112 protein-coding genes and 4 tRNA genes (2 of these 116 running past the window's edge) are annotated in these 111,029 nt (G+C 67.3%); 36 read left to right on the top strand and 80 right to left on the bottom strand.

Annotation, left to right across the window (positions count from 1 at the left end):
* From ACW178_RS10140 to ACW178_RS10095, 10 genes are all read right to left on the bottom strand, one after another.
* Positions 1–324, bottom strand: the beginning of a protein-coding gene (locus ACW178_RS10140) for a hybrid sensor histidine kinase/response regulator (protein ID WP_492024520.1). Its footprint begins 3,051 nt before the window's first position; the window shows 324 of its 3,375 coding nt (coding positions 1–324); its start codon is at positions 322–324; the stop codon falls past the left edge of the window.
* Positions 325–417: 93 nt separating this feature from the next.
* Positions 418–2,088, bottom strand: a complete 1,671-nt coding sequence (locus ACW178_RS10135) for an MFS transporter (protein WP_054765775.1) — start codon at positions 2,086–2,088, stop codon at positions 418–420.
* A gap of 177 nt (positions 2,089–2,265) precedes the next feature.
* Positions 2,266–2,955: a response regulator gene (locus ACW178_RS10130; RefSeq protein ID WP_191555704.1), complete on the bottom strand. Its 690-nt coding sequence runs from the start codon at positions 2,953–2,955 to the stop codon at positions 2,266–2,268.
* The gene (locus tag ACW178_RS10125) at positions 2,955–5,654 is read right to left on the bottom strand and encodes a DUF4118 domain-containing protein (protein WP_492024519.1); all 2,700 of its coding nucleotides are present in this window, start codon (positions 5,652–5,654) and stop codon (positions 2,955–2,957) included. The genes ACW178_RS10130 and ACW178_RS10125 overlap by 1 nt, the downstream gene beginning before the upstream one ends.
* Positions 5,655–6,233: a K(+)-transporting ATPase subunit C gene (gene kdpC / locus ACW178_RS10120; protein WP_287104016.1), complete on the bottom strand. Its 579-nt coding sequence runs from the start codon at positions 6,231–6,233 to the stop codon at positions 5,655–5,657.
* Between the two features lie 10 nt (positions 6,234–6,243).
* The gene (locus ACW178_RS10115) at positions 6,244–6,960 is read right to left on the bottom strand and encodes a TorF family putative porin (protein WP_287104017.1); all 717 of its coding nucleotides are present in this window, start codon (positions 6,958–6,960) and stop codon (positions 6,244–6,246) included.
* 23 nt (positions 6,961–6,983) lie between these two features.
* A complete protein-coding gene (gene kdpB / locus ACW178_RS10110) occupies positions 6,984–9,050 on the bottom strand; it encodes a potassium-transporting ATPase subunit KdpB (protein ID WP_492024518.1) in 2,067 nt (688 codons plus the stop codon).
* A gap of 18 nt (positions 9,051–9,068) precedes the next feature.
* Entirely contained in the window at positions 9,069–10,778 is a 1,710-nt protein-coding gene (gene kdpA, locus ACW178_RS10105; protein ID WP_287104020.1) for a potassium-transporting ATPase subunit KdpA, read from the bottom strand.
* An 18-nt stretch (positions 10,779–10,796) separates the two neighbouring features.
* Entirely contained in the window at positions 10,797–10,880 is an 84-nt protein-coding gene (locus ACW178_RS10100) for a potassium-transporting ATPase subunit F (protein WP_082503478.1), read from the bottom strand.
* 699 nt (positions 10,881–11,579) lie between these two features.
* On the bottom strand, positions 11,580–12,398 hold the full coding sequence (locus ACW178_RS10095) for an NAD(P)H-hydrate dehydratase (protein WP_191555709.1): 819 nt from the start codon (positions 12,396–12,398) through the stop codon (positions 11,580–11,582).
* 114 nt (positions 12,399–12,512) lie between these two features.
* Between ACW178_RS10095 and ACW178_RS10090 the strand changes: the two genes are divergently transcribed.
* Positions 12,513–12,851: a P-II family nitrogen regulator gene (locus tag ACW178_RS10090; protein ID WP_054765773.1), complete on the top strand. Its 339-nt coding sequence runs from the start codon at positions 12,513–12,515 to the stop codon at positions 12,849–12,851.
* A gap of 51 nt (positions 12,852–12,902) precedes the next feature.
* Positions 12,903–14,309, top strand: a complete 1,407-nt coding sequence (gene glnA / locus ACW178_RS10085) for a type I glutamate--ammonia ligase (protein ID WP_287104022.1) — start codon at positions 12,903–12,905, stop codon at positions 14,307–14,309.
* Between the two features lie 123 nt (positions 14,310–14,432).
* On the opposite strand, the gene tatC is transcribed toward glnA, so the two are convergent.
* From tatC to ACW178_RS10070, 3 genes are read right to left on the bottom strand one after another with little or no spacing between them, the layout of a single operon-like run.
* Positions 14,433–15,323 (bottom strand): twin-arginine translocase subunit TatC, encoded by an 891-nt coding sequence (gene tatC, locus ACW178_RS10080; RefSeq protein ID WP_492024517.1) that lies wholly within the window; start codon positions 15,321–15,323, stop codon positions 14,433–14,435.
* Positions 15,320–15,937 (bottom strand): Sec-independent protein translocase protein TatB, encoded by a 618-nt coding sequence (gene tatB, locus ACW178_RS10075; RefSeq protein ID WP_353781652.1) that lies wholly within the window; start codon positions 15,935–15,937, stop codon positions 15,320–15,322. The genes tatC and tatB overlap by 4 nt, the downstream gene beginning before the upstream one ends.
* A gap of 30 nt (positions 15,938–15,967) precedes the next feature.
* A complete protein-coding gene (locus ACW178_RS10070) occupies positions 15,968–16,180 on the bottom strand; it encodes a twin-arginine translocase TatA/TatE family subunit (protein ID WP_054765770.1) in 213 nt (70 codons plus the stop codon).
* Positions 16,181–16,289: 109 nt separating this feature from the next.
* Between ACW178_RS10070 and rnhA the strand changes: the two genes are divergently transcribed.
* On the top strand, positions 16,290–16,742 hold the full coding sequence (gene rnhA / locus ACW178_RS10065) for a ribonuclease HI (RefSeq protein ID WP_182713577.1): 453 nt from the start codon (positions 16,290–16,292) through the stop codon (positions 16,740–16,742).
* Positions 16,743–16,749: 7 nt separating this feature from the next.
* Here the strand turns inward: rnhA and ACW178_RS10060 are convergent, their stop codons facing one another.
* The gene (locus ACW178_RS10060; protein ID WP_182713578.1) at positions 16,750–17,364 is read right to left on the bottom strand and encodes a response regulator transcription factor; all 615 of its coding nucleotides are present in this window, start codon (positions 17,362–17,364) and stop codon (positions 16,750–16,752) included.
* A gap of 164 nt (positions 17,365–17,528) precedes the next feature.
* Between ACW178_RS10060 and ACW178_RS10055 the strand changes: the two genes are divergently transcribed.
* The 3 genes from ACW178_RS10055 (at position 17,529) to ACW178_RS10045 (ending at position 21,837) form a co-directional block, all read left to right on the top strand.
* Positions 17,529–18,875 carry a DcaP family trimeric outer membrane transporter gene (locus tag ACW178_RS10055; protein WP_492024516.1) on the top strand — a complete coding sequence of 449 codons (1,347 nt, stop codon included), beginning with the start codon at positions 17,529–17,531 and terminating at the stop codon, positions 18,873–18,875.
* A 2-nt stretch (positions 18,876–18,877) separates the two neighbouring features.
* Entirely contained in the window at positions 18,878–20,830 is a 1,953-nt protein-coding gene (gene acs / locus ACW178_RS10050) for an acetate--CoA ligase (protein WP_492024515.1), read from the top strand.
* 98 nt (positions 20,831–20,928) lie between these two features.
* On the top strand, positions 20,929–21,837 hold the full coding sequence (locus ACW178_RS10045) for an SDR family NAD(P)-dependent oxidoreductase (protein ID WP_191557816.1): 909 nt from the start codon (positions 20,929–20,931) through the stop codon (positions 21,835–21,837).
* Positions 21,838–21,855: 18 nt separating this feature from the next.
* Here ACW178_RS10045 and ACW178_RS10040 read toward each other — a convergent pair whose 3' ends face one another.
* Together ACW178_RS10040 and ACW178_RS10035 are read right to left on the bottom strand one after the other, a co-directional pair.
* The gene (locus tag ACW178_RS10040; protein WP_054765764.1) at positions 21,856–22,614 is read right to left on the bottom strand and encodes a chorismate mutase; all 759 of its coding nucleotides are present in this window, start codon (positions 22,612–22,614) and stop codon (positions 21,856–21,858) included.
* A 281-nt stretch (positions 22,615–22,895) separates the two neighbouring features.
* Entirely contained in the window at positions 22,896–23,471 is a 576-nt protein-coding gene (locus ACW178_RS10035) for a prephenate dehydratase domain-containing protein (RefSeq protein WP_191557815.1), read from the bottom strand.
* Between the two features lie 200 nt (positions 23,472–23,671).
* Between ACW178_RS10035 and ACW178_RS10030 the strand changes: the two genes are divergently transcribed.
* A complete protein-coding gene (locus ACW178_RS10030; protein WP_287106070.1) occupies positions 23,672–24,883 on the top strand; it encodes an FAD-dependent oxidoreductase in 1,212 nt (403 codons plus the stop codon).
* Here the strand turns inward: ACW178_RS10030 and ACW178_RS10025 are convergent.
* On the bottom strand, positions 24,861–26,231 hold the full coding sequence (locus ACW178_RS10025; RefSeq protein ID WP_183215549.1) for a class II 3-deoxy-7-phosphoheptulonate synthase: 1,371 nt from the start codon (positions 26,229–26,231) through the stop codon (positions 24,861–24,863). The genes ACW178_RS10030 and ACW178_RS10025 overlap by 23 nt on opposite strands.
* 214 nt (positions 26,232–26,445) lie before the next feature.
* Between ACW178_RS10025 and ACW178_RS10020 the strand changes: the two genes are divergently transcribed.
* Positions 26,446–26,637 carry a hypothetical protein gene (locus ACW178_RS10020; protein WP_054765761.1) on the top strand — a complete coding sequence of 64 codons (192 nt, stop codon included), beginning with the start codon at positions 26,446–26,448 and terminating at the stop codon, positions 26,635–26,637.
* Between the two features lie 155 nt (positions 26,638–26,792).
* Positions 26,793–28,010, top strand: a complete 1,218-nt coding sequence (locus ACW178_RS10015; RefSeq protein WP_191555718.1) for an LL-diaminopimelate aminotransferase — start codon at positions 26,793–26,795, stop codon at positions 28,008–28,010.
* Positions 28,011–28,020: 10 nt separating this feature from the next.
* Here ACW178_RS10015 and ACW178_RS10010 read toward each other — a convergent pair whose 3' ends face one another.
* From ACW178_RS10010 to ACW178_RS09990, 5 genes are all read right to left on the bottom strand, one after another.
* Positions 28,021–28,233, bottom strand: a complete 213-nt coding sequence (locus tag ACW178_RS10010; protein WP_287106068.1) for a hypothetical protein — start codon at positions 28,231–28,233, stop codon at positions 28,021–28,023.
* 55 nt (positions 28,234–28,288) lie between these two features.
* A tRNA-Val gene (locus ACW178_RS10005) sits at positions 28,289–28,363 on the bottom strand.
* A gap of 56 nt (positions 28,364–28,419) precedes the next feature.
* The gene (locus ACW178_RS10000) at positions 28,420–29,709 is read right to left on the bottom strand and encodes a dicarboxylate/amino acid:cation symporter (RefSeq protein ID WP_182713586.1); all 1,290 of its coding nucleotides are present in this window, start codon (positions 29,707–29,709) and stop codon (positions 28,420–28,422) included.
* 114 nt (positions 29,710–29,823) lie between these two features.
* Positions 29,824–30,537 (bottom strand): HAD-IA family hydrolase, encoded by a 714-nt coding sequence (locus ACW178_RS09995; protein WP_287106066.1) that lies wholly within the window; start codon positions 30,535–30,537, stop codon positions 29,824–29,826.
* A gap of 17 nt (positions 30,538–30,554) precedes the next feature.
* Positions 30,555–31,967, bottom strand: a complete 1,413-nt coding sequence (locus ACW178_RS09990) for an FAD-binding oxidoreductase (RefSeq protein WP_287106065.1) — start codon at positions 31,965–31,967, stop codon at positions 30,555–30,557.
* An 85-nt stretch (positions 31,968–32,052) separates the two neighbouring features.
* Between ACW178_RS09990 and ACW178_RS09985 the strand changes: the two genes are divergently transcribed.
* Entirely contained in the window at positions 32,053–33,789 is a 1,737-nt protein-coding gene (locus tag ACW178_RS09985; protein WP_054765756.1) for a patatin-like phospholipase family protein, read from the top strand.
* Positions 33,790–33,791: 2 nt separating this feature from the next.
* On the opposite strand, the gene ACW178_RS09980 is transcribed toward ACW178_RS09985, so the two are convergent.
* Together ACW178_RS09980 and ACW178_RS09975 are read right to left on the bottom strand one after the other, a co-directional pair.
* Positions 33,792–35,597, bottom strand: a complete 1,806-nt coding sequence (locus ACW178_RS09980) for an aminopeptidase P family protein (RefSeq protein WP_287106062.1) — start codon at positions 35,595–35,597, stop codon at positions 33,792–33,794.
* A gap of 18 nt (positions 35,598–35,615) precedes the next feature.
* Positions 35,616–36,482 carry a 50S ribosomal protein L11 methyltransferase gene (locus ACW178_RS09975; RefSeq protein WP_152950253.1) on the bottom strand — a complete coding sequence of 289 codons (867 nt, stop codon included), beginning with the start codon at positions 36,480–36,482 and terminating at the stop codon, positions 35,616–35,618.
* 187 nt (positions 36,483–36,669) lie between these two features.
* Between ACW178_RS09975 and ACW178_RS09970 the strand changes: the two genes are divergently transcribed.
* Positions 36,670–37,182, top strand: a complete 513-nt coding sequence (locus ACW178_RS09970) for a hypothetical protein (RefSeq protein WP_492024514.1) — start codon at positions 36,670–36,672, stop codon at positions 37,180–37,182.
* Positions 37,183–37,244: 62 nt separating this feature from the next.
* Here ACW178_RS09970 and ACW178_RS09965 read toward each other — a convergent pair whose 3' ends face one another.
* Positions 37,245–38,141, bottom strand: a complete 897-nt coding sequence (locus ACW178_RS09965) for a LysR family transcriptional regulator (RefSeq protein WP_183215563.1) — start codon at positions 38,139–38,141, stop codon at positions 37,245–37,247.
* A gap of 103 nt (positions 38,142–38,244) precedes the next feature.
* Between ACW178_RS09965 and ACW178_RS09960 the strand changes: the two genes are divergently transcribed.
* Complete coding sequence (locus ACW178_RS09960) at positions 38,245–39,414, top strand: MFS transporter (RefSeq protein ID WP_287105225.1); 1,170 nt, start codon at positions 38,245–38,247, stop codon at positions 39,412–39,414.
* A 6-nt stretch (positions 39,415–39,420) separates the two neighbouring features.
* Here ACW178_RS09960 and ACW178_RS09955 read toward each other — a convergent pair whose 3' ends face one another.
* The 3 genes from ACW178_RS09955 to ACW178_RS09945 are packed head-to-tail and all read right to left on the bottom strand — an operon-like array spanning position 39,421 to position 45,066.
* Positions 39,421–42,783 carry an error-prone DNA polymerase gene (locus tag ACW178_RS09955; RefSeq protein WP_492024513.1) on the bottom strand — a complete coding sequence of 1,121 codons (3,363 nt, stop codon included), beginning with the start codon at positions 42,781–42,783 and terminating at the stop codon, positions 39,421–39,423.
* A complete protein-coding gene (locus tag ACW178_RS09950; RefSeq protein ID WP_492024512.1) occupies positions 42,780–44,348 on the bottom strand; it encodes a Y-family DNA polymerase in 1,569 nt (522 codons plus the stop codon). Before ACW178_RS09950 ends, ACW178_RS09955 begins: the two co-directional genes overlap by 4 nt.
* Complete coding sequence (locus ACW178_RS09945) at positions 44,251–45,066, bottom strand: ImuA family protein (protein WP_492024511.1); 816 nt, start codon at positions 45,064–45,066, stop codon at positions 44,251–44,253. The genes ACW178_RS09950 and ACW178_RS09945 overlap by 98 nt, the downstream gene beginning before the upstream one ends.
* Positions 45,067–45,313: 247 nt before the next feature.
* Here ACW178_RS09945 and ACW178_RS09940 point away from each other — a divergent pair, with 247 nt between their 5' ends.
* The 3 genes from ACW178_RS09940 (at position 45,314) to ACW178_RS09930 (ending at position 48,778) form a co-directional block, all read left to right on the top strand.
* A complete protein-coding gene (locus tag ACW178_RS09940; protein ID WP_492024510.1) occupies positions 45,314–46,843 on the top strand; it encodes a DEAD/DEAH box helicase in 1,530 nt (509 codons plus the stop codon).
* A gap of 100 nt (positions 46,844–46,943) precedes the next feature.
* Entirely contained in the window at positions 46,944–47,990 is a 1,047-nt protein-coding gene (locus ACW178_RS09935; protein ID WP_054765747.1) for a GGDEF domain-containing protein, read from the top strand.
* A 38-nt stretch (positions 47,991–48,028) separates the two neighbouring features.
* Entirely contained in the window at positions 48,029–48,778 is a 750-nt protein-coding gene (locus ACW178_RS09930; RefSeq protein ID WP_191558153.1) for a lysophospholipid acyltransferase family protein, read from the top strand.
* Here ACW178_RS09930 and ACW178_RS09925 read toward each other — a convergent pair.
* The 12 genes from ACW178_RS09925 to ACW178_RS09870 all read right to left on the bottom strand — a co-directional run bounded on the left by ACW178_RS09925 (position 48,775) and on the right by ACW178_RS09870 (position 53,383).
* Positions 48,775–49,413, bottom strand: coding sequence for an RNA polymerase sigma factor (locus ACW178_RS09925; RefSeq protein WP_492024509.1), 639 nt, complete (start codon positions 49,411–49,413; stop codon positions 48,775–48,777). The genes ACW178_RS09930 and ACW178_RS09925 overlap by 4 nt on opposite strands.
* Positions 49,414–49,678: 265 nt before the next feature.
* Positions 49,679–49,996 (bottom strand): hypothetical protein, encoded by a 318-nt coding sequence (locus ACW178_RS09920; protein WP_191558151.1) that lies wholly within the window; start codon positions 49,994–49,996, stop codon positions 49,679–49,681.
* Positions 49,993–50,253: a hypothetical protein gene (locus ACW178_RS09915; RefSeq protein WP_183215580.1), complete on the bottom strand. Its 261-nt coding sequence runs from the start codon at positions 50,251–50,253 to the stop codon at positions 49,993–49,995. Before ACW178_RS09915 ends, ACW178_RS09920 begins: the two co-directional genes overlap by 4 nt.
* A gap of 7 nt (positions 50,254–50,260) precedes the next feature.
* Positions 50,261–50,611, bottom strand: a complete 351-nt coding sequence (locus ACW178_RS09910) for a hypothetical protein (protein WP_191558150.1) — start codon at positions 50,609–50,611, stop codon at positions 50,261–50,263.
* Positions 50,612–50,632: 21 nt separating this feature from the next.
* The gene (locus ACW178_RS09905; protein ID WP_054765741.1) at positions 50,633–51,016 is read right to left on the bottom strand and encodes a hypothetical protein; all 384 of its coding nucleotides are present in this window, start codon (positions 51,014–51,016) and stop codon (positions 50,633–50,635) included.
* Between the two features lie 34 nt (positions 51,017–51,050).
* Positions 51,051–51,284 carry a RebB family R body protein gene (locus tag ACW178_RS09900; RefSeq protein WP_054765740.1) on the bottom strand — a complete coding sequence of 78 codons (234 nt, stop codon included), beginning with the start codon at positions 51,282–51,284 and terminating at the stop codon, positions 51,051–51,053.
* Between the two features lie 19 nt (positions 51,285–51,303).
* A complete protein-coding gene (locus tag ACW178_RS09895) occupies positions 51,304–51,639 on the bottom strand; it encodes a RebB family R body protein (protein WP_054765739.1) in 336 nt (111 codons plus the stop codon).
* A 3-nt stretch (positions 51,640–51,642) separates the two neighbouring features.
* Positions 51,643–51,870: a RebB family R body protein gene (locus tag ACW178_RS09890; protein ID WP_054765738.1), complete on the bottom strand. Its 228-nt coding sequence runs from the start codon at positions 51,868–51,870 to the stop codon at positions 51,643–51,645.
* 24 nt (positions 51,871–51,894) lie between these two features.
* Positions 51,895–52,221: a hypothetical protein gene (locus ACW178_RS09885; protein WP_054765737.1), complete on the bottom strand. Its 327-nt coding sequence runs from the start codon at positions 52,219–52,221 to the stop codon at positions 51,895–51,897.
* On the bottom strand, positions 52,218–52,583 hold the full coding sequence (locus ACW178_RS09880) for a RebB family R body protein (RefSeq protein WP_054765736.1): 366 nt from the start codon (positions 52,581–52,583) through the stop codon (positions 52,218–52,220). The genes ACW178_RS09885 and ACW178_RS09880 overlap by 4 nt, the downstream gene beginning before the upstream one ends.
* A 102-nt stretch (positions 52,584–52,685) precedes the next feature.
* Positions 52,686–53,009, bottom strand: coding sequence for a RebB family R body protein (locus ACW178_RS09875; RefSeq protein WP_152950248.1), 324 nt, complete (start codon positions 53,007–53,009; stop codon positions 52,686–52,688).
* Between the two features lie 35 nt (positions 53,010–53,044).
* Complete coding sequence (locus tag ACW178_RS09870; RefSeq protein ID WP_054765734.1) at positions 53,045–53,383, bottom strand: RebB family R body protein; 339 nt, start codon at positions 53,381–53,383, stop codon at positions 53,045–53,047.
* A 292-nt stretch (positions 53,384–53,675) separates the two neighbouring features.
* Between ACW178_RS09870 and ACW178_RS09865 the strand changes: the two genes are divergently transcribed.
* The gene (locus tag ACW178_RS09865) at positions 53,676–54,284 is read left to right on the top strand and encodes a hypothetical protein (RefSeq protein ID WP_152950246.1); all 609 of its coding nucleotides are present in this window, start codon (positions 53,676–53,678) and stop codon (positions 54,282–54,284) included.
* A 39-nt stretch (positions 54,285–54,323) separates the two neighbouring features.
* On the opposite strand, the gene recO is transcribed toward ACW178_RS09865, so the two are convergent.
* The 3 genes from recO to ACW178_RS09850 are packed head-to-tail and all read right to left on the bottom strand — an operon-like array spanning position 54,324 to position 56,192.
* Positions 54,324–55,055: a DNA repair protein RecO gene (recO, locus tag ACW178_RS09860; protein ID WP_191558149.1), complete on the bottom strand. Its 732-nt coding sequence runs from the start codon at positions 55,053–55,055 to the stop codon at positions 54,324–54,326.
* A complete protein-coding gene (locus ACW178_RS09855) occupies positions 55,055–55,564 on the bottom strand; it encodes a nuclear transport factor 2 family protein (protein WP_191558148.1) in 510 nt (169 codons plus the stop codon). Before ACW178_RS09855 ends, recO begins: the two co-directional genes overlap by 1 nt.
* A 22-nt stretch (positions 55,565–55,586) precedes the next feature.
* Positions 55,587–56,192: a flavodoxin family protein gene (locus ACW178_RS09850; protein WP_191558147.1), complete on the bottom strand. Its 606-nt coding sequence runs from the start codon at positions 56,190–56,192 to the stop codon at positions 55,587–55,589.
* A gap of 185 nt (positions 56,193–56,377) precedes the next feature.
* Here ACW178_RS09850 and scpC point away from each other — a divergent pair, with 185 nt between their 5' ends.
* Entirely contained in the window at positions 56,378–57,889 is a 1,512-nt protein-coding gene (scpC, locus tag ACW178_RS09845) for a succinyl-CoA:acetate CoA-transferase ScpC (RefSeq protein ID WP_492024508.1), read from the top strand.
* Between the two features lie 113 nt (positions 57,890–58,002).
* Here scpC and ACW178_RS09840 read toward each other — a convergent pair whose 3' ends face one another.
* The 10 genes from ACW178_RS09840 to folK all read right to left on the bottom strand — a co-directional run bounded on the left by ACW178_RS09840 (position 58,003) and on the right by folK (position 67,012).
* Positions 58,003–59,238, bottom strand: a complete 1,236-nt coding sequence (locus ACW178_RS09840; protein ID WP_287104171.1) for a serine hydrolase domain-containing protein — start codon at positions 59,236–59,238, stop codon at positions 58,003–58,005.
* Positions 59,239–59,253: 15 nt separating this feature from the next.
* Complete coding sequence (gene era / locus ACW178_RS09835) at positions 59,254–60,201, bottom strand: GTPase Era (RefSeq protein WP_054765728.1); 948 nt, start codon at positions 60,199–60,201, stop codon at positions 59,254–59,256.
* Positions 60,198–60,908, bottom strand: a complete 711-nt coding sequence (rnc, locus tag ACW178_RS09830; protein WP_287104174.1) for a ribonuclease III — start codon at positions 60,906–60,908, stop codon at positions 60,198–60,200. The genes era and rnc overlap by 4 nt, the downstream gene beginning before the upstream one ends.
* Entirely contained in the window at positions 60,908–61,621 is a 714-nt protein-coding gene (lepB, locus tag ACW178_RS09825; RefSeq protein WP_287104184.1) for a signal peptidase I, read from the bottom strand. Before lepB ends, rnc begins: the two co-directional genes overlap by 1 nt.
* 349 nt (positions 61,622–61,970) lie before the next feature.
* The gene (gene acpS / locus ACW178_RS09820) at positions 61,971–62,372 is read right to left on the bottom strand and encodes a holo-ACP synthase (RefSeq protein WP_054765726.1); all 402 of its coding nucleotides are present in this window, start codon (positions 62,370–62,372) and stop codon (positions 61,971–61,973) included.
* Positions 62,369–63,109, bottom strand: a complete 741-nt coding sequence (locus ACW178_RS09815) for a pyridoxine 5'-phosphate synthase (RefSeq protein WP_492024507.1) — start codon at positions 63,107–63,109, stop codon at positions 62,369–62,371. The genes acpS and ACW178_RS09815 overlap by 4 nt, the downstream gene beginning before the upstream one ends.
* A gap of 40 nt (positions 63,110–63,149) precedes the next feature.
* Positions 63,150–63,734, bottom strand: a complete 585-nt coding sequence (gene pyrE / locus ACW178_RS09810) for an orotate phosphoribosyltransferase (RefSeq protein WP_287104180.1) — start codon at positions 63,732–63,734, stop codon at positions 63,150–63,152.
* A gap of 39 nt (positions 63,735–63,773) precedes the next feature.
* Complete coding sequence (locus ACW178_RS09805) at positions 63,774–65,954, bottom strand: RelA/SpoT family protein (protein WP_228185670.1); 2,181 nt, start codon at positions 65,952–65,954, stop codon at positions 63,774–63,776.
* 98 nt (positions 65,955–66,052) lie between these two features.
* Positions 66,053–66,412, bottom strand: a complete 360-nt coding sequence (gene rpoZ / locus ACW178_RS09800; protein ID WP_054765722.1) for a DNA-directed RNA polymerase subunit omega — start codon at positions 66,410–66,412, stop codon at positions 66,053–66,055.
* A gap of 84 nt (positions 66,413–66,496) precedes the next feature.
* On the bottom strand, positions 66,497–67,012 hold the full coding sequence (gene folK, locus ACW178_RS09795; RefSeq protein ID WP_054766936.1) for a 2-amino-4-hydroxy-6-hydroxymethyldihydropteridine diphosphokinase: 516 nt from the start codon (positions 67,010–67,012) through the stop codon (positions 66,497–66,499).
* A gap of 58 nt (positions 67,013–67,070) precedes the next feature.
* Between folK and ACW178_RS09790 the strand changes: the two genes are divergently transcribed.
* The 3 genes from ACW178_RS09790 (at position 67,071) to ACW178_RS09780 (ending at position 68,538) form a co-directional block, all read left to right on the top strand.
* A complete protein-coding gene (locus ACW178_RS09790) occupies positions 67,071–67,613 on the top strand; it encodes a LabA-like NYN domain-containing protein (protein WP_152950228.1) in 543 nt (180 codons plus the stop codon).
* Positions 67,610–68,248 carry a uracil-DNA glycosylase gene (locus ACW178_RS09785; protein ID WP_054765720.1) on the top strand — a complete coding sequence of 213 codons (639 nt, stop codon included), beginning with the start codon at positions 67,610–67,612 and terminating at the stop codon, positions 68,246–68,248. The genes ACW178_RS09790 and ACW178_RS09785 overlap by 4 nt, the downstream gene beginning before the upstream one ends.
* A 98-nt stretch (positions 68,249–68,346) precedes the next feature.
* The gene (locus ACW178_RS09780; protein ID WP_201462593.1) at positions 68,347–68,538 is read left to right on the top strand and encodes a hypothetical protein; all 192 of its coding nucleotides are present in this window, start codon (positions 68,347–68,349) and stop codon (positions 68,536–68,538) included.
* A gap of 16 nt (positions 68,539–68,554) precedes the next feature.
* On the opposite strand, the gene smpB is transcribed toward ACW178_RS09780, so the two are convergent.
* Complete coding sequence (gene smpB, locus ACW178_RS09775) at positions 68,555–69,028, bottom strand: SsrA-binding protein SmpB (protein ID WP_054765718.1); 474 nt, start codon at positions 69,026–69,028, stop codon at positions 68,555–68,557.
* Entirely contained in the window at positions 69,028–69,912 is an 885-nt protein-coding gene (gene dapA / locus ACW178_RS09770) for a 4-hydroxy-tetrahydrodipicolinate synthase (RefSeq protein ID WP_191558145.1), read from the bottom strand. The genes smpB and dapA overlap by 1 nt, the downstream gene beginning before the upstream one ends.
* 125 nt (positions 69,913–70,037) lie before the next feature.
* Between dapA and ACW178_RS09765 the strand changes: the two genes are divergently transcribed.
* A complete protein-coding gene (locus ACW178_RS09765) occupies positions 70,038–72,089 on the top strand; it encodes a lytic transglycosylase domain-containing protein (protein WP_287103434.1) in 2,052 nt (683 codons plus the stop codon).
* Here the strand turns inward: ACW178_RS09765 and ACW178_RS09760 are convergent.
* The 4 genes from ACW178_RS09760 to ACW178_RS09745 all read right to left on the bottom strand — a co-directional run bounded on the left by ACW178_RS09760 (position 72,083) and on the right by ACW178_RS09745 (position 75,256).
* Positions 72,083–72,838, bottom strand: coding sequence for an ABC transporter ATP-binding protein (locus ACW178_RS09760; RefSeq protein WP_287103438.1), 756 nt, complete (start codon positions 72,836–72,838; stop codon positions 72,083–72,085). The genes ACW178_RS09765 and ACW178_RS09760 overlap by 7 nt on opposite strands.
* Positions 72,838–73,827 (bottom strand): FecCD family ABC transporter permease, encoded by a 990-nt coding sequence (locus ACW178_RS09755; RefSeq protein WP_492024506.1) that lies wholly within the window; start codon positions 73,825–73,827, stop codon positions 72,838–72,840. Before ACW178_RS09755 ends, ACW178_RS09760 begins: the two co-directional genes overlap by 1 nt.
* Positions 73,824–74,543: an ABC transporter substrate-binding protein gene (locus ACW178_RS09750; RefSeq protein WP_287104443.1), complete on the bottom strand. Its 720-nt coding sequence runs from the start codon at positions 74,541–74,543 to the stop codon at positions 73,824–73,826. Before ACW178_RS09750 ends, ACW178_RS09755 begins: the two co-directional genes overlap by 4 nt.
* An 83-nt stretch (positions 74,544–74,626) precedes the next feature.
* Complete coding sequence (locus tag ACW178_RS09745) at positions 74,627–75,256, bottom strand: TetR/AcrR family transcriptional regulator (protein ID WP_287104441.1); 630 nt, start codon at positions 75,254–75,256, stop codon at positions 74,627–74,629.
* Positions 75,257–75,384: 128 nt separating this feature from the next.
* On the opposite strand from ACW178_RS09745, the gene ACW178_RS09740 reads away from it, so the two are divergent.
* From ACW178_RS09740 to ACW178_RS09730, 3 genes are read left to right on the top strand one after another with little or no spacing between them, the layout of a single operon-like run.
* Complete coding sequence (locus ACW178_RS09740) at positions 75,385–76,767, top strand: glycosyltransferase (RefSeq protein ID WP_492024505.1); 1,383 nt, start codon at positions 75,385–75,387, stop codon at positions 76,765–76,767.
* A gap of 18 nt (positions 76,768–76,785) precedes the next feature.
* Positions 76,786–77,697, top strand: a complete 912-nt coding sequence (locus ACW178_RS09735) for an RsmD family RNA methyltransferase (RefSeq protein ID WP_287104438.1) — start codon at positions 76,786–76,788, stop codon at positions 77,695–77,697.
* On the top strand, positions 77,694–78,503 hold the full coding sequence (locus ACW178_RS09730; RefSeq protein ID WP_492024504.1) for a TrmH family RNA methyltransferase: 810 nt from the start codon (positions 77,694–77,696) through the stop codon (positions 78,501–78,503). Before ACW178_RS09735 ends, ACW178_RS09730 begins: the two co-directional genes overlap by 4 nt.
* A gap of 9 nt (positions 78,504–78,512) precedes the next feature.
* Here ACW178_RS09730 and ACW178_RS09725 read toward each other — a convergent pair whose 3' ends face one another.
* The 3 genes from ACW178_RS09725 to hrpB form a co-directional block, all read right to left on the bottom strand.
* Positions 78,513–79,799, bottom strand: a complete 1,287-nt coding sequence (locus tag ACW178_RS09725) for an MFS transporter (protein ID WP_396335229.1) — start codon at positions 79,797–79,799, stop codon at positions 78,513–78,515.
* Between the two features lie 71 nt (positions 79,800–79,870).
* A complete protein-coding gene (locus ACW178_RS09720) occupies positions 79,871–80,080 on the bottom strand; it encodes a hypothetical protein (RefSeq protein ID WP_042823661.1) in 210 nt (69 codons plus the stop codon).
* Positions 80,081–80,155: 75 nt separating this feature from the next.
* Positions 80,156–82,591, bottom strand: coding sequence for an ATP-dependent helicase HrpB (gene hrpB / locus ACW178_RS09715; protein ID WP_492024503.1), 2,436 nt, complete (start codon positions 82,589–82,591; stop codon positions 80,156–80,158).
* A 156-nt stretch (positions 82,592–82,747) separates the two neighbouring features.
* On the opposite strand from hrpB, the gene ACW178_RS09710 reads away from it, so the two are divergent.
* Positions 82,748–84,358, top strand: a complete 1,611-nt coding sequence (locus ACW178_RS09710; protein WP_182713620.1) for an amino acid permease — start codon at positions 82,748–82,750, stop codon at positions 84,356–84,358.
* A gap of 187 nt (positions 84,359–84,545) precedes the next feature.
* On the opposite strand, the gene ACW178_RS09705 is transcribed toward ACW178_RS09710, so the two are convergent.
* Positions 84,546–84,630 (bottom strand) — tRNA-Leu (locus tag ACW178_RS09705).
* 286 nt (positions 84,631–84,916) lie between these two features.
* Positions 84,917–84,990 (bottom strand) — tRNA-Gln (locus tag ACW178_RS09700).
* A 200-nt stretch (positions 84,991–85,190) separates the two neighbouring features.
* Between ACW178_RS09700 and ACW178_RS09695 the strand changes: the two genes are divergently transcribed.
* Positions 85,191–85,267 (top strand) — tRNA-Pro (locus tag ACW178_RS09695).
* A 147-nt stretch (positions 85,268–85,414) separates the two neighbouring features.
* Here the strand turns inward: ACW178_RS09695 and ilvC are convergent.
* Positions 85,415–86,449, bottom strand: coding sequence for a ketol-acid reductoisomerase (ilvC, locus tag ACW178_RS09690; protein ID WP_191558138.1), 1,035 nt, complete (start codon positions 86,447–86,449; stop codon positions 85,415–85,417).
* Between ilvC and ACW178_RS09685 the strand changes: the two genes are divergently transcribed.
* The 4 genes from ACW178_RS09685 (at position 86,448) to ACW178_RS09670 (ending at position 89,820) form a co-directional block, all read left to right on the top strand.
* Positions 86,448–86,990 (top strand): DUF924 family protein, encoded by a 543-nt coding sequence (locus ACW178_RS09685; RefSeq protein WP_191558137.1) that lies wholly within the window; start codon positions 86,448–86,450, stop codon positions 86,988–86,990. The genes ilvC and ACW178_RS09685 overlap by 2 nt on opposite strands.
* A 78-nt stretch (positions 86,991–87,068) precedes the next feature.
* A complete protein-coding gene (yaaA, locus tag ACW178_RS09680; RefSeq protein ID WP_287104412.1) occupies positions 87,069–87,854 on the top strand; it encodes a peroxide stress protein YaaA in 786 nt (261 codons plus the stop codon).
* Positions 87,855–87,906: 52 nt separating this feature from the next.
* Positions 87,907–88,731, top strand: a complete 825-nt coding sequence (locus ACW178_RS09675) for a 3-hydroxybutyrate dehydrogenase (protein ID WP_287104411.1) — start codon at positions 87,907–87,909, stop codon at positions 88,729–88,731.
* A gap of 24 nt (positions 88,732–88,755) precedes the next feature.
* A complete protein-coding gene (locus tag ACW178_RS09670; RefSeq protein ID WP_287104410.1) occupies positions 88,756–89,820 on the top strand; it encodes a patatin-like phospholipase family protein in 1,065 nt (354 codons plus the stop codon).
* Here ACW178_RS09670 and ACW178_RS09665 read toward each other — a convergent pair.
* Complete coding sequence (locus tag ACW178_RS09665; RefSeq protein WP_287104408.1) at positions 89,817–90,743, bottom strand: L-threonylcarbamoyladenylate synthase; 927 nt, start codon at positions 90,741–90,743, stop codon at positions 89,817–89,819. The genes ACW178_RS09670 and ACW178_RS09665 overlap by 4 nt on opposite strands.
* A complete protein-coding gene (locus tag ACW178_RS09660) occupies positions 90,740–91,291 on the bottom strand; it encodes a cytochrome b (protein ID WP_054765639.1) in 552 nt (183 codons plus the stop codon). The genes ACW178_RS09665 and ACW178_RS09660 overlap by 4 nt, the downstream gene beginning before the upstream one ends.
* Positions 91,292–91,415: 124 nt before the next feature.
* Here ACW178_RS09660 and ACW178_RS09655 point away from each other — a divergent pair, with 124 nt between their 5' ends.
* Together ACW178_RS09655 and ACW178_RS09650 are read left to right on the top strand one after the other, a co-directional pair.
* Positions 91,416–93,200, top strand: a complete 1,785-nt coding sequence (locus tag ACW178_RS09655; RefSeq protein ID WP_492024502.1) for an acyl-CoA dehydrogenase — start codon at positions 91,416–91,418, stop codon at positions 93,198–93,200.
* 76 nt (positions 93,201–93,276) lie between these two features.
* A complete protein-coding gene (locus tag ACW178_RS09650; protein ID WP_183215623.1) occupies positions 93,277–95,496 on the top strand; it encodes a S9 family peptidase in 2,220 nt (739 codons plus the stop codon).
* Between the two features lie 19 nt (positions 95,497–95,515).
* Here the strand turns inward: ACW178_RS09650 and ACW178_RS09645 are convergent, their stop codons facing one another.
* The gene (locus ACW178_RS09645) at positions 95,516–96,376 is read right to left on the bottom strand and encodes an NAD(P)-dependent oxidoreductase (RefSeq protein WP_464158487.1); all 861 of its coding nucleotides are present in this window, start codon (positions 96,374–96,376) and stop codon (positions 95,516–95,518) included.
* A 123-nt stretch (positions 96,377–96,499) separates the two neighbouring features.
* Between ACW178_RS09645 and ACW178_RS09640 the strand changes: the two genes are divergently transcribed.
* Together ACW178_RS09640 and ACW178_RS09635 are read left to right on the top strand one after the other, a co-directional pair.
* The gene (locus tag ACW178_RS09640; protein ID WP_152950202.1) at positions 96,500–97,399 is read left to right on the top strand and encodes a flagellar motor protein MotB; all 900 of its coding nucleotides are present in this window, start codon (positions 96,500–96,502) and stop codon (positions 97,397–97,399) included.
* A gap of 114 nt (positions 97,400–97,513) precedes the next feature.
* Positions 97,514–98,266, top strand: coding sequence for an arginyltransferase (locus ACW178_RS09635; protein WP_183215627.1), 753 nt, complete (start codon positions 97,514–97,516; stop codon positions 98,264–98,266).
* Here the strand turns inward: ACW178_RS09635 and parC are convergent.
* The gene (gene parC / locus ACW178_RS09630) at positions 98,259–100,472 is read right to left on the bottom strand and encodes a DNA topoisomerase IV subunit A (RefSeq protein WP_287104400.1); all 2,214 of its coding nucleotides are present in this window, start codon (positions 100,470–100,472) and stop codon (positions 98,259–98,261) included. The two genes, ACW178_RS09635 and parC, sit on opposite strands and share 8 nt — an antisense overlap.
* 148 nt (positions 100,473–100,620) lie before the next feature.
* Here parC and ACW178_RS09625 point away from each other — a divergent pair, with 148 nt between their 5' ends.
* Complete coding sequence (locus tag ACW178_RS09625; protein ID WP_287104399.1) at positions 100,621–102,351, top strand: cytochrome c biogenesis protein DipZ; 1,731 nt, start codon at positions 100,621–100,623, stop codon at positions 102,349–102,351.
* 271 nt (positions 102,352–102,622) lie between these two features.
* Here ACW178_RS09625 and ACW178_RS09620 read toward each other — a convergent pair whose 3' ends face one another.
* From ACW178_RS09620 to ACW178_RS09575, 10 genes are read right to left on the bottom strand one after another with little or no spacing between them, the layout of a single operon-like run.
* Positions 102,623–103,009, bottom strand: a complete 387-nt coding sequence (locus ACW178_RS09620; RefSeq protein WP_287104397.1) for a HesB/IscA family protein — start codon at positions 103,007–103,009, stop codon at positions 102,623–102,625.
* Positions 103,009–103,398, bottom strand: coding sequence for an SUF system Fe-S cluster assembly protein (locus ACW178_RS09615; protein ID WP_287104396.1), 390 nt, complete (start codon positions 103,396–103,398; stop codon positions 103,009–103,011). The genes ACW178_RS09620 and ACW178_RS09615 overlap by 1 nt, the downstream gene beginning before the upstream one ends.
* A 4-nt stretch (positions 103,399–103,402) precedes the next feature.
* Complete coding sequence (locus tag ACW178_RS09610; protein WP_287104395.1) at positions 103,403–104,641, bottom strand: aminotransferase class V-fold PLP-dependent enzyme; 1,239 nt, start codon at positions 104,639–104,641, stop codon at positions 103,403–103,405.
* Positions 104,620–105,642 (bottom strand): Fe-S cluster assembly protein SufD, encoded by a 1,023-nt coding sequence (gene sufD / locus ACW178_RS09605; RefSeq protein WP_287104394.1) that lies wholly within the window; start codon positions 105,640–105,642, stop codon positions 104,620–104,622. Before sufD ends, ACW178_RS09610 begins: the two co-directional genes overlap by 22 nt.
* Positions 105,639–106,400, bottom strand: a complete 762-nt coding sequence (gene sufC / locus ACW178_RS09600; protein ID WP_191555585.1) for a Fe-S cluster assembly ATPase SufC — start codon at positions 106,398–106,400, stop codon at positions 105,639–105,641. The genes sufD and sufC overlap by 4 nt, the downstream gene beginning before the upstream one ends.
* Position 106,401: 1 nt before the next feature.
* Positions 106,402–106,656, bottom strand: a complete 255-nt coding sequence (locus tag ACW178_RS09595; protein ID WP_054765626.1) for a type II toxin-antitoxin system RelE/ParE family toxin — start codon at positions 106,654–106,656, stop codon at positions 106,402–106,404.
* A gap of 47 nt (positions 106,657–106,703) precedes the next feature.
* Positions 106,704–106,964: a hypothetical protein gene (locus ACW178_RS09590; protein ID WP_054765625.1), complete on the bottom strand. Its 261-nt coding sequence runs from the start codon at positions 106,962–106,964 to the stop codon at positions 106,704–106,706.
* Positions 106,965–107,016: 52 nt separating this feature from the next.
* The gene (sufB, locus tag ACW178_RS09585; RefSeq protein WP_054765624.1) at positions 107,017–108,483 is read right to left on the bottom strand and encodes a Fe-S cluster assembly protein SufB; all 1,467 of its coding nucleotides are present in this window, start codon (positions 108,481–108,483) and stop codon (positions 107,017–107,019) included.
* A complete protein-coding gene (locus ACW178_RS09580; protein ID WP_492024501.1) occupies positions 108,483–109,622 on the bottom strand; it encodes a cysteine desulfurase family protein in 1,140 nt (379 codons plus the stop codon). The genes sufB and ACW178_RS09580 overlap by 1 nt, the downstream gene beginning before the upstream one ends.
* The gene (locus tag ACW178_RS09575; RefSeq protein WP_287104391.1) at positions 109,619–110,101 is read right to left on the bottom strand and encodes an Rrf2 family transcriptional regulator; all 483 of its coding nucleotides are present in this window, start codon (positions 110,099–110,101) and stop codon (positions 109,619–109,621) included. The genes ACW178_RS09580 and ACW178_RS09575 overlap by 4 nt, the downstream gene beginning before the upstream one ends.
* A gap of 158 nt (positions 110,102–110,259) precedes the next feature.
* Between ACW178_RS09575 and ACW178_RS09570 the strand changes: the two genes are divergently transcribed.
* Positions 110,260–110,910 carry an alpha/beta hydrolase gene (locus tag ACW178_RS09570; RefSeq protein ID WP_054765621.1) on the top strand — a complete coding sequence of 217 codons (651 nt, stop codon included), beginning with the start codon at positions 110,260–110,262 and terminating at the stop codon, positions 110,908–110,910.
* Positions 110,911–110,931: 21 nt separating this feature from the next.
* On the opposite strand, the gene ACW178_RS09565 is transcribed toward ACW178_RS09570, so the two are convergent.
* Positions 110,932–111,029, bottom strand: partial view of a TerC family protein gene (locus ACW178_RS09565; protein ID WP_287104389.1) — the end only. 880 nt of this gene lie beyond the right edge of the window; only the last 98 of its 978 coding nucleotides appear in the window; its start codon lies off the right edge, out of view; it ends in the stop codon at positions 110,932–110,934.

Genomic DNA, 111,029 nt, shown 5'->3' with positions numbered 1-111,029 from the left:
GCCATAGCGGGACGCCACGAAGTCCGCCATCGAGCCGACGTTCTCGCGCCGGGCGGCGGCGGCGATCCGACGCCACAGAGGAAACAGCACCGTCAGCCCCAGCACCGGGCCGATGTAGATGGGCAGATACTCCCACCCCTCACGGGCTGCGGTGCCCACCGCGCCATAATAGGTCCAGGAGGTGCAGTAGATGGCCAGTGACAGGGCATAGACCGACGGACCCAGGCCGCGCCCGCGCGCGCCCGGCCGCTCCTGGTGCCAGGCGACGCCGAACAGCACCGCCATATAGGCGATGACCAGGCCGAGGATCATCAGGCTGAACATGGCGGCATCTGAACCGGGCAGGGGGGCTTTCACAAGGGAAAGGCGGGCCGTCTTGCGACGACCCGCCCCTCATCCACGCCTGATTGCAAGAATTCAGGCGTTTAGATCGACATCCTTTCCTTCCTTGACCAGAAGGAAGCCCAGCACGACCGTCCCCAGCGCCACGATGATCGGGTACCAGAGGCCGGAATAGATGTTGCCGGTCGCCGCCACGATGGCGAAGGCCGTGGTCGGCAGGAAGCCGCCGAACCAGCCGTTGCCGATGTGATAGGGCAGGGACATGGAGGTGTAGCGGATATTGGTCGGGAACATCTCGACCAGGGCCGCAGCGATCGGTCCGTAGACCATGGTCACATAGAAGCCGAGGATGAACAGGATCAGCACCACCATCGGCTTGTTGACCAGATCGCTGTCCGCCTTGGCAGGATAGCCGGCGGCCGTAAGGGCCTCGCCCAACTGCTTGTCCCAGGCCTTTTTCTCCGCCGCGAAATCGGCAGGCGCCATGGCGTCTCCGCGGAAGCTCTGGACGACGGCCTGGTCGCCGATCCGTACCTGAGCCACCGTGCCTGCGGGCGCCTCGACATTGGTGTAGGTCACCCCGGCCTTGGCCAGATAGGATTTGGCTAGGTCGCAGGAGTGGTTGAACACCGTCTTGCCGATCGGATCGAACTGGACGTTGCAGTCCGCCGGATCGGCATAGACCACGACCGGCGCCGAGGCGGCCGCGGCGGCCAGGCGCGGATTGGCGGCCTGGGTCAGGGCGTTGAACAGGGGGAAATAGGTGAGGGCGGCGATCAGGCAGCCGGCCAGGATGACCGGCTTGCGTCCGACCTTGTCCGACAGCCAGCCCCAGAAGATGAAGAAGGGCGAGGCCGCGACCAGGGCGATGGTCAGCATCACATAGACGAGGGTGGCGTCCAGCTTCATCACCCGTTCCAGAAAGAACAGGGCGTAGAACTGACCCGTGTACCAGATCACGGCCTGGCCGGCGGTGAGGCCCAGCAGGGCGATCAGCACCAGCTTCAGGTTCGGCCACTTGCCGAAGGAGTCCTTCAGCGGGGTCTTGGACCCCTTGCCCTCGGCCTTCATCCGCTTGAACGAAGGGCTTTCGGACAGCTTCAGGCGAATCCACAGCGACACGCCCAGCAGCAGGATCGAGACCAGGAAGGGAATCCGCCAGCCCCATTCCGCAAAGGCCTCCTCACCGACCGAGACACGGACGCCCAGAATGACGACCAGGCTCAGCACCAGCCCGGCCGTGGCGGTGATCTGGATGAAGGAGGTGTAGAAGCCGCGTTTACCATGTGGCGCGTGCTCGGCGACATAGGTGGCGGCGCCGCCGTATTCGCCGCCCAGGGCCAGACCCTGGATCAGCCGCATCAGCACCAGAATGATCGGCGCGGCGATGCCGATGGCCGCATAGGGCGGCAACAGACCCACGACGAAGGTGGAAAGCCCCATCAGGAGCATGGTCACCAGGAAGGTGTTCTTGCGACCCCACAGGTCGCCCAGACGCCCGAAGACCACGGCCCCGAACGGTCGAACCGCAAATCCGGCGGCGAAGGCCATCAGGGCGAAGATGTAGCCGGTCGTCTCATTGACGCCCGAGAAGAACTGCACGGTGATGATCGCGGCCAGCGACCCGTACAGATAGAAATCATACCATTCGATAACGGTGCCGACCGACGACGCCAGAATCACCAGCTTGTCGTTCTTACCCACCACATACTCATCGACCGGCGCACCGATGGCGCTGTCCGTCATAGCGTAGCCTCCCAGCTGTCTGGTCTTTCCGACCATTCTCGCGCCGCAAGCGGCGCTGATTGCCGGGAGAGTGGCGCCGGCGCGAGCCGAGCGTCAGGGCGACTTTGGTCGAAGTCTCATTTTATCGCCTAAGATATATTATCGGAAAAATATCGTACGGTCGATGGGCCGATCCGCTCACACAACCAAGCGATATCCAACGCCGGGTTCCGTCACGAGCAAGGTCGGCTGAGCCGGATCGGTTTCAAGCTTGAGCCTGAGCTGACCGACGACGACGCGCAGATATTGGACGTCGTGGGCGTGGCTGGCGCCCCAGACGGTCGTCAGCAGATCAATATGGCCCAGAACCTTGCCGGCGTTACGCGCCAGATGGGCCAAGACTTCGTATTCCTTGGGACGCAGCCTTACCCGCTCGCCGGCCCGGGCGACGATACGGCGGTCCAGGTCGATCATGACCGCCCCCGCCGCGACCACCCCGCCCGAGATCGGCGTCAACGCGACCTGGCGCAGCCCCGCTCGAATTCGGGCCAGCAGTTCTCCGACGCCGAACGGCTTTTCCACATAGTCATTGGCGCCCAGGTCCAGGGCGGCGATTTTCTCCGCCTCCCGGTCGCGCGCCGACAGAATGATGATGGGGCCCTTGTAGAACTCACGCGCCCGGGTCAGCACGTCCTTGCCGTCCATGTCGGGCAGGCCGAGATCCAGGACCACGGCGTCGGGACTCCACAGGGCGATGGCGCGCAGCCCTTCCTGCCCGCTGTCGGCGCGCTTGGGCTCATAGCCGGCGGCGTCAAGGGCCGGGGACAGGAAGCGGTGAATCTGGGGCTCGTCGTCGATGACGAGCACCTGGGGACGGACGGCGGGCATCACAGCAGATCCGGATGGGTGGGGATGGACTTGGGCAGGCTGATCAGGATGCGGGTTCCGCGTTTCTCTCCGTCTGGGTCGTCCTGGATCGGGCTGGCGGCGGCGATCCGGCCCCGCAAGGCCTCGACAAAACCCTTGGCGATGGCCAATCCCAGGCCGGCGCCCTGGACCCGATCCGAGGCCCGGTCGCTGGACTCCTCCATGCGTCGGAACTTGTCGAACACCCGTTCCAGCTCGGGGGAGGGAATGCCCCTCCCCTCGTCCTCTATGGAGATAACCACAGCACTGCGGTCCTCGAAGGCCGCCAGTTCGATGGTCGTGCCGTCCGGGCTGTAGGCGATGGCGTTTTCCAGAATGTTGACCACCGCCTGTTCCAAGAGGCCCGGATCGGCCTCGACCATGCTGAGCTGGGCGGGAAAGTCTCGTGTGACCTTGCGCTGGCCCAGGCGGCGCGACACCCGGTCGGCGGCGGCGTTCAGGATGTCGCGCACATCGGTCCAGTCGGTGCGGACGTTCAGGCCGCCGCCCTCCAGACGGGTCATGTCCAAGAGGTCGCCGACATAGCGCGACAGGCGCTCGGCCTCCTCGCGGATGCTCAGCAGCAGGTCGTCGCGGACCTCGGGCTTCAGGGTCGCGCCATAGTCGATCAGGGTCGTCGCCGAGCCCAGGACGGTGGACAGAGGCGTGCGCAGGTCGTGGCTGACGGAGTTCATCAGGGCGGCGCGGAACCGGTCGGTTCGCCGCAGGGTCTCGGTCTCCAGCGCCTGTCCCGCCAGGTCGGCGCGCTCCAGCGCCACGGCGCCCTGATCGAGCAGGGCCAGGGCCAGCCGCTCCTCGTCCGAACCGGCCGTCACGGCCGAGGCGTCGATGCCCGCCACCCCTGCCCGTCCCCGAACCCCCTGCAGGGGTTGGAACCGCCATCGGCTCTGCGGCAGGGTGCCGGTGCCGTGTCCGGCGACCTCGCCATGCATCCAGGCCCAGCGGGCGGCCGCCATGGCGTCGGCGCCCAGGGTCGCGCCTTCCGGACTGGCGGCCGCCGGGACGATGTCGTCTCCGTCCGGCAGCAAGACCACGGCTCCCGCACCCGCAGCGGCCGACGCCTGTTCGGCCAGGCTTAGAGCCGTGCCGGCGCGATCCTGGGCGGCAGACAGGGTCTGGCTGGCGGCCAGCAAGGCCGAGACGGCGGCGGCGCGCCTCTGGGCGGCGCGGGCCTGTTCGCGCACCCGCCCCGCCAGGGCCCCGGCGCCCAGTGCGACGGCCCAGAACAGCACCAGAGTGAGAAAGTCGGTCGGCGAGCCGATCAGGAAACTGTAGCGCGGCTGAAGGAACAGGAAGTTGTAGGTCAGAAAGGCCAGGGTCGCCGCCGCCAGGGCCGGACGCAGGCCGTTCAACACCGCAGCCGCCACGACCGCCGCCAGATAGATGACGCCCAGATCGACCCGCTCGAACCGCGTGTCCAGCAGCAGGGCGATACCGGTCGCCGCCCCGATCAACCCGGCGCTCCCGCCATAGGCGCGCCAATCCACGCCGCCGCGCGGTCCCGCCCGCGTCGCCGGTTCGGGCGCCGCCAGATCGCCTTCGGTCACCACATGAACCGCGACGCCCTGGGCCTTGCGCAGCAGTTCGGTCGCCAGGGCCCGGCCGGTCCATTCGGCGAACCGCCCGCCTCGCGTCTTGCCGATGACGATCTGGGTGACGTTGTTGCGATGGGCGTGATCCAGAACGGCGCGCACCACGTCGTCGCCGCTCAGCGTCACCGGCCGCGCCCCCAATTGCTCGGCCAGTTTAAAGGCCTCGGACAGGCGCGCCATCGAGCGGGCGTCCGAGCGCGAGTCCGACGGCCGTTCCACATGGGCCACCGACCAAGGGGCGTCCATCATCATATCCGACATTCGCCGCCCCGTCCGCACCAGAGACGCGCTCATGGCGTCGCCGCCGACGAGGACCAGGATTCGCTCGCTCGCCGCCCAGGGCCCGGACACGCCGCGGACCCGCAGATGGGACAACAGCTGATCGTCCACCGTCTGGGCCGCGCGGCGTAGGGCCAGTTCACGCAGGGCCGTCAGGTTCTCCAGCTTGAAGAAGTTCTCGGACGCCACCTGCGCCGTCTCGGGCACATAGACCTTGCCCTCGGCCAGGCGAGCGCGGAGGTCCTCGGGCGTGATGTCCACCACCTCGATGTCGTCGGCTTCGGTCAGGAGGCTGTCGGGCACCGTTTCGCGCTGCCGCACGCCGGTGATGCGCAGGATAACGTCGGAGAGGCTTTCCAGATGCTGGATGTTCAGCGTCGTCCAGATGTCGATGCCGGCGTCGCGCAGTTCCTCCACGTCCTGCCAGCGCTTCGGATGGCGCGAACCGGGCGCATTGGAATGGGCGTACTCATCGACCAGCAGCAGACCGGGGCGGCGCGCCAGGGCGGCGTCGAGATCGAACTCCATCAGCGACCGCCCGCGATGGTCGATCGGCGCGCGCGGCAGGACCTCCAGCCCACGCAGCAGACTCATAGTCTCCTTGCGGCCGTGGGTCTCGACCAGACCCACGACGACATCCAGCCCCTCGGCCTTTCGGCGACGGGCGGCGCGCAGCATTTCATAGGTCTTGCCCACGCCGGGCGACATGCCCAGAAACACCTTCAGCCGTCCGCGCTTGCGGCGCGGAACGGCTGAAGTCTCGGGCGTTTCGGGCGCCGTCTCGGGCAATCAGCCCTCCGCGCCGAAGCGGGCGTCCAGCGCCCTGTTGGTCAGCAGAACATTGACGCGCGGCTGGCCGATAAAGCCGAGGAAGGCCCCCTGGGTCTGGCTGTCGATGACACTCTGGACCTGCTGCACGGACACGCCTCTGGCGCGGGCGATCCGCGCGGCCTGAAGCCGAGCGTAGGCCGGGGAAACGTCCGGGTCGAGGCCAGAACCCGAGGTCGTCACCGCATCGGCGGGTATGAGGCCAGGCCCGTCTTCGGCGCGGATGGCCTTGGCGCTTTCGGTGACGCGGGCGATCAGGTCCGGGTTCAACGGCCCCATGTTGGAGCCCGACGAGGCGGCGGCGTCATAGCCGTCACCCGCCGCCGATGGGCGCGGATGCAGATAGGTCGCGCCCGCGAACGGCTGGCCGATCAGGGCCGAGCCGACGACCCGACCGCCGGCGTCTCGCACCAGGCTGCCGTTGGCCTGCCCGGGGAAGGCGGCCTGGGCGATCCCCGTCACCGCCAGCGGATAGGCCAGCCCCAGCAGGAGGGTGAACAAGGCCATCATCACGATGGCCGGACGGAACGAATTGACCATGATCGTCGCCTCAGAAGCTGGCCTTCAGCGTCGCCACGGCGCGCGCGCCGTAGATGTCGCCGAAGTCGTGTTGATCGGTGTCGTGATAGCGCAGGTCGACCGCCAGGGTGTCGGTCAGCTGATAGGCCGCGCCCAGGTTCCAGGTGGTGTAGTCTAGGTCCGAAGACACCCACTGACGCCCGACGGCGCCCGAGATGGTCCATTTGTCGGCCGGGCTGACGGCGCCGTTGATTTCGGCATAGGTCGCTTCGTCTTCCGACGCGCCGAAGAAGTCGGGCGAATAATAGACCGCCGCGCCCAGGGTCGCGGGACCGACGGCGCGCGAGGCTGCGGCTTTCAGCTCGACATAGTCATAGTCCGCGCCGTCCGGCTGTCCGGCGTACAGATAGCCGATGACGCCGAAATCCAGGGCATAGCCCGCCACCTCGGGCCGATAGCCGGCGTAGAGATCGACCTCGGCGTCCGTATTATCGCCGAAATCGACGTTGGAGGCCCAGCCGCCGACGTAGAAGCCGTTCTTGGTCAGATCGACGCCCGCCGAGATGGCTGGATCTTCCTGGGTCTGGCTGACGCCGCGGAAGACATAGTCGGAGGTCAGGGCGACGTTTGCCGAGACATCCTGGGCCTTGGCCTCGCTGCACAGACCGAGGCCGGCGATGCCCAGGATGCAGGCGGCGGCGAACCAGGCGTCGTTGCGGCCGGAAGCTTTGATGAGACGTTTACGCATGGGGATTTCCTTGGACACACGCATCAGGCCAAGCCGAGCGTGGAAATGACGAGATCGATCAGCTTGATGCCGACGAACGGCGCGATCAGACCGCCCACGCCGTAGATCAGCAGGTTGCGACCCAGCAGGGCGCCGGCGCCGATGGCCCGATATTTGACGCCCTTCAGCGCCAGCGGGATCAGGGCGACGATGACCAGGGCGTTGAAGATCACCGCCGACAGGATGGCGCTCTCGGGGCTGTGCAGACGCATCACATTCAGCGCGCCCAGGGCTGGCAGCGAGACCACGAACATCGCCGGGATGATGGCGAAATACTTGGCCACGTCGTTGGCGACCGAGAAGGTGGTCAGGGCGCCGCGCGTGATCAAGAGTTGTTTGCCGACCTCGACGATCTCGATGACCTTGGTCGGGTCCGAGTCCAGATCGACCATATTGCCGGCCTCGCGCGCGGCTTGGGCGCCGGTCTGCATGGCCACGCCGACGTCGGCCTGAGCCAGGGCGGGCGCGTCATTGGCGCCGTCGCCGCACATGGCGACCAGACGGCCCTTGGCCTGTTCCGCCTTGATCAGGCGCATCTTGTCCTCGGGCGTGGCCTCGGCGAGGTAGTCGTCCACCCCGGCCTCCGACGCGATGGCCGCCGCCGTCACCGGATTGTCGCCGGTGATCATGACGGTCCGCAGGCCCATGCGACGCAGGTCGGCGAAGCGCGCCTTCACGCCCGGCTTGACCACGTCCTTCAGGTGGATGACGCCGACCAGGACGCCACTCTGAGTGACGGCCAGGGGCGTGCCGCCCGAACGGGCGATCCGGTCCACCGCCTGACGGAACTCGGCGGGAGCCGCGCCGTCGGACAGGTTCAGATCCTTCAACACCGCATCGACCGCGCCCTTCCTCCAGCTGTCCTTGCCGACGTCCAGGCCCGACTGGCGGGTGACGGCGGTGAAGGGGATGGCGACGGCGCCGACAGGTTGTTCGACCGAGACGCCTGCGTTGCGGCCCAGCTCGACGATGGACCGGCCTTCGGGCGTCTCGTCGGCGAGCGACGCCATGACGGCGGCGGCCAAAGCGGCCTCACGGCGCACGCCCGGAACCGGGATGACCTCGGTCGCCATGCGGTTGCCGAAGGTGATGGTGCCGGTCTTGTCGAGCAGCAGGGTGTCGACGTCGCCTGCCGCTTCCACCGCACGGCCCGAGGTGGCCAGCACGTTCACCTTCAGCAACCGGTCCATGCCGGCGATGCCGACGGCGGACAGCAGACCCCCGATCGTGGTGGGGATCAGGGTGATGAACAGGGCGCCCAGCACCATCGGATCCAGATCGACGCCGGAATAGGCGCCCAGGCCCACCAGGGTCACGACCGCGATCAGGAAGATCAGGGTCAGGCCGGCCAGCAGCACGGCCAGAGCCAGTTCGTTCGGCGTCTTCCGGCGGTCCACGCCCTCGACCATGGCGATCATGCGATCGAGGAAGGTCGAGCCGGGCTTGGCGGTGATGCGCACCTTGATCCAGTCCGAGACGACGGTCGTGCCGCCGGTCACGGCCGAACGGTCGCCGCCGCTTTCGCGGATCACCGGGGCGCTCTCGCCGGTGATGGCGGCCTCGTTGACCGAGGCCACGCCCTCGATGATCTCGCCGTCCGAGGCGATGACATCGCCGGCCTCGACCAGGATGACGGATCCGATCTCAAGATCCGACGCATTGGTCGAGATCACCATGCCGGTCTCGGGATCGACGATCAGCTTGGCCTTGGTTGTGACGCGGGTGGCGCGCAGACTATCGGCCGCCGCCTTGCCCCGCCCTTCGGCGACGCTTTCGGCGACATTGGCGAACAGGACCGTGGCCCACAGCCACAGCGCCAGTTGCACCGCAAAGCCCGCCGATTGACCGCCGGCCATGGCCGCCGCCGCCGAGATCGTGGACAGAAGCGCCACGATCCAGGTGGTGAAGATAACCGGGTTCTTGACCAGTTTGACCGGGTTCAGCTTGACGAAGGCGTCGCCGACTGCGCGCCCGATCATCGCCCCGGAGAGACCGCCCGCGAGGGGCGACGCACCGCCGCCCTCGCGGGGATCGAGTGTGATTTGTGTCATGTCAGGATGTCCGAAGGATCAGGCGCCGGCGACCGCCGCGAGCACCTGGAAGTGCTCGACGATCGGTCCCAGGGCGAGGGCGGGTAGGAACTGCAGGCCGCCGAGGATGAGGATCACGCCGATCAGCAGGCCGATGAACAGGCCGTTGTCGGTGGGCAGTGCGCCGGCGCTGGGCGCCAGCTTGGGCTTGACGACCAAACTGCCGGCGATGGCCAGAACGGCGACGGCCGGAACAAACCGACCGAACAGCATCCCCAGACCCAGGGTCGTGTTCCACCAGGGGGCGTTGGCGGTCAGACCCGCAAAGGCAGAGCCGTTGTTCGCCGCCGCCGAGGTGTAGGCGTAGAGGATCTCCGAAAGGCCATGCGGGCCGTCGTTCAGCAGCCCCGCCAAGGCATTGGGGAACACTGCACTGACCGCCGCGAAGCCCAGGATGGCCAGCGGCAGAACCAGCACCGCGATCATGGCGAACTGGATCTCGCGCGCCTCGATCTTCTTGCCCAGATATTCGGGCGTCCGTCCGACCATCAGGCCGGCGACGAAGACCGACAGCAGGGCCATGACCACCATGATGGCGATGCCCGACCCGATCCCGCCGGGCAGGATCTCGCCCAGCTGCATCAGGAACATCTGCAAGGCCCCGCCCAGCGGCATATAGCTGGCGTGCATCGAATTGACCGAGCCGTTCGAGGCGCCGGTCGTGACCACGGACCAGACGGTCGAGGCGGGCGCGCCGAAGCGGACCTCCTTGCCCTCCATATTGACCGAGGCGTCCACCTGGGCCGCGACCAGGGCCGGGGCCGGCTGGGTCTCAATCACATACATGGCCGCGCTGGCGACGCTCAGCAGGATCAGCGCCGCCGCCGCAAGAGCGCGGACGTCGCGTCCCGCCAGAGCCGTGCGGCCGAAGGCGAAGAAGGCCGCCCAACCCATGACGTTGATCGCCACGGCGCTGAGAAGATTGGTGATGGCGTTGGGGTTCTCGAAGGGATGGGCGCCGTTGACGTTGAAGACGCCGCCGCCGTTGATGCCCAACTGTTTGATCGCCACCTGGCTGGCCGCCGGGAACAGCGGCAGGCTCTGGGACCCGCCCTCGACGCCTGTCGCCTGAACGTTCGCCGCCAGGCTCTGCACAACGCCCAGCCCGGCCAGAACGACCGCCAGCACGAAGGCGGCGGGCAGCAGGACATAGAGGGTGGTCCGCGTCAGGTCGGCCCAGAAGTTGCCGACGCCCTCGCCGCGATGGCCGACGAAGGCCCGCGCCAGGGCCGCCGCTATGGTCGCCCCGGTCGCAGCCGACACGAAGTTCTGTACCGTCAGCCCGACCATCTGGCTGAACGTCGACAGCGTCGACTCGCCGCCATAGCTCTGCCAGTTGGTGTTGGTGACAAAGCTGACGGCGGTGTTGAAGGCCAGGTGCGGCGACACGCCCGCAAACCCCTGCGGGTTCAGCGGCAGCAAGCCCTGCAGACGCAGGATCGCATACAGCAGCACAAAGCCCGCCAGGTTGAAGGCCAGCAGGGCGCCGGCATATGCCAGCCAGCCTTGGCTGCGTTTCGGATCGACGCCCGCCGCGCCGTAAAAGACGGCCTCGACCGGCTTCAGCATCGGGTCCAGCCAGGTCCGCTCGCCGTTCCAGACGCGCGACATATAAATGCCGATGGGCCAGCCGAGCATGACGGCCAGCCCAAGGGTCAGGGCGATCTCGCCCCATCCTTGAATGTTCATGAAATCCGTCCCGGTTCCTCAGAACCGCTCGGGCCGCAGCAGCGCCGCGACCATGTAAACGGCGACGACCAGCGCCCCCGCCCCCCAGAGCATGGCGATCATCGTCACACCCGTTTCAACGCTGTGGCCAGCAGGGCGAAGACGGCGAACGCCCCTGCCCCGATCGCCAGAAAGATCACATCGGCCATGTCGGCCTCCTCGCTCAAAGTTCGAGCGGGACAGGACCATCAAGACGCATAATGGCGCGATGTGACTCCCGGGTCTGCGCCTAAAGGATTCATAAAAACCCGCGTTTAGCGGGGCGGGGCCGCCGCAACATCCAATCGCCTGGATTCCAATGGATCAAGAACTGCAGTTTTATGGAATTCAGCGAGTTGGAGTCTTAGATTCAGGAACGCTGACAGTTGCTTTGAGTGCGCTAATCCTGAGATTCCAGCATTTCCGCTGGATTGGCGCCGTAACCCTGAGACTCCTGTTCCGTAACGCTGAGACTGAGTTCACAAGCCTCCCGTACCGGACCCATCCTCGAGATGCTGCATCAGCGCCTTCACGTACAAGTCCGCTGCGCGCTGCGCTCGGTTACGCGCCAACGTCTTGACGGCTTCGTGGGCCTTGCGAGGCATGCGCAAGGACATGCGTAAGGGCGGCTCAGCCCGATGATGACGGAAAAGCCACGCTCCGCTCGGCGATGGAACTCATCTTTTGCGAACTCGAGCGCCTCATGGGCAGGGATTAGGCGCGTTCGGTCTAACGCGAATCCCTCGTCACTGAAGGAAGGCTGCTGCGGCGCTTGATACGGCTTCACCGCAACGCCTTCAGGCTTTGCGGCAGCACGTCGCACAGGTCTTCGGAGATCAGACCCGGACCAAACCGCGCGGCGGCGTCGGAATGCAGCCAGACGGCGGCGCTTGCGGCGTCGAAACTGTCCATACGCTGGGCGATCAGGCCGCCGATCATGCCGGCCAGGACGTCGCCGGTTCCAGCCGTCGCCAGCCACGGCGAGCCGTTAGGATTGAGGCGCACCCGGCCGTCCGGCGCCGCGATCAGGGTCTGGGCGCCCTTCAGCACGACGACAGCCTGGGCGCGGCGGGCGGCCTCGACGGCGGCGGCCGCCCTGCCCTGTTTCAACAGACCGGGAAACAGCCTTTCGAATTCGCCCTCATGGGGCGTCAGCACGTCGTCACGGTCCAGAACGGCGAACAGTTCGGCGCTGCGACCCTTGAACACCGACAGCCCGTCCGCATCGACCACCAAGGCCGCGCCGCTCAGCGCCAGGGCCTGGATGTTGGCCACCGTACCCTCGTCAAGCCCGGCGGCGGGGCCGGCGACGACGGCGTCCATCTCCTCGACCTCCCGCCCCAGGGCCTCGGGCGAGGTGAAGGGGGTCAGCATGACGGCCGTGACCGTTGAGGCGATCGTCGCGACCGCGTCGGGCGGGCAAAGGATCCGCACCACCCCGGCGCCGATCCTCAGACCGGCGCGCGCCGCCAAACGGGCCGCCCCCGTCTGATGCGCCCGACCGGACACCACCCCCAAGCGTCCCCGCGCATGCTTATGCGTTTCCGGCCCAGGCCACGGAAGAAAATTGCGCCAGATCGCCGGGTCGTTGGTTTCAATCATCCGAACTCCGAATATCCGTGACTTTTCTGCGAAAACTGCTTGCCTTCGATGGCTTTGATGTGTCCCATTCCCGCCCGAACGCCGCTGCATTTCGCACGCCGTTCAGGGGTCGCCATGAAGAAAATCGAAGCCATCATCAAGCCCTTCAAGCTGGATGACGTCAAAGAGGCGCTCCAGGACGTCGGGGTGCAAGGCATGACCGTGCTGGAGGCCAAGGGATACGGCCGCCAGAAGGGCCATTCCGAACTGTACCGCGGCGCTGAATACGTCATCGACTTCCTGCCCAAGATCAAGATCGAGGTCGTCGTCGCCGACGACCTGGCGCCTGCGGTCGTCGAGGCCATTCAGACCTCGGCCCGCACCGGCAAGATCGGCGACGGCAAGATCTTCGTCTCCGACGTCGCCGACGTGATCCGCATCCGCACCGGCGAAACCGGGGCTCAGGCGGTCTGACTTCACCTGCCCCTCTTCCTCCCCAACGACCAAGAAACAGGACTTCCGAGAATGAGCGCCAGCAAGATCCTCAAAGAGATCAAGGAAAAGGACGTCAAATACGTCGACGTTCGCTTCACCGACACCCGCGGCAAGCTGCAACATGTGACCTTCGACGTCGACCTAGTCGATGAGGACTTTCTGAACGAAGGCACCATGTTCGACGGCTCGTCCATCGCCGGCTGGAAGGCGATCAATGAGTCGGACATGCTGCTGAAGCCGGACCTGACCACGGCCTATATCGACCCCTTCTATCAGCAGACGACCATGTTCCTGTTCTGCGACGTGCTGAACCCGGACACCGGCGAGCCCTACAACCGCGACAGCCGTTCGATGGCCAAGAAGGCCTTGGCCTATGTCCAGTCTTCGGGCGTGGGCGATCAGGTCTATTTCGGCCCGGAAGCCGAGTTCTTCATCTTCGACGACGTGCGCTGGAACACCCAGCCTCACAACACCGGCTACAGCTACGATTCGACCGAGCTGCCCGCCAACACCGGCGCCGAATACACCGAGGGCAACATGGGCCACCGCCCTGGGCCCAAGGGCGGCTATTTCCCGGTCAACCCGGTCGATTCGGGTCAGGATCTGCGCGGCGAAATGCTGGGCGTGATGCGTGACCTGGGCCTCCAGCCCGAGAAGCACCACCACGAGGTGGCGCCGGCCCAGCACGAACTGGGCCTGAAGTTCTCGGACCTGCTGACCATGGCCGACCGGCTGCAGCTGTATAAGTACGTCATCCACAACGTCGCGGCCGCCTACGGCAAGACCGCGACCTTCATGGCCAAGCCCATGTTCGCCGACAACGGCTCGGGAATGCACGTGCACCAGTCGATCTGGCGCGACGGCAAGCCCCTGTTCGCCGGCGACAAATACGCCGGCCTGTCGCAGGAATGCCTGTGGTACATCGGCGGCATCATCAAGCACGCCAAGGCCATCAACGCCTTCGCCAACTCGACCACCAACTCCTACAAGCGTCTGGTCCCCGGTTACGAAGCCCCGGTGAAACTGGCCTATTCGGCCCGCAACCGCTCGGCCTCGATCCGCATTCCGCACGTCTCCTCGCCGAAGGCCAAGCGTCTGGAAGCCCGCTTCCCCGACCCGATGGGCAACCCCTATCTGACCTTCGTCGCCCTGCTGATGGCGGGCCTGGACGGCATCGAAAACCGCATCGATCCGGGCGCGCCCGCCGACAAGAACCTCTACGACCTGCCGCCGGAAGAGCGCGGCTCGATCCCCGAGGTCTGCGGCTCGCTGAAGGAAGCGCTCGAGAACCTCGACAAGGACCGCGCCTTCCTCAAGAAGGGCGGCGTCATGGATGACGACTTCATCGACAGCTACATCGAGCTGAAGATGGAAGAGGTGATGCGCTTGCAACTGCACCCGCACCCGGTTGAGTTTGACATGTACTACAGCTGCTGATCGACATATCAGAGGCGAACAAAGGGCGCCGGCGCGAACCGCCGGCGCCCTTTTTGTCCTCCAGCGCGCCAAGCGAGGCGGCGGCCGTTTTCAAGGGGTGAGCAGGGAGTGGCTGGACCGGCCTCAGGCCGCTTCGGCTTCCAGATCGTCCGCCTTCTTGCGGCGCAGTTCGATCAGCCGCACGCACCAGATCGAGACTTCGTAGAGGATGACCAAGGGCACGGCCAGCATCAGCTGGCTGATGGGGTCGGGCGGCGTGACCACAGCGGCGACCACCACCACGGCGACGATGGCGTAGCGGCGGCCAGAGGCCATCATCTTGGAATTGATCAAGCCAGCCAGGCCTAAAAGGGTCGTCACGACGGGCAGTTGGAAGCACAGACCGAAGGCCAGCAGCAGCGAGGTGACCAGGTTCAGATAGTCCGAGATCTTGGTCGTCTGGGCCACCGATATGCCGTCGCTGACCACCTGCTGCCCCAGGGAGAACAGCATGACGAAGGGCAGCATGACGTAATAGACTAGGGCTCCCCCCAGGCAGAACATCACCGGGGCGGCGATCAGGAAGGGCAGAAAGGCGCCCCGCTCATTGCGGTACAGGCCGGGTGCGACGAAGTGGTAAACCTGCCAGGCCATGACCGGGAAGGTCAGGACGGCCGCGCCGAAGGCGGCGATCTTCATCTTGGTGAACAACTGTTCCAGTGGGGCAGTGGCGATCAGTTGCACCACGGCGGCCGAACCGGGCGGATAGGGTTTGAAGCCGGTCATGATCGCGATCAGCTCCAGCGGATTGGCGTGGCCGCCAGAGGCCGCCGTCGCCGCATGAATGGCCGCCGCCGCCTGATAGGGTTTGATCAGGGCGATCTGGATCTGATTGGCGAAGGCGAAACACAGGATGAAGCCCAGGGCGAAGGCGACCACGCAGACCAGCAGCCGGCTGCGCAGCTCTATCAGATGGTCCATCAGGGGCGCGCGCGACGCCTCGATCTCGGCCTCGTCGCGGTCGGAGATAGTCAAAGCTCGACGGCCTTCTTGCGCGGGGTCTTGGTCTTGGCGGACGACTGGGCCGGCGCCTGGGCGTCCGAGATCTGGGTCTTGGCGGCGCCCTTGGCCGAGGCGCGGGTCTTCGCCGCGACCGCCCCGCCCGCCCTGGCGGTCTTCTTCGTTTTCGCGGGCGTTGCTGAGGTTTCGGCGGTCGAATTGCCGCGCTTCGACCTGGGCCTTGGATTGGGCTTCGACTTGGCCTCCGGCTCCGGCTCCAGCGGGGAGACAGGCGACGCATCGGGCCATTCATCCACCGCCGGTGTCGGCAGTGAGGCGACGGACGGCGGCGTCGTCAGACCGGCGTTGATCTCCTTGAAGGCCGCATCGGCCTCGGCGCCCAGGGGGTACATGGCCCCCTGCCCGCTCCGCAGCGCCTCGACCTCCTTGCGCAGCTCGTCCAGTTCGGACTGGCGCGCCATCTCGTCGAAGCTGGTGCGGAACTCATTGGCCATGGCCCGCGCCTTGGCCAGCATCTGGCCCACGCGGCGCATGAGCACAGGCAGATCCTTGGGTCCCACCACCAGCAGGGCCACCAGACCGATTACCAATAGTTCGAAGCCCCCGATACCGGGGCCGAGCCCGCCCATGCGTCAGCCCTCAAAGACCCGACGCGGACTTCAGTGCTTTTCCTTCTCCGCCTCGGTGCGCGGCAGGGCGCCGACGCCGTCTTGCGTCGCGTCCTTCTTGCCGTCGTCCGACAGGCCGTCCTTGAATGCGCGGATGCCCTTGGCGGCGTCGCCCATGATGCTGGACAGCTTGCCGCGTCCGCCGAACAGGACGGCGACCACGACAATGACGATGGCCCAGTGCCAGATGCTCATGGAGCCCATGGGTAATCTCCTCGAAGAGGCCGATGATCGGCCCCATCCACTCTTCTTCGTCCCGCATATAGGCGGAGTCATGGCCCGACGCCAAGGGAGGCTGTAGGTGTGCGCGACCATGAGTCTCTCCGATCACGTCATCATCCACACCGACGGCGCCTGCAAGGGCAATCCGGGCCCCGGCGGCTGGGGCGCCCTGCTCCAGACTGCGGGCGGTCACGAGAAGGAACTTTGGGGCGGCGAGGCGAATACGACCAACAACCGCATGGAGCTGACGGCCGCCATCATGGCGCTGGAGGCGCTGAAACGCCCGTGCAAGGTCGAGCTTCATACGGACAGCAAATATGTCATGCAGGGCGTGACCGAATGGATGCGCGGCTGGAAGGCGCGCGGCTGGCTGACCGCCGACAAGAAGCCGGTCAAGAACGCCGACCTTTGGCGACGTCTCGATGAGGCGCGCCAGAGGCACGAGGTCAAATGGCGCTGGGTCAAGGGCCACGCCGGCCATGCGTTGAATGAGCGCGCGGACCAGTTGGCGAATCGCGGCGTGGCGGAGCTGAAAAGGGCCTAAACCAGGGTCACCGGGTCAGGTCCATCTGCTGAGCCAGAATCACCGCCTGGGTCCGATTATAAACGCCCAGCTTTCGAAACACGCTGGTCAGATGCGCCTTGATGGTTGCTTCGGAGACGCCCAGGTCGAAGGCGATCTGCTTGTTCAGCCGACCAGCCTTCAACCCTTCCAGTATGCGCAGCTGCGACGGCGTCAGGCTGGCGACCCGGGCGGCGAGGTCGTCCTCTCCGGCCGCCTCCGGCGTCTCGGGCGCCCAGGCGTCGCCGGCCAGAACGGCCGTGATCGCCTCCACCATCTGCGGAAGGGCGGCGGATTTTGGGATGAAGCCTGCGGCGCCGAGGGCCAGGGCGCGGCGCACGACGCTCGCCTCCTCGCTGGCCGAGACGACGGCGACCGGAACGACGGGATGTTCGGCCCGAACGGCGGCCAGGCCCGCCATGCCTTCACTGTCGGAGAGTTTGAGATCCAGAAGCAGCAGGTCGGTCGGCGTCCTGAGGGCCGCTCGCGCCTCGGCCAGGCTGGCGCATTCCTCTATCGTCGCTTCGGGCGAGGCCTTGGAGACGGCGGACCGCAGCGCGGCGCGGAACAGGGGGTGATCGTCGGCGATGACGATTCGATCCATCAGGCGTCCTTCCCTTCGCGCAGCGTTCTTGGCGGCCGCGTCTGCAGCAGCATGACGCGGTTCGACTTTGGTCGAAACTAGACCATTGGCTAATGGCCGCATACGCCCCTTGGGGAAAAGGTTCATTCGGACGCTCGCAACAGACGAGCCAGGGAGGAACCATCATGATCAAATCCAGCCTGGCGGCAGGATGCGCGGCAGCGGCCCTGCTTCTGGCCCCCGACGTCGCCTCGGCGCAAGACGCCCAGGCCGCCCTCGAAGCCCGAATCGCTCAGCTCGAAGCCGAGTTGAACGCCCTCAAATCCGAAGTCGTCGCCGCCCGCACCCAGCAGGCGGCGCAGCAGCAGGACATCATCCGGCTGGAGGCCCGCCCGGCGCCGCCGGCGCCGGTCCAGCAGGCGGCCGCGCCCAGCGACGGTTTCCGGATCGGCGACCACACAGTGAAGTTCGGCGGCTTCGTCAAGGTGGACGCCTCGGCCTCCAGCTATTCCGGCGGCGATCCCGCCAATGGCGACGCCCTGCGTGAGTTCCATATCCCCGGCTCCATCCCCATCGGCGGCGCCGACGAGGATACGGCGACCGACTTCAACGCCCGGCAGACCCGGTTCTGGCTGACGACCGACGGCCTGGTCGGCGGCCACAAGGTCGGCACGCGGCTGGAGATGGACTTCCAGACCCTGCCCGGCACAGCGGACCAGCGCACCACCAGCCCCGCCAACCCGGCCCTGCGCCGCGCCTTCGTGACCATCGACAACTGGCTGATCGGCCAGGAGTGGACCAACTTCCAGAACACCGCCGTCCTGCCCGAATCCGCCGACTTCATCGGCGCGGCCGAGGGCACGGTCTTCGCGCGGCAGGTCCAGGTGCGTTACACGCGCGGTCCCTTCTCCGTTTCGGTGGAAAACCCCGAGACGACCGTGACCCCGTTCGGCGGCGGCGCGCGGATCATCGCCGACGACAACAGCCTGCCCGACTTCACCGCCCGCTACGCCCTGGCGCGGCCCTGGGGGGATCTGCAGTTCGCCGGTCTGCTGCGTCAGCTGAAGTACCAGAACCCGTCGACCAGCATCGATTCCACCGCCACCGGCTGGGGCCTGTCCGCCTCGACCAAGATCAAGGTCGGCACCAAGGACGATCTGCGTCTGATGGTGACGGGCGGCGAAGGGATCGGCCGATACGTCGGGCTGAACTTCTCGAACGACGCGGTGCTGGACGCCTCGGGCGAACTGGACGCGATCGGCGTCGTCGCCGGCTTCGCCGCCTATCGTCACGTCTGGGCGCCAGGCTGGCGCTCCAGCCTGATCTGGTCGGCGCAGTCGGTCGATAATGACACGAGCGTGACCGGTCTGGCCGTCAACCGGTCGGCCCAAAGCGTCCACGCCAACTTGATCTGGTCGCCGGTTACGGCGTTTGATGTCGGCGCCGAGCTGATGTTCGCCGACCGCGAAATCGAATCCGGCGCGAGCGGCGACATGACCCGATTGATCCTGTTCGCCAAATACGGATTCTAAAGATGCTGGAGACGTCTCGCGTGCCCGATTCCGACCTCTACCCCGTTCCCGCAGACTTCGCCGCCAAGGCCCATATGGATCGGCGAGCCTATGAGGCGGCGCGGATCGCGGCGCGCGAGACGCCCGAGGCCTTCTGGTCCGAACAGGCGAAACGCCTCGACTGGATCAAGGCGCCGACCAAGATCAAGGATGTCTCCTTCAGGAAGGAGGATTTCCGCATCCGCTGGTTCGAGGACGGCGTTCTGAACGTCGCCGCCAACTGCATCGACCGCCACCTGCCCCACCGCAAGGATGAGACCGCGATCATCTGGGAGGGCGACGACCCGGCGGACAGTCGTCACATCACCTACGGCGAGCTGCACGCGCAGGTCTGCCGCATGGCCAATGTACTGAAATCCCACGGGGCCAAGAAGGGCGACCGGGTCACCATCTATCTGCCGATGATCCCCGAGGCCGCCTACGCCATGCTGGCCTGCGCCCGGATCGGGGCGGTCCATTCCGTGGTCTTCGGCGGCTTTTCGCCCGACAGCCTGTGCGGTCGGATCGAGGACTGCGGCTCCAACCTGGTCATCACGGCCGACGAGGGCGTGCGCGGCGGCAAGATCGTGCCGCTGAAGGCCAATGTCGATGCGGCCCTGGAAAAGGTGAAGGTCGATACGGTTCTGGTGGTCCGCCGCACCGGCGCCGACGTGCCGATGATCGAAGGCCGCGACATCGACTACGCCGTCGAGGCGGCCGAGGCCTCGACCGACTGTCCGCCCGAGCCGATGAAGGCGGAAGATCCGTTGTTCATCCTCTACACCTCAGGTTCCACCGGAAAGCCGAAAGGCGTTCTTCACACGACGGGCGGCTATCTGTTCTGGGCCGCCTGGACCCATGAGCTGACGTTCGACTATCGCCCGGGCGAGGTCTTCTGGTGCACCGCCGACGTGGGCTGGGTCACGGGCCATTCCTATCTGGTCTATGGTCCGCTGGCGAACGCCGCGACCACCCTGATGTTCGAAGGCGTGCCCAACTATCCCGACGCCAGCCGGTTCTGGCAGGTGGTGGACAAGCACAAGGTGGAGGTCTTCTACACCGCCCCCACGGCCCTGCGCGCCCTGATGCGCGAAGGCGACGCGCCGGTGAAGGCCACGTCGCGCAAATCGCTGCGCCTGCTGGGCACGGTCGGCGAGCCGATCAATCCGGAGGCTTGGCGCTGGTATCACGAGGTGGTCGGGGACGGGCGCTGCCCGATCGTGGACACCTGGTGGCAGACCGAGACGGGCGGCCATCTGATCACCCCCCTGCCCGGCGCCACCGACCTGAAGCCGGGTTCGGCCACCCTGCCCCTGCCCGGCGTGGAGTTGCAGATCGTCGATGCGGAGGGCCAGGAACTGGTCGGCGCTGTCTCGGGCAATCTGTGCATCACCGACAGTTGGCCGGGCCAGATGCGCACCGTCTACGGCGATCATCAGCGCTTCTTCGAGACCTATTTCTCGACCTATCCCGGCCGGTATTTCACCGGCGACGGCTGCCGCCGGGATGCTGACGGCTATTACTGGATCACCGGCCGGGTCGACGACGTCATCAATGTCTCGGGCCACCGGATGGGCACGGCCGAGATCGAGAGCGCCCTGGTGCTGCACGACGACGTGGCCGAGGCGGCCGTGGTCGGCTATCCCCACGACATCAAGGGCCAGGGCATCTACGCCTATGTCACCCTGAACAAGGGGGTCGAGGCGACCGAGGATCTGCGCAAGGCCCTGGGCGCCCACGTCCGTCGCGAGATCGGCCCCATCGCCGCCCCGGATGTGATCCAGTGGGCGCCCGGCCTGCCCAAGACCCGGTCCGGCAAGATCATGCGCCGCATCCTGCGCAAGATCGCCGAGAACGAGATCGGCTCGCTGGGCGACACCTCGACCCTGGCCGATCCGTCGGTCGTCGAGGATCTGGTGAAGAACCGCGCGGGCTGATCAGGCCGGACTTGTGCGCCGCGCCCGGCGTCGTCAAAACCGGATCAAGGGGCCGGCTGTAGCGCCGAGGGCCCCAGTGCTTGGGTGGAGACGATAGGATGACGATCCGGTTCGACGGACAGGTGGCCATTGTGACAGGCGCGGGCGGTGGTCTGGGGCGGCAGCACGCCCTGGCCCTGGCGGCGCGCGGGGCCAAGGTGGTGGTCAATGATCTTGGCGGCGCCCGCGACGGTTCGGGCGGTTCCGTTACCGCCGCCGAGGCTGTCGTGGCCGAGATCGAGGCCGCCGGCGGCGAGGCCATGCCCAATGCCGCCTCAGTCACCGACTTCGCCGCCGTTCAGGCCATGGTGGAGGCGGCCATGGCGAAATGGTGTCGGGTCGATCTGCTGGTTAACAACGCCGGGGTCCTGCGCGACAAGACCTTCGCCAAGATGGAGCTGGAGGACTTCCGCTTCGTCGTGGACGTCCATCTGATGGGGGCGGTCAACTGCACCAAGGCGGTGTGGGAGATCATGCGCGGCCAGAACTACGGCCGCATCGTCATGACCACCTCGTCCTCGGGTCTGTACGGCAATTTCGGCCAGTCGAACTATGGGGCGGCCAAGATGGCCTTGGTCGGTCTGATGCAGACCCTGTCGATCGAGGGGGCCAAGAACGACATCCGCGTCAACTGCCTGGCGCCCACGGCCCATACCCGCATGACGGAAGACCTGGGCGCCGCCCTGCCCCTGGAGGCCCTGGATCCGGCGCTGGTGACGCCGGGTCTGCTGTATTTGCTGAGCCGGGAAGCGCCGAGCCGCTGTATCCTGGCGGCCGGCGCCGGCGGGTTCGAACGCGCCTATGTGACGCTGACCGAAGGCGTCCACATCTCGGGCGAGGATGCGCCGGAACAGGTGGCGGCCCAGTTCGACGCCATCTCCGACCGGGCGAAAGAGATCGTGCCGGAGATGGGCGCCGCCCAGGGGATGATCGAGCTGACCAAGGCCCAGAAGGCGCACGCCTCCTGAGCCTTCATGTCGGCGCGGTCAGCCGATCGCGCCGACGCAGCCTTCCGCCTCGCCCGGCGTCAGTTCCGCCTCGGTCAGGGCGATGGTCCAGCCGTGGTGGGTGTTCAGGCCCCAGCGACGAGCGCCGCCGCCGTCGCCGGCGTCTCCGCCGGCGGTGACGACCACGCGGCGGCCCTTCGGCAGGGCCGGCGGATCGATCTTGCCGACGGCCAGAGACGTCGGCGTCTCGCCGCCGTAACCGTCGAACACGCTCAGCATCGACCATTCACGGCGAAGGCCCATCCACCAGGCGTCCTCGGTATTGATGGCCAGAACGGCCACGCCATGGCCCTCGGCGGCGAAGGCCAGGGCCTTCTGCGGGTCGCGCACCATCTTGATGTCGGCGGCGGCGCCGAAGCGCAGGCGGGCGCCGTCATAGGCGCGGGTCGGTTCGATCGGGGCCCAGACCTGGACCTGCAGCCGGCCCTGACGCGCCAGCCCCCAGCCGACGATCTCGCGCCAGAGGTGTTCGACCGCCTCGGCGTTTTCGGGGCGGCACTTGGACAGCATCCGCGACAGGACAGTCTGCTCGCGGTCGGGGCGAAGCTTGGTGTGGGGGCCCGTGGGCGCGTCCTTGGCGCGGCCGACGGTGGCGGCGACGGCGAGACGTTGTTCGAACAGGGCCAGGATCTGATCGTCGATGGTGTCGATCTCGGCGCGCAGGGCGGCCAGGGCCTGTTGTTCAGGCGTCAGTTCAACCTGTTCAGGTCGGATCATCTGGACGTTGGAAGAGGACATGGGTTCGGGCTTTCGGCAAAGGCAGGATTTCGATGTGCAGGGGCGGACAGCCGCTCTGGTCCAGAGCGGTCGCCGGCGAGACAGTCAGGGACGAAGAGCGCCCGACGCCTCAGCCGGCGTATCGAAAGCCGTAAAAGCCGTAGCCGAAATAGAGGCCGGACACCGCGCGCGAACGGTCGAAGGAAACAGAAAGGGCGCGCTGGCGGGACATGGGTCCGGGTCCGGTTATGCGGATCGTTCGCGATCCGAGCGGCCTTAAAGCACGCAAAGACCGTGCGCCGTCAAGCCCTATCGGCCCCCAGGAGGACGAAACGCGTCCGGTTATTGCTGGAATCCTGAAGATCGTTGCGCAGGATCGACAGGCCATAGACCTCGGCGGCCCCTACCGGCGCAATGGCCGCCTGGGTCGGATCGCCCGCCTCGGCGACGTCGCGGGCGGCGCCGGCGGTGTCGAAATGCTCGACCACGTTCAGCTTCAGGCCCTTCAGTGTCCGTTCGCACTGAGCCAGGGCGATGGGGTGGCTGAGCACCCGCTTCAGATCGGCGATGCGCGCGCCGTCCAGTCCCATCAGGGCGTGGCGGATCGGCCGCCAGGCTTCGGCGACCACGCGAAGGCCGGAGTCGCGCACCAGGGTCGCGGCGGGTTCGACCACGCCGATGGAGGAGTTCTCGACCGGGATCAGGGCGCAGTCGCAGTCGCCGCCCTTCAGGGCTGCGATGGCCTCGGCGAAGGTCTCGAACGGCACAGCCTCGTCCCAGGGGCGAAGGGCCGTGCAGGCCTCATGACTGAAGGCGCCGGGCGCGCCCTGATAGGCGACCCGACCGGGCTTGTCGTCTTGCTGTGCTGGCTTGTTCATTTCGTCACTCACGGGGTCTAGCCCGAAAGCCTTCCCTTTGCTGGCCGCGATCAGACGGAGCATAGTTGTCCGAGCCGTGACCGTTTCGCGCCGTATCTGCGGCGCCGCTTTCGTCCCCACAAGCCGAATGTGATCGTGGGGTGCTTTCGGGCCGCGCATGGTGCGGGTAGCGTCGCAGTTCGCATCTTCCGGAGCCGCTCATGTCCGTCGTCACCAGCTCCAACCGTCGGGCCGTGTTGACGGGCCTGGCGGGAGCCCTTGCAGGCTGCGCGCCGACGCCTGCCGTCCTGCCGACGACAGGGTTTGCCCCGCGCCGGATCGCGCCGATCCTGATGACGCCCGAGCGGATCATACGCATCACCGTCTGCACCCGTCCTTTTCGCCCGACAGGCCCGCGCCTGAACGTGGAGGCGGTCGGCGAGACCAAGGTGGTTCACAACTATGGCCACGGCGGCAGCGGCTGGTCTTTGTCCTGGGGCTCCAGCGCTATCGCAGCGCGCAAGGCCATGGCCCTGGCGGGTCTGGCGGGCGGTCCGCCCGTGGTCGCGGTGATCGGCAGCGGCGCCCTCGGCTTGACGTCGGCGCTCCAGCTTCAGCGCATGGGCGCGCGGGTGACCATCTATGCGCGCGAACGCGCCGCCTTCACCCGATCCATGCGCGCCACAGGCAGTTGGACGCCGGACAGCCGCATCGCCGACGCTGATCGCGTCGCGGCTGACTTCCCCGCCCTTTGGGAACAGATGGCGCGCGAGACCTACGCCACTCACCAGACCTATCTGGGGACAGAAGGCGATCCGGTCGTCTTTAGCGACCGCTATATGCTGTCGGGCGCGGCCGACCTGCCGCGTACGGTCGAACCGCCGCCGATCCTTACCGCGCCTGGGATAAAGCCGATCCGATTCGCCGAATACAGGCTGGACGGGCTGGCGCCGCGATCCATCCCCCTGCCCGCTTCCGCCTCGCCCTTTCCGGTTGGGGAGACCCGGATGGTCAGCGCCATGCAGTTCAACGTCGCCGAACTGGCGCACCGGTTGGAGACCGAGTTTCTGAGCCAGGGCGGCCGGATCGAGACCCGCGCCTTCAACACGCCGGCGGATCTGACGGCCCTGCCCGAGAAGATCGTGATCAACTGCACCGGCTATGGCGCGAAGGCCCTGTTCGAGGACAAGGAGATGATCCCCGTGCGCGGCCAGATCGCCTGGCTCGCGCCCCAGCCCGAGGTCAACTACGGCCTGCATTTCCGGGGCGTGACCGTGCTGTCGCGACCGGACGGGATCGTGGTTCAGGCCACGCGCAATGACATGAACGGCGTCGGTATCGACGACGAGACGCCGGACCGAGCCGAGGCGAACGCGACCATCGGCCTCGTCGCCCCGCTGTTTCCGTCGATCAGGCCGCTTCCGAGCGGCTGATCCGGCCTGCCTTCAACCGCTCGGCCACCAGGAAGGCCAGCTCCAGCGCCTGGTCGGCGTTCAGGCGCGGGTCGCAGTGGGTGTGATAGCGGTTGGACAGGTCGTCCTCGGTCACGGCCTGGGCGCCGCCGATGCATTCGGTGACGTTCTGGCCGGTCATCTCCAGGTGGACGCCGCCGGGGTGGACGCCTTCCGCCTCCGCCACGTCGATGAAGGTCCGCACCTCGCTGAGGATCCGGTCGAACGGCCGGGTCTTGTAGCCGTTGCCGGCCTTCAGCGTATTGCCGTGCATCGGGTCAATGGACCAGATCACCTTGCGGCCCGAGGCCTTAACTTCGCGCATCAGCTTGGGCAGGCGTTCGCCGACCTTGTCGTGACCGAAGCGGCCGATCAGCGTCAGTCGGCCCGACACATTGTCCGGGTTCAGGACGTCGATCAGGGGCAGAAGGTCGTCGGCGGTCATGGTGGGTCCGCACTTCACGCCAATGGGGTTCTTGATCCCCTTCATGAACTCGACATGGGCGCCGTCCAGCTGACGCGTGCGTTCGCCGATCCACAGCATATGGGCCGAGGTGTCGAACCATTCGCCCGAACCGCCGTCCAGCCGCGTCAGGGCGCTCTCGACGTTCAGGAGAAGGGCCTCGTGGCTGGTGAAGACCTCGACCCGGCTCAGATCCGGATGGGTCTCGGGCGTGACGCCGACCGCCTCCATGAAGGCCAGGGCCTCGGTGATCTTGTCGGCCAGCTCGCGGTACTGGGCGCCGGCGGCGTTGTCGCCCGCAAAGCCCAGGGTCCAGCGATGGATGTTGTACAGGTCGGCGTAGCCGCCCCCCGCGAAGGCGCGCAGCAGATTCAGGGTCGAGGCCGACTGGTTGTAGGCCCGGATCAGACGCTGGGGGTCGGGCATGCGCTCTTCGGCCGTGAAGCCCATGCCGTTGATGATGTCGCCGCGGTAGCTGGGCAGTTCGACGCCGTCGATCTCTTCCAGAGGCGAAGAGCGCGGCTTGGCGAACTGGCCGGCGATCCGGCCCACCTTCACAACCGGCTTGCGCCCGGCGAAGGTCAGGACGACCGCCATCTGCAGGATCAGGCGGAAGGTGTCGCGGATATTGTCGGTCGAGAATTCCTTGAAGCTCTCGGCGCAGTCGCCGCCCTGGAGCAGGAAGGCCTCGCCCCGCTCGACCTGCGAGAGTTTAGACGTCAGTCGTCGCGCCTCGCCGGCGAAGACGAGCGGCGGCAGGGCGCGCAGTTCGTCCTCGACCAGGGCCAGGGCTTGCGGGTCCGGATAGTCCGCCGGCATGTGCAGGGCGGTCTTGGTTCTCCAGCTTTCGGGGGTCCAGCGTGTCATCCGGCAAGAATAGGACTTTGCCGCCGCCGGAACAACGAAAAGACGAACAGATATTGCGGCGGTGACCCGATTTTCGGTTTGCGGCGCCGGAAAAGCCGCCGTTTTGGCGCGCCCGGACCGTGAAATTTCCACGACATCGCCATCTGGCTCTGGCGTCCTGACGGGGCCGCCCCATCTCGTCGGAGGGGGACGAACCGTGAGCCGGAGATGCGCCATGACGTCTTACGACCTGACCCTGGACGAGATGCTGTCAGATCCCATCGTGCGTCGGCTGATGGAGCGCGACGGGGTCGCCGAGGCCGAGGTGCGCGGCCTGTCCGACTATGTACGGCGGCGGCGAGGCCCTCAGAACCGCTCTCCGACGCCCGCGCGTATCGGCGAGGAGCCGCGCGTCTTCATCGGCTAGGCCGGCTCGCAAGCTTCTTGCGTAGGAGCAGCCCGAGAGAGGCTGTGTCACAAGTTTTTGGCGGATAAAGCCCGACGGCCTTCATCTTTCTGTTTCATGAAGCGCGCATCGGTGGCATCGCTTGCGCCCCCTTCACCTTCCACCCACAAAGACCGATGTCCGAAGAATTCTATCGCATGAAGCGCCTGCCTCCGTATGTGATCGCGGAGACCAACGCCATGCGAGCCGCCGCCCGTCAGGCCGGCGAGGACGTCATCGATCTCGGCATGGGCAACCCGGACCTGCCGCCGCCGCCGCACGTCATCGACAAACTGTGTGAAGTGGCTCGAAAGCCGGACGCCCACGGCTATTCGGCCTCCAAGGGCATACCGGGCCTGCGTCGCGCCCAGGCCAATTATTACGGACGTCGTTTCGGCGTCGATCTGGACCCCGAGACCGAGGTGATCGTCACCATGGGCTCCAAGGAGGGTCTGGCCAGTCTGGCAACCGCCATCACCGAACCGGGTGACGTCGTCCTGGCGCCGAACCCCTCCTATCCGATCCACACCTTCGGCTTCATCATAGCGGGCGCCGCCATCCGCAGCGTGCCGACGACGCCGGACGAGCGCTATTTCGAGGCGCTGGAGCGGGCCATGGCCTATACGGTGCCGCGCCCCAAGGTTCTGGTGATGAACTATCCGTCGAACCCGACGGCGGAGACGGTCGATCTGGCCTTCTATGAGCGGGTCGTCGCCTTCGCCAAGGCCAATGACCTCTGGATCATCAGCGACCTGGCCTATTCCGAACTCTATTACGACGGCAAGCCGACCGTCTCGATCCTGCAGGTGCCGGGCGCCAAGGACGTTGCGATCGAGTTCACCTCCCTGTCAAAGACCTACAGCATGGCCGGCTGGCGCATCGGCTTCGCCGTCGGCAATCGCAAGCTGATCGCCGCCATGGCGCGGGTGAAGTCCTATCTCGACTACGGCGCCTATACGCCGATCCAGGCGGCCGCCGTCGCGGCTCTGAACGGTCCGCAGGACATCGTGGATCAGAACCGCGCCCTGTATCATCGACGCCGTGACGTCCTGATCGACAGTTTCGCGCGGGCGGGGTGGGACATACCCAAGCCCGCCGCCTCCATGTTCGCCTGGGCGCCCGTGCCCCCCGCCCTCGCCCACCTGGGAAGCCTGGAATTCTCCAAGCAACTGTTGACCCACGCCAAGGTCGCGGTGGCGGCAGGCGTCGGCTACGGCGAGAACGGCGAGGGCTTCGTGCGCATCGCCCTGGTCGAGAACGAGCACCGGATCCGTCAGGCCGCGCGCAACATCAAGACCTATTTGAAGTCGATGGGCGTCAATGTGCCGCCGGGACGCGACGTGCCGGACGTCTGAGGAATAGGCTCTAAGGCCGGCTTCTGACTTCCCAGTCCAGGGTCCAGCGGTTCGGGCTGGCGCGCTTCAGCTCTGTCACGGCCGCCGGCACCTGGCGGTCCAGCCCGTCCAGAAGCGCCACCCCCTGGCTGACGGAGGCGATGGTGGCGTTGGTCTGCCAGAAGGGCCCGCCCAGGCCTCTGAGCGAGAAGCGGATATGGACCATGTCGTTGATCTGCGGCATCGACGCCCTCGTCGCGTTCGCAAGCTGAGCTGCAAGGCGTCTATGATGGAAAAGATGGTGGATGCGACAGGGATTGAACCTGTGACCCCCTCGGTGTGAACGAGGTGCTCTCCCGCTGAGCTACGCATCCATGCCTTGCGGAGGCGGCGACATAGCCCGGTCGATCGCGCGGCGCAAGCGTCCGTTTCAGATTCCCGCCGCCTGAACGGCTTCGGGCGTCTCCGCCTCCGGATCGCCGGGCAGCCAGGCCACGTGGCCGTCATAGATATCGACGTTCAGAATGCCTTCCTCCCTGGCCACCAAGACCGGGACCAGCATCTGACCGGTCACGTTCGTCGCCGTCCGCATCATGTCGATGACCCGGTCGATGGCGACGATATAGCCGATGCCTTCCAGCGGCAGGCCGGCGGTGGACAGGGTCAGGGTCAGCATGACGATCGAGGTTCCCGGAACCCCCGCCGTCCCCAGCGAGCCCAAGACCGCAGTCAGGCCGATCAGTATGTATTGGGTCAGGGTCAGGTCGATCTGAAAATACTGGGCGATGAAGATCGAGGCGATGGCGGGATAGATGGCGCCGCACCCGTCCATCTTCACATTGGCGCCCAGAGGCACGGCGAAGGCGGCGTAGGCCTGGGGCACGCCCAGCCGCTCGACCGTCTGGCGCAGGGTGATCGGCAGGGTTCCCAGCGACGACGAGGTGGCGAAGGCGGTCTGCTGGGCCGCGAAGGCGCCGCGGAAGAAGCTGACGACCTTCAGGCCATGGAGCTTCAGCAGCCCCGAATAGACGACCAGTATGTGGAACAGGCAGGCGGCGTAGATGGCGCCGATAAACTTCAGCAGGGGCAGAAGCGCCTCCCAGCCATAGCCGCCGACGACCGAGCCGATCAGGCCGAAGACGCCGATGGGGGTCAGCTGGATCACCCAGCGGGTGATGCGGAATATGACTGACGCCCCCTCGTCCACCAGTCGCCGCACGCCCTGGGCCCGATCGCCCAGCGCGACCAGAGCCATGCCGACCAGGGCGGAGAAGAAGATGATCTGCAACACCTTGCCTTCGGCCAAGGCGGCGAAGGGATTGGTGGGGACGACGCCGATCAGCACCTCCAGCGGCGTCGGAATGACCCTTTCCTTGACCTCGCCCAGCGGCAGGTTCGACAGGCCCACGCCCGGATTGATCAGATGGCCGAAGGCGAAACCGACCAGCACGGCCAGCAGCGACGTGATCGCGAACCAGACGAGGGTGCGCACGCCCAGGCGGACGGCCCCCGCCCCTTCTCCCAGCTTGGCGATCGAGCTGGCGATGGTGAACAGCACCAGGGGCGCCACCACCATACGGATCAGGTTCAGATAGACGTCGCCGATCGGCTGCAGCCAGATCTCGGCCCTTTCACGCAGGATCAGGCCGGCGATCACCCCCAGGGCGAGGCCCGCGAAGGTGCGCTGCCAAAGCGGAATCTGGAAGAAGCGGGAGATCATGAAGGGCGCTTTCGGCTGGGATGGGCCAATCTGTCCATCGGCCCGCCGTTCCGCAACCGTCGTCGTGCCCGAACATGGCCAGTTTTCCTGCGTGCAGGCTTAAGCGCAGCTCTTTCAGGCCTTCAGGGCCCGCCTTACGTAAAACTCGGCCAGAATGCCGTCGATCGCCTCTTCCACGTCTTCGAAGGCGTCGATCAGGACGTCTCCGCCCAGGGTGTCCACCGGCACGGGCGTGTAGCCGAAGGTGGTCAGGACACAGGGCATGTCGGCGTCGCGGGCCGCCTCGGCGTCGGGCGCGGCGTCGCCGACCATGATCGCGCGGGCCGGGTCACCGCCCGCCATCGCCACAGCCTCTTTCAGATGCGCGCCAGAGGGTTTGCGCGCGCTGACCCGATCGGGGCCGGCGACGGCCAGGAAATGGCGGCGAAGATCAAGCCGGTCCAGCAAAAGTTCAGACAGGTCCGACCGCTTGTTGGTGGCGACCACCAAGACTGCGCCGCGTTCGGCCAGGCGTTCCAAGGTCTCGACGACACCCTCGAACGCCCGCGAGCCGTCGGCGATATGGGCGGTGTAATCGACCAGGAACCGCTCAAAGAGCGCATCGGACCGGGCCCGTTCCACATCGGCGCCGGCCGCCTCGAACCCATGCGCCAACAGCGCGCGCGCGCCCGAGCCGATCAGGGTTCTCGCCACTTCGGGTGGCGCAGGGGGCAATCCCTCCTCGACCAGCAGACGGTTCAGGGTTCCAACCAGATCCGGAGCGGAATCGACCAGGGTGCCGTCCAGATCGAAGAGGACGGTCCAGCCGTCCAGGTCACGCAGGCTCATATCTTCGTCCTGTCCGCCTAGAAGAGCACGGAGGGGTTCATGATCCGCTGCGGATCGATGGCGCGCCGGATGGCGGCCATGGTCTCGATCTCCAGCGGCGACTTGTAGCGTTTGACCTCTTCGGTCTTCAGCCGACCCAGGCCGTGTTCGGCCGAGATTGAGCCGTCGTAACGCCCGACGACGTCGTGAACGACCTGCGAGCCCTCTTTCCAGCGGCCGATAAAGGCCGCCACATCCTCGCCGACGCCGGGCAGGATGTCGTAGTGCAGATTGCCGTCGCCGACGTGGCCGAACACCGAGACACGGGCGCCGGGATGGAAGCGCTCGACGGCCGCCGTGGCTTCTTCGATGAATTCGGCGATACGGCTGATCGGGACGGAGACGTCGTGTTTCCACCCGCCGCCCTCCGGCTTCAGGGCCGCCGAATGCTCTTCACGCAGCCGCCAGAAGGCGGCGCGTTGCGCATCGTTCTGCGCTATGGCGGCGTCGGTGATCAGCCCCTCCTCGAAGGCGACTTCCAGCAGCCGCTCCATCTGGGCCTCGGCGCCCCCCGCCGTCCCGGACGCGATCTCGATCAGCACATACCAATTCGGCGTCGTGTCCAGCGGTTCGCGGGTGTCGGGGATGTTCTTGAGCACCAGCTCCATGCCCATACGTTTCATCAACTCAAAGGCCTCGACCCCGCCGCCGGTCTCCGCCTTGGCGCGGGCGAGCAGTTCGATGGACGCCGCAGCCGTTTCCAGGGCGACCACGGCGACCGCGCGTGACCGCATGATCGGAAACAGCTTCAGGGTGGCCGCGGTGACGACGCCCAGGGTGCCCTCCGCGCCGATCAGCAACTGCTTGAGATCATAGCCTGTATTGTCCTTTCGCAGCCGCTTCAGTCCGTGAAAGACCTCGCCGTTCGGCAGGACCGCCTCCAGGCCCAGGACCAGGTCCCGCATCATCCCGTAGCGCAGCACCTGGGTGCCGCCGGCGTTGGTGGAGATCACCCCCCCGATCGTCGCCGAGCCCTCGGCCGCCAGGCTGAGCGGAAAGGCCCGTCCCGCCGCCGCCGCCGCCTGCTGGGCCTCCAGCAGGGTTAGACCCGCCTCCACCGTCATGGCGTCGTCCAATGGGGTCACGTCGCGCACGGCGCGCATCTTCTTGAGAGACAACAACACCTCGCCGAACGGGATCTGTCCCCCGACCAGGCTCGTGCCCCCGCCCTGGGGGGTGACGGCCACGCCCGACTGGGCGCAGATGGCGATCACCTTGGCGGTCTCCTCGGTCGAGCGCGGCGTCAGCAAAATAGGCGTATGGCCCGTCCAGCGGTTTCGCCACTCCGTCAGGGACGGGGCGATGACCTCTGGATCCTGGGTCCAGCCGCCAGGGCCGAGGGCGGCCTTCAGCGCGTCGAGGACAGCGGTTGAGGGAATGGCGTGGGGCATTCGCCCCTTTTGTCAGGCGTCGCGATCGGTTGAAAGGCGTTTTCGCGCCATTTCACCTCCTCCCTTATCTGCCGTACAAGACGCCATGGCTCCGCTTCGTCCCGACACCCTGGCCGTCGCCCTGGCGCGCATCTTCGAAGGACCGATGATCGATCGCGCCAGTTGGTTCGCCCTGACCGGGGGCGAGCGGCTGTTTGCGGCGGGCGATCCGTCCGACACCCTCTATCTGGTCCGCTCGGGCCGGCTGGGGGTGTTTCACGTCGAGACGGATCAGCCGCCCCAGCTGGTCGGCGTCATCCGGCCCGGAGAGCCGGTCGGCGAAATGGCCATGGTGGCCGGCACCCCGCACACCGCGGACGTGGTCGCCCTGCGCGACACCGAAATCCTGGCCCTGCCGCGCGAAGCCTTCTTCGACGCCGCTCGATCCGAGCCGGATCTGCTGGTCGAACTGTCGCGCCTGATGATCCATCGCGCCCGCGAGCGGGCCGTGGGCGCCGCCGAGCCCAGCGTCTTCGGCTTCGTCTCGGCCCGCCCGCGCCCGATCCGCGCCTTCGTCGAACGGATCGCGGCGGGCGTCCAGGCCATGGGCTTCACCTGCAAGGTGATCGATCAGTCGGCTCTCAGCTCGGCCGCCGAATGGTTCAGCCGGGTCGAGGACGACCACGACTATGTCCTCTATGTCGCCGAACTGGACCAGAAGGCCTGGGCCGAGCTGTGCGCCCGCCAGGTCGATCGCCTGTTCATCGTCGGCAGCGGGCTTCTGGCCCCGCCGTCGGATCTGCCCCGGCGTATGGGCTTCGGCGACGGCCGGCGTCTGACCGATCTGATCCTGCTGCGCGATCCGCGCATGAACCGGCCGGCCAACACTCGCGTCTGGCTCAATGTGCTCCAGCCGGACCGCTGGTTCCATTGCGTCGAGGGAGTCGAGACCGATTCAGACCGCATGGCCCGCGTCATCACGGGCACGGCGGTCGGCCTGGTCCTATCGGGCGGCGGGGCGCGGGCCTATTGCCACATGGGGGCGATCAAGGCCCTGGAGGAGGCCCGGGTCCCCATCGACTTCGTCGGGGGCGCCTCCATGGGGGCGGTGGTGGCGGCCGGACCGGCCATGGGCTGGTCGTTCGAGCGGCTGGACTTCGAGATCCGTCGCGCCTTCGTCGAATCCGACCCCTTGTCCGACCTGGCCTTTCCCATCATCGCCATGTCGCGCGCCCGCAAGGTGGCCCGGCTGCTGGAGCGGGCCTATGGCGACACCGATCTGGCCGATCTCTGCCTGCCCTTCTTCTGCGTCTCCTCCAACCTGACGTCCGGCCGGATCGAGGTTCATCGCGCGGGCCTGATGCGCCGGGCCATGCGCGCCTCGATCGCCATTCCCGGCGTCCTTCCGCCCGTGGTCATGGACGGCCAGGTTCTGGTGGACGGGGCGGTGCTGAAGAACTTCCCCACCAGCGTGATGCGCCAGCTGAACAACGGCCCCATCATCGGCGTGGACATGTCCCAGACCCGCGGCGTCGATCCGGCCGCCCTGGAGAATCCCCCCTCCTGGTGGAAATGGGTGCTGTCGGGCGCCTGGAAGGCCGGCCCGCCCATCGTCTCCATCCTGATGCGCTCGGCCACCATCACCACCGACGCCGAGATGGAGCAGTCGCGCGCCGCCGCCGACGTCCTGATCCTGCCGCGAACCGGCGGGACCGACATCCGCGACTGGAAGGCCTATGAGGAGCCGGTCGCCTCAGGCTACGCGGCGACCCGGGCGGCCCTGGCGGACCTGCCCGTTCCCGTCACCCACCTGCGGCGGCGATCCCGCGCCTTCGACCTGTAAGTTCAGAGCGGGGCGCAGGCCTGTTCCAGCCAGGCCCGCACCTCGCCCTCGACCAGGGGGCCGACCTTGGCCAGGGTCTCGGCGTGATAGGCGTCGACATAGGCCCGCTCGTCCGGGGTCAGCAGATCGACGTCGATCAGCTTGCGGTCGATCGGGGCGAAGGTCAGCTGTTCGAACCCGTGCATCGGCCGCTCGCCGCCCTCGAGAACCACGGCCGGCGTCACCACCTGCAGGGTCTCGATGCGGACGCCCCAATGGCCCTCGCGGTAATAGCCGGGCTCGTTGGACAGGATCATCCCCTCCAGCAGCGGCTGGCTGGTGCCCCATTTGGCGATCCGCTGCGGCCCCTCGTGGACGCCCAGATAGGAGCCGACGCCGTGGCCGGTCCCATGGTCGTAATCCAGCCCCGCCGCCCACATCGGCGCCCGCGCTATGGCGTCCAGCGCCATGCCGCTGGTCCCCGCCGGGAAGCGGATCGTCGCCATGGCGATATGGGCCTTCAGCACCAGGGTGAACTTGTGACGCTGGTCCGCCGTCGGCTCGCCCACCGCCATGGTGCGGGTCACGTCGGTCGTCCCGTCCAGATACTGGCCGCCGCCGTCCACCAGCAGCAGGGAGCCCTTCTCGATCTTGCGGATCGTGGCCCCGACCGGCTTGTAATGCGGCAGGGCGCCGTTCGGCCCGGCCCCGGCGATGGTGTCGAAGCTCAGATCTTTCAGGGCGCCCGTCGCCTCGCGGAACCGCTCCAGGGTCTCCACCACCTCGCGCTCGTCCGGCAGGGTCTGCTGGGCGACCGTGTCGACCCAGTGCAGGAAGTTGGCCAGGGCGGCGCCGTCGCGGATATGGGCCCGGCGGCTGCCCTCGATCTCGACCGCATTCTTGGTCGCGCGAGGCAGGGCGCAGGGGTCCGCCGCCCGCACCACCGTCGCCCCCGCCTGCTCCAGCCGGTCGAAATACCAGGCGGACGACAGGGCCGGATCGATCATCACCTTCTTGCCGGCCAGACTATCCAGCGCCTCGGCCAGCCGTTCGGGTGCCTCCAGCCGCACGTCGTCGCCCAGCCAGCCGGGCAGTTCATTGGTCACCTTGGCCGGGTCGAGGAACAGGCGCGCCTTGCCGTCGGCCTCCAGCACGGCCTGGCCGATGGGCAGGGGCGAGCGGATCACATCGCCGCCGCGCACATTGAACAGCCAGGCGATCGACATGGGCGCGGTCAAAACCACGGCCTCGGCGCCGGCGTCCGCCACGGCCCGACCGATCCGCGCCCGCTTCGACGCATGGGGCTCGCCGGAATAGACGTCCTCGTGCGGCGTGACCGGGGCGGTCGGCTGGGCCGGACGATCCGCCCCCCAGGCCAGGTCCAGCGGATTGGCCTCGACCGGCTTCAGCTCCGCCCCCGCCTTCTGGGCCGCCGCCTTCAGGGGGACAAGGGCGTCGGGACTGTGCAGACGCGGATCATAGCCGATCATCTGGCCGGGCTTGGCCGTCTCCAGATAGGCGGCGACCGCGTTCAGGTCGCGCCGTTCGAACAGGGCCGGATCGGTCTGGACCTTGACCTGCACCGTATAGCGACCGTCGGTGAACATGCTGGCCCGGTCCTGGAACACCACCGCCGCCCCGGCCGAGCCGGTGAAGCCGGTGGCCCAGGCCAGCCGCTCGTTGGCGTCGGGCAGATATTCGTTCTGATGCTCGTCCTCGTGCGGGATCAGGAAGCCGTCCAGCCCCTGCCTGGCCATCTCGGCGCGCAGCAGCGGCAGGTGTTTGGCCCCGAAGGACGGATCGGTGGTCTCGTCGAAGGTCTGGCGCATGGTCTCGTCTCTCGGTCCTCAGCCCATCCGCCGCAGCACCAGGGCGCTCCAGGCGTCATGGTGGATGCGCTTCTCCAGCCTGAATCCGCGCGACGTATAGGCGGCCGTCACCCGGCGCTCCTGGGTCCGCAGCAGGCCCGACAGGATGGCGACCCCGCCCAGGCTCAGCGCCGTCTTGATGTCCTGCGACAGGGCCACCAAAGGCGGGGCCAGGATGTTGGCGAAGACCAGATCATAAGGGCCGTGCTTTCTCACCCGCTGATCGTTCAGGCCCGAGGCGTGGACGAAGCTGGCGTGGGCCTGGTTCAGGGCGGCGTTCTCATTGGCGATCCGCACCGAGGGGGCGTCAATGTCGGTGCCGATGGCGATCCGGCTGCCGGTGCGGGCCGCGGCGATGGCCAGAACGCCCGTGCCGCAGCCGACGTCCAGCACCCGCTCGAACCGCTCGCGCTTCAGCAGGTCGTCGAAGGCCTCCAGACAGCCGACCGTCGTGCCGTGGTGGCCGGTGCCGAAGGCGGCGCCGGCGTCGATCTTCAGATTGACGGCGTTGGGCGGAACCCGTCCCTCGTCATGCGCCCCATAGACGAAGAAGCGCCCGGCCCGGACCGGCGGCAAGCCCGACAGCGACATGGCCAGCCAGTCGGCGTCGGCCAGCTTCTCGACCGTGACGGTGACGGGATAGTCGGCCAGGGTCGCCTTCAGCCCCTCGACCTCGTCTTCTGTCGTCGGGAAGGCGTCGATGCGCCAGAGGTTGCGATCCTCGTCCTCCTCCAGGATGGAATAGGTCGCGCCCTCAAGCATGGGATCGGCGTCGATGGCGGCGGCGGCGGCCTCTGCGCTGTCGCGCGAACCGCGTGCGATTATCTGAACTGCGGACTCGGACATTTCTCAAACACCGCTAAGATGGCGAATCGTTGCGATCCGGCGCTTCGTCCTCCCGACGCCGCCGGGCTTTTTAATTAACCGAGGGGTCGGGGAATACATGGCCAAGTCACCGTCTACGTCTAAACCTGCGTCGCCGAAACCGGCGACCGCCGCTTCCAAGCCTAAAGCCGCGCCGAAGTCGAGCGCTGTGAAGGCCGTCGCCGAGAAAACCGCCGCGCCCAAGGCGACCAAGCCCGCCGCTGCGAAGCCTGCGGCCAAGACGGCCGCCCCCAAGGCTGCGGCCCCCAAGCCCGCCGCCAAGGCTCCGGCTGCGAAGCCGGCCGCCAAGGCCGCCGCTGCGAAGACCGCTGCGCCCAAGGCCGCACCGAAGGCGGCCGCCAAACCCAAGGCCGCTCCGGCCGCCAAGGCTGCGCCGGTGAAGGCCGCTGCGCCCAAGGCGTCCAAGCCCGCTGCAGCCAAGCCCGCCGCCAAGACCACAGCCGCGAAGCCGGCCGACAAGGCCGCTGCGCCCAAGCCTGCCGCCCCGGCCGTCGTCGCGGCGCCGACGCCCGCTCCGGTCGTTGCGCCGGCCGCCGCCGCTCCGGCGCCCAAGCCGGTCGAAACGCCCAAGCCCGCCGCTCCGACCCCGGCCGCCGCGCCGAAGGCGGAAGAAAAGAGCTTCTTCGCCAAACTGGGCGACCTGATCTTCGGCAAGCGCTGAGTTCAAATCGCAGTCGAGACTGAAGCTCGCCGGACGGGTCCGCCCGTCCGGCGATTTCCGGTTCAGCGCAGCCGTTCCGCCAGAAAGTCCACGAAGACCCTTACCCGAGCCGGCATATTGGCGCCGCCCACAAAGACGGCGTGGATCGGCTCGCGATCACCAGGATTGAAGGCTTCCAGCAGCGGGACAAGCCGCCCCGTTTCGATGGCGTCCGCCACGCTGAAATTGCCCACTCGCGTCACCCCAACGCCGGCCAGCGCCAGCTGCGTCAGCGTCTCGCCATTGTTGGCCTCGATCGGTCCCCTCACCGTCAGGGCGTAATCCCGGCCGTCGCGCCGGAAGGGCCAGACCGGCTCGGCCCGGCGGAAATTGAAGTTCAGACAGTCGTGATCGTGCAGATCCTCCGGGACCTGCGGCGCGCCCCGTCGCGCCAGATACTCCGGCGAGGCGACAATGGTCCGCCCCGTCTCGCCCAGTCGGCGCGCCGTCAGCGGACTGTCGGCCAGCGGTCCGAACCGGATGGCGACATCGGCCTGGCCCGCCGCCACATCGACCACGACATCGGTCAGGTTGAAGTCGATTAGTATATGCGGATACAGGCGGGCGAACTCGCCCAGCAGGGGCACGACACGCTGGCGACCGTGGGCCAGGGACGCGCTGACCCTGACCCGTCCGCGCGGCGCCCCTTGGTCGGAGATGACCCGCTCGGCATCGTCCAGATCGGCCAGGATCCGACGCGCCGCCGCCAGATAGGTCTGGCCCTCCGCCGTCAGCGTCAGCACCCGCGTGGTCCGCAGCATCAGCCGCACGCCCAGCCGCGCCTCGATCCGGTCGATGGTCCGGCTGACCGCTGACGGCGTCAAATCCAGCATACGGCCTGCGGCCGAAAAACTGCCGCTCTGCGCCACCGCAGCAAACACTTCCATCTCTCTCGCGCGGTCCACGCCGGTTGTCTGCATCTGTGCGTCCAGATCAAAAATCTTTGGCCTGAAGCCTGCCTAACGCTCGCGCGGATCGCCGTCCATCTGTGCGCCTGGACAAGGACATCGCCGAAGGACAACCATGAAACTCAATCCTCCCCTGCTCGCCCTCGCCGCCGGCGCCTTCGGTATCGGCGTGACCGAGTTCGCCCCGATGGGCCTCCTCCCCGTCATCGCCACCGATCTCGGCGTCTCCATTCCCACGGCCGGCCTGTTGATCAGCGCCTATGCCCTGGGCGTCATGCTGGGCGCGCCGCTGATGACCCTGACCACAGGCCGCATGCCGCGCCGAGCCCTGCTGATCGGTCTCGCCGCCATCTTCACCGTCGGCAACCTGCTGTCAGCGATCTCGACCGACTACGCGATGCTGCTGATCGCGCGGGTCATCACCTCGCTGAACCACGGCGCCTTCTTCGGCGTCGGCTCGATCGTGGCCGCCGGCCTGGTCCCGCCGAACCGTCAGGCGGGCGCCGTCGCCGCCATGTTCATGGGCCTGACCATCGCCAATGTCGTCGGCGTGCCCCTGGCGACCTGGGCCGGCGACGCCCTGGGCTGGCGCGCCAGCTTCTGGGGCATCGCCGCCATCGGCGTGGGGGTCATGGCCGCCCTGCGCCTGACCCTGCCCAACCTGCCCGCCCCGACCGGCGGGAACATCGCCGCCGAGCTGCGCGTCCTCAGTCGCGGCTCCGTGCTGGCGGCACTGGCCCTGACGGTGATCGGCTCCAGCGCCATGTTCACCGTCTTCACCTATATCGCCCCGATCCTGCGCGAGCAGACCCACGCCTCGCTCGGCTTCGTCACCGCCATGCTGGTGACCTATGGGCTGGGCCTGACGCTCGGCAACTGGCTGGGCGGCAAGTTCGCGGACAAGTCCGTGGACCGGACCTTGATCGTGACCCTGGCCTCCCTGTCCGCCATCCTGGTCGCCTTCGCTGTCGCCATGCCGTTCGCGGTCCCGACCTCCATCCTGGTCTTCCTGTGGGGGATCGCCAGCTTCGCCCTGGTGCCGCCGCTCCAGGTGCGGGTCATGGGCGCCGCCGGCGATGCGCCCAACCTGGCCTCGGCGATGAACATCGGCGCCTTCAATTTGGGCAACGCCATCGGCGCGGCTGTGGGCGGAGCGGTCATCGCAGGAGGCCTCGGTTATCCAGCCGTGTCCTTGGCCGGAGCCGTCGCTTCCGGACTGGGCCTGTTGCTGGTCCTTTTCCTAAGCCGCAAGCGGACAGCGGTGGCGGCCCCCGCCACCTGCTGACGTCCGTCAGTGAAAGTCGCGCGACCCCGGCAAGATTCGGACGTCGCGCGGATGCCGGCCGGTCGGGCTGCGCGGGCCTTGCGGATATTTCACCGCATCCGCCCGCGACAGCTCGACCTCAAGGTCATAGTCCTCGGACAGCCGCCCCAGCTCGGCCGAACGATCGACGACCCGCCGGGCCATGAGGTGCAGCACGCCCTCGACGCTCTTCTCGACCGTGCCCTCCACCTCCATCAGCCGCGCGGCCATGACCTCGCGCCGGAAGGTTTCGAACAGCCGCGCCCACAGCAGGATGTTCACCACCCCGGTCTCGTCCTCCAGGGTCACGAAGATGGCGTTGCCCGTGCCGGGCCTCTGGCGCACCAGCACCACCCCCGCCGTCTTCACCAGCGCCCCGTGCCTCTTGGCGTAGACCGCCTCGGCGCTCAGCACCCGCTCGGCGTCGAACATCGGCCGCAGGATCTGCATCGGGTGCCCCTTCAGCGACAGGCGCGTCGTCTGATAGTCGGTGGCGATATGCTCCTTCAGCGGCATCAGCGGCAGGTTCGCCGCCGCCTCGACGCCCAGCTCCCGCGCCCGCGCCGCCTGGAACAGCGGCAGGGGCTCGTCGTCCGGCAAGCGTCTGACCGCCCACAACCCCTCGCGTCGATCCAGCCCCATCGATCGAAACGCGTCCGCATCCGCCAGCTTCCGCATCGCGGCCGCCTCCAGACCCGTCCGCCGCGCCATTTCCTCGACATCCGCGAAGGGCGCATCCCGCGCCGCGACGATCCGATCCGCCCAGACTTCCTTGAACCCGTCGATCTGCCGCATCCCCAAGCGTAAGGCCGGATAGTGCGGCCCCCGCGCCGTCGGCTCCAGCCTATTGTCCCAGAGGCTGTGGTTCACGTCGATCGGCCGCACCTCGACCTTCTGCGGGCTCTCCTGCGCATCCCGCACCAGTTGGGCCGGCGCATAGAATCCCATGGGCTGGCTGTTCAGCAGCGCACAGGCGAACACCGCCGGATGATGACATTTGATCCAGGACGAGATGTAGACCAGCCTGGCGAACGACACCGCGTGGCTCTCGGGAAAGCCGTACGAACCAAAGCCCTTGATCTGCTCGAAACATCTTTGCGCAAAGGCGGGATCGTAACCGCGGGCGATCATCCGACCGACCATTCGCGCCTCGTACTTCCAGAGCGTCCCGTCGCCTCGAAAGGTGCCCATCGCCTTGCGCAGACCATTGGCCTCGGCCGAGGTGAACTCGGCCGCCACCATGGCGACCTTCATCGCCTGCTCCTGAAACAGGGGCACGCCCAGGGTCTTTTTGAGCACCTTCTTCAGCTCGTCCGGATCGTGCGGCGGGCCGGGTCGGGCGTAGTCCGGCGCCTCCAGACCTTGGCGTCGACGCAGATAGGGATGCACCATGTCGCCCTGGATCGGTCCCGGCCGGACGATCGCCACCTGAATGGCCAGATCATAGAAGGTCGCGGGTTTCAGCCTCGGCAACATGTTGATCTGCGCCCGGCTCTCCACCTGAAAGACCCCGATGGACCGTCCTTCCTGAAGCATGCGGTAGACGGCCGGATCCTCGTCGGAAACCGTATCCAGCCGCAGGTCCGCCACCCCCAGCGACCGCATCAGATCGAACGCCTTGGCGATACAGGTCAGCATCCCCAGCGCCAGAATATCGACCTTCATCAGCCCCAGGGCGTCGATATCGTCCTTGTCCCATTCGATGAAGGTCCGGTCCGGCATGGCCGCATTGCCGATGGGCACGACCTCGTCCAGCCGGTCCTGGGTCAGGACGAAGCCGCCGACATGCTGTGACAGGTGACGCGGGAAGCCCAGCAGCCGCCGCGTCATGGCGACGGCGCGCGCGATCTGCGGGTTGGCGGCCTCAAGCCCGGCCTGCACGACATGACGCTCGGTCATGTCGCTGCCGAAACTGCCCCACTGACTGCCGGCCAGCCGCGCCGTGACGTCCTCGGTCAGGCCCAGGACCTTGCCGACCTCGCGAATGGCGCTGCGCGGCCGGTAACGGATGACCGTCGCCGCTAGGCCCGCCCTGTGCCGACCATACCGGTCGTAGATGTGCTGAATGATCTCCTCGCGCCGCTCATGTTCGAAATCGACGTCGATGTCCGGCGGCTCGTTGCGATCGGCCGACAGGAAGCGTTCGAACAGAAGATCATGCTGGCTGGGATCGACCGAGGTGATCCCCAGCACATAGCAGACGGCCGAATTCGCCGCAGATCCTCGTCCCTGACACAGGATGCCCTTGTCGTTCGCGACCTGGACAATGTCGTGGATGGTCAAGAAATAGGGCGCCAGATCGCGCTCCCGAATGTAGGTGAGCTCCTTGTCGAGATCATCGCGCACCTTCTGAGGCGCGCCCTGCGGATATTTCTGGTCCAGGTTTCGATCGACCAGGTGCGCCAGCCAGTCCTGTGACGACCACCCCGGCGGGATCGGCTCCTCGGGATAGTTGTAGCGAAGATCCTCAAGGTCGAACCTCACCCGCGCCAGCATATTCTGCGTCTCCGCCACCGCCTCTGGCGCATCGGCGAACAGGCGGGCCATTTCCCTGGGGGGCTTCAGGCGGCGCTCGGCGTTCTCTTCCAGCCGTCGCCCTGCCGTCTCCAGAGTCACGCCTTCGCGGATACAGGTCAGGACATCCTGGAGGTCGCGCTGTCCGGCCTCATGATACAGGACGTCATTGACCGCCAGCAGGGTGGCGCCTGTCCGCTTCGCCATCGCCTTAAGCCGCGTCAGGCGGCGCCGGTCGTCGCCGGAACGGGTCATGGCCGCCCCCAGCCAGACCGCGCCCGGCGCCGCCGCGACCACTCGCGCCAGCACGGCCTCCAAGCCTTCCAGACGAGGCGGCGGCATGACGATCAGCAGCAATCCCTCGGGCGCCGCGCACAGGTCGTGTAGGCCGATCTCGCATTGACCTTTCCTGGCCCGGCTGTTGCCCAGGGTCAGCAGGCGACACAGGCGCGCCCAGCCTCGGCGATCCTCCGGATAGGCCAGAATGTCCGGCGCGCCGTCATTGAACCGAAGCCGGGCGCCGAGAACCAGTTTGAAGGCCTGGGCGCGCTGCTTGACCCGGTCGCTGAGGGCCGGGTCGTTCATCGGATCCTCGACCCAGCCGACCTCGCCCGGACCGCCGCCCTCGCGCACCTTCTCTGGGGGAGACAACCCCTCCTCCCTCAAGGCCTTCAGCGCGCTCCACGCCCGGACCACCCCTGCCAGACTGTTGCGATCAGCCAGCCCCATGCCGGTATGGCCGAGCAGGATCGAAGCCAGCACCAGCTCCTTCGGATGCGACGCCCCTTCCAGAAAGGAGAAGTTGCTGCGCGTCGCCAGCTCAGCATAGGGGGTCATGCGAAGATCCCGTGCAGGAACCAGCGCGGGGCCGGTTCCTCGCCGTAGAAGCCGGAACGGAACAGCCAGAAGCGCCGCCCCTCCTGGTCCTCGACCCGGTAATAGTCGCGCGTCGGCTCCTGGGGGGCCTGCAACCTGCGCCACCATTCGGGCGCGATGCGTTCGGGCCCTTCGACCCGGACCAGCCGGTGGTCCACCCGCCGCCAGATGAAGCGGTTCGGCGGATGATCGGGCACTTCCGCCGTGGCCAGAACCGGCTGGGGCGGATCGAACATCTGCAACGGCCGCAGCGGCGGGTCGGCCGGGTCCGGTTCGGGCCAGGCGGCGATCTCGCCCAAGGGATGGGCGGCTGGGGGATGGGCGGCCGGGCTCAGGCGGACGGCGCGTTCGGGCCAGTGCGACTCTATCGGCTCGAACCGGCTGACCGCCTCCGGTCCCAGGCGCGCGGTCAGCCGGTCGATCAGTCGCCCCAGATCTTCGGCGGTCGACGGGGCGGCCTCAAATCCCCTCTGGCGCGAGGCCAGGCGATCGGCGACCGTTACGGACAGACGCATCTGGTCGAAGCCGAAACCGGGCTCCAGTGGTCGCGCCAGATTGGCCAGCCGTTCGCGAAACAGGCGCAGCACAGCCGCCGCGTCGCGACTGGGGCGGCCCGTCCGCACGGTGATGTGGCGCACCTCTCCGTCCAGGCGGAAAAAGCCGGCCTGAAAGGCGCGCCCGCCCTGACCGCGCAGGTCCAGCCGGTCCATGGCCTCGACCAGCAGGTCGCCGATCACCGCCTCGATGTCCGGGGTCTCCGTGATCGGTTCGACCAGAATGCGGTCGACGGAGACGAGCGTAACCGGCCGTTCGGGACGGATGCGGACGTCTTCGCGTCCCAACACCCGGTTCAGCCGCGTCGCCGCCGCCGCGCCGAAGCGGGCGGCGATGGGGGCGGTAGGGCGATCCGCCAGATGCCCCAGGGTCTTCAAGCCCGCCCGCGACAGGGCCTGGGTCTCCTTGTCCGACAGCTCCAGCGCCGCGACCGGCAGGCGGCGCAAGGCCTGGTTCTGCCCCCCACCCTCGTAAATCCCGCCCCGCCCGAAGCGCGCCAGGGCGCGCGCCGCCTCGGGCGTGCCGGCCAGGGCCAGACGCACCGCCAGACCCACGCCCTCGGCCCGCGCCGCGACAGCCCGGACCAGCCCCGCCTCGCCCCCGAACAGATGGGCGCAACCGGTCACGTCCAACGCCAGACCGTCCGGCCCGTCGGTCGCCGCCATCGGCGTGAAACGCCCGAAGTCCAGCAGCACCCGTTTCAACAGGGCCGCGTCCGCCTCCGGCCGGTGCGCGACCACGCGAATATCCGGCGCCCGCGCCCGTGCATCGGCCAGGGTCATGCCCGGCGACAGACCCAGGGCCAGGGCCGCGCCGTTGGCCGCCGCCAGGCGCAGCGCCCCCTTCACCTTCTCCACGAGCACGGTCGCAGCCTCAGCCGTGGCGTCTGAGCCCCTCTCCTCGCGCCGCAGTCGATCCGTCGGCAACAGAGGAAACCAAACCGCCAGATAGCGGCGGTCGTTGCTGTCCATGCCCGACATTCTGCCCGCCATTCTGGAAGACTCCGCGCTCACGATCCCACTCCATGATCCAGCTTCTCGGCTGCGCGCCCAGCCGATGTCGCAACAGTTCGACCGCATAGGTCGGATGGCCAGGGGCCTCCGCTTCCAGCGCCCGCGACAAAGCCCCCCTGATCCGCCACCGCGTTTCGGCTGCACTGGGCTGGGGCTGGGCCGCCAACCGGGTCAGGAGTGCAGTCGCCCGTCCCTGCCCTGCCGCCATCGACAGGCGACGCGTGGCGGTCAGGCTCAGCACCTTGCTCTCGCCCCAGGCTGTCAGCAGCACCGCTCCCACGGCTCCACCGGCCAGGGCTTCCTCTCCCGCCGCCAGCAGGTCCTTCGTCTCCTTGACCCGCACCAGCACCAGCCGGCCGGGATCCAGCCCCAGTTCGCGCAGGCCCGCCCCATAGATCCGCCCCGTCTCCAGTTCGGCCATGGCCTGGACCCCCCAGACCACAGGTCGATCGCCCGCCGTCCGGCGGACCAGTCCCAGAGCGAACCCCAGGGCCGCTGTCGCATCAGGCGTAGTCGCGGCGTAAACCTCGTGCAGCCCATGGGTCGCCAGCCCGCCTAGATGCCGGTCAGCCGCCTCCAGTCCGAGATCGAAGCGTGCGTCGTCCACTGGATGACCGGCTGCCTCCAGGGTTTTCAGATGTTGGCGCAGGGCTTCGATCTTGCGGTCGGACCGCACAACAGTTCTCCTTTTGTTCTCTTATATGCCTCTTTCAGGCCACGTGGAGTCAAGCGACCTCCAACTTGACCATGGGAATTTATTCCGCCTCAGCAGGCCGAAATAGCGAGAATACTTGACTTTGTCGGAGGGGCTTCTATATCGCCCCCAGCCTCGGGACAGGTCTGCGATCCGCGCCGCCCGCTCGCCCAAAGAGGGGCGGTTCCGTCGCTGCTATGCACGCAGACGCTTTTCGTCCCAAGGATTCATGACAGAATTTTCCCAACTGGGCCTTTCGCCCACGACCCTGCAAGCGGTCGCCGACACCGGCTATACGACCGCCACCCCCATTCAGGAACAGGCGATCCCCGTCGCCCTCGCCGGCCGCGACGTCCTGGGCATCGCCCAGACCGGGACGGGCAAGACCGCCGCCTTCACCCTGCCCCTGGTCGAGCGCCTGGCCTCGGGCCGCGCCCGCGCCCGGATGCCGCGCGCCATCGTCCTGGCCCCGACCCGCGAACTGGCCGACCAGGTCGCCGAGAGCTTCGCCAAATACGCCAAGGGCACCAAGCTGAGCTGGGTGCTGCTGATCGGCGGCGTCTCCATGGGCGACCAGGTGGCGGCGCTGAACAAGGGCGTCGATGTCCTGATCGCCACTCCAGGCCGCCTGCTCGACCTGTTCGAACGCGGCAAGATGCTGCTGACGGGCGTCGAGATCATGGTCGTCGATGAAGCCGACCGGATGCTCGACATGGGCTTCATCCCCGACATCGAACGGATCTTCAAACTGACGCCGCCGCGTCGCCAGACCCTGTTCTTCTCGGCCACCATGCCGCCGGAGATCACCCGCCTGACGACCGCCTTCCTCAAGGATCCGACCCGGATCGAGGTCTCGCGTCCCGCCCAGACCGCCGACACCATCACCCAATATCTGGTTCGCATCCCCACCAGCGACCCCAAGGCCAAGCGCACCGCTCTGCGGGCCCTGATCGAGCGGTCGGACGTCAAGAACGGCATCGTCTTCTGCAACCGCAAGTCGGAAGTCGATATCGTCGCCAAGTCGCTGAAGACTCATGGCTTCGACGCCGCCCCCATCCATGGCGACCTGGATCAGTCGCACCGGATGAAGACCCTGGCCGACTTCCGTTCGGGGGCGCTGAAGATTCTGGTGGCGTCCGACGTCGCCGCGCGCGGTCTGGACATTCCCGACGTCAGCCACGTCTTCAACTACGACGTCTCGCACCACGCCGACGACTATGTGCACCGCATCGGCCGCACGGGCCGGGCCGGCCGTCTGGGACAGGCCTTCATGATCGTGACCCCGGCCGACGACAAGTCGCTGGATAAGGTGCTCAAGCTGATCAAGAAGGAGCCGGAGGAGTTGGTCCTGGACGGCGTCGATTTCGACACGACCAAGAAGCCCGCCCAGCGCGATGACAAGGGCGGACGCGAAAGAACCGGCCGCGGTGGGACGCGATCAACGGACAAGACGGAACAGGCCGTCGTGGCGTCTGCGGAAATCCCGACCGAAGCGCAGACCGCCGAGGCTCCGGCCCGCTCTCGCAGCCGCCGCAAGACCAAGCCGGAGGCCGCGCCTCCGCCAGCGGTCGAGGCGACCCTCTCCGAGCCGGTTTCTGTCGATTCGGATCGTCCCGCCCGTGCGGAACTCGAGCCTCAACTGCGCCAGTCCGATCGCCGCGGCGAACGCCGGCCGGAGGAGCGCGAGCGGACCGGGGTCAAGGGTTTCGGCGACGACATACCCGCCTTCCTACGCCGACCGGTGATCATTCACGGCTGATCCCCGCTGATTTACGCCCTCTCCCCGTCTGCTGTTTACCCGGTGTTACGGATAGACATCTAATGTCCTGCGAAACTCTAGAAGGGGGTTGGAGCGTAGAATGACGGCCGAGCTGGAGACGACGGTCAGAGGGCCTCAGGCTTACGCCTTCGCGCACCATGTCATCGACGAGATGGAAAAGGCCGGCGTCTGGCCGACCCGACTGAACTTCGAGCTCTGGCTTCATTACCTTGACGACCGCGAGAGCCCGCTCGCCTGCGAGATCGACCGGCTCCTGGCCGCGTCGGCAATCATATCGGACGAGGTGTCCGAGCGGCTCGCCGCAGAATTCCTGCCGCGCGGCCGCTTGTCGGAGCAGATTCGCGACGCCGGCGCCGTGCTGGACCGGGAACTGGCCAGCGTCGCCAACGCCATCGCCAAGGCCCATAAGACCCAGGCGGACTATGGCGACACCCTGGCGGATGCGTCCAACACTATTGAAGCCGCCGGCGCCGCCTCGCCGCTGAAAGCGCTGGTCGGCGGCCTGTCGACGGCGACCAAACGCGCGCGGCGCGAAACCGCCGTCCTGGAAAAGCGGCTGGAGACCTCCAACAAGGAAATCGCGCGACTGCGCGAGCATCTGGAAGAGGTCCGGCGCGAAGCGATGACCGACGCCCTGACCAGCCTGGCCAACCGCAAGGCCTTCGACGAGCGGTTGGAACAGTCCTGTGCGTCTGGCGATGCGCCGCTGATCCTGGCGATCATCGACATCGACCACTTCAAACGGTTCAACGACACTTGGGGCCATCAGACGGGCGACCAGGTTTTGCGCTATGTCTCGACCGTCCTGTCTCGCTTCAGCGGCGGAAATCGCTTCGTCGCCCGCTTCGGCGGTGAAGAGTTCGCCATCCTTTTCCCCGGCGAGGGTGCGGGGACGGTTCTGGCGGCGCTGGAGACCATCCGCGAAGAGGTTGCGTCCCGAGCCTTGCGGCGTCGCTCGACCAACGACGATCTGGGCAAGGTGACGCTTTCGGCCGGCTTTGCCGACTATCGGCCGGGAGAAAGCCCCGCCGCCCTTCTGGAGCGCGCGGACGCGGCGCTTTACGCCTCCAAGCGCGGGGGTCGCAATCGCGTCACGCGGGCGCCCGCCCTCGAAAACGCGGCTTGAGGGCATGACATCGCGGCCAGCTGCGCAATAATCGATCCATGCGCAGCTTTTCATTCAACGTCGCCTACTGGATTCTCTCGATCGCCTATGGCTTGGCCGCCGCCTTCGCGGCGCTTGCCCCCGGGCGGGGCCCGACTGGCTGGGTCATCCGCCGCTACGTCCGACGCATGGTGCAGGCCATGGCCCTCTTCGCCGGCATCCGCCTGGACGTGCGGGGCAAGGAACGGCTGCCTGAGGGCGCCTTCATCATCGCCTCCAAACACCAGAGCTGGGGCGACGGCTTCGCGACCTATGATCAGTTCGACGATCTGGCTTTCGTCACCGGCGACCACCTGGAAAAATTTCCCCTGCTCGGCGGCGTTCTGAAAAAGCTGGGGGCGATCGTGGTCAACAGCTGCGGCGGCCACGAAGCGCGTCAGGCGCTCGCAACCCGCGCCGCCCAGACCAGGGCTGAAAACCGCAAGATCCTGATCTATCCTGAAGGTCACCTCGCCCCAGTCGGACAGAAATACCGCTATCGCTCAGGTGTCTGGCATATGTATCGCGACTTCGACATGCCGGTCGTGCCGCTGGCCACCAACCTCGGCCTCTTCTGGCCCGAAGAGAAGTACGAGAAGCATCCCGGCACGGCCACGCTGGAGTTTCTGGACCCCATTCCAGTCGGCCTAGACAAGGACGAATTCCTTACGCGCCTTGAAGCCGTGATCGAAGCGCGCACGGCCGAACTGGTGGCAGAGGCCACAGGCGCGCCCGTGTCGCCGGCGGTGCTGGTCGATACGCCCGCCTAGAGGTCCAGCAACAGGCGCAGACGGTTCTTGGCGAGTTGTCGTCGTTTTCGAACCAGTTCGCGGCTGATGTTCAGATGGGCGGCGATCCGATCATCTCCCCAATCGTCCAGGTGAAGCCGCAAGGGTTCGACCAGGGCGGCCGGCAGGGCGTTCATGGCCTTGCCCCAGGCGGCGTCTCGCTCTTGTTGCGACAGGGCTTCTTCCGGCGACGGCGCCGCCCTGACCCAGGCCGCCGCAGTCGGCGGCGGCAGATCGGCGTCCCCTGTCTGTATAGGGATTCGGTTGGCGTTCTGGCGATGCAGATCCATGCAGGTGTTGTGCAGTATACGCACCAGCCAAGCTCGGGGATTCTCCACCGGTTGCCGCTGAAAAGCCTGGGCGGCCCGCACCATGGCGGCGCTCAGCGCATCCTCGGCATCGGCGCGATTTCCGCCGGACAGACGAAGACTTCTCTGCCGCAGGGCTGTCTGATGCGCCATCCAGATGGCCCAGAACCGATCCATGGAGGCCGGCCGCTCCAGGGATCGCGCGATGACCTCCGTCGGCGTCAGCGGCGAACCGGCGCGCCGCCCTCCAGCCGCCCTGGCCAGAACATCGACCGGCGAAGGCTGGGCCGGCTTTATACCCCGACGCAAGCCTCGTTCGGTTCGGGCCGGCGACCTGGCGATCTGTTCGATCTCCGGGGTTTCCTTTTCTGGAAACAGGCGGACAACATTCATCTTCCCGACCCCTCTGTCCCATCGGGCTGAAGTCGGCCGCCGACGCGCTGATCCGACCTTGGCGGAGAAGCGCCGCCCGCCGTCTATGCGACGTCGCCGCCCCATCACCCCCTTGAATACAACTTAAACGGGTTTCCCGGAGTTTTGTGAAGCGAGCAATCCGAATTCGAGGGAAATCAGATCAGCTGTGCGTCGCCTCGGCCGATAGAGCCGCGCCCTCTTCTGCCTCGGCCGCGCGGGCCAGCATCGCGCAGATGGCGAGATCCAGCTGCCGCGTCACCTCCTGCGCAATGATCGCCCGCAGGGTTTCGACGATCTCGCGACTGACCTGGGCGGACGGCCCAAGCGCCGCGCGGCGCATCTCCTCCGGCATGGCCGCCAAGCGCTGGTCCGCCACGGCCTTCCTCAACTGTTCGCGTTGATCGGCGAAACTGTCGACGACCTGGTGCTTCTGCGCCGAGACGGCGTCATACAGATGCTGGCCCGCCCCTTCTTTCACGAGGTCTTGTCCTTATCGGCGGCCGGCACGCCCAGGGCGCGCTCGACCTGTCCCTTCAGCTGGTTGATCATCTCCTCGCTGAACTTGGCCACCTGACCGGCCGCCGGATCTTGCAGCTTCAGAAGATCCGGCAGCTGAGCGCTGGCCAGGTTGAACATTTCGGTCACCATCTGTTGCGCCGCCACGACGATGGGATCGCGCGCCGGCGCCGGAGACTGGGACGCGCCAGGTTCGGCGCCGGCGTCATCGTTCGTCATGGGCGCCTCAATCCTTGTCGCCGGACGCCGGAACGAAGGTGGTCTTGGCGACCAGTTCCCCTTCCTCAATATCGGTCAGCAGGCCCTTGGCCTTGACCATCAGCTTGGCGGCCCATGAGGCGTAGGGGTCGTCGAGAAGCGGCTCCTGCATCTGATAGAGGATGGCCACGACCGTTTCCGACGCGCGGCGCAGGTCCAGGTAGCGTTCCTGGCTGGCGGCGAAGGACGGTCGCAACAAGCCGTCGCCGGCCTCCTCGCTCCAGTCTTCCATTGCGCGCTGCGTCTCCCATTCCAGGGCTTCCGCTTCCTGAATCACGGCCTGGGCGTCGCTCTTTGCGGACAGGGTCAGTCGGCTCACGATAGTCTCCTTTGTATGGCTTCAGTTCTTGGGGAAGCTCTCGACGGCCTTGGTGACGGACTCCGCCGCCAGACCGGCTGCGATGGGGGCGGCGAACGCGCTGACCAGGGCCATGGCATAGGCGACCAGGGCCGGTTCGTTCAGGCCGCCGGAGGCCAGCATCATTGCCATCGCCTTGCCTTGAACGGTGGTGCTGATCGACATCACATTGCGCTGGTAATCGGCCGCGTCCTGAACCGCCAAGGCTGCGGCTTGGGTCGCCTTGTCATAGGCTATGGCCCCGCCGGCAGAGACGCGGCTGGCGCTGGACGGCGTGCCGGCGTCCAGGGGCGCAAAGCCCATGGCCCAGTTGGTCGAGGTCTGGACGGCGTCTTTGATCTGGCTGTTGACGGCGGGTTCGCTCACGGCGCGGCTGCTTTCGTTTCAGGAGGGCCCGGCGCTATTTGTGCGCGGCGTTCATGATCATGGTGACGGCGCTTGAGGTGACGGCGTTGCCGATCTGCTGCAGCCCGCCCTGCGCCTGCTGAGCGTTCTGCATGGCCAGGGAAATGGAGTGAGCCATGCTCTGATAGACCAGGGCCATGGACTGGGCGGGCGCCTCGCCCAGCACCTTGACGTTGGTCTGGGTGACGGCGTCGGTGACCTGAGAATTGACGGGCGTATCGGCGGCCATGGTTCAGATCCTGACAAATCTAGAGTTTCAGCATTTTCAGAGCGACGAGCAGCATCACGGCGGTCTCCAAAGTGTTCGAAGCCGGCGGGCGCGCCGCAACGCGAGCGGTGGCCGCCGCCGAGACGAGGCCGCCCATCTCATAGACCTGCATCACCCCCTGGTTGGTCGCTGCCTGGGCGCAGATGGAGGCCTGGCGCTGGGCTTGAACCGCATTTTGGAAGACGATGGCCGTCGAATGGGCGGCGCTCTGGTAGATCGAGCCCATGGCCACCGTCGAAGCGGAGCCCAGAACCATCATGTTCTGTTGCGTCACCGCATCGGTGATTCGGCTGTTGACGGCGAGTGAATAGGCCATGCCTCAGGCCACCGGGATTTCGAGAATCTTGGCGATCAGGGCGCCGACCGCCGCATTGTTGATCTGCTGCATGCCGCCCTGGGCCTGGCTGGCGTTCTCCACCGACAAGCTGGTGGCGTGGGCCACCGCCTGAACGGCGATCGCCACAGCCTCCGCCGGACCTTCGCCCAGAACCTTGACGTTGGTTTGGGTCACGGCATCGGTGATCTGCGCATTGACGGTGTCGGTCATAAGCCTTCCCCCTCTTTCAGATGCTCAGGTGACGACGGGCGCGCCATACATGGGCGACGGCGCCTGAGCATGGGTCTGCGAAACGGCGCGGACGCCCATGTCCGCCGCGCGGGCGGCGCGCATCGGCTGCATCTCGGCCAGGCTGGTCGCCAGCTGCCGCAGTTGCAGGGTCGACAGTTCGGCCGCGTGTTGGCTGGACGCCGCCAGGCGCGCGGCGAAGGCGTCGGCCGAGGCCATGATGGTGATCAGGCTGGCGTTGCAGACCCCCGCCCCGCCGCACAGCACCAGAAGGTCATCCCGGCAGGCGGCCGAACCCCGCAGGTCCGGCGATCGCGTCTCCTCCTGCGTCATTCGAACGGCTCCTCTCGACGCGGATTGATGTCTGGCCAGGGCACGAAGGACGGCTTGTCCATCAGGGCGTTGACGCAGTTCATCGTCGCCACCATGCCCAGGATGTTGGTCGTCTGCTGATGGGCCACGGCGTTGTGGTACATCAGCCCGCTGGCCTGATTGGCGGCGACCAAACTCTGCATCGCCGCAAAGCTGGGTCCCGAGCCGATAACCGTCAGCAAGGTGCTGGCCACCGAATCGGCGATCGGCGCGGTGGCCGGATTGCGGCTGAGCTCCAGGGCGAGCTTGAGGATGTCCTCATAGTCGCCGAGGTTGGGCGAGCCCTTGTCGGCGCCGCCGCTCTTGTTGCTGGCCTCGGACACGTCGTCCTCCCAAAGGTGGCGCGGCGGGCGCCGGGGCCCGACCGCAACGATGGCGGATTACGACAGTCGACGCTCGCCGGCCGCGTCGCCCGTCAGCCGATCTCAGACCTGGGTGGCGCGCAGGGCCGTGAGCAGCGACAGCAGGTTGTCGGGGGTGTCCGACTGGCTGATCTTGCTGGCCGCCACGGCGCCGGCCATGGTGTCCACGCTGTAGATCTGGATCACGCCCTGGTTGGTCGCGGCCTGTCCGGCGATCGCCAGCTGCTGCTGCGAGGAGGCGGCGTTCTCGTAGAGAATGCCGGTCGAGTGGGCGAGCGACTGGTAGATCGCGCCCATGGCCATGGCCGGGGCGTCGCCCAGAACCTTGACGTTGGCCTGGGTGACGGCGTCGGTGATCATGCCGTTGACGGGAGTGGGAAGCGCCATGTCTCAAATCCTTCTTTCAGTGCGAGGGTGAAGCGTCAGGAGACGCCGGCGCCGGGGCCGACGGCGCGCAGGGCGGTCAGCAGGGACAGCATATTGTCGGGGGTGTCGGACTGGGCGATCTTCGAGGTCGCCACGGCCCCGGCCATGGTGTCCACGCTGTAGATCTGGATGACGCCCTGGTTGGTGGCGGCCTGCGCCGCGATCGCCAGCTGCTGCTGCGACGAAGCGGCGTTTTCGTACAGAATGCCCGTGGAATGGGCCAGCGACTGGTAGATCGCGCCCATGGCCATGGCCGGGGCGTCGCCCAGGACCTTCACATTGGCCTGGGTTACAGCGTCGGTGATCTGACCGTTCACCGGAGTTGGAATAGCCATCAGTTCTCTCCTTACCCGTTGGATCGAGGCCCGTTTTGAGGAAGGTCGCCTCGCCCCGCTGAAGCGCGACCTCACGGACTTGACGGTCGAGCGGCCAACTCGTGAACCACCTTTGGTTGATTTCTCCATCGCTCGGCGCGCCTGCTGAAAATGCGCGCTCAAGTTTCACAAGACGCCGTCGGCCACGTCGGGTGTGCGGGACGCCACCGCTCGCGTCGCAGTCTTTCGGGGCGCGGCTCTGACGCGGGAGTGGTGGGCCAGACCGTGCAATCGGGACCGGGAGCATCCCATCATGTCGAGAGCGCTCAACCTGTTGTTGCTCGGTCGTATGGTCGAAGGCCGTTCGGTCCGTCCCTCAGCCACCGCGCCCTTCTCCGGCGTCGCCCGACCGGCGAGCGCCAATGCGGAAGCGACACCTATGCCGATCTCCACCGCCAACTTCATGGATCTGGTCACCCAATGGGCCAGCGCCAACGTCAATCGAATCCGCCTGGTCTGGCCGCTCGCCGGCGGTTGGGAGGCCTGGGCCCAGGCCGAAATCGCCGGCCACATCAACGCCAATGTCCAGGACGCCTGGATCGAGCGCGAAGCCTATGTCTATCCCGACCGGGCGCGCGCCGACTTCCTGGTCAACAACCCTTTCGAAAACCCGTCCTCGGACGAGATCGTGGTCGAGATGAAGTGCGAGTCGCTCCGCAACTGGGCCGGCTTCATCGACGGCCTGCGGTACGACACCTGGAAGCTGAACGGTCCGATGCGGCTGGGGCTGGGGGGCGCCAGGAAGATTTCCCTCGGCCTGTTTTTCTCTCCGGAATCGGAAGAGCAGCTGGCCATGCTGACCGGATATGAGATCCGCTACACGCCCCATCGCGAGATCGGCATCGCCTTCCTCGTCGCCTGAACCACGTCAAGCTTGGGATCTGGAGCGACGCTCCAGATCCTACAGCCGGCCCGCCTCGCCCAGCTTGTCCAGCATCCACACCCGGGCCGGCGGCAGGGGCCGGTTCTGCGGGTGGAAGACGAACTGCTCCAGGAAATGCCCGGTCAGATCGAAGCCCGCCTTGACGTCGCCCTCGTCCACGCCGGCCTGGGCGCCCAGCATGAAGGGCGGCAGGGCCAGCATCTTGTCGGCATAGGGGGCGCCGGCCGCGCGGCTGACGGCGCGGCCTGTGCGGGGGCTGACATAGATCAGGTCATCCGTGACGCCGGTCGCCGCGCATTTCGACAGATCCAGCCCGAAGCCCAGGTCCTCCAGCAGCCCCGCCTCGAACCGGACGAAGACCGCCGGCCAGACCTCGGGCCAGGCGAAGGCCGCCATCAGGGCTTCGAAGGCCAGGAAGACGCCCGGATGCGGCTCGCGCTCCGGCAGGGCGCCCTGGGCCACGCCCGCCGCCGCCGCCAGACCGGTCAGGGCCAAGGCGTCGTCAAACAGGGCGCTCGGTCCCTCGCCCACCGGCTCCAGCCGCGCCCCGCCCAGATGGTCCGAGGTCCGCGCCCGATAGTCCGCCACGACCCGCGCCCCCGGCTGCAGAAACGGCCGCATCTTCCGCGACGCCCCGCCCGCCACATAGGCCGCGCGCCGCCCATGGGTCTCGGTCAGCAGATCGACCACGGCGCCGGTGTCGCCATGGCTGCGCGCCGACAGGACGAAGGCCTCTTCGTGGAAATCCATCAGTGGGCGGCGTCGGACTTGATCAGGGCGACCACGGCGCGCGCGCGGTCGTTCGGCACGGTGAAACTGAGCACATATTGCTCGATCTTCCACACGCCTTCCGGCCCGCTCCGCCGCAGCAGGCCGGATCCCCGCAGGGCGCCGTAGCTGTCATTGTCCAGCTTCTCGTCGAACCAGGCGACGTCGCCGGAGACGATCAGAGTGCGGTCATAGGGGCGATAGGTCCAACCCTGGCCGCGGGCGAACAGCGGCTCGGCATAGGCTTTGAACGCGCCAATATCCCAATGTTCCGACGCGTCGGTGCCGACGAATCGCGCGGTGTCGCTGAACTGGGCGAAGTAGGTCGCCCCGTCCGCCTGCGCCGCAGCCTGATGCATCCGGTCCAGGGTCGCCGCCGCCGCGTCCGCCTCCCGCTGGGCGGTCGCGCGGACCTCATTGGTCCGCACTGACGACCCGGTCGTCGGCGGCGCGGCTTGAAGGGCGAGGACGGCGAACAGGGCGATGATCATGCCGCCCGTTCTAGTCCTGTTCTCAGCTTTCGGGAACGGGGTAGGTGTCGGGCCTCAGAACACGGGCCAGGGCCAGCAGATTGCGCGCGGCGTTGCGGCCAACCCGATCCGAATAATCATGGCCCTGATCCGTCTCGACATAGTCGGGACCGGCGCCCGGCCCCAGGTGCCAGTAGGTCCAGCTCTGCGCCGGCAAGGTGAAGCCCATGTCGATCAGGGCCTGGGACACGGTGGCGACGATGTGGTGCGCGCCGTCCTCATTGCCGGTGATGACGATGCCGCCCACCTTGCCGAAGGCGACGGGCCGGCCGCTGTCGTCCGTTTCCCCGAACAGGGCGTCCATCCGCTCCAGGGCCCTCATACAGACGCTCGACATCTGGCCCACCCAGGTCGGGGTGGCGAAGACGACGATGTCGGCCGCCATGATCTTGGCGTGAACCGAGGGCCAGTCGTCGCCTTCGCCCTCGTCCGTCTTCACGCCCGGCTTGAGGTTCAGATCCACCAGCCGGACCAGCTCGACCTCGGCGCCGCCCTTTTCCAGCTCCGCGATCACCACCCGGGCGAGGGCCTCGGTGCTGGACGTCTGGGGCGAAGGTTTCAGGGTGCAGTTCAGAACGAGCGCTCTCATGGGAATCCTTTCCGTCGTTTTCTGGCAAACCGGCGGGGCCTTGAGGCGTTCCATGGAGGCGTGGCGGGTTTGACGAAGATCAGGGACGCCTGGGCCGATCTAGACCAAGGTCGAATGGATCGCCTTCAAGGCGCCGCCTAACCGAGACGCTGAAGGCCCTCCCCGGCCGCAACCCTGAAGAGTTCATGTCGCGCATCCGTTGTTCGTCCCTGCGTTCCAAGCTTATGTCGGCCGAAGACGCCGCCGCCCTGATCCCTCCAGGCTCCACGGTGGGCATGAGCGGCTTCACCGGCTCCGGCTATCCCAAGCTTGTCCCCCCGGCCCTGGCCCGGCGGATCGAGGCGGCGCATGACGCGGGCTCCCCCTTCCGGCTGAACCTGTGGACCGGCGCCTCTACCGGACCCGAGCTGGACGGCGCCCTGGCCAAGGCCGACGGCATAGAACGGCGCCTGCCCTACAACTCCGACCCCATCGCCCGCGAGAAGATCAACTCCGGCCAGATGGACTATCTGGACATGCACCTCAGCCACCTCGCCCCCATGGTCTGGCAAGGCGTGCTGGGCAGCCTCGACACGGCCGTGATCGAGGTTTCGGCGGTCAAGGAGGACGGCTCCCTGGTCCCCTCATCCTCGATCGGCAACAACAAGACCTGGCTGGACCGGGCCGAGCGGGTGATCCTCGAAGTCAACGCCTGGCAGGATGCCGCCCTGGAGGGGATGCACGACATCTATTACGGCACCGCCCTGCCGCCCAATCGGGTGCCCATTCCCCTGACCCGCCCCGACCAGCTGATCGGCCAGCCGACCCTGCGCTGCGACCCGGACAAGATCGTCGCCATCGTCGAGACCGAGGCGCCGGACCGCAATCTGCCCTTCGCCGCCCCGGACGCCAACGCCCGCGCCATCGCCGGCCATCTGATCGAATTCCTCAAACATGAGGTGAGGGTGGGCCGCCTGCCCGCCGGCCTGTTGCCGCTCCAGTCGGGCGTCGGCAATGTCGCCAACGCTGTCCTGGCGGGCCTGATGGACAGTCCGTTCGAGCGGATGGCCGCCTATACGGAGGTCATCCAGGACGGCATGCTGGACCTGCTGGACGCCGGAAAGCTGACCGTCGCCTCCGCCACCGCCTTCTCCCTCAGCCCTGAGGCGGCGGCCGATCTCAACAGCCGGATGGAGCAGTTCCGCGGCAAGATCATCCTGCGCCCCCAGGAAATCTCCAACCACCCCGAGCTGATCCGCCGCCTGGGCTGTATCGCCATGAACGGCCTGATCGAGGCCGACATCTACGGCAACGTCAACTCGACCCAGGTCATGGGCTCGCGCATCCAGAACGGCATCGGCGGTTCGGGCGACTTTTCGCGCAACGCCTTCATCTCGTGTTTTGTGACCCCCTCGACGGCCAAGGGCGGCGCCATCTCGGCCATCGTCCCCATGGCGAGCCACGTCGACCACATCACCCAGGACGTCCAGGTCATCGTCACCGAACAGGGCCTGGCGGACCTGCGCGGCCTGTCGCCGAAACAGCGCGCCCGGCTGATCATCGCCCAGTGCGCCCACCCCAGATACCGCGACGGACTGACCGACTATTTCGAGCGCGCGCTGAAGGGCTCCTACGGTCTCCAGTCGCCGCATCTGCTGAACGAGGCCCTGTCCTGGCATCAGCGCTATATCGACACTGGGTCCATGCTTCCGGCCTGAGGAAGCGGGTCGGATCACTTCCGTTCGCTCCTGAATACGGCGGCGCAAGCCTTGGCGCCCCGCGCCGGTCCGTTTAACGGGAGCGGACGCTTTAAGGACAGCCTCAGATGAGGCTAGCGGTGCAGGGTCGTGGGGAAGTCACGGGCCAGGGCTTCGGCCATCGCCTGCTGGCTGATCAGGAAGACCTGATCCCGAAGGTGATAGTTGTTCGACAGCACGATCACCGTCACATCGGCGTCGGGTTGGTACAGCATCAGGTTGCGGAATCCGCCCCAGCTGCCGGTGTGGTAGATTTGGCGATCCTGGAAGCTTGGCCGAACCTGATCGCCCAGCCGGTTCGCGAAGATGCCGTAGCCCCAGTCGCGGCGTGGATGGCCCCGCTCCATCGGCGTATCGGCAGGGGCGTGGTCGGCGAGCATCTGCTGATAGCTGGACGGCTTCAGCAGACCGCCGCGGTGCAACGCCCTCTGCCAGACCAGCAGATCGTCCAGCGTCGAATAGACCGCGCCCGCCCCCGCGACGATGGAGGTGTTGGCGTTCGGCTGGGCCGCCAGTCCGCCGGGGAAGTTGGCGTACCCCATAATCAGCCCGTGGTCGCCGCCGTCCAGGTCCAGCCCGCTGTCCTTCATGCCCAGGGGGCCGAAGAAGGTGTCGTGCATATAGGCTTCATACGGCCGTCCGCTGGCCTTCTCGACAATCGCCGCCGCCAGGTTGAAGCCTGCATTGTCGTACCGGACCTTGGTCCCTGGCGGGAATTGCAGGCCGAACCGCTTCGAATCCTCGGTCAGCTCGTCCAGGGTCGCCGGCGTCGTGCGCCTCATGCCCCAGCCCGGCCGCGCCATCAGGTCCGGTATGCCCGAGGTGTGCGACAGCAGGTGGCTGATCCGCACCGGCTCCCACGCCTTGGGACAGGGCTGGATCCATTTGCATACCGGATCGGAGACGCTCAACTTGCCTTCGTCCTGTAGCCGCAGAATGGCCGCCGCCGTGAACTGTTTGGAGATCGAGGCCAGCCGGAACCGGGAGTCCAGTTTCAGCGCCTGGTCCTGCCCATAGTTCGCCTTGCCGTAGACCTGACGGAACAGAACCCGGTCGCCCTTGGCCACCAGAACCCCGCCCATGAACCGACCGGCGGCAGCCTCGCGATCCAGCCGCGCGGCCAGCTGAGGCAGGTCCTCGACCACGACCAGCGGCGGGCGCGGCGGCGTATCGGGCGCAGCGGCGGCGCGCGCTGCGTCGCTGACGGGCCTTACCGCTGTGGAGAATCCGGCCCAGACGGCGCCGCCGAGGATCAGCGCCCCCAAGACGCCCAGAACGAGCCGGGGATGCCCCCCCGGGGTACGCGGCACTTCAAACACGGGCGCTCAGACGTCGAAATCCAGACCGAACTGGGCGTAGAGCGCCCGCGAATCCTGCCACTTCGGATCGACCTTCACCGTCAGGAACAGGTGGACCTGGCGGCCCAGAATCTCGTTCAGCTCCTCACGCGCCTTCTGGCCGATCCATTTCAGGGTCTGGCCGCCCTTGCCCAGGACGATGGGGCGCTGGCTCTCGCGCTCGACATAGATGGTCTGTTCGATGCGGGCCGAGCCGTCGGCCCGCTCCTCGAAACTGGTCGTCTCCACCGCCGCCGAATAGGGCAGTTCCTCATGGACCCGCAGATAGACCTTCTCGCGCGTGATCTCGGCCGCCAGAACCCGCACCGGCACGTCCGCCGCCTGGTCCTCGGGATAGAGCCACGGCCCCTTGGGCATGGACCGCGCCAGCCTTTGCTTCAGGTCCTCGACCCCGTCGCCGTTGGCGGCGGAGATCATATAGACCTCCTCATAGACGCCGCTCTCGAAGAGCTTCTGCGACAGGCCCAGCAGGGTGTCGCGCCGCATGCCGTCGATCTTGTTCAGGGCCAGGATGACCTTGGTTCCGGTCGCCTTGAGATTGGCGATGATGGTCTCGGTGTCCTCGGCCGAGCGCCGATCCGCCGCCGTGCCTTCGCGACCTTCGGCGTTGATGTGGGACTGGGCGTCGATCAGATGCACCACCACGTCCGCATCCTCGGCGCCGCCCCAGGCCGAGGCGACCATGGCCCGATCCAGACGTCGGCGCGGGGTGAAGATGCCGGGGGTGTCCACCAGCACGATCTGGGCGTCGCCTTCCATGGCGATGCCGCGCACCGGGAACCGCGTGGTCTGCACCTTCTGGGTGACGATGGAGACCTTGGACCCGGTCAGCCGGTTGACCAGCGTGGACTTGCCCGCGTTCGGGGCGCCGATGATGGCGGCGAAGCCCGCCCGCTGGTTTTCAATATCGGTCAAATGACGCCTTCACGTTTCAAAAGGGCCGTTGCGGCCGCCTTCTCCGCCTCCTGACGCGAACGCCCCTGCGCGGTCAAGGGCTCCACGCCTTCAACGGACACCTCGACGGTGAAAGTCGGTGCATGATCCGAACCCGTCCGATCTGCGATGCGATAGGTCGGCAGGGGCCGACCCAGCCCCTGGGCCCATTCCTGCAAGGCCGACTTGGGATTGGTCACGGTTCGCGACGGGGGCGCTGCAAATTCCGACGCCCAAGCCTTGTCGAACACCGTCCGGGCCGCCTCGAGACCGCCGTCCAGATAGACGGCCGCCAGAATGGCCTCGACCGCATCGGCGATGACCCCGGCCTTGCGGCGGCCGCCCGTCTTGGTCTCGCCCGGCGAGAGCCGCATCGCCGGGCCGACGCCCAGGGCTTCGCCCACACGGGTGCAGGCGGTCTTGTCGACCAGGGCGTGCAGGCTGGACGACAGCTGCCCTTCGTCCGCGGTCGGATAATCCCGCGACAGCTTGTCCGCCACCAGCAGGCCCAGAACCCGGTCGCCCAGGAACTCCAGCCGCTCGTTGTGCTTGGGCCCATGGACGCCGACCGGCGCGCCCTCGCCCACGCTGGCGTGGGTCAGGGCGCGATCCAGCAGGGCCTTGTCCCGGAAATGATGGCCGAGCTGCGCCTCAAGCGCCGCGACCGCCTCGGCCCGCGTATTCGCCATCAGTGCAGAACGTCGAAGAACCGATCGAGCCGCACATTGCCCCAGGTCCAGGGCTTGAACAGCGAGGCGCCCGGCTTCCACGAGAACAGGATGATCTGCGCCTTGCCGACCAGGTTCTCGGCCGGGACCATGCCCACGCCGCTGGACTGTTCGACGCGGCTGTCGATCGAGTTGTCGCGGTTGTCGCCCATCATGAAATAGTGACCGGCCGGCACCTCATAGACGGGGGTGTCGTCCAGATCGTTGCCCGGGCCGAAGTCCTGGGTCATGAAGCTCTTGCCGTTGGGCAGGGTCTCGCGAACCTCGGTGACGGGGCGCGGGCCGAAGATGTCGTTGATCTCCTGCTGGCTGACCACGACGTCCTTAACAGGTTTATCGTTAATATACAGCTTGTTGGCGATCATCTGGATCCGATCGCCCGGCAAGCCGATGACGCGCTTGATGAAGTCGGTCTTGTCGTCGCGCGGCAGTTTGAACACGACGATGTCGCCCCGCTTGGGCGCCGACCCCATGATCCTGCCGTCGAACAGCGGCGGGCTAAACGGGATCGAGTGTCTCGAATAGCCGTAGGACCATTTCGACACGACGATATAGTCGCCCTCATACAGGTTCGGCTCCATCGAGGCCGATGGAATGGTGAAGGGCTGGAACAGGAAGATCCGCAGCACCATGGCGATCAGCAGGGCGAAGACGACCGTCTTGACGATTTCCATCGTCTCGTCCCCGGCCCCGCCGCCCTGTTTGGCCTTGGAAGACTTGTCCGCCTTTTGCGCCGCAGGCGCCGGCGCGTCCTCGAAGGGGGCGTCGCCGTCGTCGCTCCAAACCGGCCGCTTCGCGGCGACCGGCGCCGCCGAGGTGGTCGAGGTCATCGGCTCGACAGACGCCTCCGCAGGCTTCTCCGCCTTGTCGCCCTCAGTCCAGACATAGACGTCGCCCGCCGAGGCCGCACCCGCAGCATCGCTCGTGTTCACGTCGTCGCCCTGCGGCTTTTGATCTTCGCTCATGCGATCAAGCATCCCCTTGCCGCGTCCGCGCGGTCGTCCAGTGACGGGTATATCGCGATTACGACAGCGGCAAGGCTTCGATCACCACGAAGGCGAGCGCATAGGGGTGTTCGTCGCTCAGGGTCAGGTGGATCTTCGCCTCGTGTCCGGCCGGCGTCAGCCGCGCCAGGTGATCGGCCGCGTGGCCGGTCAGGGCCAGGGTCGGCTGCCCGGACCTCAGGTTCACCACCCCCATGTCGCGCCAATAGACGTCCGCCCTCATGCCGGTGCCCAGGGCCTTGGCGCAGGCCTCCTTGGCCGCGAACCGCTTGGCGTAGCTCCAGGCCGGGTCCGGCTTCCTATCCGACCGCGCCCGTTCGATGTCGGTGAAACACCGCTGTTTGAACCGCTCGCCGAACCGGTCGAGCGAGGCCTGGATACGCCGGATGTCCGACAGGTCCGCGCCGACGCCGATGATCACTTCACCGAATCCATCGCCGCCCGCATGCGCCGGATCGCTGTATCCAGGCCCACAAATATGGATTCGCCGATCAGGAAATGGCCGATGTTCAGCTCCCGAATCTCGGGAATGGCCAACATCCTTGGGGCGGTCTCATAGTCGAGCCCGTGACCGGCATGGACCTCCAGCCCCAGGATGTCGGCCTGGGCGGCGGCGGCGGCCAGCCGCTCGAACTCGACCTCCCGCTCGCCGGGATCGGTCAGGTGGCAATAGCGGCCGGTGTGAAACTCCACCACCTGGGCGCCGACCGCCGCGGCGGCCTCGACCTGAGCCTCGGACGGTTCGATGAACAGCGAGACCCGTATCCCAGCTTCCGTCAGGGCCTGAGCGACAGGCTTGATCCGCGCCTCCTGTCCCGCCACCGCCAAACCGCCTTCCGTCGTCACCTCCTCGCGCCGCTCGGGTACAAGGCAGGCGGCGTGGGGGCGGTGGCGCAGGGCGATGCTCAGCATCTCGTCGGTTACGGCCATCTCAAAGTTGAGCGGCTTGCCTGCGCGAGCGCAGAGCGCGCTCAGCACGCCGATGTCGGCATCCGTAATGTGGCGCCGATCCTCGCGCAGGTGGGCGGTGATGCCGTCTGCCCCCGCCGTCAAGGCCGTCTCCGCCGCTCTGGCCGGATCCGGATGGGCGCCGCCGCGGGCGTTCCGAACCGTCGCGACATGATCAATATTGACGCCCAGCCTCACCCGTTCGCGCATCTTCAGCTCCTCGCCGGCCCCGACGTCGCTTCGCCGGACATTATTTCGCAAGTCTGCGGCTGCCGGGGTCTTCGACCGGCACGGCCGCAAGTTCCGGCGGCAGAGCGTCGGCGGGATAGGCCGGCACCTCCAGCGACGCCAGGGCGATGAGGGGCACGCCCACATCGGCCTTTCCGCCTGACCGATCGACGATACAGGCTGCAGCGACCACCTCGCCTCCCGCCGCCTGGATGGCGGCGATGCATTCGCGCGACGACAATCCGGTGGTGACAATATCCTCCACCATCACAACCTTCTGGCCCGGCTCGACCGAAAACCCGCGCCTCAGCTTGAACTGGCCGCCTTCGCGCTCGACATACATTGACGGGACGCCCAGGTGACGCGCCGTCTCATAGCCGGGAATGATCCCGCCCACGGCCGGCGAAATAGCCACATCCACCGGCCCGACCGTCGCGACGATCTTGTCCGCCAGGGCCTTGCACAGCCGCTCGCAGCGGTCCGTCTGCATGAAGACCAGGTTCTTCTGCAGGAAGACGGGGCTGTGCAGACCGGAGGACAGGACGAAATGGCCTTCGCGCAGGGCGCCGGCGTTGCGAAACTCGTTGAGGACGTCTTGGGTGTTCATGCGGGGGGTCTTAGCGCCTCGCCCCGTCCGGCGAAAGACTCAGCCGCGCCCGCGATCGACGTTGTCGACCGAAGGATTGGCCCGCAGAGCCGCCATGATGGTGGTGGCGTGTTTGGCGTCCTCCACCTCCACATCAATCGTCACGTCAAAGAAGTCCTGCTGACGATAGGCCATCGACAGATTGATGATGTTGCCGCCCGCCTCGCCGATCAGGGTGGTCACCTGCCCCAGCACGCCCGGCGCATTGCGGATGGTGGCGTTCAACCGGACCGCGGCGACGGCGTCCGTCTCGGCCTGGGGCGTCCATTGCAGATCGTGCCAGACCGAATCGTCATCGGCGAAGGCCGCCAGGGCTTGACAGTCGATGGTATGGACGGTGAGCCCGGTCTCCGGCTCAAGAATGCCCACGATGCGATCGCCGGGCACCGGGGTGCAGCAACGGCCGAAATGGACGCTGACGCCGGGCGTGAGCCCGCCGCCGCGAACGAACAGCCGGGCCGTGTCGCCTTCGATCCTCTGTTTTTCCGGCCCGGCCTTCAACCGCCCCTTCAAGGACGGGAACAGGGTCTCGGCCACGGTCGTGGGCGAGAACCGACCGCGGCCCAGATTTTCGAACACATCGTCGTCCGAGGCGACCGCCAGGGTTTCCAGAACCGGCTTCAGCGAGACGTCGGCCAGAGACTTCTCCACCCGGGCCAGCGTCTGCTCCAGCGCCACACGGCCCAGCTTGATGAACTCTTCACGCTCGGAGGTTCGGATATGACGACGAATGGCGGAACGGGCCCGCCCGGTCACCGTCAGACTACGCCAGTCCGCCGGCACCTCCCGCTTGGCCCCGCGAATGATCTCGACCACGTCGCCGTTCTGCAAGGGCGTCCGCATCGGCTTGAGCTCGCCGTTGACCTTTACCCCGACGGCCGTGTCGCCGACCTCTGTGTGAACCGCATAGGCGAAGTCCAGCGGCATGCCGCCCCGCGGCAGGGTCACCAGCCGGCCCTTGGGCGTAAAAACGAAGACCTGATCCAGGTACATTTCGAGCTTGGCGTGCTCGACCCAGTCTTCCCCGCCCTCGCCATGTTCAATCACCTGAACCAGGTGGCGCAGGTTCTGCAAGGGATCGCGGCCGCCTCCCGTCGCCATGGCTTCATGATCGAAACCGTAGGAATGGTTCTTGTAGCGCCAGTGGGCCGCCACCCCGTCCTCGGCGACGCGGTCCATCGCCTCGGTGCGGAGCTGCATTTCGATCCGCAAGCCGCGCGGCCCCACGACCGTGGTGTGCAACGAGCGGTAGTTGTTCGACTTGGGCGTGGAAATGAAGTCCTTGAACCGTTCCGGCACCATCGGCCAGGCCCGGTGGATCACGCCAAGCGCGCGGTAACAGTCGTCCTCCGCCTCCAGGATCACCCGGAACCCGTAGATGTCCGACAGGGAGGAAAACCCGACCGACTTGCGTTGCAGCTTCCGCCAGATGGAATAGGGCGTCTTCTGCCGACCGAAAACCCGCGCCGGCACCCCGGCTTCCGACAGCACCCGCTCCACCTCGTCCGACACGCCTTCAATGGCGTGACCATGCTCCAGCTTCAACGCCTCAAGCCGACGTTCGATGGCGGTCTTGGCCGTGGGATTGAGATAGGTGAAGGCCAGTTCTTCCAGTTCGGATGCGATGGAATGAATTCCGATCGACCGTCCCAGGGGCGCATAGACCTCCAGCGTCTCGCGGCTGATGCGCTCACGCTTCTCCGGCTTGACGTACTGAAGGGTCCGCATGTTGTGCAGGCGGTCGGCCAGCTTGACCAATAGGACCCGCACGTCCCGGCTGATCGCAAGAATGAATTTGCGGAGGTTTTCGGCCTGGCGCGTATGCTCGGCCTGAAGCTCAAGCCGGCTCAGCTTGGTCACGCCCTCGACCAGGACGGCCACCTCTTCCCCGAACATCTGAGCGATGTCTTCGCGTGTGGCCGAGGTGTCCTCGACTACGTCGTGCAGCAGGGCCGTGACGATCGTCGCCGTGTCCAGCCGATAGTCGGTCAATATGCCCGCGACCTGGATCGGATGGGCGAAATAGGGATCGCCTGAAGCCCGCAGCTGCGAGCCGTGCATCTTCATCGCATAAACATAGGCGCGATTGAGAAGCGCCTCGTCAGCGGTCGGATCATAAGCCTTGACGGCCTCGATCAGTTCGAACTGACGCAGGATCGGCGCGCGCTTGAGCGGCGCCATGTCTTTCGCCGGCTCGATTTTGTCTGCAGCTTGGGGCGCCGGCGGAACCGTCTCGGTCCGCGCCGGCAGGATAGTGACGCCTGGGGCTCCCTCGGGCGTCAGTAGCGCTCCTCCTGACCGCCGTCCCGGTCGCTTTGCAGGGCGCGGATCAGCTCGGCCTCGGCCATGTTCATGTGCTGCGGCTCGGCCAGCAGGGCGACGGTTTCCGCCTCGTCCTCGGCCTCCGTGCGCTCATCGACGCGTTGCAGCGTCGTGATGATGGTCTCGCGCAGTTCATCGGGCGCCACCGTGTCATCGGCGATCTCGCGCAGGGCGACCACGGGGTTCTTGTCATTGTCGCGGTCGATCGTCAGGGCGGCGCCGTTGGCGATGCTGCGGGCGCGGTGACCCGCCATCAGCACCAGACCAAAGCGGTTCGGAACCTTCTCGATGCAGTCTTCGACGGTGACGCGGGCCATGAAATTCCTCGAACGCGGGGGAGAACCGCGTCAAATACAGATATGGTCGCTGTTTTGCAACGCCAGAGCGGCGAAACTACGGCGTCAGATGGGATGAGCGTCCTTGCCGACCCCTGCGGCCCCGGCAAGGGCTGCGGCGTCGCCGCCGGCGGGATGCACCCAGTCCGGCGCAATCTCCGCAATCGGCCCCATGACGAATCTGCGCTCGGCCGCCCTGGGATGCGGCAGGATCAGGCCGTTCAGGTCGCCGATCAGTCGCCCGTAGGCGATCAGGTCCAGATCCAAGGTGCGCGGCGCGTTGCGCGCCGACCGACGCCGCCCGAAGGCGTCTTCGATCCGGCCCAGGGCCGCCATCAGATCATGGGGATCATGGGCGGTGCTCACGATCACGACGCCGTTCAGGAACGGCGGATCCTGCGGATCGGGCCATGCCAGCGACGACCACCAGGACGACCGGGCGATGATGTCGATCCCTTCCGTGCGAAACCGCGCCAGAGCCGCCTCCAGGGCCTCGCGGCAAGACGACCAGGCCCCCTTGTCATTACAGCCCAGCGCCACGATGACTGCGGCGTTCAGGTCGAGTGCGGCGTCGATTCTCATATCGACCGGCGCCCCTCGCCTTTCGTCCCTCATTTCATCTCTTTCGACGGCCTCGACCATGTTTCATCCCACCGACCGCCTGGCGATCTTCATCGACGGGTCCAACCTGTATTCCGCCGCCCGCGCCTTGCAACACGATATGGACTTCCGGCGGATGCTGGACTGGTTTCGCGAGAAATCCATCCTGATCCGCGCCTACTATTACACCGCGGTGGTGGAGGGCGAAGAGTTCTCACCGGTAAAACCCCTGGTGGACTGGCTGGACTACAACGGCTTTTCCGTCGTCACCAAGCCGGTGAAGCGGTTCACGGACACGGCCGGCCATAGCCGGATCAAGGGCAATATGGACATGGAGATCGCGGTGGACATGCTGGAGCTGGCGCCGGCGCTGGATCATGTCGTGCTGTTTTCGGGCGACGGCGACTTCCGACGGCTGGTCCAGGCCGTCCAGGCCAAGGGCGTGCGGGTGACGGTCATCTCCACCCAGAAGACTCAGCCGCCCCACATCGCCGACGAACTGCGCCGTCAGGCGGACGCCTTCCTGGACCTGAACGATCTGATGGCCGACTTCGGCCGACCCAAGTCGGCGACGGCGCAATGAGCCTAACGCCCGAGCCGCCCCGCGACTGTCCGCTCTGCCCGCGACTGGTGGCCTATCGCCAGGAAAACGCCCGCCAGAATCCGGATTGGTGGAACGGCCCCGCCCCCTCCTTCGGCGACCCTCAGGCGCGGCTTCTGGTCGCCGGCCTGGCGCCGGGCCGCACGGGAGCCAACCGCACCGGCCGTCCATTCACGGGCGACCACGCCGGATGGCTGCTGTACGACACGCTGAAGAAGACCGGCTTCGCGACCGGAACCTATGAGCCGAACGGCGACGATGATCTGACCTTGGTCGATTGCATGATCACCAACGCCGTCCGCTGCGCCCCGCCCGGCAACAAGCCCCTGCCGGTCGAAGAGACGACCTGTCGTCCTTTCCTGATCGACCGACTTGCGCTTCTGCCCAATCTTAAGGTCATCATCACCCTGGGCGACGTCTCTCGCCGCAACATCCTCAAGGCGTTCGGCCGCCCCGCCTCGGCCATGCCGGCGGGGCATGGGGCCGAGGGCGAGGCCGGAGGCTATGTGATCCTGAACTCCTATCACTGCTCCCGATTGAACACGAACACGGGTCGCCTGACCCCGGACATGTTCGAAGCGGTGTTCAATCGCGCCCGGTCGATCATAGAAGCCTGACCGTGCTGTCGCGGAGGTGTCGCACCAATCCGGCAGGATCCAATTGAGGCGGAACTGAGGCCCCGCCGCTGCGTTCTCGAGGGGAGGGAGGCTGAACCATGCAACGCACGACCGATCGACTCTTCACCCCAGCCGAGCGCAGGCTGGCCTTGATCGCGGCCGTGGTCGTGGTCGCCTTCACGGTGCTGACGCTGTTGACCGGCGGTCTGGTCGCCCCCTCCGCCGGCGGCCAGATGAGCCGAAGCGCCTCCGACCTGCCCGGCGTGACGGACGCCCGCCCTCTCAACTAGGCGACGGCGACGGGGCTCAGCCCTTGTCCCGCATCAGCCGCGCCTTGTCGCGCTGCCAGTCCCGTTCGGCCGAGGCCTCGCGCTTGTCGTGCAGCTTCTTGCCCTTGGCCAGGGCGATCTCCAGCTTCGCCTTGCCCGCCTCGTTCAGATAGAGCCTCAGCGGGATGATGGTCTGACCGTCACGCTGCACCGCCCCCATCAGCTTGTCGATCTGCTTGCGGTGCAGCAACAATTTGCGCGGCCGGCGGGGCTCGTGATTGAAGCGGTTGGCCTGTTTGTAAGGCGGAATGTCGGCGTTGATCAGGACGATCTCTCGTCCCTCGACCGCCGCATAGCTTTCGGCGATATTGGCCCGGCCGTCGCGCAGAGCCTTGATCTCGGTGCCCAGCAGCTGAATCCCCGCCTCTATATTGTCCTCCAGGAAATAGTCGAAGCGCGCGCGGCGGTTCTCGGCGATGACCTTGGACTTGGGCTGCGGCTTGGGCGCCATCAGATCACGCCCGCCTCGACCATGGCCTTGTCGATGGCCGGCTTGACCGCGTCGGAGGTCGGCGACAGCGGCAAGCGCGCCTCTTCACGGCACAGGCCCAGCCGGGCCAGGGCGTATTTGGTCGGGGCGGGAGAATTATCGAGGAACAGCGCCTTACACAGGCCGATCAGACGGTCCTGCCAATCCCGCGCTGCGGCGTAGTCGCCGGACGCCGCCGCATTGTGCAAAGCGACCATGGCTTCGGGCGCCACATTCGACGCCACCGAAATCAGTCCGACCCCGCCATGGGCGTGATAGCCCAAATAGCTGGAGTCATCGCCGGAGATCAGGTCGAACGGCCCTTGGATCTCGGCCCGCATCCAGCTGACCCGGCTCATGTCGCCGGTGGCGTCCTTGATGCCGACGATGTTCGGATGAGCCGCCAATCGCGCCACCGTCTCATTGGCCAGGTCCGCTCCGGTTCGCGCGGGCACATTGTAAAGCAGGATGGGCAGTTGGACGGCGTCCGCTATGGCCTCGAAATGCGCCGCCATCCCGGCTTGGGACGGGCGGATGTAATAGGGCGTCACGACCAGGGCTCCGTCCGCCCCCACCGTCTTGGCGTGGCGGGTCAGGTCGATGGCTTCCTTGGTGTAGGGCGAGCCGGTTCCGGCGATGACGCGAACGCGGCCGGCGACCAGGCGCACGCACAGTTCGATCACATGCTTGTGCTCGTCCAGATCCATACTGGCGCCCTCGCCTGTCGTGCCGACGGGCACCAGACCGCTGACGCCTGCGGCGATCTGACGCTCGATCAGCGTGGCGAATGCGGCTTCGTCCACGTTTCCGTCATGAAGTGGTGTGATCAGGGCGGTGATCACGCCCTTGAACAAGGGGGCGGTCATGGGACTAGCTAGCCTAATTGGGGAGGGGCGATGGACGGACGTCCAGGACCTCTGTCTTGAGAGCGCGAGACGTTAGGTCGCCAGCGGCTTCGCCGCAACCGGGATGAATGAGAACAGGAAAGATCATGATTGCGACGAGTCTGGCGGCGGTGCTCGCCTTGATTGCGCCGAGCCCTCAAGACGCGGCGCCGGCGCAGGCCGTCCCCTATGGTTCCGTCGCTCAAACCGGCGTCGCCTATGGCCAAACCCGCGTCCTGAATGATCAGGACACGGCGCTGTTTCGTCAAGGACTGGCCGCCGCGCGGGCGCGCGACGTGCTGGGCGCCCAGTCGGCCCTCTCACAGATCGGCGATCCCGCAGCGCGCAAACTGGTCCAGTGGGCCCTGATCGACACCTCGGGCGAACAGCTGTCCTACGCCGACCTCGCCCGCGCCCAGACGGAGCTGGCCGGCTGGCCGAGGGCCGAATCACGCCGCGAAGCGACAGAAAAGGTGCTGGCCCGATCCGGCGTCGGCCCGGACGCCGCCCTGGCCCTGTTCGCGCAGGAACCGCCCCGCACGGTCGATGGCGCCATCGCCTACGCCGCCGCCCTTGAACAGAGGGGGCGACGCGATGAGGCGCGCGCCCTGATCCGCGAATGGTGGCGCACGCGATCCTTCGACGAGGCGCCGCAATCGCGCATTCTGGCCGCCTGGGCCGGATGGTTGACCCCGGCCGATCATGAGACCCGCCTCAATCTGCTGCTGATGGGCCCTCACGGCCCGGCCACCCGCGCGATGACGGGCCTCGTCTCACCGGAACGGGCGGCCGTCGCAAACGCCGTCATGAGCCTGCGCACCGCCTACAGCCCTGACGCCGTGGTCGCTTCCCTGACCCCGACACAGGCCGTCGATCCCGTCGTGGTCCTGGAACGGGTTCGTATCCTGCGGTCTCAGAACCGTCAGTCCGAAGCCTTCCCGCTTCTGGCCTACCTCCCGCCCGCTCCGGGCCACACGGTCGGCGACGACACCCTGTGGACCGAGCGCCGCAACTATTATCTGGACGCCCTGCAGCAGGGAAACTGGCGCGCCGCCTATGATGCGATGAACGGCCACGGCTTCACCTCGGGCGACCGAATGGTTGACGCCGAATTCTTCGCCGGATGGGTCGCCCTGACAAAGCTGAACCAGCCCGAAGTCGCCGCCCGTCATTTCGAGGCCCTGCGCACCGCCTCCTCAACTCCGATCACCCAGGGCCGCGCCTATTACTGGCTGGGCCGGGCCGCCGAGGCCCGGGGCGAGCGCGACGCCGCCCTCGCCTATTATCGCAACGGCGCCCAGCACTGGCAGACCTTCTATGGCCAGCTCGCCGCCGAAAAGGCCGGGATGACCACCCTGACCCTGCCCGGTGATCCGGCGCCTACCCCTGCGGACATCGCCCGATTTGAAGCCGACGAACGGGTTCGCGCCACTCGGATTCTCGGCGAGACCGGAGAGACCAGCCTGCTGCGGGTCTTCGCCTATCAGCTCGACAACGACCTCCCGACGATCGAGGATCTGGCCCTGCTGATGGATCTGAGCCGCAGCTACGGCGACGGTTTCGCGGCCATGATGGTCGGCCGTGCGGCCAGCCAGAGGGGCTTTGTCCTGCCAGAGCGGATGTATCCGGTCCGCATACCGCCACAAGTCGCCGGCGCGGCGCCGCTGGAGTTCACTCAGGCCATCACGCGTCAGGAATCCAGTTTCGACCCCCGGGCCCGCTCCGGCGCCGATGCGCGCGGAATGATGCAGTTCCTGCCCTCCACCGGCTCCGGCGTGGCCCGTCGCCTGGGCATGAGCTTCTCGGCCGAACAGCTGTGGGACCCGGACTACAACATGACCCTGGGCAGCTATCACCTGGGCGAGCTGATGGCGGCCAACAACGGCTCCATGCTGCTGGCCACGGTCGGCTACAACGCCGGCCCAGCGCGGCCGAACCAGTGGATCGCTCGCTGCGGCGACCCGCGCGGCGACGCCAACGCCGCCATCGACTTCATCGAATGCGCCCCCTTCACCGAGACGCGCAACTATATGATGCGGGTGATGGAGAATATGGCGGTCTACAAGGCCCGGCTGAACGGCGGCTCGGCGCCCCTGACGCCTTCGGCCGACATTGCGCGCGGCGCGGCTGCGGGTCCCCGTCCCTACGTCGCCTACTGAGCCCGGCGGGCCGCCAGCAGCGGCCCGTCCGGTGTTTCGACCCAGCGCCCGTCCAAGCCGAAGACGCTTCTGAGCACACCCGGCTCCAGCGCCTCCATCGGCGGGGCGGCGGCGGCGACCTGTCCCTGATGCATGACCACCACCTGGTCGGCGAAGGCCGCCGCCAAGGTCAGGTCGTGCAGGCTGACCAGCACGGCGGCGCCGCCGTCCGCGCGGACGCGCAGCCGCTCCAGCACCAGCCGCTGCGCGTCCGGATCGAGCCCCGCGATCGGTTCATCCGCCAGCAGCATGGGGGCGTCGGTCGTCAGAGCGCGCGCCAGCAGCACCCGCGCCCGCTCGCCGCCGGACATTTCGGCTACGCCGCGATCGACCAGATGGGCGCCGCCCACTTCAGCCAGAGCCCGCTTGGCCCGCGCCAAGGCTTCGGGACCGGCCAGGAAGGGCGCGCCCAGGGCCGCCACCTCCACCGCCGGCAGGTTCCAGGCGATCCGCCGTTCCTGGGGCAGATAGGCGACGCGCCGAGCCCGTTCTCGAGGGGACAGTGTCGTGACGTCGTCGCCGTTCAGGCGGGCGACGCCGCCGTCCAGCGCCAGCAGTCCGACGAACGCCTTGATCAGGCTGGACTTGCCGGCCCCGTTGGGACCGACCAGGGCGACCAATCGGCCGCGCTCGACCTGGACGTCCGCACCGTCCAGCACCTTGCGCCCCCCTAGGGTCGCCTGGGCGTCCCACATCGTCAGCGGCGCGATCACAGCCGCCACTCCCGCGCCGCCCGCCAGGCGATCAGGGCGAACAGGGGCGCCCCGATCAAGGCCGTGAACACCCCCAGTTTCAGCTCCTGATCCGTCGGCGTCAGCCGCGCCGCTAAATCCGCGACCACCAGGATCAGTCCGCCGGCCAGGGCCGAGGGCGCCAGGATTCGCCCCGCGTCCCCGCGCACCGCCGCCCGCACCAGATGGGGCGCCGCCAGACCGACGAAACCGATCACGCCCGCGACCGCCACCGCCGCCCCCGTCGCCAGCGCCGCCGCGATCAGGGCGAAGCCTCTCAACCGCCCCATGGAGAGCCCCGAGGTTGCGGCCGTTTCATCGCCAAGGGTGAGCATCCGCAGTCCCCGCGCCGACAGGCCGGCGAAAACGGCGGCCATCGCCAGGGCCGGCGCCACCCAGGCGACATCGACCCAACTCCGGTTCTGCACAGATCCCAAGAGCCAGGCCATGACCTCGGCCTGGGCGATGGGAGACGGCGACAGGTTGAAGATCAGGGCCGTCGCCGCCCCCGCGAAACTCGACAAGGCCACCCCGAAAAGGATCAGGGCCTCCGGCGCCCGCATCAGTCCGGCTGCCGCGACCAGCACCCCACCGGCCACAGCCGCGCCGGCCAGGGCCGACATCTCCACCAGGCCCGCAACGCCCGCGCCGCCCAGGACGATCGCCAGGGCCGCGCCCAGGGCCGCCGTCGCCGAAACCCCCAGAACGCCAGGATCGGCCAGGGGATTGCGGAGCAGCCCCTGCATCACCGCCCCCGCCAGCCCCAGAGCCGCCCCCACGACCAGGGCGCAGACGGCGCGGGGTGCCCGCACCTGCCACAAGACGTCCCAGGGACCTGAAGACGGATCGCCGAAGGCCGCCGCATACTGGGCGCGGTCGAACCCCGTCTCCCCGAACAGTACGGCGGTCGCCACGGCCGCCGTACAGAGCAGGCCCAGCGTCACGCACAGACGAACCGTCCCACTCATGGCCGCGCCTTCATCATCTCCACCCCGTCGGCGGCGAACCAGGCGGGACAGGTCAGGACGGCCGCTGGCAGCTTGGCCGCCGTCCGCCCCTTGGCGGCGCGGCGCACCACCGGATGGCGGCCTGCTCCCCGCCAGTCGGCCCGCAACTGGTCGAAAAAGCCCAGCACGAACCGGATAGGCGGCTGAAGCGCGATCTGCTCGACACTGACGGCCCCGAAGCCCGGCGCGGTCGTCAGATTGCGAAAACCGGCCGCCCGCATCATCGCATCCATCAGCGTGCCCGGACCGGACGTATAGCCGCCCGAGGTCAGATAGAGGGCGCCGGGCGTCGGGCTTCCGGCGGGCGGCGCCGCGCGATCCAGCTTGGCCTGCATGGTCCGCTCCAGTCGAGCCCCCCGCTCGGCCTGCCCGAGACCCTGCGCTGCGGCGCGAATATTGGCGCGCACCCCGTCGAAGTCTGTCGCGTCCTCGATCGTGACCACCTTGGTCCCGCGCTGCTCCAGGGCCGCCAGCAGCCGGGGTTCGCCGCCCCAGTAGCGTAGGACCACATCCGGCTTGAACCCCACCGCCGCCTCCAGGGTCGGGCGCAGCCGCCGGTGTCCGGCCGCCTCGCGCCTCAGCCAGGCGTCAGGGTCGTCGGCGCGCGGCGACAGGGCCAGTTCGGCGTCCGGCGCCAGGGCCAGGACATATTGATCGGCGCACTGATCCAGGGCCATGACCCGCAAGGGCCGAGCCTGGGCGGGGACCGGCGTCAGCCCCACAAGGACCAGACAGAGAAGGAGCGACCGGACGCGTGGGATCACGGTTTAAGCAGGCCGTTGAACACGGCGTCCATGGTCGTCTTGACCAACTGGTCCCGCTCCACCCACGGGAAATAGGGTTTGGTGATCATCAGCGATACGACGCCGTGCGCAGCCGCCCAAATCGACTGGGCGATCGCCCTGGCGTCGCCCTCCATCCGCCCTGCGGCCACGGTCTCCTCAACCAAGGCTCCAAAGGCGGAAAAGACGACGGCGCCCAGTTCCTGAGACAAGGTCTGAGCGCCCTCTCGGGCCTCGATGGGACGGGTCAGATAGATCAGGCGATAGGCGTTGGGCTGATCGAACCCGAACTGGGCGTAGGCCTCGATCATGGCCCTCAGTCGCACCTCCGGCGGCGCGGAGCCCGTCGACAGGGAGGCCGCAGCCGCCGTCAGGACGCTGAAAGCGTTGCGGCAGATTTCCTGCAGGATCGCGCCCTTATCGGGGAAATGCATATAGAGGGCGGTCGAGGACAGGCCGACCTCGTCCGCGATCTTGCGAATGGTCGCTCCTTCATAGCCGTGCTCGACGAAAATCCGCTCGGCGGCGGCCAGGATTTCGCCGCGCCGTGAATGGCCTTCCCCCTTGGGCTTGCGGTGGGAACGAGACGATTGCGACGCGAGGGGCAAAGGCGACTCCAGGTCAGGAGCGATCTGAATAGCGACAATCGATCATCGGCGCCAATCGGCGCAGAAAAATCCAGTTGCACCAAACAAGTATTTCCAGTTGTATTCGGCTCGGGCGGGGGCTTGGAACGATGATGATCAAGACGAATGCGCTCAGCGGCGCAGGGCGTCGAACGCCGACGGCCTGGCAGGCGGCGGTTGTCGGCGGGTTGGCGACATCTGCGGCGCTCGCCCTCGTCCTCTGGCCGCGGGCGACGCTGGAGGCCCTGATCTTGGGGCTTCAGGCTTGTTTCGTCGCCACGGCCGTTTGGCGGGCCGTCCTGGCGGCGGCCAGTCTTTCTCCGCCGCCCCCGCCGCCCAAGCCGGGCCGCTGGCCGCGCTATACCGTCCTGGCGGCCTTGTATGACGAGGCGGCGGTGGTGGAGCAGTTGGTGCAGAACCTGTCTCGGCTGGACTACCCCCGCCGACAGTTGCAGGGGTTCCTCATCCTGGAAGCGCACGATCAGTCAACCATTGCGGCCGCGACGGCCGCAGCCAGGCCTGACTGGCTGCAGATCCTGATCGTGCCGCCTGGCGCGCCCCAGACCAAGCCGCGCGCCCTCAACCACGCCCTTCCCCTCATCAAGGGCGAACTGGTCACCGTCTATGACGCCGAAGATGCGCCGGACCCGGGGCAACTGCGTGAAGCGGCGGCGCACTTCGCCCAGAGTCCTGATCTCGCCTGCGTTCAGGCGCCGTTGCGCGTTCGCAGAGGCGCCGGCCTGAAGGGGTTTCTCGATCGACAGTTCGCCCTGGAGTACGCCGCCCTTTTCGAGGTCAATCTTCAGGGCATGGCGAAGCTGAACCTGCCCTTCCCCCTCGGCGGCACCAGCAATCATCTTCGGACCGCCATCCTCCGGGATCTGGGCGGTTGGGACGCCTATAATGTGACGGAAGACGCCGACCTGGGCTTTCGGCTCTGGTCGGCGGGGTGGCGTCTGGGGGTCATCCACCGACCGACCTGGGAAACGCCGCCCGGCCCTTTCGAGCGCTGGCTGCCCCAGAGAACGCGATGGTTGAAGGGCTATATGCAGACATGGGGCGTGCATACGCGCTCGCCCGCCGCCCTGGGCGAGCGCGGAATGCTGTCGCTTGTCATGACCTTGGGCGCCGCCGTCATATCCGCCGCCTGCCACGCTCCCGCCTTGGCCTGGATCGGGTCGGCCCTTCTCCTGGGCCTTCATGCGGGCGCGGCGCCGTCCTTGCCGACCGGATCGCTCGCCGTCCTGGCGCTGGGCGTCGTCGCCGCATGGATGAGTTGCGCCGTCGGGGCGCGCCGCGCCGGTCTGGACTATCGTCTCAGCGACATGCTGCTGGCGCCGGCCTATTGGTCCCTGCTCAGCGTCGCCTTCGCCCAGGCCCTGTGGCGACTGATCGTATCGCCCTATGTCTGGGACAAGACGATCCATGAGCCGGACCATGACGCCGAATGCGGCGCCTCCACCCATGTCGATGCTGGACGTAAGGCCGCCTGACCGCCTATCAGCCGCAGGATGGCGCCCCTGCTCTCTCCCACCCCCGAAACCCTGGTGACCCGCGGCTGGTCCGACTACGCCCTGCTGGACTCCGGCGAGGGCAGGAAGCTTGAGCGCTACGGCCCCTATACGGTGGTCCGGCCCGAGCCCCAGTGCTTCTGGTCCCCGCGCGACCCGGCCGCTTTCGACCAGGCCACCGCCGCCTTCGATCCGCAGCAGGAGGAGGAAGACTCCGGCCGCTGGCGCTTCGACCGGCACGGCCCCGTCGACGCCTTTCCCCTGAAATGGCGCGAGGTGAAGTTCACCGGCCGCTTCACGCCTTTTCGCCACCTGGCCTTCTTCCCGGAACAGGCCGCCAACTGGGACTGGCTGGACGGCCGCGTGCGCGCCTTCACGCGCGACGCCGGCCGAGCGCCGAAGATCCTGAACCTGTTCGGCTATACCGGCGTCGCCAGCCTGGCCTGCGCCGCCGCCGGGGCCGAGGTCACCCACGTCGACGCCTCGAAGAAATCAGTCAACTACGCCCGTGAGAACGCCGAACAGTCCGGCCTGTCCGACCGCCCGATCCGCTGGATCGTCGAGGACGCCCGCAAATATGTGGCGCGGGAGGTCCGGCGCGGCTCCAAATACGACGGAATCATCCTGGACCCGCCCAAGTACGGACGCGGCCCGACCGGCGAAGTCTGGCGCCTGTTCGAGGACATGCCGGCCCTGCTGAAGGACTGCGCCGCCCTGTTGTCCGACGAGGCCGATTTCCTGTTGCTGAACGCCTACGCCGCCCGCATCTCCGGCCTGTCGCTGGCCCATCTGATGGCCGAAGCCCTGCCGGATCGCGGCGGCCGCATCGACTGGGGCGAACTGGCCCTGTCCGAAGACGGGCCGGACGCCCGCGCCATCGGCCTGTCCTTCTTCGCCCGGTGGAGCCGATGAGCGCGCACGACACCCACCGCGTGATCACCTCCCTGACCAATGACACGGTCAAGGCCGTCCGCGCCCTGCATATGCGCAAGGAGCGGGACAGCACCGGAACCTTCCTGGCCGAAGGGCTGAAATTCATCGGCGAGGCCCTCGACCCGGGCCGCGCGCCGCGCATGCTGCTGGTCGGCGAGGACGCCCGCCCCCACCCTCTGCTGGACCGGGCCAAGGCCGAGACGCGCAAGGCCGGCGGCGAGATCGTCGTCGTCACCCACGCCATCCTCGAAAAGATCAGCCGCCGCGACAATCCGCAGACCGTCCTGGGCGTGTTCGATCAGGTCTATACCCCTCTGGACAGGCTGGACCCCGCCTCGGCCCCCTGCTGGGTGGCCCTGGAGCAGGTGCGTGATCCCGGCAATCTGGGCACCATCATCCGCACCGCCGACGCGGCCGGCTGCGGCGGCGTCATCCTGATCGGCGACTGCGTCGATCCCTATTCGGTCGAGGCGGTGCGCGCGACCATGGGTTCGGTCTTCGCCGTCTCCATCACCAAAGCCGACCCCGAGTCCTTCCTGGCCTGGCGCCAGACCTGGCCCGGCAGCGTCGTCGGCACCCGGCTGGACGCCAAGGTCAGCCACCGCTCGGCGGTGATGCAGAAGCCGTCGCTGATCCTGATGGGCAACGAACAGGCCGGGTTGACCGACCAGCTGGCCGCCGCCTGCGACGTCAACGTCAAGATCCCGATGCGCGGCCGGGCCGACAGCCTGAACCTGGCCATCGCGACCGGGATCATGGTCTATGCGGCGACGGACGAAGCCTAGAGTTCGGTATCAGAGTTCCGTCTCCGGGCTGACCCGCCCCATGCCCCACAGGGCCAGTATGGTCACCACCGCCGACAGGGCCAGATAGCCGCCGACCGCCGCCAGTCCATAGGTCTTGGCCAGCCAGGTCGCCAGATAGGGCGCCAGCGACGCCCCCACGATCCCGGCCAGATTGAAGGCCATGGACGCCCCCGTATAGCGGACGGCCGTCGGGAAGGGCCGCGCCATGGCCGCGCCGATAGGGCCGTAGGTGCAGCCCATCAGCGCAAAGCCCAGGGCGAAGAAGATCAGCAGCCCCGTCAGCCCCGCTCCGAACAGGGGCGCGAACAGGCCGCCGAACAGGGCGATCCCGACCGATGAAGCGATCAGCACCTTCACCTGGCCGAACTTGTCGGCCAGCAGGGCCGTCACAGGGATAAAGGCGGCGAAGAACAGCACCCCGATCAGTTGAACCGGCAGGACCTCGCCGCGCTCAAGCCCCATCCCCGTCGTCGCCCAGCCCAGGGCGAAGACCGTCATCAGATAAAAGAGGGAGAAGGTCGTCACCCCGCTGAACGTCCCCAGGAACAGGGCGGTCTTGTGCTGGGCGAACAGGGTCACGGCCGGCGCCTTGACCCGCTCCTTCCGGTCCATCGCCGTCTGGAATTCCGGGGTCTCGGTGATCTTCAACCGCACCCACAGACCGACGAAGACCAGGACGGCGCTGGCCAGAAAGGGCAGGCGCCAGCCCCAGGCCTCGAACTGGGCCTCGCCCATCGTCGAGGTCAGGACGATGAAGGCGCCCGTCGACAGGATGAAGCCGATCGGCGCCCCCAGTTGCGGGAACATGCCGAACCAGGCCTTCTTGCCCGGCGGCGCGTTTTCGGTGGCCAGCAGCACGGCCCCGCCCCATTCGCCGCCCAGGCCGAGCCCCTGTCCGAACCGGCACAGGGCCAGCAGCAGGGGAGCGACAATACCGACCGTCGCATGGGTCGGCAGCAGGCCGATGGCCACGGTCGAAAGGCCCATGGTCATAAGGGCCGCCACCAGGGTCGCCTTGCGTCCCACCCGGTCCCCGAAATGCCCGAAAGCCAGGGCGCCGACCGGTCTTGCGAAAAAGGCGATGGAGAAGGTGGCGAAGGACGACAGCATGGCCGTCGTCGGGTCTCCGCCCGGGAAGAACAGCTGCGGAAACACCAGCACCGCCGCCGTGGCGTAGATGTAGAAGTCGTAGAATTCGATCGTGGTGCCGATCAGGCTGGCGAAAAGAACCCGCGCCTTGCCGGCTGTGGGCGATATGATCCTGGCGTTCGACACGATTTCGTCCCCGGTTGGCGCACCGCAGGTGCGCCTGACCATATCGCGTCATCTTCCCCCGCTGAAAAGCCTCAACCTGCGGGCGACGGCCGTCCCATGGTCCAGTTCGCCTGCATCCGCACGACCGGGTTGGGCGCGCACCAGATTTCTCCGGTCTCGGTAATGGCCGTCACCCAGATCAGATTGTGCTCCTGACCATAGTCGATGACGGCGAAGGCGAACCCCTTGCCGCGATCCTGCACGGTGACAGGCAGCGGGGGGTCGAGTTGGGTAAGTGCCATGGGGCGTCCTCTGCGAGATTGGCTCAACGCAGCGCTTGCCGCCCGGTTGCAGCCGCTTGGGACCGGTTCGACGCTTCACGTCCCGCGGGGCTTGGCCCGGTTGGTCGCCTGGGCTTCGGCCGGGTTCTCGGGCCAGGGATGGCGCGGATAGCGGCCGCGCATCTCCGAGCGCACCGCCGCCCACGAGCCCGCCCAGAATCCCGGCAGGTCCTGGGTCACCTGCACCGGCCGCCGCGCCGGCGACAGCAGGGCCAGGGTCAGGGGAACGCGGCCGCCGCCGACCGTCGGATGGGTCGTCACGCCGAACAACTCCTGAACGCGGATCTCAACGCGCGGTCCGCCCTCCGCGCCGTAGTCGATGCCCGCCGACCCCAGCGGCGTCGTCAGTCGCGGCGGCGCCAGTTCGTCCAGCCTGCGTTGCAGATCCCAGGGGATCAGCCCCCGCAAGGCGTCCGCCAGCCTGCCGTCGTTGGTCGCCGCCAGCGACTTCGCGCCCTCCAGCACCGGCCACAGCCAGTCCTCGCGCGCCGCCATGAGACCATCGTCCGACACATCAGGCCAGGCCGGGTCCAGCCCGTGCAGAAAAGCCAGCCGCGCCCGCAGAGCCGAGGCCTGCTCGCCCCAGTGCAGGGCGCCGATCCCCTCGGCCTCGACCTCGGCCTTCAGCACGGCCGACAACTGGCTCGCGTCAGGCGTCCCGATCACCTTCTCATCCAGAACGATCGCGCCGATCCGTCGGATGCGCTTGATCACCGCCCGGCCCGAGGGCTCGCGCGCCAGCCGTTCCTCGGTTTCGATCAGCCGCGCCAGATCGGTTTCAAGCGTCGCCGCGTCCAGCGCCGCCGCCAGCCGCACCCGGTCCCGCGCCTCGCCGCCCCCCAGCTCGGCCACCGCCAGCCAGGTCTCGCGCGCCAGGGGATCGGTCGCCTCGACCATGGCCCCGCGCCCGCTGGCCAGCAGCATCTCGCCGGCCTTGCCCCGCATCCGCGCGATCCGTTCGGGGAAGGCCTCGGCCAGCAGCAGTCCCTCATCGACCGACCCGCCCGCGCCGCCGCCCGCCGCCCGAGCCCAGCGCTCAGCCAGTTTCAACGCATCCCGCGCCCGCGGCGACCGGTCCCGCGCCAGGCCGACCAGCCGGTCGTGCAGATCCACGTTCGATCCGCCCAATCCCGGCTCGCTCAGCACCGCCGCGATCCGCGCGCCCGTCATGGCGTCGTGCCCGTCCGAGGCCACGGCGACCATATGGGCCAGGCGCGGCGACAGGGGGATGCGTGTCAGCCGCCGCCCGTGATCGGTCAACCCGCCCTCCGCATCCAGCGCCCCCAGCCGCGTCAGCACCTTGCGCGCCTCGCCCAGGGCTCCGGCCGGCGGCGGGTCCAGCAGGGCCAACCCCTCGACCGACCGCGCGCCCCATCGCGCCAGATCCAGCGCCAGGCCGGTCAGGTCCGCTTCCTGGATTTCCGGCCGCTGATGCGGGACCAGGCCGCGCGTCTGTTCCTCGTCCCACAGCCGATAGCAGACGCCCGGTTCGGTCCGTCCCGCCCGCCCCCGTCTCTGCTCCGCCGACGACCGACTGACCCGCACGGTCGCCAATCGCGTCAGGCCGCTGGACGGTTCGAACCGGGGCACGCGCGACAGGCCGCCGTCCACCACCACCCGCACCCCGTCGATCGTCAGGCTCGTCTCCGCAACCGAGGTCGCCAGCACCAGCTTGCGCCGCCCCGGCGCCGCCGGTTCGATGGCGCGGTCCTGCTCCGCCCGATCCAGTCCGCCATACAGGGGAACCACGTCGACGTTCGGCAGCCTCAGCCGCTCGCTGATCAGCCGCGCGACCCGGTGGATCTCCCCCTGCCCCGGCAGGAAGGCCAAAACCGACCCCGTCTCCTCCCCCAGGGCCGTCAGACAGGCCCGCGTCATCGCCTCCTCGAACCGCTCGGTCGGATTGCGGCCCAGATAGCGGGTTTCGACCGGATAGGCCCGCCCCTCCGCCTCGATCACCGGCGCGCCGTCCAGCAACCGCGACACCCCCGCCACGTCCAGGGTGGCCGACATCACCAGCAGCCGCAGATCCTCCCGCAGCGCCCCTTGGGTTTCCCGCGCCAGGGCCAGACCCAGGTCGGCGTCCAGGCTGCGCTCGTGAAACTCGTCGAACAGGACCACTCCCACCCCCTCCAGGCCGGGGTCGTCCAGGATCATCCGTGTGAAGACCCCCTCGGTGATCACCTCGATCCGCGTCTTCGGCCCGATCCGGCTCTGCAGCCGGGTGCGGTAGCCGACCGTCCCGCCCGCCTCCTGGCCCAGGGTGGCGGCCATCCGGTCGGCGGCGGCCCGTGCGGCGATACGGCGCGGCTCCAGCACCAGCACCCGTCCGTCGCCCAGCCAGGCCTGGTCCAGCAGGGCCAAGGGGACGACCGTGGTCTTCCCCGCCCCCGGCGGGGCGGCCAAAACCGCCGTATTTCCGTTTGCAAGGGCGGATTTCAGCGGGTCGAGAACGGCGTGGATCGGCAACATGATCCGCCTCTAGCCCGATGCGCCCCCGATGCGCCACGATCACGAAAGCGTCGTGAGCGCTTCACCCCGCCGTCATGCGCGTTGCGCGGCCCGCATTCCGCCGCTAGCGTCCCCGCCGACGCGGCCAGAGGGCCGCCGTAAACGTGGGGGTATTCTATGTGGCGCGTTAAGTCGCTCGACGCGATTCTGGCCACGGCCGAGAAGAAGTCGCTTCATCGGTCGCTCGGACCTGTTCAACTGACCTTGCTCGGCATCGGCGCCATCATCGGCACCGGCATCTTCGTTCTGACGGCTGCGGCCTCTCAGAAGGCCGGCCCCGGCATGATGGTCAGCTTCGTCATCGCCGGCGCGGTCTGCGCGGTGGCGGCGCTCTGCTATTCGGAACTGGCGGCCATGGCCCCGGTCTCCGGCTCGGCCTACACCTATACCTACGCCGTCCTGGGCGAGCTGCTCGCCTGGTGCGTCGGCTGGGCCCTGATCCTCGAATACGCTGTTGCGGCCTCGGCCGTGTCGGTGGGCTGGTCCGGCTATGTGCTGGGCCTGATAGAGAACGGGATAGGCTTCGACTTCCCGGACCTCCTATCCGCCGGACCGACCTGGAGCATGAACGGTTTCATCCCGACGCCGGACTTCTCGGCCGGGATCGTCAACATTCCCGCCATCATCGTGGCCCTGGCCGTGACGGGCCTGCTGATCCTGGGCACCACCGAGTCGGCCCGCGTCAACGCCATCCTTGTGGCGATCAAGGTCGCGGCCCTGACGGTCTTCATTGTCCTGACCCTGCCGGTCATCGACACCGCCAACCTGTCGCCCTTCGCGCCCAACGGCCTGTTCGGCGCCTATTCGGGCATGGGCATCGTCGGCGCCGCCGCCTCGATCTTCTTCGCCTATGTCGGCTTCGACGCCGTCTCCACCGCTGCTGAAGAGACCAAGAACCCGCAGCGCAACGTGCCGATCGGCCTGATCGGCTCCCTGGCCTTCTGCACCGTCTTCTATCTGCTGGTCGCCCTGGGCGCGGCCGGCGCCATCGGCGCCCAGCCGGTCCTCGGCGCCGCCGGTCAAGCCGTCCAGCCGGGCTCGCCTGCCTTCGTCGCCGCCTGCGCCCTGCCGGCCAACGCCGAGGCCCTGGTCTGCTCGAACGAGGCCCTGGCCCACGTCCTGCGCGTCATCGGCCATCCGCAGGTCGGCAACGCCCTGGGCACCGCCGCCCTCTTGGCCCTGCCTTCGGTCATCCTGATGATGATCTACGGCCAGACCCGCATCTTCTTCGTCATGGCGCGCGACGGCCTGCTGCCGGAAGGCCTGACCAAGATGCACAAGCGGTTCAAGACCCCCTATGTCGTGACCCTGTTCACCGGCGTCGCCGTCGCCATCGCCGCCGCCCTCTTCCCAGTGGGTCAGCTGGCCGACATCTCGAACTCGGGCACCCTGTTCGCCTTCTTCATGGTGTCGATCGCGGTCCTGATCCTGCGCAAGACCGACCCGAACCGGAAACGTCCGTTCAAGACGCCCCTGGTCTGGATCATCGCGCCGCTTTCGGCTGCCGGCTGCGCCTTCCTGTTCTGGAACCTGCCGCATGACGCCAAGATGGTCCTGCCCATCTGGGGCGCCGTGGGTCTGGTGATCTATTTCGCCTACGGCTTCCGTAAGAGCCACGTCGCCCGCGGCCTGGTCGAGGTCCCGGAACTGTCCCCCGACGCCCCGGTCGGCCCGGTCCCGCCGATGCCGGGCGCCCCGGCCCCCGGCTCCAAGGAAGAACGCGACTGATGCAAAGAAGGCCGGGGTCGACGCCCCGGCCTTTTTCTTCGCCGCAAGGGAAACAGTGGCGCGCCAACGGCGCCTCAACTAACCCCACGCGCGATGGGCCCACAAAATGGCCTCAAGCAGCGCGAAGCGCGATAAGCCTGCCCTACAAAGACAAAAAGGCCCGGGATCGATCCCGGGCCTTTTTGCTTGGTGCGGATGAGAGGACTCGAACCTCCACGCCTCTCGGCGCTGGAACCTAAATCCAGTGCGTCTACCAGTTCCGCCACATCCGCATGGGCAGGCAGTGGGCTCTAGAGGGCTGGATCGCCCCTGACAAGGGGCGCTGTAACCCCAACACCGTTCGGCCACCAGTTCATTGCGAATCGCGCCGCCCTGGGGATTGCGCGCCAGAAAGCCGCCTCCGCGCTGAATCGTCCGCGTCTTGAGGCTAGGCCGGTCGGGAAGGTTCCGGCGTCGAGCGGCCTTGGCGCGCTTCGATTCCACGCCAAGAGCCGGTCAGCGACGACGGCCTGACGCCAAGGGAGGCCCAAGGCAGGCCTTTGCTTATGGGAGAGGCGGTGGCTGGGGAACTAGGACTCGAACCTAGAATGACGGTACCAAAAACCGGAGTGTTACCATTACACCATTCCCCAGCAGGTCCGGCGTCCGCAGCACTCTCGTGCGGCGGAGGCGGTCAGATAGGCCAAACCGTTTTCGGATGCAACACCCCCGCTCAGGACAATTTTCGCCGACTGCGAAGAAGGTCGAAATGGACGCTTGCGGCCTCCGAAACCCATGGCTATAAGCCGCGTCCTCACTTCGGGGCGACGCCTTGCGGCCCAGCCCCCACGGTCGGAGTGTGGCTCAGCCTGGTAGAGCACTGCGTTCGGGACGCAGGGGTCGGAGGTTCGAATCCTCTCACTCCGACCATCTTCTCTTTCTAAAATTCCATATGATCGTCACCCTCGGGCTCGACCCGAGGGCCGGGCTGTCCGCCGCATTGCCTCACTGAGGACGCACAGCCCGATCCACAGCCGATCCTCGGGTCGAGCCCGAGGATGACGAATCTCCCGCGCCTCAGTCGTCGTTCGCCGCCGTCTCCCGCGCCAGGCGCGCCACCGCGTTCAGACGCGCCCCCACCGCCTCGATCGGCCGCCGCCCCAGGGCCGCACGCCGCGCCATGAGGTCGGGCGAGCCGGCGTCATAGTCCGCCATCAGATCCCGCACGAATCCTCCGCCCTGAACCTCGGCCAGGACCTGATCCATGGCGGCGCGCGATTCGGCGCCGATCACGCGCGGGCCGGTGCGGTAGGCCCCGTACTCCGCCGTATTGGAGATCTTGGCGAAGGCGCCGGCTATGCCGCGCTCGTACATCAGGTCGGTGACCAGCTTGGCCTCGTAGAAACATTCGAACCAGGCCACCTCGGCCGGATAGCCGGCCTCGACCAGTTTCATGAAGGCCGAATCGATCAGTTCGGCGATCCCGCCGCACAGCACCACCTGTTCGCCGAACAGATCGCTCTCGCACTCGTCCCGCATCGTCGTCTCGAGGATGCCCTTGCGTCCGCAGCCCAGGGCCGCCGCATAGGACAGGCCGAGCGCATGGGCCCCGCCCGTGGCGTCCTGATGCACCCCGAACAGGCAGAAGACCCCCTCCCCGGCCTCGTACAGGTCGCGAATGCGCGGCCCGATCCCCTTGGGCGAGGCCAGGATCACGTCCAGGTCGGCGCGGGGCTCCACCAGGCCGAACCGCACCGACAGGCCGTGGGCGAAGACCAGGGCCGCGCCGGGCCGCACAGTCGGCGCCAGCTCGTCGCGCCACAGGTCGCGGTGCGCCTCGTCCGAGGTCATGACGGCGACCACGTCCGCCCCCGCCGCCGCCTCGCCCGCCGTCATCACCGTAAATCCGTCGGCTTCGGCGACGGCCCGCGTCTTCGAACCGGGCTTCAGGCCGACCACGATGTCGGTCACGCCCGAATCGCGCAGGTTCAGCGCATGGGTGCGTCCCTGGCTGCCGTAGCCGATCATGGCCACGCGCTTGCCGCGGATGATCGAAAGGTCGCAGTCGCGGTCATGGAAGACGGGCAGAGGATTGGCTAGGATCTGGCTCATGGCCCCCTTCATAACCGCATCCGACGTCGTCGCCTTCTGGAAAGAGGCCGGTCCCGAAAAGTGGTTCGCCAAGGACGAGGCGTTCGACGCCCAGTTTCGGTCGCGCGGCCAGGATCTGCACCTGTCGGCCGCCCGGCGCGAACGCGACGACTGGATCGAGGCCCCCGAGACCGCCCTGGCCCTGCTGATCCTGCTGGATCAGTATCCGAGGAACAGTTTCCGCGGCACGGCCCATCAGTTCGCCACCGATTCCGTGGCCCTGATGTTCGCCGAACAGGCGGTGGCGCGCGGCTGGCACCTCCGGGTCGAACCCGAGCTGAAGAACTTCCTCCTGCTGCCCTTCGAACATTCCGAACGGCTCGAGGATCAGGACCGCTACCTGGCCCTGGTCGCCGGCGACGCCGAGCTGGAGAAATGGGGCCGCCTGCACCGCGACATCATCGTGCGCTTCGGCCGCTTTCCCCACCGCAACCTCGCCCTGGGCCGCGCGACGACGCCGCAAGAGCAGGCCTTCCTCGATCAGGGCGGCTTCGGCGGCTGAGCCGCGGCATTCCGGCCTCGCCCGTTCAAATCTTCGCAGAAGCGGCCTATGTGAGCGGCGCCATCACGGAGCCGTCCCTTGCTGATCCTTCTTTCTCCCGCCAAACGGCTCGACTTCTCGCCGGCCGATCCGGCCCTGCCCGGCACGGAGCGTCGCTTTCTGGAAGACACCGCCAGCCTGGCGGCGACGGCGCGGCGTCAGACCAAGGCCGACCTGCGTCGCCTGATGGGGATTTCGGATGATCTGGCGACCTTGAATCTGGAAAGGTTCAGGGCGTTCGATCCGAAATCGACGGACGGCGTCCAGGCCGCCTTCGCCTTCGCCGGCGACGTCTATGAGGGGCTGAAGGCGCGAGAGCTGGACGCCGCCGCCCTGGCCTTCGCCCAGGACCATCTGCGGATTTTGTCCGGCTTCTACGGGCTGCTGCGTCCGCTCGACCGGATCCAGCCCTATCGACTGGAAATGGGCACGCGGCTGAAGACCCGCCGCGGCTCCAGCCTTTATGATTTCTGGGGCGATCGGATCTCCAAACAGCTGAACGCCGACGCCGAAGACCTCAGAGCCCAGGGATCGCCCGATCCGGTCGTCGTCAACCTGGCCAGCCAGGAATATTTCGGCGCCGTCGACGCCAAGGCTCTGAAACTGCCTGTCGTCACGCCCCAGTTCCGCGAGGAGAAGAACGGCGAAACGCGGATCGTCTCCTTCTTCGCCAAGAAGGCGCGCGGCGCCATGAGCCGCTTCGCCATCGACGAACGGCTGGAACGAGTCGAGGATCTGAAGGCTTTCGACCGGGACGGCTACGGTTTCGACAAGGCGGCCTCGACCGAGACCGAATGGATATTCATCAGGTCGGGAAATTCTTGATCTTCGCCGGGCGCCCCCGCTAGTCTCTCGCGAAAGAACGAAAGGCGCATCCATGTCCACCTCGCCCCAGTCCTCTGACTTCCGCGACATCGGCGATCTGAAGGGTCAGGCGGCGGTGATCTCAGGCTCGACCTCGGGCATCGGCCTGGCCCTGGCGCGCGCGGTGGCGACGCGGGGCGGCGACGTGGTCCTGAACGGCCTGGGCGATCCGGCCGAGATCGAGCGCACCCGCGCCGAGCTTGAGGCGTCTTCCGGCGCGCAAGTGCGCTATCACCCCGCCGACATGACGCGCGGCGAGGAGGTGGCCGACATGGTCGCCTTCGCCGAGCGCGAGTTCGGCCGCCTCGACATTCTGGTCAACAACGCCGGCGTCCAGCATGTGGAGTCGGTCGAGAAGTTCCCCACAGACAAATGGGAACAGATCATCGCCATCAACCTGTCCTCGGCCTTCTACGCCACTCGCGCCGCCATCCCGATCATGAAGGCCCAGGGGCGGGGTCGGATCGTCAACATGGCCTCGGCCCACGGCTTGGTCGCCAGCCCCTTCAAATCGGCCTATGTCGCCGCCAAACACGGCGTCATCGGCTTCACCAAGACGGTGGCGCTGGAGCTGGCGCAGGACAACATCACCTGCAACGCCATCTGCCCCGGCTTCGTCCATACGCCGATCGTGGAAAAGCAGATCGAAGACCAGGCGCGCACCCGCGGCATCAGTCCTGAAAAGGTCATGAGCGACGTGATCCTGGCCGCCCAGCCGACCAAACAGTTCGTCACGACGGATCAGTTGGCGGGGCTGTTCCTCTATCTGGTCAGCGACCTGGGCGCCTCGGCCAACGGCGCCAGCTTCTCGATCGACGGCGGCTGGACCGCTCAATAAGACCATCCCAGCGGGGGCCGACCTATGGCGATCTTCAAACGCAAGACCGCCGAGCCGACGGACCTGGCCGCCGCTTCGGCAGGCCAGCGGCCCTTCTGTCTGGCGCTTCAGGGCGGCGGGGCGCACGGCGCCTTCCAATGGGGGGTGCTGGATCGACTGCTGGAAGACGATCGGCTGGACATCCGCGCCGTCTCGGGCGTGTCCGCCGGCGCCATGAACGGCGCCGCCCTGGTTTCTGGCCTGGCGAGCGGCGACGCCCGCGCCGCCCTGGACCGGCTGTGGCGCGAGATCAATCAGTCGGGGGGCCGCAACGTCTTCGGCGACAGCGCCCTGTGGAATCCGGCCCAGGCGCCGGACTGGCTGAAGGACACGCCGTTCTGGCGCGCCGGAGAAACCCTGGCTCTGTCAATGAGTCCTTATGAATTCAATCCCTTGAACCACAATCCTCTGAAGCGGGTTCTGAAGACGGCCGTGGACTTTCAGGCGGTCCAGGGGTCCGACGTCAAACTGTTCGTCGCCGCCACGGCCGTGCGCCAGGCCAGGGCCCGCATCTTCGCGTCCAGCGAGATCACCGCCGACGTCCTGATGGCCTCGGCCTGTTTGCCGCACCTGTTCCAGGCCGTCGAGATCGAGGGGGAGCCGTACTGGGACGGCGGTTATCTGACCAATCCGCCGCTCTGGCCCCTGACGGGGGACGATACGCCGGACGACGTGCTGCTGGTGACGCTGAACCCGATGGTGCGCGACGAGACGCCCCGCGCGGCGGGCGACATCGTCGATCGGTTGAATGAGATCCTCTTCAACGCGCCGCTGCTGGCCGAACTGCGCGCCATCGCCATGGCCGGCGAAATGATCAGCCAGGGCCAGTTGAAACACGGCTCAGGCCCCTATCGACAATTGCGACTTCACGCCATCGAGGCCGACGGTTGGCTGTCGGACCTGTCCTTGAGGTCGAAGTTCAACACGGAATGGAGTTTCCTGATCGACCTGAAGGCCCGTGGCCGGGCGGCTGCAGACGACTGGCTGGAGACCTGTCTCGCCAGCGTCGGACGCCGCTCCAGCGTCGATCTTCAGGCGCGGTTCGGTTAGCCGACGAAGCCGGCCGCTCGCCGGAGCCTGTCGTTGATCGCCTCGCCCAGTCCGGAGGAAGGAATGGGCGCCACGGCTATGCCCGCCGGCTTGGTGCGATCTGCTTCTCTGAACAACCTGAACAGGTTAGCGGCGGCTTCTCGCAGATCGCCGGAAGGACTGAGACTCCAGCGGGGGTCGCCGACGCCCGGCCCGAACCCCAGCAGGATTTCGCCCGGACGCGGCTGGGTCGCCTCGATCCGCACCGGGGCGTCGGGCGCATAGTGGACGGCCAGCCGACCGGGAGAGCGTCGCCCGTCGCCGCCCTCGTCCAGGGGGCCGACCACGGCCTCGATCTCCGCTCGGGTGACGGCGCCGGGTCTCAGCAGGGCGACCCGTCCATCCAGGACCGAGACGACGGCGCTTTCCAGACCGACGGCGCAAGGACCGCCGTCCACGGCGGCCGAGACGGCGAAGCCGGTCTCCTCCACGGCGTCGGCGAAGGTCGTCGGACTGGGCCGGCCCGAGCGGTTGGCCGACGGCGCCACGACGGGACCGCCGAACATCGACAGCACCGCCCGCGCCTGGGCGTGGCCGGGAACGCGCACGGCGACGCTGTCCAGCCCGGCGCGCGCCAGATCGCAGACGCGGGTCCGATCCCGCACCGGGACCACCAGCGTCATCGGCCCCGGCCAGAAGGCCTGGGCCAGGGAACGGGCGGCGGCGTCGAAGAGGCCGATCGCCTCAGCGGCGGCGGCGTCAGAGACATGCGAGATCAAGGGGTTGAACCGAGGTCTTCCCTTGGCCTCGAAAATGGCGGCGACCGCTCGCGGATCGGCCGCATCGGCGCCCAGCCCATAGACCGTCTCGGTCGGCAGCAGGATCAGTTCGCCGCGTCGCAGGGCGGCGGCGGCCTGATCCGGCGGGTCGCCCGCGTCCCTCACGGCCGCCGCGGGATCAGGGGGATCATCCGATGCAGCACATTGTCGCGGTTGATGAACTGATGCTTCAGCGCCGCGGCCACATGCAGGGCGATCAGGACGTAGAGGCCCTTCATCACCGTCTCATGGACGTCCATGAACCGACCGGCGGCCTCGCGCCCGCCGCCCACCGGCAACAGGGGCCAGTCGAACAGGCCGAACCAGGCGAAGTCGCGTCCCGCCGCCGAAGTGGCCAGCCAGCCCGACAGAGGCATGGCGATCAGGACGACGTAAAACAGGACATGGGTGGCGCGCGCCGCCAGCCGCTCCCAGCGCGGCATCTGCGCGGGCAAGGGAATGGCCGGGTGCGCCAGTCGCCAGCCGATGCGGGCCAGGGTCAGGATCAGGATCGACACGCCCAGCGACTTGTGCAGCATGACGAACTGCCCGGACAGCGGTCCTTCCGTGCTCTCATGGGCGGTGATCAGCAGCACCTGGACCAGGATCGCCGCAGCGATGATCCAGTGCAAAGCCAGTGACACCGACGAATAGCGATTGCGCGGCTCGGCCATGGCGACTTCCCTTCCCTCGCGGCAGGGCGTCACTGTGCCCCGACTGCCCCGCCTGCGCCAAGTCTCTCTTGCGACGGGGGGCTTCGGCGAGGCACTTAAGCCGGAAAGGACATTGAGGAAACCCATGAGCTACCGCGCCCCCGTTCGTGATCTGGCCTTCACCCTGGAGGCCGTGGCCGGCATGGCGGACGTCGCCGCCACCGGCGCCTTTCCGGATTACGATTCCGACGTCGCCTCAGCCGTGCTGGAGGCGGCCGGACAGTTTTCGCAGGAGGTGCTGGCCCCGCTGAACCGCATCGGGGACCAGAAGGGTTCGCTCTACGCCAACGGCGCCGTCACGGCCGCTCCCGGCTTCGCCGACGCCTATCGCCAGTTCGCCGCCGGCGGATGGACCGGTCTGTCGGCGCCGGTCGAGGCGGGCGGCCAGGCCCTGCCCAAGGCCCTGGAGCTGGCGGCCTATGAGACCGTCCACTCCGCCAACATGGCCTTCGGTCTTTGCCCCATGCTGTCGCTGGCGGCGATCGAGGCCCTGGAGCAGGTGGGATCGCCCGAACAGAAGGACCGATACCTGAACAAGCTCGTCAGCGGCGAATGGACCGGCGCCATGGTGCTGACCGAGCCGGGCGCCGGGTCGGACCTGGGCTCGCTGATCACGACGGCGACGCCGAACGGCGACGGAACCTACGCCATCCACGGTCAGAAGATCTTCATCACCTGGGGCGATCACGACGCGACGGACAACATCATCCATCTGGTCCTGGCGCGCCTGCCCGACGCGCCCAAGGGACCCAAGGGGATCAGCCTGTTCCTGGCGCCGAAATTCCTCGTCAAGGACGACGGAAGCCTGGGCGAACGCAACGCCTTCCGTCCCGTCGGGGTCGAGCACAAGCTGGGCATCCACGCCTCGCCCACCTGCGTCATGGCCTATGAGGGCGCACGCGCCGAACTGGTCGGACGTCCGAACGAGGGCCTGGCCCATATGTTCGTCATGATGAACGCCGCCCGCCTGGCCGTCGGGGTCGAAGGCGTCGGCATCGCCGAACGCGCCTATCAGCACGCCCTGGCCTATGCGCTGGACCGCCGCCAAGGTCGATCGGTCTGGACCGGGGAAGCCAACGCCCCGATCTTCGATCATCCGGACGTGCGTCGAATGCTGGGTGTGATGAAGGCCAAGACCGCGGCCGCTCGCGCCCTGTGCCTTTCGACCGGGGTCGCCGCCGATCTGGCCCGTCATGCCGAAACGGAAGAGGCGCGCCGCCGCTGGAAGGCCCGCGAGGACCTGTTCACCCCCATCGCCAAGGCCTGGTCCACCGACGTCGGATGCGAAGTCGCCTCCCTGGGCGTCCAGGTCCATGGCGGCATGGGCTTCATCGAGGAGACGGGCGCGGCTCAATACTATCGCGACGCCCGAATCGCCCCGATCTACGAGGGCACCAACGGCATCCAAGCCATGGATCTGGTCGGGCGCAAACTGTCGATGGACGGGGGCGAGGCGGCCAAGGCCCTGATCGCCGACATGAAGACGACGCTGGCCGACCTCTCTGGCCTCTATGCCGGCAAGCCGGTCGAACGGTTCGCCACGGCCGTCGAGGCGGTGGAGGACGCCACCCTCTGGCTGTTGGACCGCAAGGCCGACCCGGATGCGGCGGCCGACGTCCTGGCCGCGGCGGACGCCTATCTGAAGCTCTTGGGCGACGTCATCGGCGGCTGGATGCTGGCCAAGGGGGCGCTGGCCGCCAAGGCGCGGCTGGACGCCGCCGACGGCGATCCCGTCTGGCTGCAGGGCAAGCTGGACCTCTATGAACTCTATGCCGCCAATGTCCTGGGTCATGTCTCCAGCCGTCTGGCGGCCGTGGGCCAGGGCGGCGACCTGCTGAAACGGATGACGGTCGAGGCCCTGGCGGGCTGACGCCCCGACGCGATCTTGATTTGACCTTGGGCGCCCCGAACGCCCAAGGTCGCCTCCTCACGCCCGGGAGCCGATCATGAACCGACGCCAAATCCTCCTGTCCACCGCTGCGACGGCCTTGGCCGCCTCGGCCTCCCCCGCCCTCGCCCGCCAGTCTTCCGGAGCCTCGATGCCCCAACCCCCTGTCGCCAAGAAGATCCCCGTCGTCATCGAACAGCTGGGTCGCACCCGCACCGACGACTACCAGTGGATGAAGGACGACAATTGGCAGGCGGTGCTGCGCGATCCGACCCTGATCAAGGCCGAAGTCAAAGAGCATCTGACAGCCGAAAACGCCTATCGCGAAGCCATGATGGCCTCCACACTCCCTCTTCAGGAGACGATGTTCCAGGAGATGCGCGGCCGCATCAAGGAGGACGACAGTTCCGTCCCCGCGCCTGACGGCGACTGGACCTACTATGTCGAGTACCGCACGGGCGACCAGCATCCCCGCTACATGCGCGTCGAGCGCCAGGGAACCTGGATGGTCGATGGCCGGCCGGTGACGAAGAATTTCATCGTCGCCCCGACTCCCCAACTGCTGCTGGACGCCAATGAATTGGCCGAAGGCAAGGCCTATTCCGAGGTCTCGGCCGCCGCCCACAGCCCCGACCACAGCCTGTTCGCCTATGCCGAGGACGCGCAAGGGTCCGAGGTGCACAAGATCTATGTGAAGGATCTGGCGACCGGCGCCGTCCTGCCCGATGTGATCGAGAGCGCCACCGGCGACTTCACCTTCTCGCCTGACAGCCGGTGGATTTTCTGGACCAATCGCGACGACAACGGACGGCCGGACAAGATCTTCCGCCGCCCGGCGCGCGGCGGCGAGACGACCCTGGTCTATGAGGAGGCGGACGACGGCATGTTCATCGGCGTCGGCCGCACCGCCGACGACAGGTTCATCGTCATCGGCATCCAGAACCAGGAAACGTCCGAGGCCCGCTACATCCCCGCCGACGACCCGACCGCTGCGCCGGTCGTTTTGGAGCCGCGTCAGGTCGCCGTCCGCTATGACGTCGATCACTGGGACGACCGCTGGGTGATCCGCACCAACGCCGACGACGCCATCGACTTCAAGATCGTTCAGGCGCCGACCGAAACGCCCGGCAGGGCGCATTGGACGGATCTCGTCCCCCACACGCCGGGTCGTTTCATCGAGGGGATGGACCTGACCCGCCATCATCTGGCGCGCCAGGAACGGGCCGACGCCAACACCCGCATCATCATCCGCGATCGCGCCGGGGCCGAACATGCGATCGCCGTCGATGAACCGGCCTTCGCCCTGTCGCTGTCGGGCGCGTCGGAGTTCGACACCACGACGACCCGCTACAGCTACAACTCGCCGTCCACCCCGACCCAGACCTATGACTACGACATGGCGTCGCGGGAGCGCACGCTGCGCAAGACTCAAGAAATCCCGTCGGGACACAATATCGAAGACTATGTGGTCGAACGGCTGAACGCCCCGGCGGCCGACGGCCAGCTGGTGCCCGTCACCGTCCTGCGCCGTCGGACCACGCCGATCGACGGCTCAGCGCCCCTGCTGCTCTACGGCTACGGCTCCTACGGCATACCTATGCCGGCCGGCTTCTCGACCAATCGGCTGTCGCTGGTGGATCGCGGCTGGATCTACGCCATCGCCCACATCCGGGGTGGATCGGACAAGGGCTGGGGCTGGTTCCTCAGCGCCCGCCGGATGACCAAGAAGAACACCTTCACCGATTTCATCGCCGCCGCCGAACATCTGATCGCGCAGAACTACGCCACGGCCGGAAACATCGTGGCCCAGGGCGGATCGGCCGGCGGCATGCTGATGGGCGCCGTCAACAATATGCGGCCGGACCTCTGGGCCGGAATCATCGGCCAGGTGCCCTTCGTCGATGTCATCAACACCATGAGCGACACCTCCCTGCCGCTGACGCCGCCGGAATGGCCCGAATGGGGCAATCCGATCGAGGATCCGGACGCCTACGACTATATGATGAGCTACAGCCCCTATGATCAGGTGAAGCCCCAGGCCTATCCCGCCGTCCTGGCGACGGGCGGCCTGTCCGATCCGCGCGTCACCTACTGGGAGCCGGAGAAGTGGGTCGCCAAACTGCGGCCCGCCACCACCTCGGGCAAGCCCGTCCTGCTGAAGATCAATATGGAGGCCGGCCACGGCGGCGCCGCCGGCCGGTTCGACTATCTGAAGGAGGTCGCCCACGACTACGCCTTCGCAGTCTGGGCGATCGAAAAGGGCTGGGAGACGGCTTAACCCGCCCGTACCGGCGGCTTCAGTCCTTGGGCTGAAGCCGCGCCGCCAGGCTGGAGGTGTCCCAGCGATTGCCGCCCATGGCCTGAACCTCGGCGTAGAACTGATCGACCAGAGCCGTCAGGGCCAGACGCGCCCCGTTCGACCGCGCCTCGTCCAGAACCAGGCCCAGGTCCTTTCGCATCCAATCGACGGCGAAGCCGAAGTCGAAACGGCCCTGGGCGGCGGTCTTCCAGCGATTGTCCATCTGCCAGCTCTGGGCCGCGCCCTTGGATACCGCCTCGAAGACCGCGTCCGTATCCAGGCCCGCGACCTGGGCGAAATGGACCGCCTCGGCCAGGCCCTGGACCACGCCGGCGATGGCGATCTGATTGACCATCTTGGTCAGCTGGCCCGAGCCCGCCGGCCCCATATGTTTGATCGCCTTAGAATAGGCCGTCAGCGCCGGTTCCGCCCGGGCCAGGGCCTCGGCCTCGCCGCCGGCCATGACGCTCAGCTGGCCGTTTTCTGCGCCCGCCTGACCGCCTGAGACCGGGGCGTCGATGAAGACGCGCCCCGCCTCGGCCGCGGCCTGGGCCATTTCCCGCGCCAGTTTGGCCGATGTCGTGGTGTGATCCACGATGACCGCCCCTTCGGCCAGGTGCGGCAGGGCCTCGGTCACGACCGCCCGCACGTCGTCGTCATTGCCGACGCACAGGATGAAGAGCTCCGCCCCCTGCGCCGCCTCCGACACGGTCTCGGCCGCCCGCGCGCCCACGGCCTCGGCCCAGGCCTGGGCCTTGGCGGGGGTGCGGTTGAAGCCGACGACCGGATGGCCGGCGTTCACCAGGTGGCGCGCCATCGGGGCGCCCATGACCCCGAGGCCGGCGAAAGCGATCTTCATGGCAGGCTCCCGTGTTTCCGCCTTGGACTAGGCTGGGTCGCCCCAGGGTTCAACCCAGGCTGGGGGTCAACGGGCGGTTAACCTTGCCGCGTCATGCTGCCGCGAACTTGCCGGGGTGCGTCCATGTCCGTGAGCGATCGTCCGATCCTCATCAAGAAGGTGAAAAAGGTTTCCGGCGGAGGCCACCACGGCGGCGCCTGGAAGGTGGCCTATGCAGACTTCGTGACGGCCATGATGGCCTTCTTCCTGCTGATGTGGCTGATCAACACGACCGACCCGGAACAGAAGAAGGGCATCGCCGAATATTTCGCCCCCGCCAGCGTGTCCGAAACCACCTCGGGTTCGGGCGGCCTTCTGGGCGGCACGGCGCTGGGCGACGACGGTCCCAAGAGCTCCGGCTCGCAGTCGGTCATCGAACAGCTGGCCCCTGAGGCCCCGCCGGAGACGACCAACACCGGCCCCAGCTCAAACCTCGCCTCCGCCAGCGACGCCGCCCTGCAGGCCGAAATCCAGAAGCGCGAGGCGGCCGAGTTCGCCAGCGCGGCGGAATCGCTGCGTCAGGCCATGCAGTCCATGCCGGAACTGGCCGAACTGTCGAAACAGCTGATCGTGGATCAGACGCCGGAGGGGCTGCGCATCCAGCTGGTGGACCAGGAAGGCCGGTCCATGTTCGACAACAACTCGGCCCGGCCCAATGCGCGGGCCCAGATCCTGCTGCGCGCCGTCGCCAAGGTGATCAACCAGCTGCCCAACCGCATCTCCATCACCGGCCACACCAGCGCCACGCCGGGCTCGAACCGCGCCAGCGGCCCGGCGGACTGGACCCTGTCCTCCGAACGGGCCAACGGCTCGCGGCTCGTGTTGCAAAGCGCGGGCGTGGACCCCGATCGGGTCTATTCGGTCGCCGGCAAGGCGGGCTCTGACCCCCTCTATCCCGACGATCCCAGCCTGCCCGGCAACCGCCGCATCGCCATCGTCCTGCTGCGCGAGGCCCCGGTCCTGCCTATGGACACCTCGCTGTGATCCTGAGCGGCTGTGGCGCCCTGGCGCTTGCCGCCGAGCGCTCAATCGCGCCAAATCGCGGCATGAGCGTCAGACCGTCCTATTTTGGGCCAGATCGGGTGCGGACCTAGAGTCGTGACCCAACATGTGCCGACACGCCAGCTCCGGTTCTTCATGACCTCGGTCGCCCCGTGTCCCTATCTGCCGGGCAAGACGGAACGGAAGGTCTTCGCAAACCTCCCCTTTTCGGACGGCGCCCACGTCAATGACGAACTGACCCTGGCGGGTTTCCGCCGCAGCCAGAACATCGCCTATCGCCCCGCCTGCGAAGCCTGCGACGCCTGCGTCTCCGTCCGCCTGCCTGTGCCGGACTTCGCCTTCAGCCGATCCCAGCGCAAGGTTCTGGCGCGCAACGCCGACCTGACGCGCGCCCTGGTCGAGGCCGAGGCCACGACCGAACAGTTCCAGCTGCTGCGCCGCTATCTGACCAGCCGCCATCCCTTGGGCGGCATGAGCGATATGGGCTGGCTCGACTATGTCGCCATGGTCGAGGACACGGCCGTCCGCACCCATCTGATAGAATACCGCCTGCCGTCCGACGACGGCGGCCCCGGCGACCTCGTCGCCGTGACCCTGACGGACCTGCTCAGAGACGGCCTGTCCATGGTCTACAGCTTCTACGACCCGCGTCTTGACCGCCGCAGTCTGGGTCGGTTCGCCATCCTCGACCATGTCCGTCAGGCGGCCCAGGTGGGCCTGCCCTTCGTCTATCTGGGCTACTGGGTCCGGGGCTCGGAGAAGATGGACTACAAGGCCGACTTCCGCCCCCTGGAGGTGCTGGGCAAGCTGGGCTGGATGCGGCTGGAAGACCAGCCGCCCCCTATCTGAACTTCCGCAATCCCCTCGGCCCCTGGCGACCGGCCCCGGCGCGCTTGCCCAGCCAGTCCTTCCAGTCGGGCCAGTTGCGCCGCCGACCGCCGCCGTCGGCCCATTCCGGCCCCTGTTCGGCGTTGAAGACCGTCACATCGGCCAGGCCGCCCTGTTTGAAGCTCTGCAGCTTCACACCCTTGCCGCGCCCCATTTCGGGCAGTTCTGCCAGAGGGAAGATCAAGGTCTTGATGTTCTCGCCGATCGTCGCGACGTGATCCCCCATAGGGCTGGTCGGCACGCGCAGCATGGCCAGCATCTCGCCGTTCAGCACCTGTTTGCCGCCCCGCTTCTGGGCCAGGGTGTCGTCCTCGGGCGCGATGAAGCCGTAGCCGGCCTTTGAGGCGATCAGCAGCTTGCCGCCCGGCTGGTGCGCCAGCAGATTGATGATCTCGGCCTTCTCGTCCAGATCGATCATCAGCCGTAGCGGCTCGCCGTGGCCGCGGCCCGACGCCAGCTTGTCCGCGCCGATGGTGAAGATCCGGCCGTCCGACGCCCCGACCAGCAGCTTGTCGGTCGTATAGGCCGGGACCAGATAGGCCAGCTTGTCGCCTTCCTTGAACTTCAGCTCCGAAGGATCCTCGACCTTGCCCTTGGCGGCGCGGATCCAGCCGCGCTCCGACAGGATGACGGTGATGGCCTCGCGCGGGATGAAGGCCTCGGGGGCCACGAAGGCCGAGGCGTCGACCGCCTCGCCCATCGTCGTGCGCCGCGGCGAGATCAGCGCCTTGCGCACCGCCTCAAGCTCTTTGGAAACAGCCTTCCACTGCTTGCCTTCCGACGACGTAAGCGCCTTCAGATTGGCAAGTTCTTCCGACAACTCCTTGAATTCATTCTCGATCGTCATCTCTTCCAGACGCGCCAGCTGCCGCAGCCGGGTGTCGAGGATGAAGTCGGCCTGGACCTCGGTCAGGCCGAAGCGCGCGATCAGGACGGCCTTGGGCTGTTCCTCCTCGCGGACGATGCGGATCACCTCGTCCAGGTTCAGGAAGACGATGCGCAGGCCTTCCAGCAGGTGCAGCCGCTTCTCGACCCGGGCGATCCGCCATTGCGACCGTCGGTTCAGCACCTCGCGCCGGTGATCCAGGAAGGCCTTGAGACAGGCCTTCAGCCCCATGACGCGCGGCGTGCCGTCGGCGTCCAGCACGTTCATATTGATCGGGAAACGGACCTCGAGATCGGAAAGCTTGAACAGACTTTCCATCAGCATTTCAGGCTCTATGGTCCGATTCTTGGGCTCCAGGATCAGACGGATATCCTCCGCCGACTCGTCGCGCACATCGCCCAGCAGGGGCGCCTTCTTCTGCTCGATCAGGTCGGCCAGCGCCTCGATCAGGCGCGACTTCTGCACCTGGTACGGCATTTCGGTGACGACGATCCGCCAGACGCCGCGGCCCAGGTCCTCGGTCTCCCAGCGCGCGCGCAGCCGTACCCCGCCCCGGCCCGTCTCATAGGCGTCCAGAATGGCTGCGCGGCCTTCGACAGCCACGCCGCCGGTGGGGAAGTCGGGTCCGGGGACCAACTGCACCAGCTCGGCAGTGGTGGCCTCGGGCCGCTCCAGCAACAGCTGGCAGGCGTCGATCAGTTCGCCGACATTGTGCGGCGGAATAGAGGTGGCCATGCCCACGGCGATGCCGGACGAGCCGTTGGCCAGCAGATTGGGGAAGCCGGCGGGCAGGACGACCGGCTCCTCGTCCTGGTCGTCATAGGTGGGGCGGAAATCGACCGCGTCCTGGTCGATCCCCTCCAGCAGCAGGACGGCGGCCGGGGTCAGCTTGCACTCGGTATAGCGCATGGCCGCCGCGCTATCGCCGTCGATATTGCCGAAATTCCCCTGGCCGTCGACCAGCGGATAGCGCTGGGCGAAGTCCTGGGCCAGGCGCACCAGGGCCTCATAGATGGAGGCGTCGCCGTGCGGGTGGTATCCACCCATGACCTCCCCGACGACCTTGGCGCATTTGCGCGCCGCCGCCTGCGGGTTCAGCCGCATCTGGTGCATGGCGTACAGGATGCGCCGGTGCACGGGTTTGAACCCGTCGCGCACGTCCGGCAGGGCGCGATTGGTGATGGTCGACAGGGCGTAGGCCAGATAGCGACGGCTGAGCGCCGTCTCCATCGGCTCGTCAATGATACGGCCGCCTTCCGGCGGCGGAGCGTGGATCGTCATGGGCCAGCGAATCGGGGATCGGAAGCGCGAAGTCTAGCCCGTTCGCGGCCGGCAGGTCGTCTATCTGTGGGAGATAATGTCATCGGCGGGGTAACCGAAGGCCGCCCGGCTTCGTATGTGGAGAACCCCACCCGCATCGGGCGCCCGCATGATCCTGTTTCTCTTGTCCTATCTCGCCGGCGTCCTGACGATCGTCAGCCCCTGCATCCTGCCCGTCCTGCCGTTCGTCTTCGCTCGGGCGGATCGACCGTTCGTCCGCAACGGCCTGCCCCTCCTGGTCGGCATGGCCGTCACCTTCGCCGGGGTGGCCAGTCTGGCGGCGCTCGGCGGCGGCTGGGCGGTGCGGGCCAATGAGGTCGGGCGATGGATCGCTCTGGCGGTCATGGCGGCGCTGGGCCTCAGCCTGCTGATCCCTGCCGTAGGGGACCGGTTGATGCGGCCCTTCGTGGCGGCCGGGTCCTGGCTGACCGATCGCGTCCAGCGCGGCTCGGACGACCGGGGCGAGGTGCGATCCTCCCTGTTGCTGGGCGTGGCGACCGGCCTGCTGTGGGCGCCCTGCGCAGGCCCGATCCTGGGGCTGATCCTGACCGGCGCGGCCTTGCAGGGCGCCGGCGTCGGCTCGACCGTCCTGTTGCTGGCCTATGCGGCCGGCGCCGCCACCTCCCTGGCCCTGGCCCTGCTGGTCGGCGGGCGGGTGTTCAAGGCGATGAAGGGCGCCCTGGGCGTCGGCGAATGGGTGCGGCGCGGCCTGGGGGTTCTGGTTCTGGTCGGGGTCGCCGCCATCGCTCTGGGCCTGGACACCGGCCTGCTGACCCGGATTTCGGCCGCCGGCACGGGACGGCTCGAACAGGCCCTGCTGACGACGGTCGGCCGCGGCGTCCCGACCAACACCGCCCCCGCCGACCTGAACAACCTGCCGGTCGAGGGCGTCATGCCGCCCCTGTCCGGCGCCACGACCTGGATCAACTCGCCGCCCCTGACCCGCGAGCAACTGCGCGGCAAGGTGGTGGTGGTCGACTTCTGGACCTATTCCTGCATCAACTGCCTGCGCGCCCTGCCCTATGTCCGCGCCTGGGCCGAAAAATATAAGGATCAGGGACTGGTTGTGATCGGCGTCCACACGCCCGAGTTCGCCTTCGAAAAGTCCGAGGCCAATGTGCGCGAGGCCGTCGCCCGTCTCGGGGTCGCCTATCCGGTAGCCATGGACAACGACTTCGCCGTCTGGCGCGCCTTCAAGAACCAGTACTGGCCCGCCCACTATTTCATCGACGGCCAGGGCCGGATCCGCCACCACCATTTCGGCGAGGGCGACTATGACGGGTCCGAACGGGTCATTCAGCAACTGCTGAAAGAGGCGGGCGCCGCCGACGTCGCCTCTGACCTGGTTCAGGTCCAGGCCCAGGGCGCCGAGGCCGCCGCCGACATGGCCCAGCTCGCCTCGCCCGAGACCTATATCGGCTACGCCAGGGCCGAGAATTTCCGCTCGCCCGGTGGTTTCGCGCGCGACGCCGTCAAGACCTATGGGCCGGCGGCCTTACAGCTGAACGACTGGAGCCTGGCGGGCTCCTGGCGGGTGACGCGGGAACACGCCGCCCTGACGGCGCCGGGCGGACGCCTGGCCTTCCGGTTCAAGGCTCGCGACCTGCATCTGGTCATGGGGCCGGGTGAAGGCGCCGCCGGGCTACGCTTCCGGGTCCGGATCGACGGGGCCGCGCCGGGATCGGACGCGGGATCAGACATCGACGTCGAGGGCCAGGGCCGCATCGACCGCCAGCGTCTGTATCAGCTGATCCGCCAAGCCGGCCCGGTGCGCGAACGCACCTTCGAAATCGAATTTCTGGATCCCGGCGTCCAGGTCTTCGCCTTCACCTTCGGCTAGGGCCAATCGACATTGGGCCTGCCGCCGTCCCGCCGGGCGGCGCGCAGCCGCCGACCCAGGAGAGGCGCGTCGGCGTTGAAGACTCTATTGGGTTCATCACAACGGGGCACGACGAGGTCACGGCGGACACGGCGCGTTCCGATGGCGTCGTGACCGCTGTGAATCCGCCGTGATCGCTGTGATGAACCCGGTCGCCGCATCAAGGCCCTCTGACGCGGGAAGAGCGGCCTGACCGCAGGAAGCTGAATGTCGCTTGAACCTAGAGCATGCCTCAGCCCGCCGCCGGCACGATGGTGACGCTCTCGCCGCAGCCGCAGGCGTCGGTCTGGTTGGGATTGTTGAAGACGAACTTCGACGACAGGCGGGTCGTCTCATAGTCGATCTCGGTGCCGATCAGGAACAGCACCGCCTTGGGCTCGATCAATATGGTGACCCCCTTGTCCTCGACCACCTCGTCCAGGGGGCCGATCTCATCGGCATAGGCGAAGGTGTATTCCTGGCCTGCGCAGCCGCCGTTCTTGACGCCGATCCGCAGGCCGATGTGGCTGTTGTCGGCCTTGTCCAGGATTTCGCGCACGCGCGCGGCGGCGGCGTCCGTCAGGGTCACGACCTTGGGGCGCGGGCGGCGGGGACGGGATGTGGTTTGAAGTTCGCTCATCAGAACATGTTCAGGGCCAGCTTGGCCTCGTCGCTCATCTTGGAGGCGTCCCACGGCGGGTCGAACACCAGATTGGCCTTGGCGCTGCGGACGCCCTCCACCTTCTCCACCGCCGTCTCGACCCAGCCCGGCATTTCGCCGGCGACGGGACAGCCCGGCGCAGTCAGGGTCATGTCCACCACCACGTCGCGGTCGTCATTGACGTCCACTCGATAGATCAGCCCCAGCTCATAGATATCGACCGGGATTTCCGGATCATAGACGGTCTTCAGCGCCCCGATCAGATCCTCGGTCAGCCTGTCCAGCTCGGCCTGAGACAGGGCGCTCTGCTGCGGCTCGGCCCAGGCTTCCTTGAAGGCGTCGCTGTCTTGAATAGGGTCGTCTGTCATGGCGTTACACGAAGAAGTTCCGCGCCTTGATCAGCGCATCCACGAAGGCGTCGGCATCCTCCACCGTGTTATATAGGGCGAAGGAGGCGCGGGTGCTCGACGTCACCCCCATTCTTTTCGCCAAGGGCTCGGCGCAGTGCAGTCCGGCCCGCACCGCCACCCCGTAACGGTCCATGATCTGGGCCACATCGTGGGCGTGGGCGCCCTCGACGGCGAAGGTCAGGATCGCGCCCTTGCCTTGCGCCTGCCCCAGGATCCGCAGCCAGTTCTGCCCCCGCAGTCGATCAACCGCATGCTGGTACAGCGCATGCTCATGCGCCTGAACCGACGTCCGGTCGTATTGCGCCAGCCATTCCAGCGCCACGCCCAGGCCGATGGCCTCCAGGATGGGCGGCGTCCCCGCCTCGAACCGATGGGGCGGCTTGGCGTAGGTTACGCGGTCCTGCTCGACCGTCTCGATCATCTCGCCCCCGCCCTGATAGGGCGGCAGGGCCTCCAGCGCCTCGGCCTTGCCGTACAGGGCGCCGATGCCGGTCGGACCGAACAGCTTGTGGCCGGTCAGCACATAGAAGTCGCAGCCGATGGCCTGCACGTCCGGCGCCGCATGGACGGCGCCCTGGCAGCCGTCGATCAGCACCTGAGCGCCTGCGGCATGGGCCAGGCGGCTGATCTCGGCGACCGGATTGATGGTGCCCAGCACGTTCGACATATGGGTGACGGCGACCATCCGCGTCTTGGGCCCCAGCAGGTCGGCATAGGCCGCCATGTCCAGCGAGCCGTCGTCCCTGACCGGGATCCATCTGATCACCGCCCCGCGCCGCTCCCGCAGCAGATGCCAGGGCACGATGTTGGAGTGATGCTCCATCTCCGAGACGATGATCTCGTCGCCCGGTTGGATTTGAAGCCCCAGCCCATTGGCCACCAGATTGATCGCCTCGGTGCCGCCCTTGGTCCAGACGACCTGTTCGGGGCTCTCGGCGTTCAGGAAGCGGGCCACGATCTCGCGCGCCTTCTCGAAGGCCTCGGTCGCCTCGTTCGACAGGGTGTGCAGCCCGCGGTGGACGTTGGCGTAGCCGCCCTCCATCGTCGCTGTCAGGGCATCGATCACCGCGCGCGGCTTCTGGGCCGAGGCCGCATTGTCCAGATAGACCAGCGGCCTGCCGTTCACCTGTCGCGACAGGATCGGGAACTGCGCCCGGACGGCATAGGGATCGAAGGTAGTCACAACCGAGCCGTCAGCCATTCCCGCGCCACCTCTCTCGCGCCCTCATGCTCGATCCGGTCGATGACCTCGATCAGGAAGGCCTGGGTCAGCAGGGCGCGCGCTTCCTCGGCCGGAACCCCGCGCTGCTGCATGTAGAACAGGGCGCTCTCGTCCAGCGCCCCGACCGTATTGCCGTGGGCGCACTGCACGTCGTCGGCGTAGATGATCAGTTCCGGCTTGGCGTCGATCTCGGCCCGTTCGGAGGCGATCAGGGCGTGGTGCCCCATCCGCGCATCCGTGCCGTCGGCCCCGCGCTCGACCACGATCTTGCCCTGGAAGACGCCCCGCGCCGTGTCGCGCGCCACGCCCTTGATCAGCTGGCTGGTCGCGCCGTCATGCTCCAAGTGCCGCACCACGCTGGTCAGGTCGGCGTGGCGCGATCCGTTCAGCAGATAAAGACCGTCGGCCTGGACCTGTGCGCCCTGGGCGAAGTGGGAAATCCGGGTCTCGATCCGTTGCAGCCTGGCTCCGGTGGCGATGACGGTCTGGCGATAGACGCCGCCCGCCTCGACCTTCACATGGGCCTCGGACACGGAAATGGCGTCCTCCGGCTCCTCGACCAGGACGACGCGCGTCACCTCGGCCCCGGCCGCCACATCCAGCTCCAGCGTATTGTGGGCGACATAGGCCGAGCCCGCCCCCTCATGCGTCTCCAGCAGCAGCAGTTTGGCGCCCGCCCGCGCCGCCACCCGCGCGCTCGCCGTATGGCCCGTGCCCACGGCGTCGGAGATGTAGCGCAGCCGCAGCGTCTGCTCGCCCGAGGCGATGAAGTCGGTCACGCCCACGGCCCGCCCGTTGGCGAAGACGACAGCCTCGCCGCCCAGGTCATAGAAGGGCCCCGGCGCGCCCACCGTCGCCGTGCCGGACAGCTCAGGCGCCTCGCGAAGATACCGCTTCAGATCGCTGTATTTCCACGCCTCATCTCGCCGCGACGGAAAGGTCGAGGCGTCGGTCAGGTCGATGGCGAAGGTCGCGCTCACGCCGCCCCCTCGAGCACCGGCGGCAGGTATTTGTCATACCCCTCCGCCTCCAGCTGCAAGGCCAGTTCCGGCCCGCCCGAGGCCACGATCCGCCCCCCCGCCAGCACATGGACCCGGTCCGGTTTGATATAGTCCAGCAGGCGCTGATAGTGGGTAATGACCAGCATGGCCCGATCGGGCGAACGCAGGGCGTTGACCCCTTCGGACACGATCCGCAGGGCGTCGATGTCCAGCCCCGAATCCGTCTCGTCGAGGATCAGCAGCGACGGCTCCAGCAGGGCCATCTGCAGGATCTCCATCCGCTTCTTCTCTCCGCCGGAGAAGCCGACGTTCAAAGGACGTTTCAGCATGTCGAAGTCCATCTTCAGCGCCTTGGACGCTTCGCGGACAAGCTTCAGGAAGGCCGGCGCCGCCACCTCCTCCTCGCCCCGCGCGCGCTTCTGGGCGTTCAGCGCCGTCCGCACGAAGGTCAGGGCCGGGACGCCGGGAATCTCGATCGGATACTGGAAGGACAGGAAGACGCCCTTGGCCGCCCGCTCGGACGGCTCCAGCGCCAGCAGGTCCTCGCCCGCCCATTCGACCGATCCTTCCGTCGCCTCATAGCCCGGCCGGCCCGACAGGGCGTAACCCAGGGTCGACTTTCCGGCCCCGTTCGGCCCCATGATGGCGTGCACTTCCCCCGCTGGCACTTCGAGCGTCAGCCCCTTGAGGATCGGCTTGTCGCCGACGGAGACGTGGAGGTTAGAGATGGAAAGCATCTTAGTTCGAATCTGACTTGGGCTGGACGGCGGCAAGGTCTTGCCGGGCGTCATAAAATGAAACGATCACCACCTCGTCAGGCAGAACCTGAAAGACGACGACCTTGCGCCAGCGTAGAAGGCTGGCTTCGCGAAATCCTCTCCATCGCGACGGCCGATAGCGAAAGGGATGATCGCCAAGCTTCAGCGACAAGGCTTCGCTTTCAGCCAGGGCTCGATCCGTCAGGCGCGGGTCCTGCTGCTCCAGCAGATCCAACCACTCCCTCTGCCCATCCCTGGCCTCCTTCGACCATCGGACGGTCCTCATCGCTTGAAGCGCGCCTTCAGTTCATCGAAGACCTCTTCATGGCTATAGACCCGTCCGGCCGCGACATCTTCGACGCCGCGACGGATCGAGGCGAGCTGCGCCTCCGAAAGCGGCGCTCCCAGTTGCGCTTCGCCGTCGGTGACAACCTGCTCGGCGGCCGAGGCGATGAATTCTTCCAATGGCATGCCGATCTCTGCAGCAGCGCGCTTCAGCCGATCGGCGGCGTCGGTATCGAACGGAACGGCGATGGTTTCCATTATGATTTCCCGCGCATAGGACTGATGCGCGGATCATACCACAGCGTCGCCATCACCCCACGCTCCCTTCCAGACTGATCGCCACCAGCTTCTGCGCCTCGACGGCGAACTCCATCGGCAGCTCCTGCAGCACGTCGCGGACGAAGCCGTTGACCAGCAGGGCCACCGCCTCCTCCTGCGACAGCCCGCGCTGCTGGGCGTAGAACAGCTGATCGTCCGACAGGCGCGTCGTCGTCGCCTCGTGCTCCAGCTGGGCCGAGCCGTTGCGGGCCTCGATATAGGGGATGGTGTGCGAGCCGCACTCCTTGCCGATCAGCAGACTGTCGCACTGGGTGAAGTTGCGCACCCCCGTCGCCTTCGGATGCACCGAAACCAGGCCGCGATAGGTTGAGTCCGACCGACCCGCCGACACCGCCTTGGCGATGATCCGCGACTTGGTGTTCTTGCCCAGGTGGATCATCTTGGTGCCGGTGTCGGCCTGCTGACGCCCGTTGGTGATGGCGATGGAATAGAACTCGCCCGAGCTGTCGTCGCCCTTCAGGATGCAGGACGGATATTTCCAGGTGACGGCCGAACCGGTCTCGACCTGGGTCCAGGACACCTTGGACCGGTCGCCCCGGCAATCGGCGCGCTTGGTGACAAAGTTGTAGATGCCGCCCCGCCCTTCCGCATCGCCGGGGTACCAGTTCTGGACCGTCGAATATTTCACCTCGGCGTCGTCCAGGGCCACGATCTCGACCACGGCCGCGTGCAGCTGGTTCTCGTCGCGCATCGGCGCGGTGCAGCCCTCAAGGTACGAGACGTAGCTGCCCTTGTCGGCGATGATCAGGGTGCGCTCGAACTGGCCCGTCTGGCTCGCATTGATGCGGAAATAGGTCGACAGCTCCATCGGGCAGCGCACGCCCGGCGGGATGTAGACGAACGACCCGTCCGAAAAGACCGCGCTGTTCAGGGCCGCGAAATAGTTGTCCGAGACCGGCACCACCGACCCCAGATATTTCCGCACCAGCTCAGGATATTCGCGCAAGGCCTCGGAAATCGGCATGAAGATCACGCCCGCCTTGGCCAGCTCCTCCTTGAAGGTGGTGACCACGGACACGCTGTCGAACACGGCGTCCACGGCCACGCGCGGGGCGCCCTGCACCCCCGCCAGAACCTCCTGCTCCTTCAGCGGAATGCCCAGCTTCTTGTAGACGTCCAGGATCTCGGGATCGACCTCGTCCAGCGACTTCGGCCCTTCCTTCTTCTTCGGCGCGGCGTAGTAGAACAGGTCCTGATAATCGACGGGCTCGTAACGAACCGCCGCCCAGGTCGGCTCCTCCATCGCCAGCCAGCGTTCATAGGCGGCTAAGCGCCATTCCAGCATCCATTCCGGCTCGCCCTTCTTTTCGGAGATGAAGCGCACGATGTCGGCGTTCAGCCCCCTGGGGGCGAACTCCTGCTCCACATCCGAGGTGAAGCCGTACTTGTACCGTTCCAGTTCGGCGACGGTGTCGATGGTTTCCTTGACGGCGGCCATCAGGCGACCTCTCTCACGCGCGCGGCGGCGCGTGCCTTGTGTTTGGTCCAGGCGTCCACCCAGGCGTCGGCGAACCGCGCCCAGTCGCCCTCGGTCGTGCCCCAGCCGCCGGAGACGCGCACGCCCCCCGTGGCCAGCCTATTCAGTCCCATCGCGCTGATCGTCTTGGACGGCTTGACCTTGCCCGAGGAACAGGCCGAACCGGCGGACACCATGATCCCGGCCAGATCCAGGGTGATCAACTGTTGCGGGCTGTCCCAGCCCTCGACGGCCAAAAACAGGGTGTTGGGCAGGCGATCGGCGCCCTCGCCGATGATGGTCGCCCCGGCCGCCTTGACCCGCGCCTGGGCGGCGTCACGCCAGGCCGCATGCGACGCGACAGTCTCCAGATCGCGCGCGGCGCAAACGGCGGCGACGCCGAATCCGGCGATGCCCGGCCCGTTCTCGGTCCCGGCGCGCAGGCCCCGCTCCTGCCCCGCCCCGTGCAGGATGCGCACGCCCGACACGCCTTCCTTGAATACCAGGGCGCCGACGCCCTGGGGACCGCCCAGCTTGTGCGCCGACAGGGTCAGGCTGTCCGCATCCAGAGCCCGTATATCGACGGCGATCTTGCCCGCCGACTGGATGGCGTCGACGTGCAGCCAGCCGCCGGCGGCCCGCACCAGGGCCGCCGCCTGCGCGATCGGCTGGATCACGCCGCTTTCATTGTTCGCATGATGGATGGCGACCACCGCCCGACCGGGCCGCGCCAAGGCCTCGGCCAGCCAGGCCAGATCGACCAAGCCGTTCGCATCGACCGGCAGAATCTCGACCGGCGCGCCTGCCGCCGCCGCAGCCTCGGCCACGCACGGATGTTCGGTCGCCGACACGATCAGCCGTTCGCACCCGGCCGCCAGGGCGCTGGCGATCGCTTGCGCATTGGCCTCGGTGCCGCCCGAGTTGAACACCACCGCCGTCGGATCGGCGCCGACCAGTTCGGCGACCTGGGCGCGCGCCGTCTCGATCCGCGCCCGCGCCCGACGGCCGGCGGCGTGGACCGCCGACGGATTGCCGTTGTCGGCCAGGGTCTGGGTCATGATCTCCAGAACCTCGGGCCGCACCAGCCCTGAGGCGTTGTAGTCCAGATAGACCGCGCTCATGCCGCCGCCTCCACCGCCACGGGCGGATCGACATGCTGGCGTCGCCGGCCGGTGCGGTTCATCACCACATCCTCCAGCGAAACCCCGGCCAGATAGCGATGGATCTCGTCGCCCAGATCTTCCCAAAGGTTGTGGGTGATGCAGCGCTCGCCGGCCAGCATGCAACCCTTGGGTGTTCCGTGCGCCACGCACCGGGTCGCGCGGATCGGCTCGTCCACGGCCAGAACGATTTCCGCCACCACCGTCTCATCCGCCCCCTTGGCCAGCCGATAGCCGCCGCCCGGTCCGCGCACGCTCTGGACCAGGCCGCTCTTGCGCAGCCTGGCGAACAACTGTTCGAGATAGCTCAGCGAAATCTCCTGCCGCGCGGCGATCTCGGCCAGCGAAACCGCCCGGATTTCGCCGCCCTCGCCGCGTCCGTTCTTCGCCAGATCGGCCATCGCCATGACGGCGTATCGTCCCTTGGTCGACAGACGCATTTCGCACCTTCAAAAATTGCGCGCTTTCCGGGGCTCTTGTGTTAGAACCCGCGCCTTCGCAAAGGCGGCGCGCTTGCGGAGGGACTTAGAAAGTCCCACCTCCGCGGTCAAGTATTACGCTCACGCGAAATGACAGTTGAACGGATTCCAGAGCCCCTATGCCTGAAGTCATCCTGCCCGGCGCCTCCGGCCGCATCGAAGGCCGCTATTCTCCGGGCAAGCGCCCAAATGCGCCGATCGCCCTGATCCTGCACCCGCATCCCAAGGCGGGCGGCCATATGAACAACCCGGTCGCCGTCACCCTGCACCAGTTGTTCCAGCAGCGCGGCTTCGCCACCCTGCGCTATAATTCGCGCGGCGTCGGCAAGTCGCAGGGCGAGTTCGATTCCGGCATCGGCGAACTGGCGGACGCGGCCACGGCGCTGGACTGGCTTCAGGCCAACAACCCCGGCGCCAGCCAGACCTGGGTCGCGGGCTATCAGTTCGGCGCCTATATCGGCATGCAGCTTCTGATGCGTCGGCCCGAGACGGACGGCTTCATCTCGGTCTCGCCCCCGTCCAACATGTACGACTTCAGCTTCCTGGCGCCCTGCCCCGCCTCGGGTCTGTTCCTGCACGGCACGGCCGACACCATCGTCCCGCCCGTCGAGGTCGAGCGGGTGGTCAACAAGCTGCGCACCCAGAAGGGCATCGTCATCGACTATGAGCTGGAAGAGGGCGCCAGCCACTTCTGGCAGGATCATATGGCCGCCGTGGATCGCCGCGTCGGCGCCTATCTGGACAAGCGGCTGGAAGAAAAGCCGGCCTGAACCTCAGGCCGGCCGCTCGGTTCACCCGGGCTTGGCGTCTGATCGCGTCCGCCACAGCGAATAGCCCACCCCCGCCGCCAATATGGCCGCCGTCACGCTCAGCGAGACGGCAGGCGGGA

The organism is Brevundimonas sp. AVps4, from assembly GCF_058681525.1.
Note: the sequence above shows the minus strand (reverse complement) of the source record. Positions and strands in the feature narration are given on the sequence as shown.

What these genes read in the sequence shown, in the direction of transcription:
- ACW178_RS10095 (WP_191555709.1), bottom strand. Translation starts at nt 12,398, where the DNA reads ATGATTGAAACCAACGACCCGGCGATCTGGCGCAATTTTCTTCCGTGG.
- ACW178_RS09590 (WP_054765625.1), bottom strand. Translation starts at nt 106,964, where the DNA reads ATGGAAACCATCGCCGTTCCGTTCGATACCGACGCCGCCGATCGGCTG.
- ACW178_RS09615 (WP_287104396.1), bottom strand. Translation starts at nt 103,398, where the DNA reads ATGACAGACGACCCTATTCAAGACAGCGACGCCTTCAAGGAAGCCTGG.
- ACW178_RS09650 (WP_183215623.1), top strand. Translation starts at nt 93,277, where the DNA reads ATGAACCGACGCCAAATCCTCCTGTCCACCGCTGCGACGGCCTTGGCC.
- rnhA (WP_182713577.1), top strand. Translation starts at nt 16,290, where the DNA reads ATGAGTCTCTCCGATCACGTCATCATCCACACCGACGGCGCCTGCAAG.
- ACW178_RS09780 (WP_201462593.1), top strand. Translation starts at nt 68,347, where the DNA reads ATGCAACGCACGACCGATCGACTCTTCACCCCAGCCGAGCGCAGGCTG.
- ACW178_RS09965 (WP_183215563.1), bottom strand. Translation starts at nt 38,141, where the DNA reads ATGCAGACAACCGGCGTGGACCGCGCGAGAGAGATGGAAGTGTTTGCT.
- smpB (WP_054765718.1), bottom strand. Translation starts at nt 69,028, where the DNA reads ATGGCGCCCAAGCCGCAGCCCAAGTCCAAGGTCATCGCCGAGAACCGC.
- ACW178_RS09865 (WP_152950246.1), top strand. Translation starts at nt 53,676, where the DNA reads ATGTCGAGAGCGCTCAACCTGTTGTTGCTCGGTCGTATGGTCGAAGGC.
- ACW178_RS09620 (WP_287104397.1), bottom strand. Translation starts at nt 103,009, where the DNA reads ATGAGCGAACTTCAAACCACATCCCGTCCCCGCCGCCCGCGCCCCAAG.
- ACW178_RS10015 (WP_191555718.1), top strand. Translation starts at nt 26,793, where the DNA reads ATGTCCGAAGAATTCTATCGCATGAAGCGCCTGCCTCCGTATGTGATC.
- ACW178_RS09960 (WP_287105225.1), top strand. Translation starts at nt 38,245, where the DNA reads ATGAAACTCAATCCTCCCCTGCTCGCCCTCGCCGCCGGCGCCTTCGGT.
- ACW178_RS10055 (WP_492024516.1), top strand. Translation starts at nt 17,529, where the DNA reads ATGATCAAATCCAGCCTGGCGGCAGGATGCGCGGCAGCGGCCCTGCTT.
- ACW178_RS09685 (WP_191558137.1), top strand. Translation starts at nt 86,448, where the DNA reads ATGGCCCCCTTCATAACCGCATCCGACGTCGTCGCCTTCTGGAAAGAG.
- ACW178_RS09610 (WP_287104395.1), bottom strand. Translation starts at nt 104,641, where the DNA reads ATGGCTGACGGCTCGGTTGTGACTACCTTCGATCCCTATGCCGTCCGG.
- ACW178_RS09855 (WP_191558148.1), bottom strand. Translation starts at nt 55,564, where the DNA reads ATGATCATCGCCCTGTTCGCCGTCCTCGCCCTTCAAGCCGCGCCGCCG.
- ACW178_RS09935 (WP_054765747.1), top strand. Translation starts at nt 46,944, where the DNA reads ATGACGGCCGAGCTGGAGACGACGGTCAGAGGGCCTCAGGCTTACGCC.
- kdpA (WP_287104020.1), bottom strand. Translation starts at nt 10,778, where the DNA reads ATGAACATTCAAGGATGGGGCGAGATCGCCCTGACCCTTGGGCTGGCC.
- ACW178_RS10010 (WP_287106068.1), bottom strand. Translation starts at nt 28,233, where the DNA reads ATGCCGCAGATCAACGACATGGTCCATATCCGCTTCTCGCTCAGAGGC.
- hrpB (WP_492024503.1), bottom strand. Translation starts at nt 82,591, where the DNA reads ATGTTGCCGATCCACGCCGTTCTCGACCCGCTGAAATCCGCCCTTGCA.
- ilvC (WP_191558138.1), bottom strand. Translation starts at nt 86,449, where the DNA reads ATGAGCCAGATCCTAGCCAATCCTCTGCCCGTCTTCCATGACCGCGAC.
- ACW178_RS09850 (WP_191558147.1), bottom strand. Translation starts at nt 56,192, where the DNA reads ATGAGAGCGCTCGTTCTGAACTGCACCCTGAAACCTTCGCCCCAGACG.
- ACW178_RS10025 (WP_183215549.1), bottom strand. Translation starts at nt 26,231, where the DNA reads ATGACACGCTGGACCCCCGAAAGCTGGAGAACCAAGACCGCCCTGCAC.
- ACW178_RS10040 (WP_054765764.1), bottom strand. Translation starts at nt 22,614, where the DNA reads ATGTCCTCTTCCAACGTCCAGATGATCCGACCTGAACAGGTTGAACTG.
- ACW178_RS10135 (WP_054765775.1), bottom strand. Translation starts at nt 2,088, where the DNA reads ATGACGGACAGCGCCATCGGTGCGCCGGTCGATGAGTATGTGGTGGGT.
- ACW178_RS09785 (WP_054765720.1), top strand. Translation starts at nt 67,610, where the DNA reads ATGAGCCTAACGCCCGAGCCGCCCCGCGACTGTCCGCTCTGCCCGCGA.
- ACW178_RS09975 (WP_152950253.1), bottom strand. Translation starts at nt 36,482, where the DNA reads ATGTCCGAGTCCGCAGTTCAGATAATCGCACGCGGTTCGCGCGACAGC.
- ACW178_RS09625 (WP_287104399.1), top strand. Translation starts at nt 100,621, where the DNA reads ATGATCCTGTTTCTCTTGTCCTATCTCGCCGGCGTCCTGACGATCGTC.
- ACW178_RS09765 (WP_287103434.1), top strand. Translation starts at nt 70,038, where the DNA reads ATGATTGCGACGAGTCTGGCGGCGGTGCTCGCCTTGATTGCGCCGAGC.
- ACW178_RS10020 (WP_054765761.1), top strand. Translation starts at nt 26,446, where the DNA reads ATGACGTCTTACGACCTGACCCTGGACGAGATGCTGTCAGATCCCATC.
- sufC (WP_191555585.1), bottom strand. Translation starts at nt 106,400, where the DNA reads ATGCTTTCCATCTCTAACCTCCACGTCTCCGTCGGCGACAAGCCGATC.
- ACW178_RS09570 (WP_054765621.1), top strand. Translation starts at nt 110,260, where the DNA reads ATGCCTGAAGTCATCCTGCCCGGCGCCTCCGGCCGCATCGAAGGCCGC.
- ACW178_RS10030 (WP_287106070.1), top strand. Translation starts at nt 23,672, where the DNA reads ATGTCCGTCGTCACCAGCTCCAACCGTCGGGCCGTGTTGACGGGCCTG.
- ACW178_RS09870 (WP_054765734.1), bottom strand. Translation starts at nt 53,383, where the DNA reads ATGGCTATTCCAACTCCGGTGAACGGTCAGATCACCGACGCTGTAACC.
- lepB (WP_287104184.1), bottom strand. Translation starts at nt 61,621, where the DNA reads ATGGAAATCGTCAAGACGGTCGTCTTCGCCCTGCTGATCGCCATGGTG.
- pyrE (WP_287104180.1), bottom strand. Translation starts at nt 63,734, where the DNA reads ATGAACACCCAAGACGTCCTCAACGAGTTTCGCAACGCCGGCGCCCTG.
- ACW178_RS09805 (WP_228185670.1), bottom strand. Translation starts at nt 65,954, where the DNA reads ATGGCGCCGCTCAAGCGCGCGCCGATCCTGCGTCAGTTCGAACTGATC.
- ACW178_RS10060 (WP_182713578.1), bottom strand. Translation starts at nt 17,364, where the DNA reads ATGGATCGAATCGTCATCGCCGACGATCACCCCCTGTTCCGCGCCGCG.
- ACW178_RS10090 (WP_054765773.1), top strand. Translation starts at nt 12,513, where the DNA reads ATGAAGAAAATCGAAGCCATCATCAAGCCCTTCAAGCTGGATGACGTC.
- ACW178_RS09670 (WP_287104410.1), top strand. Translation starts at nt 88,756, where the DNA reads ATGGCGATCTTCAAACGCAAGACCGCCGAGCCGACGGACCTGGCCGCC.
- ACW178_RS10100 (WP_082503478.1), bottom strand. Translation starts at nt 10,880, where the DNA reads ATGATCGCCATGCTCTGGGGGGCGGGGGCGCTGGTCGTCGCCGTTTAC.
- ACW178_RS09890 (WP_054765738.1), bottom strand. Translation starts at nt 51,870, where the DNA reads ATGACCGACACCGTCAATGCGCAGATCACCGATGCCGTGACCCAAACC.
- folK (WP_054766936.1), bottom strand. Translation starts at nt 67,012, where the DNA reads ATGAGAATCGACGCCGCACTCGACCTGAACGCCGCAGTCATCGTGGCG.
- ACW178_RS09675 (WP_287104411.1), top strand. Translation starts at nt 87,907, where the DNA reads ATGTCCACCTCGCCCCAGTCCTCTGACTTCCGCGACATCGGCGATCTG.
- ACW178_RS09720 (WP_042823661.1), bottom strand. Translation starts at nt 80,080, where the DNA reads ATGGCACTTACCCAACTCGACCCCCCGCTGCCTGTCACCGTGCAGGAT.
- ACW178_RS09985 (WP_054765756.1), top strand. Translation starts at nt 32,053, where the DNA reads ATGGCTCCGCTTCGTCCCGACACCCTGGCCGTCGCCCTGGCGCGCATC.
- ACW178_RS09755 (WP_492024506.1), bottom strand. Translation starts at nt 73,827, where the DNA reads ATGAGTGGGACGGTTCGTCTGTGCGTGACGCTGGGCCTGCTCTGTACG.
- ACW178_RS09995 (WP_287106066.1), bottom strand. Translation starts at nt 30,537, where the DNA reads ATGAGCCTGCGTGACCTGGACGGCTGGACCGTCCTCTTCGATCTGGAC.
- ACW178_RS10000 (WP_182713586.1), bottom strand. Translation starts at nt 29,709, where the DNA reads ATGATCTCCCGCTTCTTCCAGATTCCGCTTTGGCAGCGCACCTTCGCG.
- ACW178_RS09940 (WP_492024510.1), top strand. Translation starts at nt 45,314, where the DNA reads ATGACAGAATTTTCCCAACTGGGCCTTTCGCCCACGACCCTGCAAGCG.
- ACW178_RS09790 (WP_152950228.1), top strand. Translation starts at nt 67,071, where the DNA reads ATGTTTCATCCCACCGACCGCCTGGCGATCTTCATCGACGGGTCCAAC.
- ACW178_RS09895 (WP_054765739.1), bottom strand. Translation starts at nt 51,639, where the DNA reads ATGGCCTATTCACTCGCCGTCAACAGCCGAATCACCGATGCGGTGACG.
- ACW178_RS09750 (WP_287104443.1), bottom strand. Translation starts at nt 74,543, where the DNA reads ATGGCCCTGGATCAGTGCGCCGATCAATATGTCCTGGCCCTGGCGCCG.
- tatB (WP_353781652.1), bottom strand. Translation starts at nt 15,937, where the DNA reads ATGGGCGGGCTCGGCCCCGGTATCGGGGGCTTCGAACTATTGGTAATC.
- ACW178_RS10070 (WP_054765770.1), bottom strand. Translation starts at nt 16,180, where the DNA reads ATGGGCTCCATGAGCATCTGGCACTGGGCCATCGTCATTGTCGTGGTC.
- ACW178_RS09580 (WP_492024501.1), bottom strand. Translation starts at nt 109,622, where the DNA reads ATGAGCGCGGTCTATCTGGACTACAACGCCTCAGGGCTGGTGCGGCCC.
- glnA (WP_287104022.1), top strand. Translation starts at nt 12,903, where the DNA reads ATGAGCGCCAGCAAGATCCTCAAAGAGATCAAGGAAAAGGACGTCAAA.
- ACW178_RS09640 (WP_152950202.1), top strand. Translation starts at nt 96,500, where the DNA reads ATGTCCGTGAGCGATCGTCCGATCCTCATCAAGAAGGTGAAAAAGGTT.
- kdpC (WP_287104016.1), bottom strand. Translation starts at nt 6,233, where the DNA reads ATGGTCAATTCGTTCCGTCCGGCCATCGTGATGATGGCCTTGTTCACC.
- ACW178_RS09735 (WP_287104438.1), top strand. Translation starts at nt 76,786, where the DNA reads ATGGCGCCCCTGCTCTCTCCCACCCCCGAAACCCTGGTGACCCGCGGC.
- sufB (WP_054765624.1), bottom strand. Translation starts at nt 108,483, where the DNA reads ATGGCCGCCGTCAAGGAAACCATCGACACCGTCGCCGAACTGGAACGG.
- ACW178_RS09980 (WP_287106062.1), bottom strand. Translation starts at nt 35,597, where the DNA reads ATGCGCCAGACCTTCGACGAGACCACCGATCCGTCCTTCGGGGCCAAA.
- ACW178_RS09990 (WP_287106065.1), bottom strand. Translation starts at nt 31,967, where the DNA reads ATGCCCCACGCCATTCCCTCAACCGCTGTCCTCGACGCGCTGAAGGCC.
- scpC (WP_492024508.1), top strand. Translation starts at nt 56,378, where the DNA reads ATGTCGCGCATCCGTTGTTCGTCCCTGCGTTCCAAGCTTATGTCGGCC.
- ACW178_RS10045 (WP_191557816.1), top strand. Translation starts at nt 20,929, where the DNA reads ATGACGATCCGGTTCGACGGACAGGTGGCCATTGTGACAGGCGCGGGC.
- ACW178_RS09645 (WP_464158487.1), bottom strand. Translation starts at nt 96,376, where the DNA reads ATGAAGATCGCTTTCGCCGGCCTCGGGGTCATGGGCGCCCCGATGGCG.
- ACW178_RS09900 (WP_054765740.1), bottom strand. Translation starts at nt 51,284, where the DNA reads ATGGCCGCCGATACGCCCGTCAATTCTCAGGTCACCGACGCCGTCACC.
- ACW178_RS09950 (WP_492024512.1), bottom strand. Translation starts at nt 44,348, where the DNA reads ATGGACAGCAACGACCGCCGCTATCTGGCGGTTTGGTTTCCTCTGTTG.
- ACW178_RS09655 (WP_492024502.1), top strand. Translation starts at nt 91,416, where the DNA reads ATGAGCTACCGCGCCCCCGTTCGTGATCTGGCCTTCACCCTGGAGGCC.
- dapA (WP_191558145.1), bottom strand. Translation starts at nt 69,912, where the DNA reads ATGACCGCCCCCTTGTTCAAGGGCGTGATCACCGCCCTGATCACACCA.
- ACW178_RS10035 (WP_191557815.1), bottom strand. Translation starts at nt 23,471, where the DNA reads ATGAACAAGCCAGCACAGCAAGACGACAAGCCCGGTCGGGTCGCCTAT.
- acs (WP_492024515.1), top strand. Translation starts at nt 18,878, where the DNA reads ATGCTGGAGACGTCTCGCGTGCCCGATTCCGACCTCTACCCCGTTCCC.
- ACW178_RS09660 (WP_054765639.1), bottom strand. Translation starts at nt 91,291, where the DNA reads ATGGCCGAGCCGCGCAATCGCTATTCGTCGGTGTCACTGGCTTTGCAC.
- ACW178_RS10115 (WP_287104017.1), bottom strand. Translation starts at nt 6,960, where the DNA reads ATGCGTAAACGTCTCATCAAAGCTTCCGGCCGCAACGACGCCTGGTTC.
- ACW178_RS10130 (WP_191555704.1), bottom strand. Translation starts at nt 2,955, where the DNA reads ATGCCCGCCGTCCGTCCCCAGGTGCTCGTCATCGACGACGAGCCCCAG.
- ACW178_RS09575 (WP_287104391.1), bottom strand. Translation starts at nt 110,101, where the DNA reads ATGCGTCTGTCGACCAAGGGACGATACGCCGTCATGGCGATGGCCGAT.
- ACW178_RS09710 (WP_182713620.1), top strand. Translation starts at nt 82,748, where the DNA reads ATGTGGCGCGTTAAGTCGCTCGACGCGATTCTGGCCACGGCCGAGAAG.
- parC (WP_287104400.1), bottom strand. Translation starts at nt 100,472, where the DNA reads ATGACGATCCACGCTCCGCCGCCGGAAGGCGGCCGTATCATTGACGAG.
- ACW178_RS09740 (WP_492024505.1), top strand. Translation starts at nt 75,385, where the DNA reads ATGATGATCAAGACGAATGCGCTCAGCGGCGCAGGGCGTCGAACGCCG.
- ACW178_RS09930 (WP_191558153.1), top strand. Translation starts at nt 48,029, where the DNA reads ATGCGCAGCTTTTCATTCAACGTCGCCTACTGGATTCTCTCGATCGCC.
- rnc (WP_287104174.1), bottom strand. Translation starts at nt 60,908, where the DNA reads ATGGCGAATACGCGGGCCGAGGCGGTCGCGGCGCTTGAGGCGCAGCTC.
- ACW178_RS09815 (WP_492024507.1), bottom strand. Translation starts at nt 63,109, where the DNA reads ATGCGCGAACGGGTGAGGCTGGGCGTCAATATTGATCATGTCGCGACG.
- ACW178_RS09885 (WP_054765737.1), bottom strand. Translation starts at nt 52,221, where the DNA reads ATGACGCAGGAGGAGACGCGATCGCCGGACCTGCGGGGTTCGGCCGCC.
- ACW178_RS09955 (WP_492024513.1), bottom strand. Translation starts at nt 42,783, where the DNA reads ATGACCCCCTATGCTGAGCTGGCGACGCGCAGCAACTTCTCCTTTCTG.
- rpoZ (WP_054765722.1), bottom strand. Translation starts at nt 66,412, where the DNA reads ATGGCCCGCGTCACCGTCGAAGACTGCATCGAGAAGGTTCCGAACCGC.
- ACW178_RS09730 (WP_492024504.1), top strand. Translation starts at nt 77,694, where the DNA reads ATGAGCGCGCACGACACCCACCGCGTGATCACCTCCCTGACCAATGAC.
- ACW178_RS09875 (WP_152950248.1), bottom strand. Translation starts at nt 53,009, where the DNA reads ATGGCGCTTCCCACTCCCGTCAACGGCATGATCACCGACGCCGTCACC.
- recO (WP_191558149.1), bottom strand. Translation starts at nt 55,055, where the DNA reads ATGGATTTCCACGAAGAGGCCTTCGTCCTGTCGGCGCGCAGCCATGGC.
- ACW178_RS09915 (WP_183215580.1), bottom strand. Translation starts at nt 50,253, where the DNA reads ATGACGAACGATGACGCCGGCGCCGAACCTGGCGCGTCCCAGTCTCCG.
- kdpB (WP_492024518.1), bottom strand. Translation starts at nt 9,050, where the DNA reads ATGACACAAATCACACTCGATCCCCGCGAGGGCGGCGGTGCGTCGCCC.